Here is a 115,343-nt window from a genome sequence, read left to right on the forward strand (position 1 = left end):
ATGGCGCGCCCGCCATCGGCAGCGTGCTGACGCAGGGTTATTCAGACTGGGCGACCGGTATTTTCCCAGGTGACGCGGGCGATTTCTGGCTGCGCCTGAGCCGCAAAGGCGACGCGCTACGGCTGCAATACTCCATCGATGGTCACATCTGGCCGCTGCTGCGGCTGTGCCATTTTCCCCACTCGCGTTGCGCGGTTGGCATGATGTGCTGCACACCGGAACGCAGCGGTCTGGAAGTCGTCTTTTCTGAAATGGCGCTCACGCCGCTGCTGGAAAAAGATCTCCACGATCTGAGCTAGGTTCACCAGAATATCAGCGCCTCAAGTACAGCGCAGGCAGTCGACGCGTTATTGACGCTACAGGCTGCCTTACCCAGCCAGGCCGAGAAAAATACTCACTCGTAAACATCCTTCTCTAATAATTTCGTTGATAAACTTTTTCTTGTGCTACACATTATTTCAGCTTTACTAAACTCTCGCGTTAAATAGTGGTAAAAATACAGAATATATTATTCACTCAATACCAACACGCTTTGAATATATTATATAGATAATACTTTAGTCATTTCATTAAAAATTTAGCGCTTGTATTTAAAGGTTATTTTCCCGAACACTTACCGAGCTAATGAAAAAGTAAAACTCACCTCTCTTTTTATTCATTTCGCTATGAAGGTTTCACTTTAGTCGCCGATAAAAATAGTGTTCCCCTGGATATGGAAAGTACCTGAGGCTGTTATGACCATTCTTAAGAAATTATTAGTCGTGTTTGCTATAACATTTGTTGCCATGATTGTGCTCGGTGGTCTTAGCATCCGGGCATTAGATAATGCGCAATCACGTTTCGATTACGTTGTGGAAAATAGTTTACCGAGTATCAGTAAGCTCAGCGAGGCGCTCCAGCACCGCGAAGAGGCGCGTCGACAAATCCTGATGTCACTGTTGGTCACCGATGAGACGGTGTTTGCCAAACATATGGCGCAAGCGAAAGATGAGCTAAATAAAACTAACGAGATATTTAAATATTATCGTGAAAAGCTTATTAGTGACGACATTGATGCACAGCAATTAAAAAAGACGCAAGATTCCTTTGATGACTATTTGCAAAAAGCAGAATCCATGGTTGGTGTTTATCACAGCGAAGGTGTTGAAGCGGCTCGAAAAATGGTTTCTGATGGCGGTATAACTGCCAATGCCTCTGTTGCTCTGAGCGCAAATATTAAAGATATGTTGACTCATAATTATAATATTGCTGCTAAATACGCCGAAAATAACCATGCACAATATATCAATACTTTTTGGCTATTAGTGGGAACCATTATCTTTTTGCTGGCGTTAATTGCCGTATTTGCTTCGTCAATTCTGAGCTATTTAAACAAGGGTTTAAAAAGCCTGCAAAAAAGTATGGAAACCATCAGCAGCACGCTGGATCTGACGCTTAAAGTTGATCTGCATAAAAAAGATGAACTGGGTGCAACTGCCAGCAGTTTTAATAACCTGATGGAGAAAATCCGCGAAGTGTTGAGCAGCGTAAAAGATGCCAGCAACGAAGTGGATGTCGCGGCGAGCGAGATCGCCAAAAGCAATGATGATCTGTCATCCCGCACCGAATCGCAGGCCTCATCGCTGGAGCAAACCGCCGCCAGCATGAACGAATTGTCAGCCACGGTGCGCCACAATATGGATAACGCCCAGGAGGCGAACGCCTTTATTGGTCGCGTACAGTCGATGGTGAATGAAAGCCATCGCGAGCTGAGTTCCCTGCAAAAATCCATCGACGATATTTCCGCGTCTTCGGCGAAAATCTCTGAAATCACCGACATTATCGACGGCATCGCCTTCCAGACGAACATCCTCGCGCTCAACGCAGCGGTGGAAGCCGCCCGTGCCGGTGAGCAGGGCAAAGGCTTTGCGGTGGTGGCCGGCGAAGTGCGATCGCTCTCGCAGCGTTCCTCGGTGGCGGCACGTGATATTCGTGGTTTAATCGATGAAGCCATCAAGAATGTCGGTCAGGGCGTCAGCTATGCGGCCAACGTGACCACGCGGATGAACGAGGCGCTGGGCGCGGTTGATGAAACCACGGTACTGATTAATCAGGTGAATAACTCTTCAACCGAGCAGAGCCACGGTATTGAGCAGGTTAACGTGGCGGTCAGCCAGATGGAGGGCAACCTGCAGCAGAACGCCGCCATGGTTGAAGAGATGGCCACCGCCGCGAACTCACTCAGCCACCAGGCCGGTAAACTGCTTAACGATGTAAACGCCTTTAAGCTGTAACCCATCATTGTCAGGCAAGTGCCCCCTACGCACTTGTCTGACAATCTTACCTCTCTCCGGCTTTCCTCGATAAATCCCCCAAATATTTACTTTTGATGCATTCACCCTGAAACTGCTTAGCACCAGTGCCAGACTCTGCTTTGCAACGCAATACAAACAGAAAATCACACAGGCCTACTTTGGCATGGCATTGCGGGGCGCTGGGCCATAAAAACCCTGGCGGTTTGCGTAGCTAAAACGATAAAAAAATCGTTGAGTTAATTCGCAAGCGTGATTTTGATATACCCTTTGAAGCGAACAGAAAAAGGATTAGCCTTCTGCCATGCAAATCATAAAAATTGCACTTGTCATCGTATCGCTATCAATTTTCAGTGCGGGTGCCATCACGCTTGATTCAGGCAAAGCTATCCAGCAATGCCTTACACTGCCTGCCTATGGTGATGAAAAAAACCAGACACAATGCAAAGAGGACTTGAAAAATAAATCAGAAAAATCACTACAAGAAACAATCACTAAGATAAAAACACGGATAAACAACGATTACGATACACCCTATCACCTTAATGATCCTGAAGGCAGTGAGATAAAAGATCTGTTTTGGGAGAGATTTAATAAATCTCAACAGCTTTGGATCGCATCACGAAATGAGTTCTGTGCAGCGTCAGCGTTATTAGTTGGCGAGTGGGCGGCAAGCCAGGATGATTTACAGACGCAATGCATTATTAATCAAAACACTGATCGCGAGCAGTTATTAAAAGCGACCTATATAAAATAAGCTGCCAGGCACCTTTATGCCGGAGTATTTTTTCTGTCGCAGGAAATAAATCTGGTGGTGATCTTCCCGGCTTCTACAATAAGCCTAACGCTTCCGGTAAATGGCTAATAAACGCGGTTTTATCGGCTGGATAGTGCCGCGATAACTCAATAAATATCGCCGTCAGGTGATGTTTATCATCTGCGTTTAATGTTTGCAGTTCAGCGGCAACCTGCTCCAGCGCGTTGATGGCGGCGTCCTGATCCAGTTGGTTTTCATCGGTGAACTCAAGGAAAATAGCCAAATCGGCGACCACCTTCGCCAGCGCAATTTCACAACGTGTTGGCAATTTCACCTCTCCTAATGGATGCATTTTCAGTTTTTTCGGCGCAAATATCACAAAGCGGAACCGCCTTCTTTAACTATCAGCGCTTTCATATGTTCAATACTGAAACCACCCCATTTACCGCCGTAGTCGTTAAAAATCTCTACGGCAAGGCGGTACTCCTCTTCGCTGATGGGCGCGTCTTCTTCGACGATATAATCGCAGATTGTTTCAAATGCTAAGCCGCTTTCACCGAAATCGACATATTCAATGGCAAAGCGCAGTTTCTCTGCATTCACGCGGCCAGCAAAACGCGCACCAAAGGTTTTAATGCCCTCGCGCATTATGATCCTCTTTTTTCCCGCGATTCGTTGACCAGCGCGCAAACCACCGGCACAGATACCGCCAGCAAAAACAGCATAATGCTGATCATTGCGTTACCCGCGTTTTCACGCCAGTTACCAAGCAGCGCTGAAAGCAGAAAAAATCCCACACCGCAGAGCAGCATCACTTTGCCAAAAAGGCGGTTCGCCCGATACCAGGCCGTGTCATCCCGCAAGGTTAGCGCGGTGCGCACACCGTAAAAACGATTGGGTTTGATACGTTGTCGCGCCAGCGGAATCGCAATCGCCATTAGCACCAGCATCCCAACGCTGAGGGAGAGAAAGATGTCGTTCATTGCAGGCTCCTTATGCTGAGCAGACATACATTCCGGACGTTTGTTATGGCAAAACATCATGTGCCCGACAACGGGATAAAGCAACGGCTATCCCTTGAGCGGGATCGCGCATATGTTTAGCGGAGAGATAGAAACCCGCACACCGGACGGTGCGCGGGAAAGTGCGAGGTTTAGAAGAAGGTCAGCAGGCTGAGGTTAAAGCGGTTGTCCTGCGATTCGCCGCTTTGATTGCCGCGCGCGTACTCCAGCGTTAGCAAGGCGCTGTTCGGGCTCGCGGCCTGGCTGGCGCTCAGGCGCAAACCGGCACCATACGCGCTACCATGCACCTCTTTTTTCTCCAGCGCCGTCGGTTTTGCCTGGCTTACCGAACCCAGCGAACCGAAGACGTATGGCATTACCGCGCTGCCAAAGTCGGGTGCCCAGGAGAACGCACCCAGCGGCTGCGGTAAGCCAACTTCAGCACGCGCGGCCAGAGCGCTATCGCCGCTGACCGTGCCGGAATCAAACGCCGACAGCCAGCTGCTGCCGCCAAGTGAAGCCTGCTCAGAAGACGGCAGGGCCTGGTCAAACGAGGTTTGCGCCAGGCCAGAAAGGGAGAGTTGTACTTTGCCATCCACCAGCGGCTGGCTGTAGTTCATGGTCAGCTCCAGTTTCTGGAAATCGGGATCGGCACCGTTTCGGCTCATCGGCAGATCGATGGTGCCGTGGCGTGCGCCCAGGCCGTCGATACCAAAAGAGGCCGTCAGGCTGGAGGCGAAACGCGCGTCAAAATCGGTGGTGTAATCCATCGACTGTGCCACGCGTATAATGCGCAGACGATCCTCGGTAAACGGCACGTCGGTGTTATTGAACTGCAAGTGCTGCGTTTCGTTTTGCACATCCAGCGACAGCAAAGTCGAGGTGTTAAAATCACGCGCACGCACCCAGTGGTAACCCAGGCGTGTCGACAGGCGCTGGAAATGATCGCGCGAGGTCAGCCCGCTGTCGGTTTTCGGTTTGGTGCGGCTGTCCACCCCTTCGACGTTCATCCACAAACCATCTGTGCCAAGCGGTACAACCACGCCGAGCGCCCACTGGCGGTTACGTGGCTGCGTATCCGTAAACGGGTTATCGCCGCGCGGGTAACCGTTCAGGCGCGCGTATACCTGCTCGCCAAAACCCGTCAGGTTATTAAGCTGCCCGCCAAGCCCGAGTGAGTATTTACCCAGTTCGTCAGAAAGGCCGTTATCAAAGGTGACCAGCCCGGCAAGCGGATCGTAGCGGCCATCAACAATCAGCATCGTTGAGCCCGGTTTGCTGCCCGGTTTGAGGGTCGATTTCAACATCACGCCCGGCGTGTCACCCGCCAGCAGCAAACGCCGCTCGAGCGCTTTACGGGTTAAATGTTTCTCGCCCACCAGCGGTTGCAACAGGCTTTCCACCCGGCGGCGCGCGGTGTCCGGCAGCGCGGAGGCATCCACTTTTTCCACGTAACCGTCGGTTACCACCACATGCAGCGGCGCACCATCTTTGATTTGTTGCGGCGGCAGGCTAACGCGCGCCAGCAAGTAACCCGCTTTGATATAGGCGGTTTCCAGTTCCTGCGCGGCGGCAAACAAATTCGCGGCAGAGACGCGGCGACCTTTGACGCGCGATTCAATGCGCGCAGTTTCGCTCGCTAACTGCGGAAAACCGCCTTCAACCAGCAGACCGGCTGGCGTGACAAACAGTTTTTCCGCGCCGTTCGGCGCAGTAAGGCCGGTGGTGGCAGGCAGCGTAATGCCGCCGCCGGTGTGCTGCTGAACCGGCGCATAAGAGGGTTGTACCAGTTGACCGGCGCTGGGCGCCGCCATCGCGGCTCCTGCGTGTAAGCTCGCGGCGATACTCAGGCTCAGCAATGTCGGTGCTAAAAGTGAAGAGTGTGAAAATAAACGCATGAGTTATCTCTTATTTTTACTTGCCGGAGCAGGAAAGGGCCAAATCGGCGCCCATGGAACAAACCGCACCCGCCAGGCGAGGATCCGCCGTGGCGATAACCGTGTTATCCGCGCTACCAGCGCTGCTGGCATCATGGGTCACCAGCATCGTGTTACCGGTTAACTGACGCGTCACATCCTGCGCAAAGACACGGTTGCCAATGGTGGCGGCTAACGGCGTCGCTACCGGTGTTGATGTCGGAGTCGGGGTTGGCGTCGGGGTTGGCGTGCCCGGCTGGTCATTTACCACAAGCGTACCGTCGATATAGTTGATGGTGTAATTACCCAGCCCGTTACCGGTGGCATTGGCGGCAATCACCGCGTAGCTGCCCGCAATGGCGGTGCTGTCTGCGCCGTCACTGGTGACATCCACGTGCGCGATAGCATCGCTGTTCAGCAGGCCGCTGGCGCTATAGCCCAGTTGCGCGGTACTTCCAACCGTTTTGCTGCCGCTATTCGCGGTGATGGTCAGTGCAGCAGGTGTCACGTTCAGCGTGCCGTTGTAGCTAATAACGTAGTTGGACAAACCGCTGCCGGTTGCACCGCTACCATTGATGCCATAGCTGCCAACATTAGCCGTCGCCGCTGCACCTGCGCTGCTCAGCGCCACGCCGGTCACCGTGTCGCCATTGAGCAGGCCGAGCACGCTGTAATCGCTCAGGCTGATAAGGTCGCCGTAGGTTTTGCTGGCGTTGCCGGCGTTGATCACCAGTTGTGCCGGCGTCACGTTCAGCGAGCCTGCACCGTAGCTGATGGTGTAATTCGACAAGCCGTTGCCGTTCGCATTGCTGGCGTTGATGGCATAACTGCCCACGCCTGCGGTGATGGCGGCCCCTGCGCTGTTAAGGGCGACATTCGTTACCGTATCGCTGTTTAACAAACCCACAATGCTGTAGCCACTTAGGTTCGCCGCATCGCCATAAACCTTGCTGGCGTTCGCGGCGGTGATGGTCAGTGTCGCGGGTGTGACGGTCAGGTTGCCGTTGCGATAGACAACGTTGTAGTTGCCAAGCCCGGTGCCTGTCACGTTGCTGCCCACAATGCTGTAGCTGCCAACGTTAGCTGTGGTGGCAAAGCCCAGGCTGGTATAGGTCAAGCCGTTCACGGAGTCGCCATTGACCAGGCCTTGCGCGGAGTAATTCACACTTCCCGGGAACTGACCATACGCTTTGCTGGCGTTAGCCACGTTAATGGTCAGCGTAGCTGGCGTCACCGTGGCGCCAACGCCCACAATGCTGGCTGGCTGCCCGTTGGGTTTAAGCGCGCTGACACCGGTGGTGTCCAGTGCATAGCTGCCGACGTTATCGGTGCTCCTAAGCCCGTTTGTCAGGCTGCCGCTGATAGCGTTCCAGAACCCGGCGCCGTAGTAAGTTGTAATCGGGTTCGTACCGTAGATAGCAGTTTGCGCCACGCCAACAATACCGGACACGCCGAACAGCGCTGGTGTAGCGGAACCGGTGGCCGGTGCCCAGACTTTATTATCCAGCCCGATAAAATTCGCGCTGTTGTTCATTTGCGCGGTGGTTAAACCGGTGATCGCTTCCGTACCGTTGGCACCGCGCCCGATGCCTGCCGCGACGTTATCGCTATTCCAGTAGAGATTACTCTGCATTCCGCTACCGCTTTTGGAACCCACCACCCCGCCAATCGCGCTGGGTGTGGAGGTCACGTTGATGGTATTGGTTGCAATGCTATTGCTGATCGTTCCGGTGTTACTGCCTGCCAGTCCGCCTGCCTGCGCGTTCAAACCGGCGTTAATCACGCCGGAGGAGTAGACATTGTTGATACTGCCGGCGTTATTACCGGTCAGCCCGCCGACATAACCAATCGCACCGCCCATCCCGCTGCCGGTAACGCTACCGGAAACGTAGCTTGCGCTAATCGTGCCGCCCGCCATGTTGTAGCCGGTCAGACCGCCGACATACTGCAAGCCGTTGCCGCTGGTGCCGGAGAGATTCAGGGAGCCGTCGAAATAACTTTGCGTAATGTTTTTGCTGTTCTGCCCGACCAGACCGCCCCAGTAAGACCAGTTAGAGCTGTTCGTCGCGCTAATTGACGCCCCGGAACGGCTGTAGGAGATCTGCCCGGCGTTGTTACCCACCAGCCCGCCCATGTAGGCTGTGGCATCGGACGAGCGGGTCAATGAGCCAAGCACCGTAGAATAGGCGATAGTGCCGGTGTTGTAGGCTGCCAGCAGTCCGGCGTAGAACGGCGATGTCGAAGACGCGGTGAGCTGCGCCGAGTTCAGCCCCATGTTGCGGATGGTGCCGGTGTTATAGCCAAACAAGCCAACATAGGTATCCGCACTGTTAATGGTCAGGCTGGAGATGGTGTGCCCAAGCCCCGTGAAGATGCCGCTAAACGGCGCACTGGACGAGACGCCAACCAGTGAAGAGGTATATGTGTTGCCAATAGCAAGAATGTTTTGCGCCAGCGCGTATTTGCCGCCAAGCCCGGTGCTGTCAATGGCATCGAGATCCGCCATCGTGCGGATCAACGTGTAATTCTGCCCACCAATGGTCAGTGAGGCATTCGCGCCAGGTATTGTTATCTGTTTGCCGGAGAGCAGCGTGTAATCTTTGCCGATGCCATAGTTCAGCGCCAGGCCCGCATTCGCTCCCGTCGCCGAGATATTACCGTTAAGAATGATGTTGCCAGCCGCCGCCAGCGTTAAGGTGGTGTCGGTCGTCCAGCCAAGGTTCGTGGCAAGCGTGATGTCGCCATTCTGGCTGCCGGTCGAGCCGGTGGAGACCGTGACGTTGGCGGTCGAGAGCGCGTTTTGTAACGTGGTCACGTTAATAACACTATCATCCGCGCTGGCGCTAAAACCGGAGCCACTATCCGCCGCCGAGGAGATGACCACGTTATGCGGATCGAGCAGCAGATTGCCGAATTTGCCGCTTTGCGCAGAGAGATCGGTGCTGCCGGTATAGGCCAGTTTGGCTTTGCCGGAGACTTCCGCTTCGCCGCCTTTGCCGGTGCCCGCGCCGCGTGCGCTGATTTTACCGCTGAAGGTTGTCTGGTTATCCGACCACACCACCACATCGCCGCCATTCCCCTGGACTGTCGCATCAGCGGTGATACGGCTGGCGCTGTCAATGTGTGTATCCGTGGCGCGTTGCGTGCTGCCTTTGCCCTGACGCTCGCCGCCAATGTTAATGTTACCGCCGCCGGTTTTGCCGGAAGCGTCCACTTTCGCCCCCGCCAGTGCAATGTTATCGCCGGTGACAGTGATTTTCCCGCCTGCGCCGTCGCCCGATTTCGCGCTCAGCGCGCCGGAAAGCACCACATTGCCGCCTTCACCGCCGCTAATGACGATGGAGCCGTTCTGGCCGCTAACGCTGTCGGCTTCGACCACGCCGCTCAGGTTGATGGCGTTACGCGCCGCATTGCGCGCCGTGGCGGCTGTCATCACCACCGAGCCGCCCTGTGCCGACACCGTGCCGCTATTTTGGATCAGCGCCTCTTTCATGCCGGAATTAGCCGGTACAGCGACCTGCAGGAAGCCATCGCCGGAGAGATCCAGGGTGGCAGATTCGCCCGCGCCCAGCCCCACTTTGCCGACCGGGACGTTGATTAAGCCGTCGTTTTTGACATTGCCGCCAATCAATGCGGCATAGCCGCCGCGACCAACGCTTATCACGCCTGCGTTGCTCACTTCAGCCGATGAACCGTTGCCGGTGAAGACGCGCTTCCCTTTGAGGAAGTCTTCATCTTTGATGTCCAGCGTCGAAGCAACAAAGCCGCCGCCGGTTTTCACCGTGCCACCCGGTGTAATGGCGATACCGTTCGGGTTCACCAGGTAGACCTGACCATTAGCCGTTATCGAACCGGCGATGGTGGATTTTGTTGTGCCAGTGACGCGGTTAAGAATGGCGGAAGAGCTGCTCGGCTGAACGAAATCGACCGAATTGCCCTTGCCGACGGAGAAACTGTTCCAGTTAACGATCGCCGTGCCGGAGTGCTGGTTCACCGTGACGGCGGAACCATTTTGCCCAATGGAGACCTGCCCCGCCGCGACATTCGCACCGGTGGGCAACTCGCCCGCCAGCGCCGGTGCGGCGCAAAGGGCACTGACAAACAGCGCGATAAAACGTTTTGTAAAAACCGGTGGCGTGTTACTGCCCTGGTGCTGAGTTGAAGAACGGCAAAACGATGATGTCATGAGCATCATTCCTGTGATGGCAAGAAGAGTAATGGGGTGTTTACTCGCAAGCTGCTCTTTGCAGAGCAACATTACATCCCTTGCTGATAAACAGGTCTGAACTGTCGCTATCGCAGAATTATGTAAATGCGCCGTAACAATAAGGTTATCGTCACCTTAAGATAAATCTTTATCATTTCGGACATATCTCGTTGCATCTTTTCACAAATAAAAATAAGCGATTGATTAGCTGAATGTTCTGCCGGGTAGCAATGTGCTGACCCGGCCAGCCGGAGTGGTCAATGCTGGGGCGTTACGCGGTTGATGCCCATCGCCATCACCTGTGCCGGGTCGAACAGCGACAAACTTTCCACCTGCGAGAGCAGCAACACTTTGCGAAAATCGAGCGCCGAGCGTGGTTCTGAAGCAAGGTCGATACCATGCTCGTCATACCAGGCGCTGTAGTTATGCTCGACGTGCAGATCGAGGGTGTTTTCATCGCGATAGCCGCTAAGCATGGGGATCAACACAATGTTGTTCGCATCGCCGCTATCAAAGGTGGCCGTGTGGATCATGCCAATGTAAATGCGTTGTGACTTGAGGGTGATCCACGCCAGATCGCCCTTCTCCATACACTGATAAATCAGCCCTTCCACGCCGTTAGCGCGCGAGAGGTGTTTATACAACTCGCGCCGACCGTTGCTGTCGAGCCTGGCGCTACCGGACCAGTTCGAGCGCCACAGGCAAAACAGCACCGCAAACGCGAGCATAATCACCACCGGCGCCTGGATGCCTAAAAAGCTCCAGTTCATAAAGCTCATATGCAGGTGGTGCTGCTCCGGGCCAAACACCGCTGGCCACGCGTTCATCACCGTAGAGGTGATCAACAGACACAGCCACAGTAGCCCCGTCGCCAGAATCCCCTGTAACACGAAGACGCAGCCATACAGCGCCACGAGGAAATAAACATCCCAGCCGAAGCTGCGTTTGAATTTAAAACGGGTGGAGAGATCGTGCGAGGTATACCAGTAGCCACAAACCATTAACACCATAAAGATAGCGGTTCCCATGCTACGCCCTCTTCAACGTGTCGACGTGGCGTTTGAAATCTTCCTGCACGCGCTGGCAATGAATATTCACCGAGGTATTACCATCAGCATCAACCACAATGCGTTCGCCATCTTCAATGGCATCCTGAATATCGTTGTGACTCATCACCTGTAACAATCGGTCCGGGCTTGCGAATAATGAATACAGCATTTTTTTCATTTCGTACCTCCGCAGCCAAGTATAGAAACCCTGCCGCGCGTATGGCGTTTTTCATCCGGATTCTTACTGCCGCACGGCTTTTCGCTCAGGTTGTCACTTTTAGGCAACAGGTTGTCCGTTACGCGGGGGCGACGAATAGTCGCGGCGTGGAAACTGACACCACACCCTGCGGAGACCCAAAAAATGTTAACGACCCCTGCTGAAAAATATCAACGCCACATGCCCGTAACGCTGCGCGATCGCCGCTGGCCGGATAACACGCTGACCCGCGCCCCGCGCTGGCTTTCGACCGATTTACGCGACGGCAACCAGGCGCTCGCCGAGCCCATGGACGCCGCGCGGAAACTGAAATTCTGGGAATTGCTGCTGGACTGCGGTTTTAAAGAGATTGAAGTCGCTTTCCCGTCCGCGTCGCAAACGGATTTCAATTTCGTGCGCCAGTTGATTGAGGAACACCGTATTCCGGACGATGTGACCATACAGGTGTTAACCCAGGCGCGGGAAGATTTGATTACCCGCACGTTCGCCGCGCTGCAGGGCGCGAAGCGCGCCACCGTGCATCTGTATAACGCCACCGCCCCGGTGTTCCGTGAGCAGGTTTTTCGCCAGAGCCGCGAGGAGATCGTCGCGCTGGCGGTAAACGCCGCGCGGCAAATTCGCGACCTTTGTGAAAGCGCGCCAGAAACCGAGTGGATTTTCCAGTACTCGCCGGAAACCTTCTGCTTTACCGAAGCGGAGTTTGCACTGGCGATTTGCGAAGCGGTGGCCGATGTCTGGGAACCGGGCGCGACACGACCAATGATCGTTAACCTGCCCGCCACGGTGGAAGTGAGCACGCCAAATGTCTATGCCGACCAGATTGAGCATTTTTGCCGCCACTTCTCGCGCCGCGAGCAGGTGTGCATCAGCGTGCATACCCATAATGATCGCGGCACCGGGATTGCCAGTGCGGAACTGGCGCTGCTCGCCGGTGCGGAGCGCGTGGAAGGTTGCCTGTTTGGCAACGGTGAGCGTACCGGCAATGCCGACCTGGTGACGCTGGCGCTGAATCTTTATACCCAGGGCATCGCGCCGGAGCTGGATTTTAGCCAGATGAAAAAGGTGGTTGAGATCGTCGAAGAGTGCAACCAGTTGCCGGTAGCGCCGCGTCATCCCTATGCCGGAGAACTGGTGTTCACGGCCTTTTCCGGCTCTCACCAGGATGCAATAAAAAAAGGCTTTGCCGCGCGGCAAAACACCCCGCATGCCTTCTGGGAAGTGCCCTATTTGCCGCTCGATCCGGCTGATATTGGCTGTAGTTATGAAGCGGTTATCCGCGTCAATAGCCAGTCAGGCAAGAGCGGTGCGGCATGGCTGCTGGAGCAGAACCACGGCCTGAATTTGCCGCGCAAACTTCAGCAGGAATTCAGCCAGCATGTGCAAAACGCGGCGGATGCGAACGGAAAAGAGATGTCGCAAATGGCTATCTGGAACCTGTTTCGCCAGACTTACGGGCTGGTGGAACATCCGCCACTGCAACTGATTGAATATGTCTGCACCAACCAGCCAGGGCAGCGCACCACGTTACAGGCGGAGATCCTTTGCCACGACAAAAAACTCAAACTCGACGCCAGCGGCAACGGCTTTCTTTCCGCCGCCATCACCGCCCTGTGCCGCAGCTTGCAGGTGGAGATCAACATTGAGAGCTACCACGAGCATACGCTCGGCAAGCACAGCGACAGCCGCTCGGTCGCCTATGTCTGCTGTGAGGATAAACACGGCGCGCGCGCCTGGGGTGTCAGTATCGATAGCGACATTACCCGTGCCTCGTTGCAAGCGGTGTTAAATGCCGCTCAGCCGTTCATTACGAAGTAAAGTAATCGCCGGGCGGCACGCCCATTACCCGGCGAAACATGGCGCTGAAGGCGCTGGGGTTGGCGTAGCCGCACTCCAGCGCCACCTGCGTGACCGGCTTACCCTGCGCCAGCCGGGTTAACGCGGCCAGCAAACGCGCCCGCCGTAACCATTCGCTGAACTGTAAACCGGTCTGCTGGTAGAAATGGCGCGACAAGGTGCGCCCGCTCATGTTGACCTGGCGGGCAGCGTTTTCCAGCGTCCACTCACCCGCCGGATCGCGCCGCACCGCGTCACAAAGCTGCCTTAACCGCGCGGAAGTGGGTTCCGGCAGGCAAAACGGCAGCGTATTCATCAGGCGGATTTCATCCAGAATCAGTTCGTAAATGCGCTCCGCACGGCTGCCAGCCTGATACGCCTGTGGCAATTCCAGCGCGTTCAGAATCAGCGCGCGCAGCAAATCACTGACCCGCACCACCTGGCAGACCACCGGTAAATCGGCCCGCGCCAGCGGTTCGACAAACACGCCGCGCGCCTGCACTTCCCCGTCAATACGCAGCGCATGAGAAACCTGCGCCGGGATCCACACGCCACGCCCTGGCGGCACAATCCACATGCCCTGCTGCGTTTCCACGCGGATCACGCCACTCAGGGTGTGGATCAGCTGCTCGCACGGGTGAGTGTGCCAGTGCTCATGCTCCCCGTGCCGGTAATCATGGGCGTAGGGGATCACTGCACGTTGGGAAAAATCGAGGGCGAATGTCTGTTTCACGGCGCGACCGTTGTTATGTTGCAGGGTGACATTACCTTAATCACCGCCGCGCTCGCTGTCATTTATTTCTCCCGGCACAGCGGGCAGTTGTGGCAATATTCCACCGGCGTTGAGGCTTTGTAATAAAAACAGCAGGTGCGGCGAAAACGCACCATCTTGCCCGCTGCGTTCTTTTGCGCAGGCCGGCGAAAGCGCCTGAGCGGATTCCAGGGCGCAGCAAACAGATCGGGTGTGGCGGCGTCCAGCAGCCAGGCGAAATCCGCCTGCTGGCGCTGCGTCTGCTGCGCGTTCAGCCCCTCCATTCGCCCCTGGTAGAGCGAGTAAACGCGCACGGCGGTGTTTTCCCACAAAATAGCTTCCGGCAGGCCGCTTACCCGCGCCAGGCTCTGCCACAACGGCGATAAATAGTCGCGAAACAACGCGCCAACCACCGTTTCGCGCCATGCGTCGCGCTGGCCGGAAAGGTAATGCGTTACGTCAACATCCACCGACAGCGACGAGCTCCACAGCCCATTGTCGTGCGCGTACTCCACCCGGCTGGCGTAAAGGCTTAACGGCAAGCCTTTATCAAACACGCTCATTGCGTACAGCACATTGCCGGTCGCGAGGAATGCCAGCCGTTTGGCGAGCAGCGACGCGGCAATCGCCAGATCGGGCGCGCCAATCAGCGGCATCACCCGCGCTAACAGCGCGCGACAGCTTTGTGCATCCAGCAGCGCCTGTGCCGGTACGCTGCGCGCATCGGCTTGCGAGCGCGAACGCAGACGGAAAGTGTGTTGCAGGTACGAACGCTCTTCAACCGTCAGCATCGGACGCTCCCGGAAAAGGAATGCACAACGGTGTGTGGAAGAAAGGATCGTCAATGATGCGACAGCGCAGATTAAACACCTCGTTGACCAGCGTTTCGGTCATTATCTGCTGCGGCGCGCCCTCGGCATAAACCCGCCCGTCATGGACGGCGACGAGGTGATCGGCATAACGGCAGGCGAGGTTGAGATCGTGCAGCACCATCACAATGGTTTTGCCCTGCTGCCGGTTGAGCTGGCGCAACAGTTCAAGGATCTCAATCTGGTGCGCCAGATCGAGATAGGTGGTCGGTTCATCCAGCAAGAGTGTCTCCGTGGCCTGCGCCAGCGTCATGGCAATCCACACGCGCTGGCGCTGCCCGCCGGATAACGCATCCACCGGGCGATGCTGCAATGCGTCGGTTGCGGTCAGGCGCAGCGCGGCATTCACCTGCAGCTCATCCTCTTGCGACCACTGGCGCAGCCAGTTCTGATACGGAAAACGCCCCAGACTCACCAGTTGACGCACCGTGATACCTTCCGGCGCGACAGGCGTTTGCGGCAAAATGGCCAGCTTGCGGGCAATTTCCGCCGTATTGCTGGCGTGAATGTCCAGGCCATCGAGAATAACGGTGCCGGAATGCGGCGTCAGCAAGCGCGCCATGGCTTTAAGCAGTGTGCTTTTGCCGCAGCCGTTGCTGCCAATCAGCACCGAGACTTTCGCGCCAGGCAGGGTTAAATCCAGCGCGTTAATCACCTGCCGCTGTTGATAGCTGACGCTCAGTTTTTGCGTTGAGAGAGACACATTTTCCCCATCAGATTACGTCCGCTGCCGAATCAGCAGCCACAAAAAGAACGGCGCACCGGCCAGCGCCACAAAAATCCCTGCCGGTAAATCAGCAGGCCGGAATAGCGTTCTGGCGAACAGGTCAGCGATAACCACCATACTGCCCGCGCTACAGACGGTGACAAACGCCTGGCCGAAAAAGCCATTGCGCACCACAAGCCTTGCCAGGTGCGGCGCAATCAGCCCGACAAACGCCATCGCCCCCACCTGCGCAATCGCCCCGCCGGAGAGCACCACACAACTTAGCAGTAACAGCACCCGCAGCGGCTGCACCCGTACGCCAAGGCCGGTGGCCAGCGCATCGTCCAGTTGCAGGGTTTTCAGATAGCGCGCCAGAAACAGCAGCACCGGCAACGCCCACACATACACCGCCAGCAGGCGCAGCACTTTGTCCCATGTAGCGGCATACACGCTGCCGCTCAACCATACCCAGGCGGAAAAGGTGGTGGTCAGCGGGCTGAAGACCAGCACCAGCGTCACTACCGCGCCCGCCAGGGCTGAAACGCCAACGCCGGTGAGGATCAGCCGCAAGGGTGTCAAACCGCTGCGCCACGACAGCAGAAAGATCAGCCCGACGGCGCAGGCCGCGCCGCCCATCGCCGCGTACGGCAAGGGTGCGCTGCCATATTGCAGGCTGAAAAAGGAGAGCCACAACAATGCCCCGGCACTCGCCCCGGCGGTCACGCCGAGCGTATCCGGCGAAGCTAACGGGTTACGCACCAGCGTTTGCAGGATCACCCCGGCAAGCCCCAGCCCGCCACCTGCCAACATCGCCAGCGCCACGCGCGGCAGACGCAACTGGTGCAGAATAAAGCTGTGCGCGCTGGCATCCGGCTGCACCAGCAACCGAAGCGTTTGCGCCAGCGAGATCACCACATCGCCAGTGTTCAGTGCCACCAGCGCGATCAGCAAAGTCATCGCCGTACAGCCGAGTAATAGCGGCAGTAAACGCCGGGAGTAGTGGCGGGAAAACGGCCCGCAGCGCAAAAGCTGACTATCCGACATGGTTCCCCCTGCGTTGCGCCAGCAGGATAAAAAACGGCGCGCCCATCAGTGCGGTCATCACCCCGACCGGCAGCTCCTGAGGCAAAATAACCACCCGCGCGGCGATGTCGGCGGCCAGTAGCAGTAACGCGCCGAGCAGCGCGCAAGCCGGAAGCGTATAGCGCAGGTCGCTGCCAAATAACTGGCGCGCCATATGCGGCACCATCAGGCCGACAAAACCGACATTTCCCGCCAGCGCCACGGCGCAACCCGCCAGCCCCACTACCAGTATGCTCGCCAGCAGACGCACCAGCGCGATATTCAGCCCCAGCCCACGGGCAATCTCTTCTCCGGCGTTGAGCACGTTCATCTGCCCGGCGAAAAAGCAGGCGGCCACCACCAGCAGCGCACCGGGGAGCAGCATCGGGTAGACGAGCTGTACGTCATTGCCCGCAAGGCTACCGGCCAGCCAGAACAACATGGTGTCGAGACTTTCCTGATCGATAACAAGAATGGCCTGGGTAAAGGCATTGCACAGCGCGGTGATCGCCACCCCCGCCAGTACCAGCCGCAGTGGATTAAGCTGCCCGTTGCTGACTTTACTGGTAAACCACACCAGCGTGCCGGTGGCGCAGGCACCGCTAAACGCCAGTAACAGCGTGATCCACGGGTCGCCGATGGCAAAAAAACTGCCCGCCAGCACAATTAACAGCGCCGCGCCCGCATTGACACCAAACAACCCCGGCGAGGCCAGCGGATTGCGGGTCAAGGCCTGCATCAACGCCCCCGCCACGGCGAGAAACGCACCAACGCCAACAGCCAGCACTGTGCGCGGCAGGCGCGAGGTGCGAATAATAATATCCACCGCGCTGGTGGGATCGGCATGCAGCAGCGCCTGCGTCAGTTGGCTGAGTGAATAAAACCGCACGCCGGTCATCATGCTGAGCAACATCAGCATTACCAGTAGCAGGCCGCCGAGCAGAAAACGCCCGCTCATACGCGCCCCCGGTTGAGTGCCTGTTCGACATCACGGAGGATCTGGTTGGCGCCAAGAATGCCGCCGGATAAGCTCCACGGCACGCTATCCACTTCCCACAGTTGCCGCGTTTTCACCGCGCGCAGTTGCTGCCACAGCGGGTGCGCGGTGAGGGCGTGGTACTGTCGCGTGATGGCCGGGCTGTTGGCCCGCAGCAAAATAAAAAACAGATCGGCATCCAGCAGCGGGATATTTTCCATGCTGGAAAAGCGCAACGACGCGCTGTGCGCCTGCATGGCCTGCGCATTCCAGGCAAATCCCACTTCGGACATCACCGAACCGGGAAAGCTGTTCGCCACATAGCTGCGAATGTGATCGGGTCGCACTTCAATTACCGACACCTGCGGCGCACGCTGCCCGGCAAAACGTTGTTGCAGCAGGCTGCGCAGCGTGGCGATACGCGCATCCCAGCGCTCAAGGAGTTGTGCGGCGGAGCTGGTCAGGGCCATTTTTTGCGCCACCACCGTCAGCGTTTTTTTGAATTCAAAGACATCGTCGAGCAGCGTAACAGGTGCGATTTTCGCCATCAGCGGCGCGACATCCTGATGGCGAAAGCGGGAAGCGAAAATGATATCGGGTTTCAGCAGCGCGATTTTTTCCAGCGCAGGCTGCGTCTCCAGCCCCAGTTGCGGCACGCCGGAAAGCTGCGGGCGCAAATAGCGATACACCGGTTTTTCCGCCCAGGATTCAACAATGCCGCAGGGCGTAACGCCCAGCGCGGCCAGGCTGTCGGTGGCCCCCTGAAACAGAGAAACCGCGCGCGGTACGCCGGGTTTGGCAAACAGCAATGGTGAGACACTGCACAACAGTAGCGCCTGTAAGCTGCGTCGGCGCGAAAGAGAGAAAGCGAGTTCGTTTTTCATCATCCACTCAAACCGCCCCGCTAACCGGGGCGGTGACACTCAAAAATCGAGACTGTAGCCCAGCGTCGCGGTGCGACCCCGACCGGCGAAATAGCGATCCGGATCGACAGACGCGCTTTGCGAATAGTAGGTGATGTACTGTTTATTCAGCAGGTTAGAAACCCCAAGGCTCATCTGCCCGTACGGCAGCTTGTAGCCGACCGCCGCATCCACCAGCGCATAACCGGAAAAGTCTTTTTCCGCATCGTCGAATGTCTTGCTGAGCGCCCAGTTGGCTTGCAGGAAGGTGCTCAGTTGCGCATTCCAGTTTGCCGACCAGCTGGCGATGATGCGATCCGGGGCGATATTTAAGCCATCGAGTTTCGCATCCAGGCTGCCGTTGTCATCGCTGTCATACCGGCCGCGCATGTGTGACCACGACAAGGTTAACTTGTGATCGGCATTCGGGCTGTAACCGGCGCTCACTTCCACACCGTCAATCTCGGTCTTTTCGCGACGGGCGACAAACGCATCGTTGACCAGCTCAACGCGGCTGCCGAGCTTCGAGGTGGACTGGTAGTAACTGGCTTCGAAATCAAACGGCGCGTGTTGTACGCGAAAACCGATTTCGCTGTTTTTGGTGACAATCGGTTTCAGACCGTTGTAGTCATCCAGTTTGATGCCCGGCGTGTCGATGCCGCGCAGCACGCGTCCGACATCCGGCACGGTAAACCCTTCGCTGTAGCTGGCAAACAGGCTTAACGGTTCAACCGGTGTCCAGACCACACCGGCGTTATACAGCGTCTGGTCGAACGATGGCGTGCCCCCTTCTACCGTCACGCGGTCGTTGGCCCACACGGTTTGATAACTGTCGATATTCAGCCGGGCATATTCATAGCGAACACCGCCGCTTAATTTCACCGATTCAACCGGCGTGTATTCCAGTTGCAGGAACGGAGACAGATCGGTGTAGTTAATTTCCGGAACGTAGGTGCGCCCGGTAGCCCATAAATCCTGTTTCGAGTTATCAAACAGGGTATCGAAACCCACCGTCGCTTTAATGCGGTCATCCCAGAGATCGTCTTTGGTGAGCGCGATTTTGCTGCCGTACTTATCGGTATACGCACGGCTCTGATCGTACAACGTGCCGAGGGGAGCAATAGCCGGATCCTGGAACGACGAGGAATTGGTCGCGCCGAACAGTGCTTCATAGCGCTGATAATAGGCCAGCGCCGTCAGCTTCATGTCTGCCAGATTGTAGTTATCGTAGGTGGCTCCCACCGTCCACACATCGTTATGCGGTGCGCTGCCCGGCGGGTTACCTTTTTTCGATGTGGTTACTTCACCGTCATCGCGATCGCCTCGCACGCTGACATAGTTATCTTTGTTTTTCAGGCGGTAACGGTTAAGGCTCAACTGTACGCGCTGATCGTTATCCAGCCAGTAACCCACTTTCGCCAGCAGATCCCAGGCGCGGGAGTCCATCAAATCGCCCTGCGTGTTATCCACGCCAATCGCGTGGTTATTGGCGTCTTTGAACAACCCCTGATCTTCGTAGCTCAGGGCGAACAGGTAATCGATGTACTCTTCGCTGCCGTTGATGCTGTAGTTGGTTTTATAGGAAAGCGTATCGCGGTTAAATTCCGCGGTGGGCGTGGTGGTTTCCACGCTGACATGCTGGTTGACGGTGCCCGGTTTCGCGCGTTTGGTGATGATGTTGATCACCCCGCCCGTCGCACCGACGCCGTTGCTGGCGTTCGCCCCTTTGATTACCTCAATGCGCTCGATCATCGAGGCGTCGATAGTATGCATTTCGCGTCCGGTCGGGCGCAGCGGGTTTGATTGTGGGATCCCGTCAATCATCACCAGCGGTGTGCGCCCGCGCAGCGTTTCGCCGCTGCCGGACATTTTCTGCCGTGACGGTGAAAACGACGGCAGCAGGTTGCTGAGGATCTGCGAGGTATCGGAGGTAATTTGCCGCTGCTGGGCAATCTCTTTTTCGCTGATGACTTTGATGACCTGCGGGGAATCATTACGCGAACCGTCGGTGCGGGTGGCGGTCACAATCAGTTCATCATCACTGTTTTTCGCATCCTGCGCATAAAGTGGCGAGGCGAAAAGCAGAGCCATCGCGCCGTACAAAGGGGAAATTCTCATCTAAACAACCCTCAATTTTTATTATTCCCCACCGTTTGCGGGGATCATTCCGTAACAAAATCAAATGACAACAATAAGAAACATTTTGATACCGATTATCATTATCGATAAAAGAATGTAAAGTGAATATTTTCCAGGCGAAATTGAGGGCCGCCTGAAGAGCGAGACGTGAATGGAATAAACGCAACACATAAGCAAAATTAATTAAATTTTGTGTAAGCGGTCTACCCTTTAACAAGCAGATCCTGTGGCTTATCCCGCTTGTTTCCACCAAAAGGAACGACCAATGCAAACACTCTCCGGGCCATCGCGCGCGACGCTTGCGCTTTACGAACTTTTTAATCCGCTGCCTACCGGCTTTTTTGTGGCGGCGTGGATCTTCGATATTCTGTACCTCAAAACCTTTCAAATTATGTGGACCGACGCGGCAAGCTGGCTTATCGCCATCGGTCTGTTGATTGCCATCCTTCCGCGCCTAATCAGCCTTGTGCAGGTTTGGGTAACGCAGCGCCATAGCGTTACTAACGCGGAAAAAATCCATTTCTGGCTCTGGCTGCTGGCGATTGTGCTGGCGATTTTTAACGCCTTTGTGCACAGCCGGGATGCTTACGCGGTGGTGCCGCTTGGCGTGATCCTCTCAACGGCGGTAGTGATTTTGCTGCTGATTGCCCATCTTCAACTCGCCCTGCGCATGCGTGTCCAGTAAGGAAACAAACCATGAATATACCTAATCGCTTACTGACCGTTGCCGCGCTCACCGCCCTGCTCACCGCCTGCGATCAGGGGGCAAACATAGACCCGATGAAGCAAGTTGGCCCAGAACCAGAGTTGCCAAAAGCGCAGAATTTCCTGTTGCCGCCGATGCAGGTGCCGGAAGGCGTGGCGTGGAAAGCGGGAGAAACGCCAACAGTTCCGCAGGGGTTAAAAATCGAAAAAATAGCGGATGGCCTGCTGCACCCACGCCAGCTGTACGTTTTACCGAATAACGACATCCTGGTCGCCGAAGCCAATGCCCCGGCAAAACCGACCACGCGCCCAAAACAGCTGATTATGGGTCTGGTGCAAAAAGCCTCCGGCAAAGGCGGCCCCGGCGGTAACCGCATCACGTTGTTGCGTAACGCTGGAGGCACATGGCAAAAGCACACGTTTATTGAAAACCTGCACTCACCGTTTGGCATGCAGTTGATAGGAAATACCTTGTGGGTCGCCAATGCCGACAGTCTGGTGAAATTCCCGTATCAACAAGGAGAAACCACCCTCAGCGCGCCGGGAGAAACCGTCACCGAACTGCCCGGCGGACCGATTAACCACCACTGGACAAAATCCCTGCTCGCCAGCCCCGACGGCAGCAAACTCTATGTAGGCGTGGGTTCCAACAGCAATATCACCGAAAACGGTATCGGCGCGGAATATCGCCGCGCAGCGGTGCTGGAAGTGGATGCCGCCACCGGCGCGAGCCGGATCTATGCCAGCGGGCTGCGTAACCCGACCGGGCTGCAATGGGAGCCAGAAAGCGGTGCGTTATGGGCGATCGTCAACGAACGCGACGAAATTGGCTCCGATCTGGTGCCGGACTACATGACATCGGTAAAAGAGAAGGGTTTCTACGGCTGGCCATATAGCTACTTTGGGCAGCACGTGGATGAGCGCGTCAAACCACCGCGCCCGGACTTAGTGGCGCAGGCCATCAAACCGGATTACGCGCTTAGCTCGCATGTCGCACCGCTCGGGTTCTTGTTCTATACCGGCGACAATATGCCGCAATATCGCGGCGGCGCGTTTATCAGCGAGCACGGAAGCTGGAACCGGAAGCCGCTCAATGGCTACCAGGTGGTGTGGGTGAAATTTGCCAACGGCAAACCGGTTGGACAACCGCAGCCGGTGGTGACCGGTTTTCTTACCGATGATCAGAAACAGGTGCGCGGGCTACCGGTCGGGCTGGCGATGGATAAACAAGGCGGCGTGCTGATTGCCGACGATGCCGGTAACGCCATCTGGCGAATCAGCGCGCGCTAATCTTGTCGCTGCCTGTTCCCTGCTTTATAACGTTCAGACACGCTTAATGGATGAAAACGATGGATAGCAGATTGCAGGCAGCGATTGCGCTGCGCAAACAGGGTCAACACGATAAAAGCCGTCAGGCGCTGCAAGCGCTGGCAGAAGAGCCCGCGCTACGTGCGCAGGCGTTGCTTAATATCGCTTGGTCGTATGATAACGAAGGCAAAGAGCGCGACGCCGAGCCTCATTACCTGGCGGCGCTTGCGGCCGGATTAAGCGGTGAAGATAAGTTCGAAGCGCAGTTTGGGCTGGCGTCAACGTGGCGCTGTCTTGGCAAATACGCACAGGCGAAAAGCTTGTTTGAAGAGATCATGGCAAGCTGGCCGCAGGCCACCGAAGTGCGGCCATTTTATGCTTTGTGTCTGCACAATCTTGGCGAACACGACAACGCCATTGCCGTGCTGCTGGCGTCGATTATTCAGCATCCCGACGCCCGCACCGAACCCTATAAAGCCGTGCTGCACCACTACGCGCAGCACCCGCATCAACGCTGGTGACCGGTGTAGCGGTGCCGTTTGCCGCAGTGGACGGCGCGCTGGGACTAGCTTGCCTGCTGGGTTAAACCGTCAATGATCACCTGCTTCATCCCTTGCGAGCAGGGTTCCACGCGCCCGCGTACACCGTAGACCTGCGCCAGACTTTCCGGCGTTATCACCTCGCCCGGCACGCCGTTCGCCACGAGCTCGCCTTGTTTGAGGATCAGCACATGGTCGCCGTGGCGCAGCGCGATATTGATATCGTGCACCACCACCACGGTAACGATATTGCGGCTGCGCGTTTCCCGCTTCACCAGATCCATCACATGGAACTGGTAGTTGAGATCCAGCGCGCTGAGTGGCTCATCGAGCAACAGCAGTGAAGGCTGGCGGATCAGCGATTGCGCCAGCCCGACTAACTGTTTCTGCCCGCCGGAGAGCTGGTCGAGGTAGTGCAGCGCCAGATGCTCGATACCGAGCTGGCGCAGGAGCGACATCACTTCCGCCTGCTTTGCCGCGCTGTGTAAGCCGCCGGAAGCACGTTGTGCGACGATAATCGACTCCAGCACATGCAGATGAACGCCCGCTGGCAGCGATTGCGGCAGATAGACGACCTGCTCGGCACGTTTTGCAAACGGCTGGTCGAGCAGCTCTTCGCCATCGAGCAGCAATTCCCCTTCTGCTTTGTTCAGCCCGGCCATTGCCCGCAGCAGCGTCGATTTGCCGCTGCCGTTTGGCCCAAGCAGAATTGTCACTTTGCCGCGCGGCAAATGGGAAATATTGAGATCGCGAATAATCTGTCGCTTGTGATACCCCGCGCCAAAACCGCGCAGGCTCAGGCCGCTCTGGCTCATACACTCCCCCGGTGGCGCACAATGATGGTGATAAAGAACGGCACGCCAACCAGCGAGGTGACAATGCCCACCGGAATAATTACCCCGTCGATCAGGTTTTTGGAAACGATAGAAGCCAGCGATAACACCAGCGCACCAATCAACGCGCTACCCGGCAGATAAAAACGGTGATCCTCGCCAAACAACATGCGGGCGATATGCGGAGCGACCAGGCCGATAAAACCAATCGGGCCGACAAACGCTACCGACAGCGCCGACAAAATACTGATGCGCAAAAGCGTCGCCAGCCGCAGACGACGCACGTTAATGCCAAAACTTATCGCCCGATCTTCGCCAAGGCGCAGCGAGGTCAGTTTCCATGAACTGAGCATCGACAGCGGCATGATCACCGCCAGCGCCAGTAGCAAAATGCCAAGTTTCTCCCACGACGCGCGGGCAATGCTGCCCATGGTCCAGAACACCAGCCCCTGCAGCGTGTCTTCGTTGGCGATAAATTGCAGCATCGACACCAGCGCGTTGAAGGTAAACACCTGCGCGATACCGAACAGCACCACGCCGGAGGTCGCCACCTGCGTCCAGCGGGTAATACCGTCCAGCAACAGCGCCGCCAGCAGTGCAAAAAGAAACGCGTTCGCCGAGATAAACCACTGCCCTGGTACGCCGGGAATACCGATACCAAGTACAATCGCCAGCGCCGCGCCAAATGCCGCCGCCGACGACACACCCAGCGTAAATGGGCTGGCTAACGGGTTATTCAGGATGGTTTGCATCTCCGCACCCGCCAGCCCCAGCGTCAACCCAACAATGATCGCCATCAGCGCGTACGGCATGCGGATATCCCAGACAATCACCCGCGTTCCGGCATCGGCGCTCGCCGGGTCAACCAGCGTTTGCCACAGCGTATCCAGCGGCAAACCAGAGGGGCCGAGGGTGAAATCCAGCAGCATTGAGGCGGCAATGAACACCACCAGCAGCGCCAGTAAACTGACGCGGCGGCGAAGAATCACGCGGTAATTGAGCATCAGGCTGTCCGCAGCCGTTTCCTGCCTCTGCTCGTTTGTTTCCAGCGTGGTACTCATTTGCCCTGCTGCCAGCTATAGACGAAGTTGTTATCCGGCAGTTTGGTGAAGTTTTTGATGATGTGATGGTAGGTCGCATCCGGGTTCAAATCCGCAAACGCCTGCGGATAGATATCTTTCGCCAGATATTCCATGCCGACAATGTTGTACGGATGATTGTAGAAGTGGTGGTAAACGCCATACACACGTTTTGCACTGACCGCCGGGATCTGCGCGACACCGGTGCGTTGCAGCAGCACCTGCGCCTGTTTATTGACCTCATCTTGTGAGACGTTCAGCCCGAGCGGCAGTACCTGGCTGTTACCCCGTTTAGAGCCGGTCATGATATAGACATCCGGGTTGGCGCTGATGAGTTTTTCAAGCGAGATAAACCCGGTTGCACCCGGTAGCAGCTCAGAGCCAAGGTTCTTCGCGCCGACCGCTTCAACCAGCCCGCCCCAACCGCTGTGCCCGTGGGTAAAGCAGCAGCTATCCGCGTTACCGGCCAGCGCTTCGACGAATACCTTCGGTTTCGGGTTGATGGCGGCGGTTTTCTGCTCAATCGCTGCTAATTGCTGGCGATAATAGGCGGTGTACGCCGCCGCGTTGCTTTCGCGGTTAATCACTTTACCCAGCAGATCGATACTCGGCGCGGTGTCTTTTGCCGGGTTCACTTCGTAATCAACAAACAGTACCGGAATGTTCAGCGCGGTCAGTTTAGCCAGCACGCCGCTATCGGCCAGCGCCGGTTTCGCGCGCAGCTGCGCAATCATCAGATCCGGCTGTTTCGCCAGCACGCTTTCCAGATCAACATTGCCTTTATCGCTAAAGCCCATGTCCATAATGCGGGTCGCTTCCGGCCACTGGGTTTTCAACATTTCCCAGGTGGCAATGTCCTGTTTTTTCGCCAGATTGTTCCATGCCACCAGCCGTTTAAACGGATTGTCGCGATCCAGCAGCGCCATCGTCATGATGTCGCGCCCGTCCTGCAAAATAATGCGTTGCGGTTCGTGTTCAATGGTCACTTTGCGGCCATCGAAATCGGTTACGGTGAGCGGATATTGCGTGGCGTGCGCCAGCATGGGAACAGCGAGTAAAGCGGAGAGCACGAACGTAAAGATTGATTTCCCTTGCATAAAAAAACAACCCTGCAGATAGTCAGATATTAATGATTTTGATAATTATTATCATGTCAAAATAAACGAAACATATACAACATCAAAAAATAGGCTGACCGCAACCCCGCGTTAACATCCTGATTCGTTTTCTCTTTTGCTGACATCGTTTCTTACGGATTTTCACCGCCGCGATGGATTACCTTCGTGCTTTGCCAAAAACCTGCGGAAACGGTTGATGAAATACGCTCTGTTTTTATTCCTTTGTACCTTTATCTCCAGCGTGCGGGCGGATGATGCCGTCCGACTTCACTGCCCGACGCGCGGCAACCTGACGGTCTCTTTTTTTGACTACAACCTGATAACCATGAAGTGGAGCGACCATTTTCAGGTCGCGGCGGGCAAAGAGCGCAGCAAAACCAAAGCGGGCGTCCCGTTCTGGAGCACTACGTTTGGTAACGGCGACAACTTAGCCTTTTTCCCGGATTCCGGTCAGTACTATCTTTTTTATGCTGGCGCGAATGCGCCTGAACAGTGCAGCGAGCTGGGCAGTTTTGTCTACCCGGTGATCACCCCGCCGCGCTATGACAAAAACGCCAGTACGCCGCAAAGCCAGGCCAGCACCATTGACAAGGATGTGATTTTGCTGCACCCGGCGACCTGAATTTCCCCTACCCAATCCAGTAGCCTCCCTTTGTGACACGCCGCAAGGCGTGTATGCTGCCAGCGCCGCTGCGGCATACAGGGAGGTCATCATGCAAAAATTCATTATGTTGATAGTTATCGTGTTGCTTTCGGGCTGCGCGACGACGTCGCCAATGCCGGAATGGGACAACATCACCGCGCTTGAAGTGCGCCAGGATCGCATCACCGCCTATTCCGACCATTACGCCTACAACTTCATCCGTAACGATCCGCATGCTGATGCCTACGCCCGGTACGCTGAGTTTTATCAGGAGTTTGCCAGCCATGTTCCCGGCGTTGCCGTGAACTTTGTGGTGAAAGATAAAAAGGTGACGGCTGAGTACAAAGCGCTCGTTGATGCCTCCGGACTCAGTGCCGCGCAAATTGAGCGCCTGCGTTATCACTACGGGGCAAACATTATTGAGCCGAATAAAAAGCTGGCGGTGACCTTCAGAGCGCAGGGTGACGTGGTCTACATTTTGCAACACCCGTACGGCCCTGATACCCGTACGCTGGAAAAACCGGTGACCGTCACGATTAACGACACCACCAAACAGCATGTCTCGTGGACGGCGCCCCTACTGATCCCGGCGTTTCCACTGATTATGATTTACGGCTGCGCCACCGGGCCGTGCGTGTGATCGGCGCCGTTTCCCAAACAGAGAGTTACCGCCGTCTGGCAAGCAAACAGCGGTGTTAAGCCGGTACGTTGGTAATTAGCGTGGCTGGAAGATCCCGTTCGCCACATCAGCAGGTGTCACCACGCCGCTGTCGAGTACCCAGCCGCTGATGAGCGCCGCTGGCGTGACATCAAATGCCGGGTTGTAAACCCGCGCATTTTCCGGCGCCCAGTTCACTGCGCCAAAACTCCCGGCCACCCCGGTCACTTCCGCGGCAGCGCGCTGCTCAATGGGAATGGCATCGCCATTCGGGCAGTGCGGGTCGAGCGTGGTTTGCGGCGCAGCCACATAAAACGGTACGTTGTGGAATTTCGCCAGTACCGCCAGCGAATAGGTGCCGATTTTGTTCGCCACATCGCCATTGGCGGCAATGCGATCGGCACCAACCCATACCGCATCCACCTGCCCTTTCGCCATCAGGCTGGCGGCCATGGAATCAGTAATTAACTGATACGGCACCCCCAGCTCGCCCAGTTCCCAGGCCGTTAGCCGCCCGCCCTGTAATAATGGGCGGGTTTCATCCACCCATACATGGGTAATTTTTGCCTGCTGATGCGCCCGCGCAATGACACCCAGCGCGGTGCCGACGCCCGCTGTCGCCAGCCCACCGGTGTTGCAGTGGGTCAGCAGTCGGCTGCCCGCTTGCACCAGCGCGCTGCCCGCTTCGGCAATGTTGTCGCACAACTGTTTATCTTCTTCGACAAGCCGCAGCGCTTCGGCGGTTAACGCCGCCACAAAATGCTCCTGCGTGAGCGCCTGTTTCATGCGATCAAGGTTATTCATCAGGTTCACCGCCGTCGGGCGCGCCGCGCGCAACGTTTCCAGCGCCTGCGCCAGTTGGTCGCGGTTTGCGCCCTGTTCTGCCAGCAGCGCCAGCAATAAGCTGGCAGAAAGGCCAATCAACGGCGCGCCACGCACCCGTAGGGCATGAATATGGCCGACAAGATCCTCTACCGTGCTGGCCGGTAGCCACTGTTTCTGCTGCGGTAAGGCCTGTTGGTCGAGAATAAATAATTGATTGTCGGCGACTCGCAGGCTGGTGGTCTGTAATGGCTGCATTGCGTTAAATCCCTGTTGCGTTGTTGTAGCGTATTGTGTCAGGATGACATTCGGATGTATAGACGTCTAAATGGCTTTATTAGCAAAAGAGGATCGAGGCAATGTCGCAATACCGTACCTTCTCCGCCCGCGATGCCGTGGCGTATGCACAACAATTTGGCGGCCTGGACAACCCGTCCGAACTGGTGGACGCACAGGAGGTGGGCGACGGTAACCTCAATCTGGTGTTCAAAATCTTCGATACCCAGGGTGTGAGCCGCATTATTGTCAAACAGGCGCTGCCCTATGTGCGCTGCGTGGGTGAATCCTGGCCGTTAGCGCTTGATCGCGCCCGGCTGGAAGCGCAAACGCTGGTCGAACATTACCAGCACAGCCCGCAGCATACGGTAAAAATCCACCACTTCGACCCGCAACTGGCGGTGATGGTAATGGAAGATCTCTCCGATCATAAAATCTGGCGCGGCGAGCTCATTAACAATGTGTTTTACCCGCAAGCGGCTGCGCAACTGGGCGAATACCTGGCGCAGGTACTGTTTCACACCAGTGATTTTTACCTCCATCCGCATGACAAAAAAGCGCAGGTCGCACAGTTCATTAACCCGGAAATGTGCGAAATCACTGAAGATCTGTTCTTCAACGATCCCTACCAGGTCCATGAGCGCAACAACTACCCGGCTGCGCTGGAAACGGAGGTCGCCGCCCTGCGCGATGACGCGCAACTGAAACTGGCGGTGGCGGCGTTAAAGCACCGCTTCTTCTCTCACGCCGAAGCACTGCTGCACGGCGATATTCACAGTGGCTCGATTTTTGTCGCCGACGGTAGCCTGAAGGCGATTGACGCCGAGTTTGGTTACTTCGGCCCCATCGGTTTTGATATCGGCACCGCCATCGGCAACCTGCTGCTCAACTACTGCGGTTTACCAGGGCATCTGGGCATTCGCGATGCGGCCAGCGCGCGTGAACAGCGTCTGGCCGATATTCAAACCCTGTGGACCACCTTTGCCGAGCGCTTCCAGGCGCTGGCGCGAGAGAAAACCCGCGACGCGGCACTAGCACAACCGGGCTACGCCAGCGCCTTCCTGAAAAAAGTGTGGACCGACGCGATCGGTTTTTGCGGCACGGAGCTGATTCGCCGCAGCGTTGGGCTTTCACACGTCGCCGATATCGACACCATCAACGATGAAGAGATGCGCCACGCCTGCCTGCGCCACGCCATCACGCTCGGTAAAGCGCTGATTGTCATCGCCGAGCGCATTGAGAACGTCGATGAGTTGATTGCCCGCGTGCGTCAGTACAGCTAACGCAGCCCTCTCCCCCCGTCGGGGGAGAGAACCTCACTACCCCAGATACTCAATTATCGACAACCCGCCGTTGTAATCGGTGCTGTAGATAATGCCGTTCGCATCAACAAACACATCGCAAGACTGGATCACGCGCGGGCGTGCAGGCCGCGTATCCATCATCTTCGCTGGCGCGGCAGGCACCAGCGCGCCGGTTTCCACCGGGCGATACGGGTTAGAAATATCGTAAGCCCGCACGCCCGCATTCTGGTAAGTGGCGAAAATCAGCGTCGAGCTGATAAAGCTGCCAGGGCGATTTTCGTGCAGGTTGTGCGGCCCGAAATGCGCCCCTTTCGCCACATAATCGGTTTCGTCCGGCTGCGGAAACGTCGAGATGCTTACCGGATTTGACGGCTCACGAATATCAAACAGCCAGATCAGCTTCTCGCCATCTTCCTGATTGTCGAGCACCGCTTCATCCAGCACCACCAGCAAGTCCCGGTCCGGTAGCGGTAGCGCGGTGTGCGTACCGCCGCCAAACGGCGGGCTCCAGTTGCGGTGGCTGATCAGCTTCGGCTGGGTTCTGTCTTTCACATCCAGTAGCGTTAACCCGCCGTCGCGCCAGCTACCGTACGCCGTATCCCCGGCGATAATCGCGTGGTGTAGCGCATAGCGTTTGCCTTCCGACCACGCTGGCGTTTCCCCTGCGGCCTGGTTCATTCCCGGCAGCCACCAGCGCCCGGCAACCTGCGGTTTACGCGGATCGGCCAGATCGATGGTCAGGAAAATATAGTCGGTAAAGCCGTCGATCAGCGCCGAGACATACGCCCAGCGCCCGCCCACATACCAGATACGGTGAATGCCGATGCCGTTGAGCGACAGAAAGCTGATTTCGCGCGGTTTATCGGGCGTGGAGATATCAAAAATGCGCAGTCCGGCGCTCCAGCCTTTGTCCTGCACATCGCTGACCGTCTCGCCGACCGAGCGGGTGTAGTAGACCTTTTCATCGGCAAAGCGCGCATCGGCGAACAGATCGCGCGCGTTGATTACTAAAAGCAGATCGTCATGGGCTTGCAGATGCACATTCCAGGTGCCCGGCGGGGCCGGGACGTAACCGGCGGCTTTCGGGTTTTTCGGGTCGCGCACATCCACTATCGAAAACCCCTGCGACACCATATGCCCGATATAGGCAAAGCCACGGTGCACCATCAGTTGCACACCGTCCGGGCGACCGCCCTGGTCGCTGTGACCAATCAGCCGCATATTGCGGCTGTATTCAGGACGCGGTAATTCACTCGCCATGTCCGTTCCTTACTTGTTTTTCGCTTCCAGCGTGGCGAACCACGGCGCGATAAAATCTTCCGTCTGACCCCAGCCCGGAATGATTTTGCCGAGCGACGCCACATTCACCGCGCCCGGCTGGCTTGCCAGCAGCGCTTGCGGAATGGCAGCGGCTTTAAAATCGTAGGTGGCAGGGGTCTGTTCACCGGCAATTTTATTGGCGATGAGGCGCACGTTGGTGGCACCAATCAGTTTCGGATCCACCGCCACGCTTACTTTCCACGGGCTGCCCGACTCGCGCATCAGTTGCAGATCCTGGTTGGAAACGTCGATGCTGTAGAGTTTGATCTCGGTGCGACCGTTCTCTTTCAGCGCTTTATACGCGCCCTGGCTGAACGCATCCCAGGTGCCCCAGATCGCATCAATCTGCCCTTTCGGGTATTTCGCCAGCACCGCGCCCACTTTATTTGCCGTGTCGCCCTGCACATCGGAAGAGACCGCGCCAATCGACTCCAGCTCTTTAATACCTGGATTGGCTTTCAGCAGCTCGGCGTAGGCGGCCTGGCGGCGCTCCATCGGCGGGAAACCGGCGACCCACAGTTTGATAATGTTGGCTTTACCGTTGAAATCTTTCACCAGCTCGCCAAAGGAGAGTTTGGTCAGCGAGGCGTCATCCTGCTGCGTCACCGTCACGCCCGGAATTTCACCGTTAACAGCGGTATCAAACACCGCCACTTTGATGCCCGCAGCCACCGCTTTTTTAATCAGATCGGTGGAGTACGGATCGCGCCCCTGCGACAGAATAATGCCGTCATATTTCTGGCTGATCGCCTGGTTAACGAAATCCTGGAATTTGGCGTCATCACCGTTGCTCAAAAACGTGCTGATTTTAAAGCCGAGTTTTTTACCTTCCTGCAACGCGCCGGAGACAAACTGGGTGGTGTTATCGTCTGAACCCAGGTTGCGGATAAGCGCAATGCGTATCGGGCCGTGGTGATTAGCAATGGCGTCCGGCACCGGCGCAGGTGTCGTGGCGTGTCCTGGCAGCGCGCTCAGTAAGCTCAGCGCCAGCAGTGAGAGTGCAATTTTTTTCATCTGTTTTCCCCTGAAGAATTAACGACGCTGGAAGTAAGTCAACGCAAGGGCACCGGCCAGCACCAGCCCCTTAATAATGTCCATCGCGTAATAGGGCACCGACAGCATCACCAGCCCGTTTTGCAGCACGCCGAGAATAACCGCTCCCACCAGCGTGCCGAGCGCATTCGGTTTGCCGGAACCGGCGAGCGAGAAACCGATCCACGCCGCCGCCACCGCATCCATCAAATAACCGCCACCGGCGTTGACCTGCGAAGAGCCAATGCGTGACGCCAGCAGAATGCCGCCCAGCCCCGCCAGCAGCGAGGCGATAACATATGCCGCCACTTTGTAGCGCGTGGTACGAATGCCGGACAGGCGCGCCGCTTCCGGGTTGCCGCCAATGGCATACATGCGACGACCGTGGGTGGTCAGCGACAAACCCAACTGCGCGACAACCGTCACCACCAGCATAATGATCACAATGGTCGGCACCTGCCCGAGCAGACCAAACGCCGCCGGAATGGTGCCCTCCGCCATATCGCCGCTCGGCAGCACCATATTTTCGGTAATCGAACCGCCATAGCTGTAGGTCATTGCCACACCCTGAATCACAAACAGGCTGCCAAGCGTCGCCAGCATGTCGGGAATGCGCAGCACCACAATTAAAAAGGCGTTGAACAAGCCCACCAGCGTACACAGTGCCAGCGTGATAATGATGGCTTCGGTGGTACCAACGCCGTGCCAGACAAACAACGAAATCACCAGCGCATTCGCCAGTGAGGCGGTGGAACCGACCGACAGATCAAACCCGCCGATGGTCAGCGAAATAGAGACACCAATCGCAATCACCGTGACGATGGCGATCGAGCGCAAAATGTTGATGATGTTGAAGGGATCGAGGAAGTTGTCCGACGCCACGCCAAAGATGGCGACAAGCGCGACCACGGTAAGCAACATGCCCCATTTATAGAGAAAATCAAAAAACTGCTGGCGGGGCGTCGCCGCCGCATTGACTGAAAGGGCCTTACTCACGGCGCCGTTCCTCCGGTGGAATAATAAAGAAGCGTCTCTTCGCGGGCATCCTCGCCCTGCACTTCCGCAACAATGCGCCCATCCCACAGCACACAAATCCGGTCACACAACCCCACCAGTTCGGCGAATTCACCCGAGGCGTAAATCACCCCTTTGCCTTCGCGCGCCAGGCCATCAATCAACTGGAACAGGTCGGTTTTCGCTTTCACGTCCACGCCTTTGGTCGGCTCATCGAAAATCACCACATTGGCGTGACCGCGCAGCCATTTGCCAATCGCCACTTTTTGCTGGTTGCCGCCGGAAAGACGGCGCAGCGTCTGCCCCGGCCCGGTAGTGCGTACGCCAACGCGGGCAATCACTTCCTGCGCCCAGCGCCAGGCCTGGCGATGCGCAAAAAAGCCCCAGCGCGAGAAACTGTTATCCGCGCTAATGGACAAATTCATACTCACCGGCTCATCAATAAAAATGCCCTCTTTGCGCCGCTCTTCCGGCACCAGCGCCAGCCCGCGCATCACGGAATCGGCCGGATCGCGCGGCCGCCACGGTTGGTTATTCAGCTCGCCACGGTTGATTCGGCTTTTACTCGCACCGAACAGCGCTTTACACAGCTCGGTTTTCCCCGCCCCCGCCAGACCAGCAATGCCGAGAATTTCCCCTTTACGCAGGCGCAGCGAGATATCTTTCAGCAGCCCCTCGTCGTGCAAGCCGTCAATGCTTAGCAGCACTTCATCACTGTGCGGTGGACGGGCTGGCGGATAGATATCGCTCAACTCATGACCGAGCATCTTCTCGACAATCGCTTCGCCGCTCAGGGCATGCATCGGGCCGGATTCAATCAGTTTGCCGTCGCGCAGCACTGTTAAGGTGTCGCAAATCGCGTTCAGTTCGTGGATGCGGTGCGAGATAAACACCACGCCAATGCCCTGCTGTTGCAGGCATTTGACCACGGTGAACAAGCGCTCACTTTCGTGCTGATCGAGCGGTGCGGTGGGTTCATCGAGAATTAAAAAACGGCAGTGGTGCGAAAGCGCGCGCGCCAGCAGGATCTGCTGCTTTTCCGCCAGCGTGCAGCTATCGATCGAACGTTTTACATCAAACATCACATCGAGTTGCGCCAGCGCCTCGCGCGCCGATTTTCGGATCTCGCCCCAGCGGAAACGATGCCCGCCTTCCGCCAGCTTATCGAGCATGATGTTCTCGGCAATGCTCAAACCCGGGATCAGCGCAACATCCACTTCCTGCTGCACCAGATGAATGCCCAGCTGTTTGGCATCGCGCGGGGTGCGAATCGACACCGCCTGGTTATTGATGGCGATTTCGCCTTCGTAATGGTCGTACGTGCCGCACAGCACCGCCATCAGCGTCGATTTCCCCGCGCCGTTCGCGCCGGTTAAGGCATGCACCGAGCCGCCGCGCAGGGAGAAATTGACATGCGACAGCGCCTTAAAGCCGCCAAAGGCCAGGCTTATGCCGCGCATTTCAAGGTGGTTGCTGCTCATTCGCACGCTGTTCCTGCAATTAATAGGTTGATTTAACGAATTTTTCACAGCCTCGCTTGACTGGCAACGACAGAAAATGCATAAGATAAAGCTAAATATTATTAGCCATCCGGATGTCCAGACATAACATCGGGTTAGCGATCACGCACAAGGACACAACACATGAGCAGCACTGATATCCGCGTCGTACCCGGCCCGGCCAACTACTTTTCCCACGCCGGTAGCCTCGCGCGGTTGCATGATTTCTTCAGCGAAGAACAACTGGCGCGCGCGGTATGGATCTATGGCGAGCGCGCCTTTGCCGGGGCAAAAGCGTTTTTGCCACAAGGGGTTAACGCGCCGGGCGCGAAACACATTTTGTTTAAAGGCCACTGTAGCGAGCACGACGTGAACGAACTGGCGCAGCAGGCGGGCGACGATCGCGCGGTGGTGATTGGGCTTGGCGGCGGCGCCTTGCTGGATACCGCCAAAGCGGTGGCGCGCCGTCTTGGTTTACCGGCGGTCGCCATTCCGACCATCGCCGCCACCTGCGCGGCGTGGACGCCGCTGTCGGTGTGGTATAACGACGCTGGTCAGGCGCTGCACTTTGAAATTTTCGACGACGCCAATTTTCTGGTGCTGGTTGAACCGCAAATCATCCTTAATGCGCCTGCGGAATATCTGCTGGCAGGCATCGGCGATACGCTGGCGAAGTGGTACGAAGCGGTAGTGCTGGCACCACAACCAGAAAAACTGCCGCTCACCGTACGTCTGGGGCTAAACGGCGCACTGGCGATCCGCGATGTGTTGCTACAGAGCAGTGAACAAGCTCTTGCTGACCAGCAGCGCGGCGAGGTGACGCAGGCATTTCGCGATGTGGTGGATGCGATTATTGCCGGGGGTGGGATGGTCGGCGGGCTGGGCGAGCGTTACACCCGCGTTGCCGCCGCACACGCGGTGCACAACGGTTTAACCGTGTTGCCGCAAACGGAGAAATTCCTGCACGGCACCAAAGTAGCGTATGGCATTCTGGTGCAGAGCGCCCTGCTCGGCGAGGACGATGTGCTGGCGCAGTTGATTAACGCCTATCAGCGTTTCAACTTGCCGACCTCGCTGGCAGCACTGGACGTGGACATTAATAACCGCGCGGAGCTGGATAAAGTGATTGCTCACACTCTGCGCCCGGTGGAGTCGATTCACTACCTGCCGGTGGAACTCTCCGCCGATACGCTGCGCGCGGCGTTTGAAAAAGTGGAAGCACTGTCGCGCTAATCGCCCCTCTTTGCGTAATGCCGCCGGTAAACGCCTTACCGGCGGCATTTTCTTTTACGCCCGCAGCGGTGTACCGCGAACCGGGCGATCGCCTGCAACAAAGTAATCCGCATTGCTGCGCGGCAGCGGCGTGCGGCCACGGATGTTATCGGCAATCTTCTCGCCAATCATAATGGTGGTGGCATTGAGGTTACCGGTGATGATCAGCGGCATGATCGAGGCATCCACCACGCGCAAGGCTTCCAGCCCATGAACACGCCCTTCGCCATCGACGACCGCCATCTCATCGCTGCCCATTTTGCAGGTGCCGCACGGGTGATAGGCGGTTTCGGCGTGGTTACGCACAAACTCATCCAGTTGCTCATCGCTCTGGCACTCAATGCCCGGGCTGATTTCCCGCCCGCGATATTTGTCCAGCGCCGGCTGGTTGATGATCTGCCGGGTGATACGAATCGCGTCGCGGAATTCGTGCCAGTCCTGCTCATGGGCCATGTAATTAAACTGAATGGCCGGATGCTGGCGCGGATCGCGCGATTTCAGACGCACAAAACCCCGGCTTGGCGAGCGCATCGAACCCACATGACACTGGAAGCCGTGCGCTTCTACTGCATTTGAGCCGTTGTAGTTAATCGCCACCGGCAGGAAATGGTACTGAATATTCGGCCAGGCGAACTCCTCGCGGCTGCGGATAAACCCGCCGCCCTCGAACTGGTTGCTGGCCCCAATACCCGTGCCGTTAAACAGCCACTCCGCGCCAATTTTCGGCTGGTTCCACCACTTCAGCGCCGGATAGAGCGACACCGGCTCCTTGCACTCATATTGCAGGTACATTTCCAGGTGATCCTGCAAGTTTTCGCCCACGCCCGGTAAATCATGCACCAGCGGAATATCGAACTGCTTGAGCAGATCAGCGGCACCAACGCCGGAGCGCTGCAAAATTTGCGGCGAAGCAATCGCCCCGGCGCAAAGCAACACTTCCCGGCGCGCATGCACCTCATGTACCGTGTCGCTGGAGCCGTGCAAATAGGCCACGCCGACAGCGCGTTTCCCCTCAAACAGAATGCGATCGGTGGTGGCATGGGTAATGATTTTCAGGTTCGGCCGCGTTTTTGCCATGTCGAGATAGCCGCGCGCGGTGCTTGAGCGGCGGCCTTTCGGCGTGACAAAGCGATCCATCGGGCCAAAACCTTCCTGTTGGTAGCCGTTAAGATCGTCAGTGCGCGGGTAACCGGCCTGCACGCCCGCCTCAATCATCGCGGCGAACAGCGGGTTGTTGCCCGGCTTGCAGGTAGTGATGCTGACCGGGCCGTCGCCACCGTGGTAATCGTTCGCGCCGATATCGCGCGTTTCCGATTTACGGTAATAGGGCAGACAGTCGCGGTAGGTCCAGTGCTCAAGACCCGGCTGCTGCGCCCAGTTATCGAGGTCCATCGCGTTGCCGCGCACGTAGCACATGCCGTTAATCAGCGATGAACCGCCCAGCCCTTTACCGCGCCCGCACTCCATGCGGCGGTTATTCATGTGCGGTTCAGGTTCTGTTTCATAAGCCCAGTTGTAGCGCTTGCCCTGCAACGGGTAAGCCAGCGCCGCAGGCATCTGCGTGCGGAAATCAAAACGGTAATCGGGACCACCCGCTTCGAGCAGCAGGACATTCACATCGCTCTCTTCGGTCAGTCTTGTTGCCAAAACGTTCCCTGCGGATCCGGCTCCAATGATGATGTAATCAAATTCCATTCGTCGCTCCTCAGGTTAAAACTTTATTCAAAATACGGACTGAAAACGGCTCAGCTCGAGCTGGACGGATTTGACCTGCGTATAGTTTTGCAGCGTCATCAGGCCATTTTCACGCCCAACGCCGGAGTGCTTGTAGCCGCCCACCGGCATTTCAGCGGCGGATTCCCCCCAGGTGTTGATCCAGCAAATACCGGCTTCAATCTGGTGAATGACACGGTGCGCGCGGTTAAGATCCTGTGTCACCACGCCCGCCGCCAGGCCGTAATCGGTAGCGTTGGCGCGGCGCACCGCTTCCTCTTCGCGCTCATAGGTCAGAATCGACATCACCGGACCGAAGATCTCTTCACGCACGATGGTCATCTCATCGCGACAGTCGGTAAATACGGTGGGTTCGACCCACGCCCCGTGGTCGAAGTCACCGCCGGTCAGACGCTTACCGCCGCACAACAGGCGCGCGCCTTCGTTGATGCCGCTTTCGATATAACGCATTACGTTGTCGCGGTGCGCAAAACTGACCAGCGGCCCGAAATTGGTGTTCAGATCGTTGACATCACCGGCTTTAATGCGCGCCACGCGCTCAACGATTTTTGCTTCGAACGCCTGCTGCAAGGCCTTCGGAATAAACACGCGCGTGCCGTTGGTACACACCTGGCCGGAGCTGTAGAAGTTCGCCATCATGGCGATATCGGCGGCGAGATCGAGATCGGCGTCGTCAAAGATAATCAGCGGCGATTTACCGCCCAGCTCCATGGTCACGTCTTTCAGCGTCGAACCAGCCGCATTCGCCATCACTTTCTTGCCGCTGGCAACGCCGCCGGTGAAAGAGACTTTGTCGATGCCCGGATGGTCGGTCAGCAACTGTCCGGTCACCGCGCCGCTGCCGTTCAGCACGTTAAATACGCCGTCTGGCACGCCAGCTTCGCTGTAAATTTCCGCCAGTTTCAGCGCCGTGAGCGGCGTGACTTCGCTCGGTTTAAAGATCATGGCGTTACCGGCCGCCAGCGCAGGCGCAGATTTCCACAGCGCAATCTGGATCGGGTAGTTCCACGCGCCAATCCCGGCCACCACGCCAAGCGGTTCGCGGCGGGTGTAGACAAACGAGGTGTCGCGCAGCGGAATTTGCTGACCTTCAAGAGAGGGGATAAGCCCCGCGTAATACTCGAGTACGTCCGCGCCGGTGACGATATCAACGGCCTGGGTTTCGCTCAGCGGTTTGCCGGTATCCAGCGTTTCCAGCGCCGCCAGTTCATCATTGCGCTCGCGCAGAATATCGACGGCGCGGCGCAGGATGCGCGAGCGCTCCATGGCGGTCATCGCGGCCCAGATTTTCTGCCCTTTTTGCGCACTGGCAACGGCGCGATCGACATCGGCCTGCCCGGCTTCGTGCACCTCGGCCAGCACCTCGCCGTTCGCCGGATTGATGGTCTGGAATGTGTTACCCGCCGCAGCCGGAACGTATTGACCATGGATATAGAGCTGCTGTTCTGCGAATCGGGACATACTTCCTCCTTCTCAGTGATTCGTCGCGCCAGCCAGTTGCTGGCGAATGAATTGGGTGGTGAGCGTTCTGGCAATGTCCAGGTTAAAGGGTTTGCCGCTCAGCGCCGCGCGAAGCCAGAGGCCATCGATCAACGAGGCAAGGCCATGCGCCGCCAGCCGTGCCTGTTCACGCGGTAGATCGCGGCGAAACTCCGCCGCCAGCGTGGAGAACAGCCGGCGGCTGCTGACGCGCTCCAGGCGACCAAGCTGCGGCTGATGCATACTGCTGGCCCAGAAATCGAGCCAGGCTTTCATCGCCGCGCTGTGGACCTGGCTGTCATCAAAATTGCCTTCGACAATCGCCAGCAAACGCGTTTCGGTACTGGCCTGCGCGAGCGGTTTTAATCGCTGCGCCACGGCGTCGCGCAACTGGCGGGTGATGTCGCGCATGGTCGCTTCCAGCAGACCATTTTTGTCCCTGAAGTAGTGACTGATGATGCCGGTCGATACGCCAGCGCGGCGCGCAATTTGCGCAATCGTGGCGTCGTTAATTCCTACTTCGTTAATGGTACTCAGGGTCGCATCAATCAGCTGCCGACGGCGTATCGGCTGCATTCCCACCTTTGGCATGGCTCCATCTCCACCGCAATGTAAGGGCCTTATTTAATCTTTTTTTGATTGCACGTTCAATATAAAAAAAGATTTTGTTAGGATACTGTGCTTCAATTGTTAAATAAACGAAGCGGGAATGTATAAGCTAAATACGGCGACGCAAACCGTGAGAACAGAGAGGAGCAAACGCGATTAAACAACCGATGTTTGGCATTAATATTTTGAAAAATTACAGGAAATTAACCAGAGGTAACCGATGATTAATCCACCTGCCAGTGAAAAAGACAGAATCAATCCCGTGGTGTTTTACACCTCTGCCGGACTGATTCTGACATTTTCACTGGTCACCATTTTGTACAGCGATTTCGCTGCGACCTGGATCCAGACCACCGTTAACTGGGTCTCCTCCACCTTTGGCTGGTATTACATGCTGGCCGCAACGCTCTATATTGTCTTTGTTATTTATATGGCCTGCTCGCGCTACGGGGCGATTAAACTCGGGCCGGAGCAGTCCAAGCCGGAGTTCAGTTTGCTGAGCTGGTCGGCGATGCTGTTTGCCGCCGGGATCGGTATCGACCTGATGTTCTTCTCCGTCGCGGAGCCGGTCACGCAGTATATGCAGCCGCCGGAGGGCGCAGGCCAGACGATGGAAGCCGCACGCCAGGCGATGGTGTGGACACTGTTTCACTACGGTTTAACCGGCTGGTCGATGTATGCGCTGATGGGTATTGCGCTGGGCTACTTCAGCTACCGCTATAATCTGCCGCTCACTATTCGTTCTGCGCTGTACCCTATTTTCGGTAAACGCATTAACGGCCCGATTGGCCACACGGTGGATATTGCGGCGGTGATCGGCACCATTTTTGGTATTGCCACTACGCTCGGTATTGGCGTGGTGCAGCTTAATTACGGGCTGAAAGTGCTGTTCGACGTGCCGGAAGGGCTGACCGCGCAGATGGCGCTGATTGTGCTGTCGGTGGTGATCGCCACCATTTCGGTCACCTCCGGGGTGGATAAAGGCATTCGCATCCTTTCGGAACTAAACGTGGCGCTGGCGCTCGGGCTGATCCTGTTCGTGCTGTTTATGGGCAAGACCGATTTCCTGCTCAACGCGCTGGTGCTCAACGTTGGCGATTACATCAACCGCTTTATGGGCATGACGCTCAACACCTTCGCGTTTGATCGCCCGACGCAGTGGATGAACAGCTGGACGCTCTTCTTCTGGGCCTGGTGGGTGGCATGGTCGCCGTTTGTCGGGCTGTTCCTTGCACGTATTTCCCGCGGGCGCACCATTCGCGAGTTCGTGCTCGGCACGCTGATTATTCCGTTTACCTTCACCTTGCTGTGGCTGTCGGTGTTTGGCAACGCCGCGCTGTATGAAATTATCCACGGCGATGCCGGTTTCGCCCAGGAGGTGATCGCCCATGCCGAACGCGGGTTCTACAGCCTGCTGGCGCAATATCCGGCGTTCAAACTTAGCGCTTCTGTCGCGACCATTACCGGCCTGTTGTTTTATGTCACCTCGGCGGATTCCGGCTCGCTGGTGCTGGGCAATTTCACCTCAAAGCTGAAAGATATCAATAGCGATGCGCCGAACTGGCTACGGATTTTCTGGTCGGTCGCTATCGGCGTGCTGACCATGGGCATGCTGATGACCAATGGCATTTCCGCGCTGCAAAATACCACTGTGATCATGGGTTTACCGTTCAGTTTTGTGATCTTCTTTATTATGGCCGGGCTGTATAAATCGCTGAAAGTGGAAGATCACCGCCGCGCCAGCGCCAGCCGCGAAACCGCACCTTATATTCCGGCGAGCAACGACCGCCTGAGCTGGAAAAAACGCCTCTCGCGGCTGATGAATTATCCGGGTACGCATTACACCCGGCAGATGATGGAAACGGTGATTTACCCGGCGATGCAGGATGTGGCAAAAGAGCTGGAACTGCGCGGCGGACGGGTATCGCTTGAAAATGTCGCGCCGGAAGAAGGCCAGCCGCTGGGCTACCTGGATCTGCGCGTCCACCTCGGTGAGGAGCAGGATTTTGTCTACCAGGTGTGGCCGCAGCAATACTCCGTACCGGGCTTTACCTACCGCGCACGCAGCGGCAAATCGCACTACTTCCGACTGGAAACCTTCCTGCTGGAGGGCAGCCAGGGCAATGATTTAATGGACTACAACAAAGAGCAGGTGATCATCGACATACTGGATCAGTACGAACGCCACCTGAACTTTATCCATCTGCACCGCGAAGCGCCGGGCAATAATATTGTTTTCCCTCAGCCATAACGCAACGGGCCACTTCGGTGGCCTGTTTTTACGGCGCAGGCCACAATCCCATTGCCATACGCGCGACGCCGAGCAGCGTTTCCCGGCTCGCGCCATCGCGCGCCTGAATCGACATCCCCTGCTGAATGCTGACATACAGCCGGGTCAGCGCATCGATATCGGTGGTCTCAGGTAACTCGCCGCGCTGCTGCGCCTCGCTCAGGCGCGCTTTTAGCTGTGCAACGCCGCCATTACGCAACTGACGAACCCGCTCGCCCAACCGTTCATGGCCTTCGCTGGCAACCGCTGACAGCGTCACCATGCAGCCATGCGGCAAATCGCAGCGGGTTAACACCTCAGCCGATCGCTCCAGCCACGCCGCAATGGCTTTTTTCGGCGATGGCTCGCTTGCCATATCGCCCCAGATCGCTGGCGCAACGCACTGTTCGTAGTGCTGCAACACCTCGTCGTAGAGATCTTCTTTGCTACCGAACGCCGCATACAAGCTGGGCGATTTAATGCCCATCGCCTCATACAGATCGTTCATGGATGTCGCGGTGTACCCCTTCTGCCAGAAGAGTTTCATCGCGTTATTCAGCGCCTCGGTACGGTCAAATTCCCGCGGTCTTCCCCGGCTCACTTTCGCCTCCTCGCATTTTGTGCTGATCGGTATCTTAATAAGATTGACGAATGTATGGAAGCCTGTTTATTTTAATTATGTATCAATCGACACATAATTACGGAGCCACCATGTCACATTCACTTGCAGGAAAACGCGCGCTGGTCACCGGTGCGAGCCGCGGTCTGGGAAAAGCTATCGCCTTAACGCTGGCGCGGGAAGGAGCGGACGTCGCCATCACCTGGGAGAAATCCGCCGATAAAGCACAAGCCGTTGTGGAAGCAATCCGCGCGCTGGGGCGTAACGCCGTGGCGATCCAGGCCAACAGCGCCGAACCACAAGCTGCCCGCGCCGCTGTTGATCAAACCGTGCAGCAACTCGGCGGGCTGGATATTCTGGTTAATAACGCCGGCATCGCGCGCGGTGGCCAGTTAGAAGCGATGTCGCAGGAGGATATCGATGCGATGATCAACGTGAATATTCGCGGCGTGGTCTACGCCACCCAGGCGGCCATTGCACACCTGCCCGACGGCGGGCGCATTATCAATATCGGCAGTTGCCTCTCCGATCGCGTGCCGTTTAAAGATATCGCCATCTATTCGATGACCAAATCCGCGCTGAACTCATTAACACGCGGGCTGGCGCGGGATTTGGGCCCACGCGGCATTACCGTCAATATGGTGAAACCCGGTTCGACGGACAGCGATATGAACCCGGCGGACGGCGAAGGCGCGGAAGAGCAACGTCGTATGATTGCGCTGGGGCATTATGGTGAAGCGCAGGATATCGCCGAAGCGGTCGCTTTCCTTGCCAGCCCGGCGGCGAAGCAGATTACCGGGGCCGATATTGTTGTTGATGGCGGCACCAACGCCTGATCCTGGCGAAAATAACTGGCCTATAGCTGAAAGCTTTCCAGAAGCACCAGCCTGGCTGGGGATTTTCTGTAGATAAAGAAAAGCGGCGCATGTGCGCCGCTTTTTGAGCAAGACGAGAGTTAACAGCAGCGTGCACCGCCCTTTCCGCCGTAGCGCGCATCCTGGCGCTCGCGGAAAAACTCCTCATAAGTCATCGGCGTCTGCTCCGGGTGCGTCACGCGCATATGCTCGACATAGTTGTCATAATCCGGAACGCCAATCATCATTTTCGCCGCCTGGCCTAAATACTTCCCGGCTTTTGAAAGCGTATCGAACATAAACCCTCCGCGTTACGCGATTAATGCACACTTTTTGCCTGGCCGACAATCTGCTCAACGTCGCCCGTCATTTCCTGGTACGGCGTCTCGTTCGCGGTCGGTTGATCCTCTTTCAGCGCCGCCAGCGCGGTTTTCAGCGAGTAGAACGCCAGTACCACCACCACGACCATAAAGAAGATGGTCAATCCAGCATCGAGACGGTTATTAAACACCAGTTGCGCCAGTTGAGACTGGGTATATTGCGCCGGAATATTGCCGCTGTCGATCATCGCCTGGAACTTGTTGGCGATGGCCAGGAAGCCGACTTTCGCATCCGGGCTAAAGGCTTTTTGCCAGCCTGCGGTGAGCGTACAAACCAGCAGCCAGGCAGTTGGCAGCAGTGCCACCCACGCATAACGCTGGCGTTTCATCTTGAACAGCACCACCGCACACAGCATTAGCGCCATGCCCGCCAGCATCTGGTTGGCGATGCCAAACAGCGGCCACAGGGTGTTAATACCGCCGAGCGGATCAACCACGCCCTGGTGCAGGAAGTAGCCCCACGCCAGCACGCACAGCCCGGTCGCCAGCAGGTTCGCGGGCAGCGATTCCGTGCGTTTGAGGTTCGGTGAAATCACGCCCAGCAGATCCTGCAACATAAACCGCGCCGCGCGTGTCCCGGCATCCACCGCCGTCAGAATAAACAGCGCCTCAAACAGAATGGCGAAGTGATACCAGAACGAGACATCCATCAGACCGCCGAGCGCGCCGTGCAGGATATAAGCCATGCCCACTGCCAGCGTCGGCGCGCCGCCCGCGCGTGAAATGATCGACTGCTCGCCCACTTCGCTGGCAATCTGCCTGAGCGCATCCGGGGTGATACTAAAACCCCAACCGCTCACCACCTGCGCCGCCGACGCTACTACATCGGTGGTGCCCGCAGGGGCTAAGACCGCCATCGGGCTGTTCATCGCAAAGTAAACGCCCGGATCGATAATGCACGCCGACACCAGCGCCATGATCGCCACGAACGACTCCATCAGCATGCCGCCGTAACCGATAAAGCAAGCTTGCCCTTCGCTGGCGAGCATTTTCGGCGTGGTGCCGGAGGAAATCAGCGCATGGAAACCGGAAACCGCGCCACAGGCAATGGTAATAAACAGGAACGGGAACAGATTACCGGTCCACACCGGGCCAGTCCCATCGACAAATTTGGTCAGCGCAGGCATGGTCAGCGTCGGGCGCATGATCAGAATGCCGATCGCAAGGCCGATAATGGTGCCGATTTTCAGGAAAGTAGAGAGATAATCACGCGGTGCCAGCAGCAGCCACACCGGCAGCACTGAGGCGACAAACCCGTAGCCCACCAGCATCCACGTCAACTGCACGCCGGTGAAATCAAAGTACGGTGCAATCGCCGGGTTTGCCGCCACCCAGCCGCCAGAAATAATGGCGAACACCAGCAGCACCAGACCAATCACCGACACTTCGCCAATTCGACCGGGGCGCAGATAACGAATGTAGATACCCATAAAAATCGCCAGCGGAATGGTAAAGGCGACGGTATAGGTTCCCCACGGGCTGTGGGTCAGCGCTTTGACGACAATCATCGCCAGCACCGCGAGGATGATCACCATGATCATAAAGGTCGCCACCAGCGCAATCACGCCAACGGTCGGCCCCATCTCCGCTTTCACCATCTCACCGAGCGAACGCCCGTCCCGACGGGTGGAGATAAACAGCACCATGAAATCCTGCACCGCACCGGCCAGCACTACGCCTGCGAGGATCCAGATCATGCCCGGCAAATACCCCATTTGCGCCGCCAGCACAGGCCCTACCAGCGGGCCTGCGCCGGCAATCGCCGCAAAATGGTGACCGAACAGCACTTTTTTGTCTGTCGGCACGTAATCAAGACCATCGTTGTAGCGCACCGCCGGAGTCATGCGCGTCGGGTCAACCTGTAGCACATTTTTAGCGATGTACAGGCCGTAAAAACGGTAAGCGATAAGGTAGATACAGACCGCGGCCACCACGATCCACAGCGCGTTGATCTGTTCGCCGCGGTTAAGCGCGATATAACCGAGGGCGAATGCGCCAACCAGCGACAGCACGCCCCAAATAAGGTATTTCCCTGAGTTGTTCATAGCGGGTATCCGTTGAGAGACAGAGAGATGTTACATTTTGTATCTATATCAACTCGCGGATTTTAACAACTTTGAAACATGGGAAATTTGCCCTGCCACCAGGCATTTACCTGATTGTGTTACCGGGATCGCAAGAATGCGCCCTCTCCTGTCAAAGAGAGGGCGAGATTACCCCAGCACCGCCGTGCTGAGACGACAGGTGCAGCAGCGTCGGCCTTGTTCGTCGAAGACCACAATTTCCCAGCTTTGGTTCTGCCGGCCAAGATGCAGCGGCTGGCAAACACCGCGCACTTTTCCCTGCGAAACCGGGCGATGATGGGTGGCGTTTAATTCCGTGCCCACCACGCACTGGCCATCGCGGGTCATCAGGTAACCCGCCATCGATCCCAGCGTTTCCGCCAGCACCGCCGAGGCACCACCGTGCAGCAGACCAAACGGTTGATGCGTGCGGCTGTCTACCGGCATTTCCGCTTCAAGGAAATCATCACCGATGCGGGTGTAAGTAATCGCGAGATGCGCCACCAGCGTGTTTTCGCTGGTGGCGTTCAGTTCATCAAGGGTTAAATGACGTTTCCAGATCATCTATGCCCCCAGCGTCGAGCCGCCATCCACCACGATATCCTGCAATGTGATATGACTTGCCAGATCGGAAGCGAGGAACAAAATGGTGTTCGCCACTTCCTGCGGGCGGGCGATTTTCCCCAGCGGGATGCCGAGCTTGAACTGCTCGCCAAAACCGCGAATACGCTGCTGTTCGGCGTCATCGCTCACCCACAGCAAACGCTGCATATCGGTGTCGGTCGATCCCGGTGAAACCACATTGCAACGTACATGGCTTGCCGCCAGCTCAAGGCCAACGGTGAGCGCCAGGCTTTTGAGCGCCGCTTTCGATGCGCCATAGGCGCTCATGCCGATACGCGGCGTGTGCGCCGCGTCGGATGCGACGGTGACAATCGCCCCGCTCTGCTGACGGCGAAATTGCGCCATCGTCTGCTGAAACAGGTTAAACGCCCCGCCGACGTTAACAGCGAAGGTGTTGTGCCAGGCGTCTGCTGTCAGTTCATCGGTGGCGGCCATGTGCAACACCCCGGCGGCGTTGACCAGCACATCCAGCCGCTCGCATTGCGCCAGCACGCGCTGGCATACCACCTGTACTTGTGCGGCGTCAGCAACGTCCAGCACTTCACAGGAGAAAGGGTAATCCGTGCCGCCAAAGGCGAGATCGAAACCGATCACGTGCGCGCCCGCCCCGACAAACGCCTTCGCCGTGGCATAACCGATGCCTTTACCGGCCCCGGTCACCCAGACAATTTTGCCGGTAAAATCCAGACCAACCATTACTTCACCTCACGCGAAAGCAGCGTCCACCAGGCGTCAATGGTCGGGTTTTTCGCCAGCATCACAAAGTCGATATCGCCATGTACTTTGCGCCAGCGCGCGGCGAGCGCCATCATGCGCACGGAATCGAGGCCGTAGTCGATGAGATTCTCGTCATCTAATGGTTCGTCGGACTCATCCAGCAGCGGCAGGATCAGCATGCGTAATGCCGCTTTGCTGCCCGGCACAGGCAGTAATTCTTGCGTCATCACCACGCGACCAGCACGCCCGGCGACATAATTAAGCGACATCAAATGCTCTTCGCGGCTGAAATCCGCCAGCGCGTCGGCAACCATAAACGGTTTGATATCGCGCATAAACGCATCGGTGGCGGTGGTCATGCAGCCAATGTGTGAATACACCCCGGTGATGAGTAACTGGTTACGGCCGGTCTCTTTGAGCATCTGCTCCAGCGGCGAGCGGTGAAACGCGCTGTAGCGCCACTTCACCAGCACGGTGTCGGCCTCATCCGGCGCGAGCGCAGCAACAATTTTTTGCTGCTCCGGCGAGCGGGTTAAGCCTGGCCCCCACATATCGTTGAGCAGCGCCCGGTCTTCATCGTTCTGCTCTTTCGGCTGCGCGGTGTAGTACACGGGAATAGCGTTTTGCTTGCAGAAATCACGCAGTGCGGCGATGTTCGCCACCACTTGCTGCATCATCGGGCAGTTTTCGCCCCAGAAGTTAACAAAGTAATCCTGCATATCGTGGATCAGCAGCGCCGCACGTTCCGGCTCAAACGGCCAGCTCACTTTGTTTTGCGGGATATCGGCCGCGCCAGGCAGCGCGTAGCCCTGTAGTTTTGGAATCGCCATCTTCTCTCCTTTACGCCGGTGCGCGTTGCGCTAACCACTGACGTAACTGTTTTTTATCGACCTTACCCACCGGCGTCAGCGGCAGCGCGTCCACACACTCCACGCGATCCGGCAGTTTGAACTCGGCAACGCCCTGCTCGCGCAGAAAGCGGCGGACAGCTACCGCGCGCAGCGGCGTTTTCACCACCAGGTAAGCGCAGCTTTTTTCACCCAGCAGGCTGTCTTCCATGCTGACCAGCGCGGCGTGGATCACCGACTCATGGCGCAGTAGCAGATTTTCGATCTCCTCGGCGGCAATCTTCTCGCCTCCACGGTTGATCTGATCTTTTTCCCGCCCTTGCACGGTGATATAGCCCTGTTCGTCGATCGAAATCAGATCGCCGGAGCAGTAAAAACCGTGTTCGTTAAAGGCGCTGGCATTATGTTCCGGGCTGTTAAAGTAGCCGCGAAAAGTGTACGGGCCGCGCGTCATCAGGCGGCCAACGTGGCCTGGCGGCAGCAGATTGCCGTTTTCATCCGCCACCCACACTTCATCATCCGGGCACATCGGGCGGCCTTGCGTGTTGATAATGCGGTCAAAGGGATCGTCCAGACGGGTGTAATTCACCAGCCCTTCCGCCATGCCAAATACCTGCTGCAACTGGCAGCCGATCTCCGCCGGAATACGCGCCGCAAGCGTTACCGATAAACGCGCCCCGCCGACCTGCAACAGCCGCAGTGAGGCGAGTTGCGCATTGCTGCCCCACTCGGCGATCGCCTGTAACCACAGGCTTACCGCCGGCGGCACCAGCGCGGTAACATTAATCTGGTGTTTTTCAATCAGCGGGAAGCAGAGCGTGGCGCTCGGATCGGCAGCCAGCACCACGCAGCCTCCGGCGTGGAAGACGCCAAGCGCGCCGGGGGAACTCAACGGGTAGTTGTGCGCCGCCGGCAGCGCGCAGAGGTAACGGGTTTGCGCGTTAAATCCGCAGATCTCGTTACTGCGCACAATGCTGTAGTAGTAATCATTGTGCGTGCGCGGAATGAGTTTCGGCGTGCCGGTGCTGCCGCCGGAAAGCTGGAAAAACGCCACTTCATCGGCAGGCGTTGGCGTGGCGATAAAATTATCCGCCGGGCGGGCAATGGCGTTTTCCAGCGCCTGCTCGCCGCTGTCGCCGAGCAGCAGTACGGTGCGCACCGACGGGTGCTGTGCAACAAACGCGGCGAGGAAATGGTCATTCTCAAACAGCGTGTGGGCGCGATCGGCAATCAGCAGCGCCGGCGCGATTTGCGCGGCATACGCGTTCAATTCGCTGCGCTGATGGCTGAACAGCGCGTTGACTGGCGCCACGCCGATTTTCAGCAGCGCGAAGAAAACAATGTAGAACTCGCTGACGTTGCCCAGCTGCACCAGCGCGGTTTCCCCGCGCCTGATGCCCTGCGCCTGTAACGCCGAGGCCAGATTGTCTGCGGCATCGTTGAGCTGGCGGTAGCTCAAGCGGCGTTCGCCCTCTATCAACGCCGTGGCATCACTGCGCGCGTGGCGGGTCAAAATATCGGTCAGCGGTAAATCCTGCCAGTAGCCCTTTTCACGGTAACGCTCGGCGAACTCGTGCGGCCAGCGGGTAAACGGAATGGTCATGGTTGATCCTCAGTGCAAACCAAATGCGTTCAGCATGGTGGTAAGCTTGACGCCGGTTTCGCGCCACTCGGAAAGCGGCGAAGAAGCCGGAACAATCCCGGCACCGGCGAACAGACGAACGTGGTTATCGTGAAGCCGCGCGCAGCGAATAGTGACCACCCACTCGCCGTTACCCTCGGCGTCGCACCAGCCAACGATGCCGCCAAACAGCTCACGGTTGAAGGGCTCCAGCTCGGCAATCACCTGTTTCGCCACCTGGTGCGGGAAGCCGCTCAGCGCGGGCGTCGGGTGCAGCAGGCAAGCCAGCGTCAGCGCGTTTTCCCCGGCGACTGCAGTGCCGGTAATCGGCGTGGCCAGGTGCCATAAAGTGGGGGTAGTGACCAGTTGTGGTGATTCCGGCAATGTCAGGGTTTGGCTGCGCGGCTGCAGCACGTTTTTCATCGCCTGAGTCACCAGTTCGTGCTCGTGCCGATCTTTTTCCGAAGCCAGCAGCTTGTTGCCCGCTTCGCGGTCAAGAATGTCGTCCGGCTGGCGACGGGCGGAACCGGCTAACGGCAGCGAACTGAAGTGCTCCTGCTCTTTGCGCAGCAACAGTTCCGGGCTTGCGCCCAGCAGTACGCCGCCATCCGGTAGCGGAACGTGGAAGTTGTAACTGGCCGGGTTCTGGGCAATCAGGCGCTCTAACAGCACGCCGCTGTCGATACGGCGGTCGGTGGTTAACTCAATCAGACGCGAGAGCACCACTTTGTCGACTTCCGGCGTGGCGGTGCGCGCGGCGGCATTCGCCACCATCTGCATAAACGTCTCCTGCGATGGGATCGCCTGCTGCGCCGTGACGTTCGGCATCGCGCTACTGGTGAAATAGCGCGCGGATCGCTGTTTCTCGGGGCGGGAGAAAGTTTGCCAGCTGTGCGGGATAAACAGCGCAGATGGCTGGGTGGTGTCGAAGGGGATCGCGCCAACCATCACCGGGTGGGCAATGCCCTGCGCTTTCGCATCGGCAAACGCCTGAGCCAGTTTTTGCTGGAAAGCACTCTCGGGCGCATCGCCGCCCGCGGCAGGCTCGCAAAAACGCGCCACGCACCCGGAGGTGGTGAAACTGCGGTACGGCGACATAAAGAAAAACTGATCCGCGGCCAGCGTCTTCGCAGACTGCCGCGTTTCCTCAGCCAGGGACGTATCCATATCATCCTCCAACAGTGATAAATTAACTAATAATGATTATCATTTGTGTTTTTGAGTCGGTAAGATAAAAAGTTATTGCCCGCTCTGTCAACAGCAGATTGTTCTCTCGCGCGGCGAATGCTTGCATCTGCTTCATTCAGATATGAAAATGAGAAGCATTAACTTCAACAAAAACAGGATATGCGTTGTGAGATGCTCTTTTTTGCGCTGTAAACCCTTAGTGTTTTTAGGAATTTTTGTTTTAGGAATTACCTCAGCGATGGCGGCAGAGTGGCCTCGCCAGGTCACGGACAGCCGTGGAACGCACACGCTACCGACTAAGCCGCTGCGTATTGTTTCCACCAGCGTGACGCTCACCGGTTCGCTACTGGCGATTGATGCGCCAGTTATCGCCAGCGGCGCGACCACGCCAAATAACCGTTTCGCCGACGAACAAGGCTTTTTGCGCCAGTGGGGGGAAATTGCCCGGCAGCGTAATGTCGCGCGGCTTTACATTGGGGAACCCAACGCTGAAGCCGTCGCTGCACAAATGCCGGATTTAATCCTGATCAGCGCCACCGGCGGCGACTCCGCGTTGCCGCTGTATGATCAGCTATCAACCATCGCCCCGACGCTTATCATCAACTACGACGACAAAAGCTGGCAGGCGCTGTTAACGCAGCTTGGTGAAATCACCGGTCACGAAAAAGAGGCAGCGGCGCGTATCAGCCAGTTCAATCAACAGCTTGCGGACGTTAAAGCCCGCATGAAACTGCCGCCGCAGCCGATCACCGCGCTGGTTTATACCCCGGCGGCGCACGGCGCGAATCTGTGGACTGAAGAGTCCGCGCAGGGAAAATTGATGCAGCAACTGGGCTTTACCCTCGCGCCGTTACCGGCGAATCTGCACACCAGCCAGAGCCAGGGGAAACGTCATGACATTGTCCAGTTAGGCGGCGAGAATCTGGCCGCCGGGCTGAATGGCGAGGCGCTGTTCCTGTTTGCCAGCGACCAGAAAGACGCGGATGCGCTCAGCCAGAACCCGCTGCTGGCGCACCTGCCCGCGGTGCAAAATCACCGCGTGTACGCACTCGGCGCGGAAACTTTCCGCCTTGATTACTACAGCGCCACCCGCGTGTTACAACGCCTGGCGGCGCTGTTTGGTTAATCAGGCTTCGGCGGCGGGCTGCACCTGGCGAAAACGCCGCAGCTCGCCGAGCACCACCATCAGCAACACGCCCACTATCGCCAGCACAAAACCGCTGATGCTCGCCGATGCGGCGGGCGTCATCATTGACGCCATCGCGCCCAGCAGCGCGGCACCAATGGCGTCACCCGTGACGTTTTGCGCCGTCCATAAGCCGTTAATTCGCCCGAGCATCGCTTCCGGGGTTTGCGTTTGCAGCAGCGTGTATTGCAGCAGCGAACTCACCGCCGTCAGCCAGCCGCACAGCGCCAGAAACAGCACGCCCAGCGCCCAGACGGGCATCAGGCTGAATAAACCGATGGAGATAAACGCGCCAACGGACGCCAGCAGCATAATCACGCCGGGGCGCTCACTGTGCGCCAGCTTGCCGCTGGTTAACGCGCCAATGGCCGCGCCGAGCGGCAGCGCGGCATACAGCAAGCCAATTTCTGCCGCCGACATGTTCCAGCTTATCGCCAGCGCCGGGTAGAGCACGCGCACCGCGCTTGCCATCGTCAATAACCCACCAAGCAGCGCGATGCCGCCAATCAAAGGGTTGTGCAGTAAAAATTGCAGGGCGCTAAGTAGCGATTTCAGCGGGTGCTCGCGCGGTTGTGGCGGTGGCGGTAATGCAGGCAGGCTCAGTAACGGCAACAAGGTGGTAAACGTGCCCGCCGCCGCCAGCCCGTAGTTCCACGCCACGCCGCCGGTTGCCAGCAGCAAACCGCCGCACATTGGCGAAATAACGGAACCCAGCCGCACCGTCAGCATGGTAATTGCGCCAGCGTGCATCAGGTTTTCCCGCCCGACCAACGCAGGTGTCGCCGCCAGCAGCGCCGTTACGCCCAGCGCGCCGAAAAAACCATCCCACAAACCGAGCAGATAAATTGCCAGCAGCGAAGGCTCCGGCAACAACGCATTCAGATACAGGCCGATAAAACCGACGCCGCAGGTGGAACGCGCCAACAGAATCAGTTTCTTGCGTTCAAAACGATCCGCCAAAACACCACCAAACATCAGGCCGACGAACATGGCGCTACCGGTCAGCGTAACGGCAAGGCCAACTTGCCAGCTGGAGTGGGTCATCGTCTGGATTTGTACCGGCACCGCTACGCCCAACAAGCCCAGCGAGAGAATCGAGATAAAACGCGCCAGAAATACCGCGCGAAAAGCCGGATGCGTACGCAGCAGATTCAGGTTCAACAGCCAGGATTGTTGCTTCATTCCAATGCCTTAAATACATACTTTCTATGTCCATTCGCAGGCTGCGCATGGTAACATACCAAAACAAGATCGATAACGATAATTAATATCATTATCAAATTTGGGACGTTTTATGTCGTGTTCTGCTTTCCCGGCGCGCCCCGTTACCCTCGCCGGGTTATTGATATTGCTGGTTGTCGCCGTTGCACTCAGCCTGTTTATTGGCGCAAAACCTCTGCCCGCCGCGGTCATCATCGACGCCCTCACTGGCGTCTGTCAGAGCGCGGACTGCACCATCGTCAACGATGCCCGTTTGCCGCGAACGCTGGCAGGTTTACTCGCGGGCGGCGCACTGGGCATTGCCGGGGCGTTAATGCAAACGCTCACGAGAAATCCGCTCGCCGATCCAGGCTTACTCGGCGTTAACGCCGGTGCCAGCTTCGCCATTGTGCTCGGCGCGGCGCTGCTGGGCGCTGTCTCCCCTGTCGAACAATTACTGCTCGCCTTTTGCGGCGCACTGGCGGCGTCGCTGCTGGTCGCCTTTACCGGCAGCCAGGGCGGTGGGCAACTCAGCCCGGTTCGCCTGACGCTGGCGGGCGTGGCACTGGCGGCGGTGCTGGAAGGATTATCCAGCGGTATTTCATTGCTTAACGCCGACGTTTATGACCAGTTGCGCTTCTGGCAGGCCGGTTCGCTGGATATCCGCACCCTGCAAACGCTAAAAATTGTTCTGATCCCGGTGCTGCTGGCAGCGCTCATGGCGTTGATGCTGAGCCGCGCGCTTAACAGCCTGAGCCTCGGCAGCGACACCGCCACGGCGCTGGGCAGCCGCGTGGCGCGCACGCAGTTGCTCGGTTTAGTGGTGATCACGGTGCTGTGCGGCAGCGCGACGGCGGTTGTCGGCCCGATTGCCTTTATCGGCCTGATGATGCCGCACATGGCGCGCTGGCTGGTGGGCGCGGATCACCGCTGGTCGCTGCCGGTCACCCTGATTGCCACCCCTGCCCTGTTACTGTTTGCCGATATCATTGGCCGCCTGCTGGTGCCGGGCGAACTGCGGGTTTCCGTGGTCAGTGCCTTTATCGGCGCGCCGGTATTGATCGTGCTGGTGCGCCGCGCACGCGGAGGCAACTTATGATGGCACCCTCCCGCCGCCTGCTCGGCAGTTGCGTGTTTATGGTTATCGCCGCGTTGCTTTTAGCCAGCTGGGGTTTACGCAGCGGTTCGGTGACGCTGGCGTTTTCACAGGTACTTGACGCGTTCACCGGCGACGCGCCGCGTGCCATGCAACGGGTCGTGATGGAGTGGCGCTTGCCGCGCGTGCTGATGGCGCTGCTGGTGGGCGCAGCGCTTGGCATGAGCGGCGCGATTTTCCAGTCGCTGATGCGTAACCCACTCGGCAGCCCGGATGTGATGGGTTTTAACACCGGCGCATGGAGCGGCGTGCTGGTGGCGATGGTGCTGTTTGGTCAGCATCTGGCCGCTATCGCACTGGCGGCGATGGTCGGCGGTATGCTCACTTCGCTGGTGGTCTGGCTACTGGCCTGGCGCAACGGCATTGAAACATTCCGCTTGATCATCGTCGGTATTGGCGTGCGCGCAATGCTGGTGGCGTTTAATACCTGGCTGTTGCTGCATGCCTCGCTGGAAACCGCGCTCTCCGCCGGGCTGTGGAACGCCGGGTCGCTCAATGGCCTAACCTGGGCGAAAACCGTCCCTTCCGCACCGATCATGCTGGTGATGTTTCTTTTTGCCGCCCTGCTGGTGCGCCGTATGCGGCTACTGGAAATGGGCGATGACAGCGCCTGTGCGCTCGGTGTCAGCGTTGAGCGTTCGCGCCTGATGCTGATGCTGGTGGCCGTTGCACTCACCGCCGCCGCAACAGCACTGGCGGGGCCGATTTCGTTTATCGCACTGGTCGCGCCACATATTGCCCGTCGCGTCAGCGCCACTGCACGCTGGGGATTAACCCAGTCCGCGCTGTGCGGTGCGTTGTTGTTGTTGCTGGCGGATATGATTGCCCAGCAAGGTTTTACGCCTTATCAGTTGCCGGTCGGCGTGGTGACCGTCAGCCTCGGTGGCATTTACCTTATCGCCTTGTTAATTCAGGAGTCTCGCAAGAAATGACCGATTTATCTGCCCGTTTGCGCGGCGAAGCGCTCACCCTTGGCTACGGCAAAAAAGTGGTGGCCGAACACTTAAGCGTGGCGATCCCCGACGGCCATTTTACCGCCATTATCGGCCCTAACGGTTGCGGGAAATCCACCTTACTGCGCACGCTGAGCCGCCTGATGACGCCCGCGCAGGGCCATGTTTATCTTGATGGCGAGCAGATCCAGCGCTATGCCAGCAAAGAAGTGGCACGCCGTATAGGGTTGCTTGCACAAAACGCCACCACGCCCGGCGATATCACCGTGCAGGAACTGGTCGCTCGCGGGCGCTATCCGCACCAGCCGCTGTTCACCCGCTGGCGCAAAGAGGATGACGAGGCGGTGCAGCGGGCGATGCGGGCCACCGGGGTGGAAAGCCTGGCCAGGCAGAGTGTCGATACGCTCTCCGGCGGGCAACGCCAGCGCGCATGGATTGCCATGGTGCTGGCGCAAGAGACGGCGATCATGCTGCTTGATGAGCCAACAACCTGGCTGGATATCAGCTACCAGATCGACTTGCTGGAACTGTTGAGTGAGCTGAATCGCGAGCAGGGCTACACGCTGGCAGCGGTGCTGCATGATTTGAACCAGGCTTGCCGCTACGCCACGCATCTGATTGCGCTGCGCGACGGCAAAATTGTGGCGCAGGGCGCGCCAAAAGAGATTGTGACCGCCGAGCTGATTGAGGCGGTGTACAGTATGCGCTGCATGATCATTGACGATCCCATCGCCCATACCCCGCTGGTAGTGCCGCTCGGGCGTTGCGGGCGGTAATCACATCGGGTGTTATTTACATAAGATCGGTATTACCGCTAAGCCCCCGCATTTTGCGTCATCGTTCTCTGAACGTGTTTACTGACAAATTTTTTGGGCACCAGCACCTGAGGCCGATACATGACCGAAAGCACGAGATCAAACTCCTGCGGTGTTCTGGCGCTAAATATTTTTTTCTGCCCCTCTGCGGATAAATTTTTCGCACTATTGACTATTCTGTAAGCCAGGCCCTCTTTAAGATCTTTAATATCAAAAACGGTTTGATTAGCCGCTTTCGCTATTTTTTCCCGATTTAAAAAATTTATATCTGACTTATTCTTCAGTAGAGCGAGTTGCCTTTCCAGCCCCGTTTTTTTATGGCGGACATCAAACAGTAAGGTATCGTTAATGGCGACATGTGCATAATTCATATATTTATAATTCACGGTTTCACGTAGTGGAATTTCATATTTATTACCCCCCAGCACACTGGTTAACTTACCTTTCGCCCCTACGACTTCCAGTGAAAAAAAGGAAAAGTCGTCCGTTTTTAATTGTGAAATATCTACCGGCGTGCTATTCAATTCATTAAAAATTATTTTTTTCTTTTCCAATTCGACTCTTGAATAAAAAACACCTTTAGATAAATCCGCATTAGAAAAGTGAACCAAATTAAAATCTATTCTCTGAAACCGATTAATAAAGCCAGCTGCTTCAGGTGATAAAATCTTATTGGCTGATTTTATATCTTTTAAATTCTGTTTTGCTTGTTGCAGAAAGGATGCATAATCACTGAACCCACTCCATAATTCGCCTTCCGCCATTCTCTGGTAACTTAAATTCGCCCGTTTCTCTGGAGAAATACCCCACCATTTAAATGAGAACAGACCTGAATCATCGCTTAATACAATGGGATTGTTATTAACCATCTGATAGATGTTTATCCCGTCCACCGTCCCCGCCGGATCCGCGCTCAGCCACCGTCCCGCCCACGGCTGATAATAGCGGTAGCCGTAGTAATAAAGCCCGGTTGCGTCCTGCTCTTTGCCGGAGTAACGAATCGTTTTGTAATCCGCCTCAAGCTGGCTGCGCGCGGCAAACAGCGCCGTGCCGCCGAACGGGTAATACTCCTCCTGGCTGATAAGCTCGCCGCTGCTGTCCACTTCCAGACTGCTGCTGCCGGTGAGGTTGTCGTAACTGTAGCGCACCGCGTCATTGCTTATCCCGGCAGGCTGCCCGCTTTCCCAGTGCAGCACCCGTACCTGCGCGCGTCCGGCCACGCCGACGGTTATCACCTGTAACGCCTCTGTGGCACTGTTGCGCAGTTCCAGACCCGGCAGGTAAATCACCCGTCTGGTCTGCGTGCTGTTGCCGGTCAGCTGCGAGGTGATTTTCACGATGCGCTGGCTGCCGGCGTCGTAGCGGTAACGTTCGCTGTCGTCCGCGGCACCACTGCGGGTGACGGGCGTGACCTGCTGTAATTCCTGGCGCGCCGTCCACAGCAGGCTCTGCCCCGGTAAAAGCTGTTTCTGCTGACCACCGGCAATGAACAGCGCCTCCACATCCGCCGGGTTTTCGGTGAGTGTGCTGATTACCGCCCGGTTGCTGCGGTCGGATACGGTGATGCTGGTGGTGTAGTTATTGCCGGATGCGGGCGCGCTGTGCTGAATTTTCGTCAGATTACCGGCGTTATCGTAGCTGTAAATGCGGGAGTAGTTCGTGTACGTGGCGTCATCAAAAGAGGAATACGCCGGAAGGTTGCTGTTCTGCTGTACCGCGCTGGCCATTTCGCGCCCGCTGGCGCTGACCAGCTGGTACAGGCTGTCGTAGGCGTAGTGATTTTCGGGAACGACTTCCTGATTGCGCCAGAAACGGGTCTCCTCGGCATCGCTGGTAATCACCAGCACGTTACCCACCGGGTCGTACTCGTAGCGCAGGTCCTGCAGCACTTTTGCCGGTGTCATACGTTCCGTTTTAATGCCAACCAGCCGCTGGGTTTCCGCTTCATACGAATATGTGGTCACCACGCCGTTGCCGTGCTCCTCGCGCAGTTTCTGCCCGGCAGCGGACCAGGTCAGGGATTTCACGATAATCTGCTCGGAACCGCCATTCACCGTCAGCCAGCTTCCCTTCAGCAGCCCCGCCACGTCATAGGCCACGCGCTGCATATTGCCTCTGGCATCCGTGGTGGTGAGTACATTTCCGGCGGCGTCCACCGTGCTGGTTGTGGTATAGGTTTCGCCCGCCAGCAGGTCGTTCCACGCGGAAGCATCCGCACCCTGCCAGTCTGCGTCGGTATCGTCCGGCAGTAACTGGCGGGTGACGACAAGCGGCACACCGTTCAGGGAAACGCTGCCCGTCGAAAGCAGACCTGCCGGGTCGTAGTGTCTGACAAGCTGACCGGCAAGATTGTGGCTCTGTTCATCTGCGGAATGACCGCCCCGGACAAACCGCTCCGTGATGCGCGCGCTGCCACCGGCAACCTGCTCGGTAATGCCGAGCAACCGCCCCGGCAGGTCTGCCGCTTCATACTGAAAAGTGCGGGTCACCGCGGCGCTGCGGTCATTCTCTGAGCCAATATTGCTGACCTGCAAAAACACCCGCCCGGAGGCGTCACTGAGCACAACCACCGTGCCGGCATCCGCGCTCTGCGTACGCAGCGGTGCGCCGTTCAGGTCGGGGAGATAACTGAAATTCGCCCGCCCGGCGGCATACAGACGCGGGTCGGCACTTTGTGACGGCAAACCGCGCGCATCAAACTGATGGCGGGTGATACGCTCGTCGGTGGTGTCCGGTGTTTCCGGATGGCGGTGATAAACGATGTCACGCACCGCCAGGCCACGGTTATCCAGCACCACGACGGTCGGGGTTTTAACATAGAGGGAAGTCGTCACAACGCACTCCGGGCGAGTGAAAATAATGCTTAAATTATAAGCAACAAAAAAAAGAACAGCCGTGGGATTTGCTACATGAAACATCTGAAATGCAGACCCCTCTTTACCGAGAGGCCCGCGGAACATCACTGCGCTAATATTTCCCTTAACACCGGCCCAATATGCTCAAACGCCTGCGGCGAGATAATCTCGACGTGGGCGCAATCCTGACGGTAAACCTCCAGTTCACGAACCCACGGTGCCCAGGTTGTGTGCGGATCGGTGCCTGCGGGTAAGGTGCGCCCGGCGACAAACAGCGTTGCTTTCCCGTCAAATGGCAGGCTGTGGGCGGTGGTCAGCAAGCGAACCGCATCGGCATAGTTGCCCTCGATAACGGAGAACAGCTCGCCGGAGGCTTGCCCCTGCTGCGCGGCGAGAAACGCCTGACGCTCGCGTTCAATCTCTGCCAGCACTTCCGGGTCCAGCCCGTTTGCCTCTTTCTCTGCCCAGTTTTGCGTTTCCGGCGGCCAGGTATCGAGCAGCCCGAGGAACGCCACGTCCTCACCCCGCTGCCGCAGACGCGCGGCAATGCCCTGCGCTAACGTGCCGCCGAGCGAATACCCGAGCAGGTAATACGGCCCGTGCGGCTGCTGCGCAAGTAGCGTCGCCAGGTGTTGCTCACAGGCTTCGTCTAACGTCGCGGCTCGTTGCAGAGGGCCATCCGGTCGCGGTGACTGAATACCGGTGATCGACCAGCGCGGCGCAAGGTGACGGGCCAGCACGCTAAACTGCCAGGCAAAACCGGACGCCGGATGGAAGCAAAACAGGGTCGGCCCGTCGCTTTGCCGCAATGGTAGCAAGGTTTCCAGCCCCAGCCGCCCGGTCTGCTCCGCCGAAAGCGCTTGTTCGAGCAACGCGGCAAGTTTTTCTACCGTGGAAGCGACCATGATTTGCCCTGGCGTGACCTGCCGTTCGCACTCGCGGCTCAGTTGCGCCGCTAGGCGCATCGCCAGCAACGAATGCCCACCGAGCGCGAAGAAATCCGCCTGCGCGTCGTTCACTTCGCATCCGAGCAAACCGGAAAATGCCTGCGCGATCAGCGTTTCCATACCGGCGTTGAGCGGGCGGCCGCCCTGCTGCACCGCCAGTTCAGGCAGTGGCAACGCTTTTCTGTCGAGTTTACCGTTGGCGCTCAGCGGCAACGCGTCCAGTTGCACCAGCAACACCGGCACCATATGCGGCGGTAGTTGCTCACGCAGTTGCGCCAGTAGCGCCGTTGTCTCCAGCGGCTGTGCGGAGGCAGAAACCACATAACCGACTAACTGGCGTGCATCGCCGCCGCTGGCGGTGGCCTGATTGAAGACACAGGCATGTGCCACCGCCTGAGCCACATCTGGCAGCGCCAGCATGGCACGGTCGATTTCACCTAATTCAATGCGCTGACCGCGAATTTTCAGCTGGTCGTCGCTGCGCCCGAGGTATTCAACCGCGCCATTTTCCAGCCAGCGTGCGACATCACCGGTGCGATACATGCGTTCGCCTGCGGCAAACGGATCGGCGATAAAGCGGCTGGCGGTGAGATCCGGGCGGCCAAGATAGCCCTGCGCCAGCTGGATGCCGGTGAGGTAGAGATCGCCCGCCACGCCCGGCGGCGCCGGACGCATCATCGCGTCCAGAATGCGCAGCCCGGTGTTCCAGACCGGGAAACCAATCGGCACGCTGTTGCCGCGTACACCCGCCAGCGCTTCGCCATAAGCCGGATACCAGCTCACATCCACAGCCGCTTCCGTCGGGCCGTATAAATTATGCAGCGGCGCGCCAGTCAGCTGCTGCCATTCGCGACAGAGCTCGGCAGGCAGCGCTTCGCCACTACAGAACACCTGTTTTAGCGTGCGGCAACTGTGCTTTGCGCTTTCCGGCGTGAGTGAGGCGACAAACGCGGCCAACATCGACGGCACAAAATGCGTGGTGGTCACGCCGTAATGGGTAAAGAAGTCCTGCAACGCTTGTGGATCGCGGTGTGCATCCGGTTCCGCCATCACCAGCTTTGCCCCGGCGATAAACGGCCACCAGAACTCCCACACCGACACGTCAAAACTGCACGGCGTTTTCTGCGCCACCACATCCTGCGCGGTGAGCGGGTAGCTTTCCTGCATCCACAGCAGACGGTTGACGATGGCGGTTTGCCCGACCATCACCCCTTTTGGCCGCCCGGTGGAGCCGGAGGTGAAAATGATGTACGCGGTATGCTCCGGACGCGCCAGATTGAGCGCGTCGCTGCCGTGGGTTTCCAGCGGGGCTTCGTAGCAGAAATGACGAAGCGCGGGAATATCGGCAAAGCGCGCCCGTTGGTTCTGCGCAGTGATCAGCAGACGCGGTTTGGCATCGTCGAGCATCATTTTCAGCCGCTCGTCCGGGTAACCGGTATCCAGCGGTAGCCAGGCGGCACCTGCTTCGACAATGCCGTGCAGCGCCAGCGTCAGGAACACCGAGCGCGGCAGCGCCACCGCCACGCTGTCGCCGGGCTGAACACCAAGCTGGCGAAGCTGGTGCGCCAGCGCCACAACCTGTTCGCGCATTTCGCGATAGCTAAATTGCCACTGCGCATCTGCCAGCGCGGGGGCATCCGGCGTTTTCGCCGCCTGCGCGGCAACCAACGCGCTTAAGGTGGTAGTCGGCAGTATCTTGCCGGTATCGTTAATGTCTGCCAGCCGCTGCGCTTCTGGCGATAAGAGCAACTCAGCATCGCCGCAGCGCAGATGTGGATTTTCGGCAAACTGCCTGAGCAAATGCCCCAGCCGCCCGACGTGTGTTTTTAAGGTGGATTCATCATAACGGCTGCGGTTCGCCAGCACTTCCAGCGATAACCCGCCCTCTTCGTGCGGGAACAGAGCGATTTCCAGATCGTTCACGGGGCCGGTTGCCAGCGTGTGCGTGGTGCCTTTAATGCCATCAACATCCAGCAGATAATCAAACATTTTGACGTTAAATACCGGGCCGAACAGCGGCTCGTCGCCCGCTGCACGCCCGGCGTCACGCACAATTTGCTCGGCGTCATAACGCTGGTGGCGACGCATCGCTTTCAGGCTGCCCGCAAGCGTTGTCGCCAGCGCGGAGAGCGTTTGAGTACCATCCAGATGAATGCCCAGCGGCAGTACGTTAAGCACCGGCCCGGTAGCGGTTAACGCCGCCGAACCCATGCGGCGCATAAAGATAAACCCGGCGGCATAGTCGGTGCGTCCGCATAGCCGACCAAGCCACAGTGCGGCCAGCGCCAGCGCCAGATCGGCGGGTGAATTGTGGCTAAAAGCCTGGGTTACGCGGCGAAATGCCCCGGCATCCATCGCCACGTTGAGACGTAAAATATCGGTTGTTGCCGCGCGCCCCGGCAGTGGCGTGTCGGAAAGGGAGACCGGAGAGGGTAACGCGCTGCGCTGCTGTGCCCAAAAAGCGCGGTCACGCTGCCAGGCATCGCTTTCACGATAGCGCTGATACTCTTCCACCACCCCGGCAAACGGCGTAAAGGGCGATGTCGGTGTTGCCTCGCCGCGTCGCCATGCGCTGTAAATGGCGGCAATCTGGCGGGTAATGGCCGGAAAACTGAAGCCATCAACCAGCAAATGGTGATAACGCTGATACCAGTACCAGTGCTGCTCGCCCACGCGTAACAGTTGGTGGCAAACCAGCGGATTACCACTCTCCACGCGCAGGTTTTGCGCCAGGTCGGCCTGCATTATCTGTAATGCAGCAGCGTGCGGTTGGCGACTGTAACACAGATCGACGATCGCCGGCAGGGCAAAGACATGAGCCTCGTCGACCCACTGCCACACTTCGCCGTTCTCCTCTTCAAAGCGCATACGCAGCGTATCGGCCTGCGACAAACCGCTGGCAATCGCCTGAGCCAGCAGTGCGGCGTCGATATCGCCCTTCAGTTCAACATAGTGCGCCACGCTCCAGGCGTTGGGCAGCGTGGAGAGTTTTTCCGCCATCCAGATCCCCGGCTGTGCGGCGACCAGCGGTAAACGTTGGGTCATTTTCCGCTCCTCATTGCGCATGGTGCGCCGGGGTTAATGTTTGCCAGTTTGCCGCCAGCCAGGCGTTGCAGTCGTCCTGCGGTTGCGGCTCGCACACCACGTTCCAGCCTGCGGGAAGCGCGCACTGCGCGGGCCACAGGCTGAACTGCCGCCGGGTATTTTGCAGAATATAAAATTGCCCTTGCGGGTTATCGAAGGGGTTGGTGAATTCCATAGCAAACTCCTGTCGTAGAAAGGTGCGATTAACGGGCGCGGGTAAGCGGCTGCCAGAGGGTGATAAGCCCGGAGGTCAGCCCGCCGCGCCAGCAAAGCGCATCGTGTCCGCCGTCAACCTGACGCCAGAAAACCGACTGCTGTGTGCGTTGTAACAGGGGAAAAAGCGCCTCGTTGGCGCGAAAAATCAGCGGTTCGCGCACCCCGGCCTCCAGCACAATGCGCAGGCCTTGCGGGTTCAACTCACCGTTTTTAAGGTGTTCGATAATGATGCCGTCACGCTCGCCGCCGCGATGCGGCCACCAGAACGATCCGGACTGGCTCAACACGCAGCCAAACCGCTGCGGCCAGTGCAGCGCGGCATAAAGTGACGACAGGCCGCCAAAACTCTGCCCGGCCACCACGGTGCGATCCGCGCTGTCGATGAACGGCGCAATGGCACGGACCTGCGGTAATAACTCGTCCTGTACCGCCAGCCAGAAATCGGCATTGCACGGCAGCTCCAGGCTGCGGTGGGTGTTATCAATCACATCAATCAGCACATACACCGCCTCCGGCAATTGCCCGGTATTGGTCAATGCAGCCAGCGCAGGCCATACCGGCATGCTTTGCGCCCAAAACTGCCCGTCGAGCAGGATCGCCAGCGGGCGTTCAGCGCTATGGCTGTTGCCGGTGGTGTAAACCCAGACACGGCGCGTGTTGTTCAGGCGCGTACTGCGCCATTGCAGGCGCTGCGGTTCGTTGAATGGCGTATCCGTTTCGCGCCAGCCAGGCTGTAACGGTGCATCGGGCATTTCCAGCGCCGAAACGGGATGGCCACGCCCGCCGCGCCAGCTTTGTGGATTGAGCGGATCGGCAATCGCGCGCGGCAATAGTTTTCGCCAGCCTTCGCGCAGCGCGGTGCGATCCGGCGGCGTAAGTGTGAAAACGTCGGCGGCGAAATCGTCGCTGTTTTGCGAAGGAATCAAGCAGTAGCTGCCGCGCCAGCTGTCGGCAAGCGTGGTTTTCCAGTACCAGACATCGGTTCCGGCAATACGCGTCAGCGATTGCGGCGTCGATTTTTGATGGTGATCGGTCACGCCGGTAATGTAGATCCACACCTGGCGCACGCGGGAGGTTGCTTCTGTCCCGGCGGGATCGCGCCACCAGAAAGTGACCTCATAATTTCCCTGCGCGTTTTTGACCCATTCGGGCCCCTGTTTCGACTCCCACCAGGCATCACTTCCCGTTGTTGACGTCACGGCTTTCACCTCAAATATGCTGTGGAAATTTTTGCTTGTAGATCAAAAAATATCGATAATATTATTGATAATTATTTTCATTTGCAATAGCGTGTTGGCGCGCTGTGGAAAGCGCGTCTTTCACTTAAAACGGCCGCCGTGGGCGAATTTTCTCAGGAGTGAGCGCCTCGCTACGAGCTGGCTTCATCATGCCGCCTCCTCTCCCCTGGGAAAGGAATTGACGGGGATGCGGCGACGAAATGCAGGTAAAAAATGAATAACAAAATCAAATCCCTGGCCGTTCTGGTCAATCTGGGGATCTACGGCGTTGCTGTGCCAGCGTTGGCGGCAGAAACCCGCACCGCTTCTGGCGAAGAGACGATTGTTGTCACGGCTGAGCAGCAAAATTTGCAGGCACCAGGCGTTTCCACCATCACGGCAGACGAAATTCGTAAGAACCCGCCTTCCCGTGATGTCTCCGAAATTATCCGTACCATGCCTGGCGTGAACTTAACCGGTAACGCCACCAGCGGTCAGCGCGGGAACAACCGCCAGATCGACATACGCGGCATGGGCCCGGAGAACACGCTGATTCTGGTGGATGGCAAACCGGTCACCAGCCGTAACTCCGTGCGTCTTGGCTGGCGCGGCGAGCGCGACAGCCGGGGCGACACCAACTGGGTGCCGCCGGAGATGATCGAGCGTATCGAAGTGATTCGCGGCCCGGCGGCGGCGCGCTACGGTAACGGCGCGGCGGGCGGTGTGGTGAATATCATCACCAAAAAAGAGAATACTGGCGAATGGCACGGCTCGTGGAATACCTATTTCAACGCGCCGGAACACAAAGATGAAGGGTCAACCAAACGCACCAACTTCAGCCTGAGCGGCCCGCTCGGTGGCGATGTTAGCTTCCGCCTGTACGGCAACCTCGCCAAAACCCAGGCCGACGCGCAGGACATCAACAAAGATCACCAGTCTGAACGCACCGGCACTTACGCCAACACCGTCGTTGCCGGCCGTGAAGGTTCAATCAACAAAGACATTACCGGCGTCGTGCGCTGGGATTTTGCCCCGATGCAGGCGCTGGAGTTGCAGGCCGGTTACAGCCGCCAGGGCAACCTCTACGCGGGCGATACGCAGAACACCAACAACGACAGCAGTACCAATAACTACGTCAATGAAAACTATGGCAAAGAGACCAACCGTCTCTATCGCCAGAACTACTCGGCGACCTGGACCGGCGGCTGGGATAATGGCGTCACCACCAACAACTGGGTGCGTTATGAACACACCCGTAACTCACGCATCCCGGAAGGGCTGGCAGGCGGTACGGAAGGCCTGTTCAACGCGCAAAAATTCTCTGATATCGACTACAGCGATCTGTTGCTGCACAGCGAAGCGAGCGTACCGTTTGAACTGCTGTTCAAGCAGAACCTGACGCTCGGCGCCGAGTGGGATCACCAGGGCATGAAAGATTCCACCTCGAATACCCAGACCTTTATGGGCGGCAATATTCCGGGTTACAGCAGCACCGGCCGTAGTCCCTACTCCAATGCCGATATCTTCTCGATGTTTGCCGAAGACAACATTGAGCTGACCGACAGCACCATGCTCACTCCGGCGCTGCGCTTTGATCACCACACGATTGTTGGCAACAACTGGAGCCCGTCGCTGAACTTGTCTCAGGGCCTCGGCGACGATTTCACCCTGAAAATGGGCATCGCCCGCGCGTACAAAGCACCAAGCCTGTACCAGACCAACCCGAACTACATTCTCTACAGCCGTGGTCAGGGTTGCTACGCGGTCACCGTGGATGCTAACGGCCGAGACATCGGCTGTTATCTGCAAGGTAACGACGATCTGAAAGCGGAGACCAGCATCAACAAAGAGATTGGTCTGGAGTTCAAACGTGACGGCTGGCTGGCGGGTGTCACCTGGTTCCGTAACGACTACCGCAACAAGATTGAGTCAGGCTACTCGCCGGTTGGGCAAACCTCTATCAAGAGCGGCAACTCAAACCTGAACACCTATATCTACCAGTGGGATAACGTGCCGAAAGCAGTGGTGGAAGGGTTAGAAGGTGCGTTGAATGTACCGGTAAGCGAGACGGTAAACTGGACCAACAATGTCACCTACATGCTGCAAAGCAAAAACAAAACCACCGGTGAGCGTCTGTCGATCATTCCTGCATACACCTGGAACTCCACGCTGAGCTGGCAGGTTACTCAGGATGTTTCGCTGCAATCCACCTTTACCTGGTACGGTAAACAGCAGCCGAAGAAATATGACTACAAAGGTAACCGCGTCACCGGTTCCGCCACCAACGAAGTGAGCCCGTACAGCATCGTTGGCCTGAGTGGCACCTGGGACGTGACCAAAAACGTCAGCCTGACGGGCGGTATCAGCAACGTGTTCGATAAACGTCACTGGCGTGAAGGTAACGCCCAGACCACCGGCGGCGGCGCAAACTGGATGTACGGCGCGGGTGCCGCAACGTATAACGAGTCGGGCCGCACCTGGTATATGGGGGTAAACACCCGCTTCTAACCGCTGTCCGCCTTCTCCCCCGCCGGAAGATCCCCCGCTTCCCCACGGGGAGAAGGGCACTTACGTTATCAAGCGATGGAAAAATGAAAACGGCACGCCACCTGAAACGGTGCGCGTGCCGGATTTATCTATTGCCCGGACAATGCCGCCGGGCGGGGTTTATCAGAACGCTTCCCAGTCATGTTCCGGCGCTTTGCTGCCGCCTGCAAGCGCAGGTCGGCGCAAGGCTTTCCCCGCTTTTGGCGCAGCCGCTGACGGTTTGCCGGTAGTCCCCTGCTCTGCATCGCCTGGCAGTTTAAACACCGAGACAATTTCCGTTAACTGGAACGCTTGATGCTCCAGCGAAGCGGAAGTGGCAGAAGATTCTTCCACCAGCGCGGCGTTCTGCTGGGTCACGCTGTCCATTTGCGAAATCGCCGTGCCAACCTGACTAATCCCTTTGCTCTGCTCCACGGACGCCGAGGCGATCTCGCCCATGATATCCGTTACGCTGGTGACGGAACGCAGGATGTTGTCCATCGATTCGCTGGTCAACGTCACCTGGTCAAAACCGTTATTGACGTTCGTGACCGACTCATCGATCAGCACTTTGATCTCTTTCGCGGCTCCAGCGCTTCGCTGCGCCAGATTACGCACTTCGCTGGCGACCACCGCGAACCCGCGCCCTTGCTCACCGGCACGCGCCGCTTCAACAGCGGCGTTGAGCGCCAGGATATTGGTCTGGAACGCAATGCTGTCGATGACGTTAATGATGTCGGTGATTTTCTGCGAACTGTTGGTGATATTTTTCATGCTGGCGATGACCGCCTGCACGCGCTCTTCCCCTTTGTTCACGGCGGCTGACGCCACGTGTGCAAGGTTGCTGGCTTCGCTGGCGTTGTCGGCGTTCTGTTTGACCACCGCGCTCAGCTCTTCCATGCTGGCGGCGGTTTGCGTCAGCGCGGCGGCTTGTTCTTCTGTGCGCGAAGAGAGATCGGTGTTACCGGACGCAATTTCGCTCGCCCCCTGGTAAATTTCACCCGCACTGTTACGGATCTGCGTAACGGTGTTCACCCAGTTGTTCTGCATGGTTTCCAGATAGGGAATCAGTTGCCCCACTTCGTTGTTGCCCAGATCTTTTGTCGGCTTATCCAGCTTGCCCACCGACAACACCTGCAGATGTTGCTTAACCCACTCCAGCGAGCGCGCCAGGCACAGCGCCAGGTAACGCTCGGACATCACCAGCATCGCCAGGCCAATGATCATGGCGATGATAATGATGGCGCGCGTCAGCGAAACCCAACTGGCAATACGCGCGTTAGCGGCGGATTTCAGCTCGTGAATTTGCTGGTTATACGCGACGATCGCCTGTGAGAATCCGCTGCGCAGCGGGCTGAACTGCGCTTTCGACAACTGGTTATAACTCTCGGCATTGTCGGCTTTAACGGCGGCGAACATCGGCGTAATGGCCTGATTAAACAGGTTCAACGAGCTGTTATAGATATTATCGATGGCCTCGGTGCTGATATTCGCATGATCGGTCACTTTGAACTGATTTAAACCGTTTTGCAGAAAATCGATATCTTTGCCGATACGATCGAGGGTTTGCTGGTAGTTTTGCGTATCGTTATTGGCCTGGAAAACCAGCGCGCGGTCCATCAGCAGTTTGACCTGGTAATAGCGATCGCTGGCGTTGTTGATGATGTCGCCGTTAATTTGCTGAACGTTGGTGAGTTCCACTTCATCGGTTAAGGCGCTCAACGCATGTAACGAATAAAACGAGACACCGCCCCAGAGCAAAGTGAAAATGACCAGGATCGCCAGCATCGCGACCTTGATTTTTAAATTTCGAATAAAGTGCATAAAAAACCCCGGTAAATAGTTGTGAAATAACGTTTTAAAGCAGCGATCTCCTCGCTGTCATAAACCCCATCGGCTAAGTTTCCGGGTTAATTAAGAATAAAAAGAAGTAAGGCAATAACCTTTCTATTGAAATGGTGATAACACGTAGTTTACCGTGGCTTAACTTTTGAAACGGAAGTAAAGTGGTAATTTGGCAGGCGTTTAACCGGTAAAGATGTCGAGTTGCGTGGCGCGCGGAAGGGGTAAAGCGGGGGGCATCGGCGGATACCGATGCCACGTTCATTAAGATGACGAGGGAGCAAAGAAGGCGCTGAGTTTTTGTTTTTGCCTGCCCTGCTCGTCAAAGTTACTGGCCGCCAGCCAGGCGGAAATCGCCGCGTCGCGCTGCGGCCATTCGCTATCCAGCATGGATAAATAGTCGGTATCGCGGTTGCGCCCTTTACGCACCATATGCTGGCGAAAACGTCCTTCCCAGCTAAAGCCGAGACGTTCGGCAGCGCGGCGGGAAGCAACGTTGAGCGTGTCACACTTCCACTCTACGCGGCGGTAGTTGCAGGCAAACGCGTGGCGCAGCATCAACCAGATGGCTTCCGTTCCCAGCACGCTATTTTTCATGCGCGGTGACCAGGTGACATGGCCGATTTCCACCGAGCCATTTTGTGTGTTGATTGCAAGCCAGGCGACAACGCCGAGCGCCTCACCGCTGGCACACTCCACCACGGCGAAAGGCGCGATGGTGGTGTCGATCATTTTACCCACCACCCATTGCGCCATGCTGTCCACGGTTTGTGGGCGCTCACCCGCCAGCCATGTCCAGTCGCTCTCGTTTTCCGCCTGAGAGTAAGCGCGCAAAAGAGCGTGCGTGTGTACCCTGGCGTCAAGCGGTTCCAGCCGACAGTATTGTCCGTGCAACACGCTGCGCGGCAGCGGCTGGACGCCGTGCCAGTGCGGCAACATGTCACCGACGGTTTGACCATAATGATTCAATTCCGGCACTTTTTTCTCCCAGGCAAAAAAGTTAAACAGAAAAAGAGTGTTTTAACAGCAGTTAAGCCCGGAATATAGTGCCTAAAATTGGGGGGTAAGTGGAGAAAAATCTCTTTGAAATCAGAGGACTGACCAGGTTTGGCATCAGAATAGTCTGATGCCTTTACACTTACTGACCAAAGTGGCCAAATTGAGCCAAAACCTGGTCAAAAATGGCCATTCCCTGCTGGACTTCTTTCGCGCTCATTATGCAAGGTGGCACCACATGAATGCGGTTTTCGACAACAAAAGTTAACATTCCGGCTCCGGTTAGCGCCGCCTTGATCGCAGCCATCTCTGTCGCGGCTAAAGGCGTTTTGGTTTTGCGGTTGCTCACCAGCTCCAGCGCCTGGAACATGCCGCGTCCGCGTACCTCGCCAATCAGCGGATGTTTTGCTGCCAGAGCCTCCAGCGCAGGACGCAGAACGCCGTTGCCGATCTCTGCCGCATTCTGCACCACGTTCTCCTCTTTCATCGCATCAAGCGTGGCGACAATCGCCGCCATCGCCAGCGGATGCCCGGAATATGTCAGCCCACCGGCGAAGAAATGGTCGTCAAAATAGTGAGCAATCGGCGCGGAAATCAGCACACCGCCCGCCGGCACATAGCCCGCATTCACCCCTTTGGCGAAGGTGATCAGATCCGGCACGATGCCATCCTGTTCAAAAGCAAACCAGCTACCGGTACGGCCAAAACCGGCCATCACTTCATCAAGGATCAGCACAATGCCGAACTCATCAGCCAGCGCGCGCACACCCTGCATATACCCGGCTGGCGGCACCAGAATGCCCGCCGTGCCGGGAATGGACTCCAGCAGGATCGCCGCAATTGACGACGGCCCTTCGCACTCAATCATGCGGCGCAGATGCGCCAGCGCGCGCTCGCACTCTTCGGTTTCACTGGCGGCATTAAATTCGCTGCGATACAGGTACGGGTTAAAGAAGTGAACATGCCCGCGCGAATACTCATTTGGCACACGTCGCCAGTCGCCGGTCGCCGCAATGGCGCTGCCGGTGTTGCCGTGATAAGAGCGATAGGCAGAGAAAATTTTGTCACGCCCGGTGTACAGCCGTGCCATGCGAATGGCGTTTTCGTTGGCATCCGCCCCGGCGTTGGTGAAAAAGACTTTGCTGAAGCCTTCCGGTGCCAGCTCCACAATGCGTTTTGCCGCTTCGCCACGCGCCAGGTTGGCGGTGGCCGGCGCAATGGTTACCAGCGTTTCGAGCTGCGCTTTCATCGCCGCCAGCACGCGCGGGTGTTGATAACCAATATTGACGTTCACTAACTGGCTGCTGAAATCGAGGTAGCGGTTACCGTCGTAATCCCACAGCTCGCAGCCTTGCGCCCCGGCAATCACCATCGGGTTGAGGTTGCCCTGCATCGACCATGAATGAAACACATATGACCGGTCCAGTTGACGCACGTCGTCGTTCGTTATCGCCATCTCGTTATGAAGTGCCAGTTTCATGCCAGATCCTCTCATGCCGTTGTTGTTGTCTGCATCATGCTGCGCGCCATAAAGAGGCGGGTAGAGCCAGTCGGCTTCGCGGGATGTGACACCCGTGTCACACGTCAGTGGCGTAACTGGCACTGTCTGGCAGGCGTGAGGATTTTTATAGTGGCGCAATAACCCTGCACAGGAGAAGAGAACAATGGCAGCGAAAAACGTGGTGTTCATTACCGGCGCGACCTCCGGATTTGGCGAAGCGGCGGCGCAGGTTTTTGCCGACGCGGGATGGGCGCTGGTATTGAGCGGGCGTCGGCTTACGCGTCTGGAAAACCTAAAAGAACGCCTGCATGGCAAGGTGCCGGTGCACATTATTGAACTCGATGTCCGCGATAACGCCGCGGTAAAAAAAGCGGTGGACGAACTGCCTGCAGAATTTGCCGATATCACGACGCTTATCAACAACGCCGGACTGGCGCTCGCCCCACAGCCCGCCCAGAAAGTGGAGTTGCAGGACTGGCAAACGATGATCGACACCAATGTTACCGGGCTGGTTAACGTGACACACGCGCTGCTGCCCACGCTGATTGCACACGGTACGGGAGCATCGATTATCAATATTGGCTCTATCGCCGGGCAGTGGCCCTACCCTGGCAGCCATGTGTATGGTGCGACCAAAGCCTTTGTTAAGCAGTTTAGCTACAACCTGCGCTGCGATTTACTGGGAACGGGCGTGCGGGTAACCGATCTTGCGCCGGGGATTGCCGAAACGGAATTTACCCTCGTCCGCACCAAAGGCGACAAAGCGGCGTCTGATAATTTGTATCGCGGCACGACGCCGCTCAGCGCGCAGGATATTGCCGGGCAGATGCTCTACATCGCCACCCTGCCGGATCATATGAATATTAACCGTGTAGAAGTGATGCCGGTGCGCCAGGCCTGGCAGCCGTTTGCCATCGACCGGGATTAAATCTGGAATGTTCAGAGCCACAAAATAAAACGCCCCGGCATAAATGCCGGGGCCTGCTTTTATTCTTTTTTCCTGGGTGTTTAATCGTTTTACCCCGCCCGGCGCTTATCTCCGGCACTCACTCTTAGGTGGCGTTAGCTCTTTATGGGGTGAGACCACAATAGTCCATCGGAATGTTCTGAACAATAGTCTTTTGGTTGCAATTTTCGGTTTTTTGATGCTCATCATAATTTGCCGGATCCTCCCGGTAACCCGCGTGACGACGGTCACTCGTCAGCAGGCGCTGACAATTTTCGAGCCGCAGAAAACAGACGAAGCGTGACGCGTATCGCGATGCGAGCGCAAAATTGATGAATTTTTCGCCGCCATTGTCGATAAAAGAGGCAATGCGTTATGATTGCGCCATTCGGAATTTGACTTAAATCCTTCAGACGTTTACAAAAGATACTGCCTTCCTTAAGTCCGACTTGCGTCTTTCCCGTTTTCGTCCAGGCTTCCATTTTACCCAGCGTAAAAATGGTGCGGATTGACCGGTTCAGATTTGCGTTTTACCGACTATTTTAAGATTTGCAGGCATCTGTAAGTGGAGTATCGCATGTTCTCTTTTGTCGCCCGGCAGGCGATTTTTGATGCAAATATGAACACAGTCGGTTACGAGTTGTTGTTCAGAGACAGTATGACGAACCGGTTTCCCGACGTTACGCCGGAGTACGCCACTGCCCAAATTATTGTCGAACAGTTTCTGGGCGCACCGCTGGGCCGTCTGAAAGAGTACAGCGCGATCTTCGTTAACTTCCCCTATGAACTGCTGATACAAGGGATGGCGGAAACGTTGCCGAAAGACCGCGTGATTGTGGAAATCCTCGAAACCGCCAAACCCACGCCTCAGTTGCTCAACACGGTAAAAAAACTCTCTGCGCACGGCTTTCGTATCGCGCTGGATGACTTCGCGTTAGGCGACACCTGGAACGCGTTTTTACCTTATATCAGCATTATCAAATTCGACGTGCGGGAAAATACGCCGGACGAGATCAGCGGCTATATCAATGACAAAGCCCATTTGCTGAAAGACACCATATTTCTTGCCGAAAAGGTGGAAACCCAGGAAGAGTATGAGTGTTTCCGTAATATGGGTTGTACGCTGTTTCAGGGGCATTTTTTCAGCAAGCCGGTGATCCATTCAGCCAATAAACTGTTTCAGAATCAGGAAATCACCTTAAAACTGATGAAAGAGGTGAATGCCGACTCGCCGGATTTTGGCCGAATCGAAGCCCTGCTGAAACAGGATCTGGCGCTGTCGTTTAAGATCATGCGCTATGCACAAAATATTGTCTTCAACGCGCGCGGGATTAAAAACTTCCGCAGCCAGTCGTTAAAGGACGTTATTTTTTACCTTGGCACCAATGAGTTACGCCGCTTTGTGCTGGTTTCCTGCCTGACCTCGGTCAACAAAGTAAAGACCGACGACATTTACTACCAGAGCCTGATCCGCGCCAGGTTTTGCGAACTGGCCTCGGCGCACTCCATCAGCCGTCACTCAGCCGATGACGCGTTTATCGTCGGTCTGTTTTCACAGCTCGACAGGATTTTTGAAATGCCGATGGCAGATTTATTAAGCCAGATTGATATTTCCGCCAGCGTCATGATGGCGCTTAAAGAGCAAAAAGGCCCGCTCTACCCTTACCTGCAACTGATTGAGCTGTACGAAAATCACAACTGGGAAGAGGTCAGCGCGCTCGGTCACCGGCTGGGTTTTAACCGCAGCATGGTGGCAGAGCTGATTAAAGCCGCCACCAAATGGACCAACGCTATCCCGTCAGACGTCAGCTAAGCATTTCAGTTTTCGCGCCGGAAAGCCGATTTAATCAGTAGGGTGTTATTTACACCGCTACTTTGTTTCACTCGGCTGATCACTGGACGCACATCATGGAAAAGTTAACGGTATATGGATATCGACTCGGTAACGAATATCAGGTGGAATTCGTGCCTTATAAGCAAAGTCTGACGACCTGCGCGATCCCCGGTAGCTGCACATATTTACGTAACACCATGAGCAACCTGCTGACCTATCTGCTGGCGCACGCCGTGGGGAATATTGTGGCCGACAAAACGCTGCAGATTCAGGTATGGGAAAATAATGGATTGAGTTGCTCAAGCCAGCGGCTGTGGCAAGTGATGAACAACCTGAAGCGTAAACTGGCGGTATTCGGTTTGCCCGACGACTTTATTCTGCGCGTGGCTGGCAAAGGGTATCTTATCCCGCCGGAAAAGGTGCTGACGCTGTATTGCCGGGAGACGTTTTTTCAGCAACACCTCGCGGTAGATTACTCCGCCCTGTAAGGCCAGATAATTAAGCGTAACGCAGCGCGTCAATCAGTAAGCTAAACGCGGCAGTGTGCTGTTTACGGCTGGGATAATAGAGGTAATAGCCGGGGAATGGTTCACACCAATCGTCGAGCACCGTTTCAAGTTTGCCTTCGCTAACAGCCTGCGCCACGCAATCTTCCGGTACCAGCGCCAGCCCCATACCGCTGGTTGCCGCTTCGACTCTGGAAGCCAGGTTATTAAAGGTTAATTGCCCTTCCACGCGCACGCGCATTGGCTGGCCGTCTCTGGAAAACTCCCAGGCATACAGCCCGCCAAGCGTCGGCAGACGCATATTAATACAGTTGTGCTGCTGTAAGTCATGCGGCGTTTGCGGTTTACCATGACGGGAAAAATAGCCCGGCGAGCCCACAACCACCATGCGCCAGTCGGGGCCAATTCGCACCGCGACCATATCTCTGGCAACCTGTTCACCAAGGCGAATACCGGCATCGTAGCGTTCACTGACAATATCCGTCAGGGTGTTATCGATAGTTAATTCCACTTTCACATCAGGGTAAGCGTCTAAAAAAGGCTTAATGGCTGGCCACACCGTCGAATGCAATGCGTGTTCGCCAAGCGTGATGCGGATATTGCCGGCCACGCGATCGCGCATATCGGTTAAGGCAATGAGTTCTTCCTCAATCTCTTTAAAGCGCGGGCCAATGCTATTAATTAATGCCTCGCCTGCATCGGTGGGCGCGACGCTGCGCGTAGTACGGGTAAGCAGACGAATTTGCAGACGCTCTTCCAGCCCGCGAATAGCATGGCTGAGCGCCGATTGCGAGACACCTAATTTTGCTGCCGCGCGAGTAAAGCTACGTTCGCGGGCCACCACAATTAAATAGAAAAGATCATTAAAATTATCTTTCAGCATTTCCGCCCCGTGACCAGTCCATGAAAATAGCGTTTATGCTACACTTCGGCTGCGTTTTAATATATGTCTATAATTCACTAATCCCGCAATAAAAGTGCTCTGATCGTGAAGCAGGTCACCTCTATTTATGTTAATAAGCGCCAGCCCCCTTATTTTTAATGAGCCACATTCATAACCGCAATGAGCCATATTACTTAATCAATACGCTTTATTATTCACCACGCATAAACACGCTGAAACACCATTAAAATTAACCATGCAGCAGCGGCAGATATTTAATAATTAAACATCTGCCTTTATTACCCACTTTAAATAACCACTTAATCAACCTGCATATTTAACCGCACCTTTTGCCAATAAAAGCCGGGGGAATTACCCCCGGATAGGGAAAAAAGTAACAGTAGACACAAAAAATGCAATGAGGTTAATAAAGCGTCTTAACGGTAACCGATCAAACGCGGGTTGATATTAGCGATCTGTGCGATTAAAAATAGCCAAAAAAAAGTTCCAACCGATATTTGTCAATATGTGCTAAAAAGAATTTAAATATTTACACCAGAAGAACTCAGATGATAAATAATATCCTGCAACCTGAATAATCCATGAACCACTCTCATAAGTGGCAGTGTATTCTTGTTGTTATTAAAAAACACAGTGGCAAACATCAAGGGTTTATTTATATGAAAATCTCTCAACTGAGTCTTTTCGTCTCTGCTGCGGTACTGTGCTCGTCAGTACAGGCGGCGGAAATATATAATAAAGACGGTAATAAGTTAGACTTATATGGTTTGGTATCAGCAGAACATTATTTTTCTGATAACAGCGGTTGGGACGGCGACCAGACTTATATGCGTCTTGGCTTTCGCGGTGAAACGCAGATTAATGACCAACTGACCGGCTACGGCCAGTGGCAAATGCATATTGACGCCAATAAATCGGAAGGTGATACCAATACGCCACGCACGCGTTATGGCTTCGCCGGGTTAAAATTCGCCAATTACGGTTCAGTGGATTATGGCCGTAACAAAGGTGTTTTATATGACTCCCTCGGTTATACCGATATGCAGCCCGAATTCGATGGTATGACATACGGTTCCGACCAATTTATGTTTAGCCGTGGCAACGGCATGCTGACCTACCGTAATACGGATTTCTTCGGTCTGGTTGACGGCCTGAATTTCTCCCTGCAGTACCAGGGCAAAAATGATGGCGGCGGCGAATCCGGCGCCGGTCGAAATGTATTACGCCAGAACGGCGACGGCTACGGCTTATCCGTGGAATATAACATTGGCGCGGGCGTAAGCGTTGTTGGTGCCATGACCAGCGCCAAACGTACCGAAGAGCAAAATACCGCCACCAATATCCTTGGTAATGGCGATCGCGCCGAAGCCTATTCTGGCGCAATTAAATATGACGCCAATAATATCTACCTGGCGGCGATGTTTACTCAGGCTTATAACGCTTCGCGTTTTGGCAGTGCTTCCGATACGACGACCGCCTACGGCTACGCTAACGAATCACAGATTTTTGAAGCGTACGCCAGCTACCAGTTCGACTTTGGCTTGCAGCCATTCGTGGCGTATAACGCCCTGAAAGGGAAGAATATTGGCAGCAACAGCGCGGGTGATAAATATGGCGATCAGGATATCGAAAAATATGTCGATCTCGGTGCCACCTATTACTTCAACAAGAACTTCAACATGTTTGTTGATTATAAAATCAACCTGATTGATGACGATAAATTCACCACCGCCGCCGGTATCAACACCGATGACGTGGTAGCAGTGGGTATGGTTTACCAGTTCTGAACCTGCAAAAAGGCGGCGCAGGCCGCCTTTTATTCACCGTCTTTTCCCGCACGTTTTCCTTTCATTACGCTTTTTTCCTTAGCGCTGATGCTGGCGTCGCCAGACGCCGGGCGGCATCTGGTATTTGCGCGTAAAGGTGCGTGTAAAAGTCTGCTGCGAGTCATAACCGTATTTAGTGGAGATAGCCATAATCGACTGCTCAGTCGCCAGCAGTTCATGCGCGGCGCTTTCCAGCTTTTTCTCGCGGATATAGATGCCAAGCGGTATCTGAATCACTTGCTGGAACAGGCGCTGAAGATGCCATTTCGAATACCCCGCCCGCGTGGCGACATCCTCGATCCGTAGCGGCCTTTCAAGGTTATCGTCAATCCATTGCTGGATCTCAAGAATCACCGCGTGTTGCATACCCATGGTTGAAACCTCCTTGAGAACAGGAGCATCCACCTTAGCGGAGTGATACTTACGCAAACATGACGCGAAAATAATAATTTTGTCAGAAATGTCCCTGCCGCAACGCCATATGGCATGGGGCAGCGCGCCCGTCGCGGGGTAACCTGTCAGCGCGTAACCCATCCTGACCGGCCTGCAATGCGCAAGGGAGGCGGCTGAGCGCAGCCTCCCTGTTGCCGTTTTCGGTCAGGCTATAGCGCTTTTGCCTCCCCCGCCCATTCGCGCAGGAAATGCGCGGAGCAAAGAGCAGGCTCGATAACCGCAATATCGACGCTGACCAGGCCAAATTTAACAAAAGGATCGCGTTCTATGTCATTTTCCAGACTCTGGCTGTCGCTGGCCGTCGCCAGGATAAATCCACCCGGTTTATTTTGCAGCGGCCCGGCGAAAATAATATGCCCTTTTTTGATCATCTCGCCCAGCCACAATTTGTGCGCATCAACATACGCACCGAGAATATCCGGTTCACTGGCGTAAGTAAGCGTAATTGCATATAACATAATTTATTTCCCGCAGGTTAATGTAATGGCAGCGCAGCAATAATGTTATTAATTGCCGATCGCGCGGCGGCAATTTGCTGGTGTTTAATGTCATCCCCTTTCGAGGTACCTTCCGCGCGGATAATATGAATAACGTCAATACCCAGAAAACCGAAAAAGGCACGCAGATATTTCTCCTGGAAATCCATGCCATCAAAAGGCGGCTGTAAATAAAAGCCGCCGCGGGCTGAAATAATCAACACCTGTTTTCCCTCCGCCAGCCCTACCGGCCCGGTGGCGGTGTACTGAAAGGTTTTTCCCGGTTGCGCAAGCCTGTCCAGCCAGGCTTTTAACTGACTGGAAATGGAGAAGTTATACATTGGCGCCGCGATAACAATCAGGTCATGCGCCAGGAACTCATCGACCAGTTGCTGTGAAATCTGGTGCTCCGGCTGCCTGTCGCTTGTCGGTTGACTACCGGGAACAACGCGAAATCCAGCGGCAATATCTGAGGTTAAATGGTTTATTTCGTCGCGAACCACATCGCGATAGGTTATTTCCGCTTGCGGATAATATGCTTTTATTTCCCGCATAACATCAGCGGAAAGTGCGCGAGTGACGGAATGGTCACCAGAAATACTGGAATCAATATGCAGAATCTTCATCATACTCTCCGACAATAAACACAGCAGTTATTTAAAGGATTTAGCAGCAGTATCGATAAATTTCGCCACCGCTTCGGGTTGCGAAACCATAGACAAATGTGAACTGTTAACGCTATATACCGTGGCGTGGATCTGTCTGGCTATTTTCTGCTGAACGGCGGGTAACAAAGCATGATCTTTTTCGGTCAGCAAATACCAACTCGGTTTATTTTCCCAGGCGGCATGAGTGATTTTCCCCTGAAATGCCGCGAGGGCGATCGGTTGTGAAACCGCAGCCAGCGCCCGGACATTGCTGGTTGAAATATCGTTCGCCATCACCTGTTGAAACTGGCTGGCATCATCTAACCACACCAGCCCTTGCGCATCCGGCGTTAACCCACTCATTGGCGCGTTAAGCCGCGCCAGTAAATCCGTCACCGATTCCCCCGTTGCCGGTGCCAGTGCCGAAAGGTAGACCAACCCCCGCACGTGGCTGTTATTACCGGCCTGGCTGATAACCGCACCGGCCCACGAATGACCGACCAGCAGCACATCGCCGTGCTGGCCTGCCAGCACACGCCCGGTGGCGGCGACATCATCATCCAGCGAGGTCAGCGGGTTTTGTACCGCCGAAACGTGGTAGCCCATGTTTTGTAAGCGCTCGGTCACAGCGGCCCAACTGGAGCCGTCCGTAAACGCGCCGTGTACCAACACAATATTTTTAATCGGCTGCGCGGCCACCTGCGCCGATATCACGCTCAACATGGCCGCACAAGATGCCGCCGTGATAAACCGTTTTCCTTTGCGAAAAGCGTTCCGCATGTTCTCTCCCGCCACCTACTGATGAAGTTATAAACACCATGCGCAGAGTGTAATCAGGGGTTTCTGGCGTGGTAAGATGGCGAACTTGACATTAAACAGGCAAAATCAGACATAATGCGGAGAACCACAATGCAGATAGCGATAATGGCCACGGCAGGCAGCATGATGTCTGCGATTAGCGGGCTTGCGGATATGTTCTGGATAACCAACCAGCTTCTGCCCGCCAGCGATGAAGCCAACCGGTTCAGGATCGCCATTGTCAGCCCTGACGGGAAGCCGGTCGCGGACGCGCAAGGTCGCACGATTGCGGTGGATGGCGCGTTTGCCAGCATAACCGCGCCCGATGTGATTCTGGCCTGCGGCATGGCGCTTGGCGGTAATAAACTGCCTGCGCTCACCAGCCCGGAAGCTGTCGCGTGGTTGCGCCAACAGCATCAGCGCGGTGCGAAAATTGGCGGCGCCTGCGCCGGGGGGTATCTGCTGGGTGACGCCGGATTGCTGGATGGCAGAGAGTGCGCCACCACATGGTGGCTGTATCCCACTTTCCGCGCCCGCTATCCGCGCGCCAAAATGGTGTGGGGCAAAGCGTTAATCGAAGAGCGCAACGTGATCACCACCGGCGGACCGCTATCGTGGGTGGATCTGGCGTTGCACATTATTCGCCAGCATGCCGGGGACGAAGTGGCAAGGATGGCAGCGGATATGACCGTTGCCGACAGCCAGCCGATCTCCCAGCAAATCTATGCGCCGCGCGGCTTTTTAAACACCATCGATCCGCTGTTACTGCGCGCCGAACAGCTTATCCGCTATGAAAATCCGGCCATCACCGTCGAAGCACTCGCCAGCGCGTTGAACCTCAGCCCGCGCACTTTGCACCGAAAACTGGCCGATTTAACCCGCGAAAGCCCTAAACATTTTATTACGCGTGTGCGCATAGAATCAGCCTGCCTGCTACTTGAAAACCCGTCAGCCAATATCAGGCACGTCGCCGCCGCGTGTGGCTATACGGAAGATACGGCGTTTCGCAAAGCCTTTAGCCAGCTCATAAACATGACACCTGCGCAGTACAAGCACTGGGCTGCCGCGCGAAACACGAAGCACGGGCATTAACGCCCCGCCGTTGCGGCATTTTTGTCGTCATGGCGGGGTTATCTGATCGTTTTACGAAACGCTGCATGTCCGGTTACGGGAATTCTCTTCACCGTCAATGTGCCTACAATGGACGGCACCTGCACAACAAGAGAGAATAACCATGGCATTTCAGGCTGGGCTGTACTGGATAATCGATCCGCTCTGCGGCTGGAGTTATGGCGCACTGCCGCTGATTAACCGCACGGCTGAACACTTCACTGAACGACAACATATTTTGCCCGGCGGCCTGTTTATCGACGCGCAGCGCCGCCGCCTGGACGCCGACTGGCTGGCCCATGTGCACGAACATGATGATCGGATCGCGAAATTAACCGGTATGCCGTTTGGCCGTGCTTATAAAGAAGAGTTGCTCGCCCGCGACGGGTTGCTGCTCGACTCGCTACCGGCCACTCGCGGTTTGTTAGCCTTACAGCAATCTGGCGAACCGGCTGACGCACTGCGCTTTCTTAACGCCATCCAGACAGCATGGTATCGGGACGGCCGTGATATCACCCGCGATGAGGTGGTCAATGCGGTGATTCAGCACGCCACCGGTCTGCCTGTTGTCAACGGTCAGGTGGCGGAAAGCGAAGCCCGCGCCGCCATTCAATATGGCCGCATGGTCATGGCACAAGCCGCCGGAGCGGGTTTCCCCTGCGCCGTGTTGGTGCAGGAAGATGGCCGTTACACGCGGCTTCCGGTCAGCCAGTATTACGGCAATCCGGATGCATTTATGTCGCTCGTAAAAACATATCGTTAAAGGAACTCCACCATGAACCGTAAACTACCCGGCGTATTGCTGATGCTCGCCAGCGCCTCTTCTGTTGCCGCACCGTTACAATTGCAGGTTTATAACCCGCAGGAAAAGGCGATTTTCGCCGTCTCATCCACGCTGGTTTCTGGTCCTACGGAAGCCATTTTGTTTGATGCGCAATTCAGCGTGAAAGATGGCGAAAAACTGGTGGAGATGATCAAAGCCAGCGGCAAAACGCTCAAGCAAGTGGTGATCACCTCCGGCGATCCGGATTTCTATTTTGGCCTTGAACCGATCGTTAAAGCCTGGCCGCAGGTCAAGGTGGTTGCCTCGCCGGCGGTGGTGAAACATATCGAAGCGACAAAAGAGGCCAAGCTGGCGTACTGGGGGCCGCAGATGAAGGACGGCGCGCCGCACACCTTAACCGTACCGACAGCGACCACGGCGACCCACTTTACTATCGATGGTGAAACGCTGGAGCTGCGCCATCCGCAAAGCTATGCGGCTTATGTCTGGATCCCGGCGAATAAAGCCATTCTCGGCGGCACGGCGATTTCCAGCGGCATCCACGTCTGGAGCGCCGATACGCAAACCCCGGCTGCACGTGCGCAGTGGCGTGACGTGCTGGGCGAAATGCAACGCCTGAAGCCGCAGCAGGTGATCCCCGGTCATTACCTGGGGGCGCGTCCCGCCGGTGAGCAGGCCATTACGTTTACCCTTAATTACCTCGATACCTTCGAGCAGGCGCTGAAAGCGAATAACACCTCGGCGGGCGTTATCAAAGCAATGAGCGCCGCTTATCCGAAGCTGGCAGAAGCGGGTTCACTGGAGCTGAGCGCAAAAGTGAACACCGGCGAAATGACGTGGTGATCGTCACGCGGAATCCTGATTTCCCAGATCAGAATTTACGCATCATCTGCAATATTGTTCCGCACATGCCGGGCGCGGCGTGATGAATTAAACGCCGCGTCATGAACAAGATAAGGGGGCCACTGCGTCCCCCTTTTCCATTCCTGCATCTCCCGCAACTCGCAATATGCTCACCTTCCGCGTGCCGATCGGCTGTCGGCTCGCGTCGGGATGACACGTCCCCTCACACCTTCCGGTGCGATCAAACATTGCGTTTTAAATCCTCAAAAGCCCTGGCGTGGCGAATTAAAAAAGCGTCACCGTTAATTGGCAGGCGTAGTCGTCGTCGTTGTGCTGGTTGAGGTATTACTGCCGTTATCTCCCCCGCCCATTGATAATAAAAGCAAACCGGCTACGGCAGAAACAACTGCCACGCCGGTGACGGCTGAACTGCCAACTGCATATTCCGCTGCATTCTCCCCGGCTGCTTTTCCTTCTTCTGCGGGCGCTGCGTAGCAAATTTCAGAAATAACAAATACGAAAGCGATAATAATGTATTTTAAAAGCACCATAATCCTGTCCTCATATTTATTTGGGATCATCTGCACTTTAAATCGCCATCGCAAAAACGGATCGCAAAATAGGACATTCCTCGACAATATGAAAACAAATGGGAGATTCCTCAGCGAAACCAAATTATCTCAGCGGATGCACATTTCGCTTAAAAATAAAAATAAGATAATCCTCAGTTAACAATTTTTTAGCAGTATGATAGAGATCAAAGAAGACATAGAAGAACACCACAAAGGATTGAGAAAAATTTCAAACTGCAAATTTTACACACGCACATCCAGACGCTCCAGGAGGGTGTAATATGGAAAGAAAAATAGATGTCATATTATGCAAAATCACCTGCTCTTATACCAAAAAAGGCATCACGCAATTAGTTAATGAAATCAGAAACGGCAGTGGTTTGCACATTGGAATTAACTTCACAGCTCCTTATTCTGGCCGGGGAACATTAGTGGTAACCAAAGGTAATTTTATACCCTTTACGTTGGCACATACGCCCATGATTGTGATACCCGATAAAGTTCCGGTCAGCGTTTTAATGGACATATTAACCGAATTTGTTTATGGAAGAGTCAGCCAGCATGTTAAGACGATCCGTCTGGGAAGGCGCGAAATTGCGATTCTTAAAGAGATGATTTTCGAAAAAAGTGACGAGGAGATTTCAACGCTATTAAACATCAACAAAAAAACCGTTTCATCGCACAAGGACAACATAAAAAAGAAAATCTCCGCGAGTACAAAGATTGACATTTTCTATGCGTTTAGCATTTTTTCCTTTACCGACTCCACATTAAATGAGAGTACGAGTGAAGATCCACTTTTTATGCCGCCGGGCGAGCAAATAAATAGAATGGTCGCTTACGGCTAAGAAAGAAAAATAACTACAACACTCAGCAAAATAAAAACCAGGACGCAACATGAAATTGCCTTTTTATCCCATCGATAAAAAGGCAATTCACATTAAATATCGTTAAGTCTTCTTGCCGTATTTACGCGGTTGACCCACTTTTCTTGAGCGTACAAGTCGAAAGTGCCTGTAAAAAGAATACGCGATAACGATCAGCAGCACGCCTATCAAGGCCAGGTTCATCATCACCATTTTAGTTTCACTCACAACGGGCGGGCTTTCATTTAACCGATAAATAACCGCAGCCGTCAATAGCTGACCAAAAAATAAGACTGGCCTCAACAGCACAAATAATTAAATGCTAATGATGAGATTAAACCTAAGGAAAACAATGGCGCTGCCGCGCATTGCCAGCACGAGTACGCAACACCGCTATTATCTTTAGATTTTTCATCGTTATTACCCGGCTAATTCCCCACATAAAATGGCTATTTATTCTGGCACGCTGGTTAACTGCTGGCGGATAGCATCAATAAACAACCGCAGCGCGGCGTGTTGATGTTCCCGAGACTGATACAGGCCATAAATCCCCAGTCGTTGCGGTTCGAGATCGGGTAACACCCTGACCAGTTGGCCATTATTCAGCGCCTCCAGCGCTTCCCGTTCCGGCACCAGCGCCAGCCCACACCCGGCAATCGCCGCATCGCGCAGCACCGCCGAGATCCCCGCGCTCAGATTACCGTTCGCCATCACTTGCCACGTGTTTTGTGCGCTGTCGGTGAAGTGCCACGACTGCCCGGCGAAACCGCTATAGTGGAGACAATTGTGGTGCTCAAGCTCGTGTACCGTGTGCGGTGTACCGTGCAGACGCAGGTAATCCGCCGATGCGCAAAGTACCGAGCGGCACTCGCCGAGACGGGTGGCTATCGCCCCTGCTTCCGGGTTATTGGTGATGCGAATCGCCAAATCGATGCGTTCACCAATCAGGTTGACCGGGTGGTTTCCCACTTCGACTTCGATTCTTAACGCCGGGTAACGCGCCAGAAAATCCGGCAGTACCGGCCCGATAATGTGGCTGGCCGTGAAGTGGGCACAGGCGACACGCAATGTGCCGGAGGGTGTTTCCCGCGTCGATTGCCCTTCGATATCGCCAAACAGCGGCGCGAGTTGCCGCGTCTTTTGTAGCGTATTTTCCCCGGCAGGCGTAAGCGTCAGGCGGCGAGACGAACGATGAATAAGCCGGGCGCCCGCCCATTTTTCCATCTCATCAAGGTAGCGGCTGACCATCGGGCGAGAAATCCCCAGCGCCCGCGCGGCGGCGCTCAGGCTTCCCAGCTCGCAGATGCGATTAAACACCACCACCGCCATCACTCTGTCCATCTGTGCACCTGTTCGGTTTGTGAAACGTAACGCGCATTGTTTCAGAAATGTGCCAGGCAAAACAGCCTTCCTCGCATACCTTGTGTTTTGAGTACCGCGCGCGCTTCCCGCTTTTTGTGTAAATCCGCGTTCTGTGACGCTGCCGTTTTAACGTCACATGGTGATGAAATGGCTGTCATGCCAACGAAGGCGCATGACATCTGGCGCTTTTTCAACCAGCAATGCCAGCCCTTTGCGCACGATGTCACTCATCGGTGTACTGCGCTTTACGGCACCTTCTTATCTTCGCCCTGCAATTTATGCATAAAGTTTACAGGCGGTGTGCCGTTAGTCATATCGGTGGGCCAATGCTTTGGCAATGCAAATACCTGAATGTGTTTTGAGCGGGAAACCGTGGATGAGAAAAATGATACGAAAAATATTGTTACTGCTGTCTGTTTTATCGATTGGCTATTACGCCTACTCATATTCTACGGTGATGGCAGATTTACCCTTCACGTACCAGGTACAGAATGTCTTCACAATAGTCATGTGCTCGGTGTTTGCAGCACTGTTATTTGCATCAAATAATAAAGAACTATTGTTTTTGCTAAATCGTTACTATTGCTCATTCAGCATAAGAAAAACAAACGATAGCGATAACTACACCATTTTATTCTGTTTCATGTTTCTGTCTTACGCGCATTATTATCTTTCCAGCCTGTTCTGCAGGTTAATACTGGATGTAATAGTAAAAATCGGCTTACTGGATACCTTCCTGGCGATCAATATTTACACTTCACTGTTATTTGCAGCAAACTGTTTATTGTTTGTGGTTTATGCAATCCCTGTTGTGCGGGCATTTATAAAGCGGAACGCTGAAAAAACGTCTGTAGTTTCTACCCAACAGGACGAATAAACAGACCTGCGATGCAACGTTCACTCCTTTGCAGCCCATAAAAGACTGGCGCGAGTTCGCCAGCACTTTTTTGTTATCCGGGTGCCATTTTAATATGTTTTGACTTCAATTCAGTAAGTTACCTACATTCTGACCGTTTGGATTATGTTTGTGCTTTCCGCGCACGCGCAGAGTTATGCAATCAGATGGATACGTTACCCGCCCCGGATAAAAGGTCTACGCCAAAAACCCGATTTGTTTTTTTATTTCCACCGTTATCTTTAAGTGATTATCGGATGAACACACGGTAGCGGATAATATTTAAATCAGCGCAAATGGGTTGATATAAATATGACGTCACTATACCGACCGTTTATCTCCAGTGAGAGGCGCGTTGTTTTTTTGATGCGCATCCGATAACCAAAATTAAATACCAACAGTGCACGATAAACACCCATCGTAATCATGAGGAGAGAAAGAGATGCCATCTATTTATTATCGCGGTGATAACCGTGTTATTTCCGAAATACAAAAAACCGGGTTCCAGCCGCGCATTGAATCGTGCCGCGGGCGAACTCCAGCCCAGGCTATTGCCTATATTCAGCAGCTTATTGTCACCAACGGTTTTAAAAACCTTGTTGATATTGGCGGTTACATCATAAGTAATTCTAAAGGGGATTCTGTCTCGACTTCATGTATTGAAGATGGCGCTTCTTATGGCAAACATAAATATCGCATCACCGCCCCGAAGAGTGCGCTGTTTTTTGAATTTAATCTCGACGGCAGCGTGGGAGCACAACTGCCCGATCAAGGGCATATGTATGGACGCAAGCCGTACTATATTTTAACCGACGCGAACCCTGACTTAAGCCAATACGTTATTGTTGGCACCAGAACAGCCACGCAGGAAGCCACCTTTTTTACTGATATACCCAGCGACTGGATCTCGTTACTCAGCTAACCGGATCGTGCAGCCCTGCTCGACGCGAAACAGTGCCCTCCTGCTTAGTGAGGGCACTGCTTAGGCATGAATTACCCCATGGCATCACTGTGCCAGGTTTCCCTTTTCGTTAATCTGCACCATGGCATTCTGCGCACCGGTTTGCCGCGCTGAACAGCGAATAAGTGCATGTCACAGCCGGACGGCTGCGATCATGCTGTGCAACGTTCTACCGGCGTCTGATTCACACCGTGAAACGACGCGCAATGCGCATCCCGCTCTGTGCATGCCCCCCCTTTAGTAAACGCTGGTTAAACGGCACGCCGCTAAATCCCTGGCCACAGTGTAAATTTTCCGCGTCCACTGCCGATAGCAATAGCAGAAGTGCCACTTTGACATTGACGTTGAGCAGAACACATTATGAAAAGACATCCCCTTTCCTGCCGCGCGCTGCGCGCCGCCGGATACGATCCAAACTCCTGCGTACTTGAGCTTGAACACAGCAACGGCCGGGTTGAGCAATATCTTGGCGTGCCCCCCAAAACCTGGCAGGCATTTTTGATGAGCCACGAGCAGGAAAACTATTTTCGCGAGCATATCGCCAGTAGCTACCTGAAAATTACCGTCGAGCAGGCAAATCGCAGCCGTTTTTAACCGCTGATGCGGTAATTTTTTGCCCGCGTTTGTGCTAACGTTGTCTGCCCGCAGACGATGCGGTTTGGTGCGTGTTCATGCTGGCGACAGCGTAACGAGGTGTTATGAGAATTGGTATTGCGTTTCCTATCCTGGTTTTTATTGTCGCCGTCGCCTTTCTGACGTGGTTTATCGCTGGCGGTTACGCCACGCCAGGCAGCTAACGCCCGGCGTGCTGCGCCATCGGGCGACAGATAAATATCATGGCCAGTGCGCTGAGCAACGGGATCAGCGCCAGCCACAACCAGGCGATACTCGCCGCCGCAGAAGGGGTCAGTGCGTTATCCAGTTGCCCACCTAACAGGAAGTTTCCCGCAAGCACCGTCACGCCCCCCATCGACGCCAGTGCGCCATAATGCGCGCCGAGGTTCTGGTTATCCGCGAACCATGGCACCAGATCTTTCCCCACCGGGACAATCAGCATTTGCCCGAGCGTTAATAGCGTCACCATGCAGGCGGCGGGTACATAGCGCTGCCAGTTTTCCGGTGCCGGTGTCGCGGCAAACAGTGCAACGCTGATAAATGACGCAGCCAGTAGCGCAAACCCCACCGGCAACATGCGTGCCGCGCCAATACGGCGGGCAAGCCGCGCCAGCGGCATCTGTAACGTGATGATGAGCACCGACGCCAGCATAAAGAGCGGGCCGAGGGTTTTCTCGCTGCTGCCCGATCGGCTCAGCTCAACCGGCAACGCCAGGTAAAGCTGGTTATAGCTGAACAGATAAGCACTGTAGGCCACCATAAACGCGACAAAACGCGGTTTGCGAAAAGTTTTCCACCACGGTAGCACATGCAGCGTTTCCGTTTTCCCGTTGCCACCCGGCAGACAGAAAAAGAGCACCAGCAGCGCAACCATAAACACGCCCGCTCCGGCCAGCGCCACGCGCTGGAAACCAAAACCGGCAAGCAGCGAACCCAGCAGCGGCCCGAGCACCGTGCCCAATTCGCCGCAAATGGCGAACAGCGCGAACCACTCCGCGCGGCTGCGCTTTCCCGCTTTTTCACTCTGCGTGCCCGCTTTCGCCAGCAGCGCTTCGATGGAGGGGGAAAACAGCGCCCCGCCAACGCCGGTTAAACAGGCGCCCAGTACCACCGGCAGCAGCTCCCCGCCAAACGCCAGCAGCAGATACCCGCTGATACGCACCACGCAGCCGCACAGAATAATGATCCTTGCGCCAAAGCGGTCGGATAACGCGCCGCCTAATAAAAACATGCCCTGCTGAGAGAAAGTGCGCAGACCGATGATCAAGCCAATCAACGAGCCAGAAAGCAGCAAATCGTCGCGCAGATAGATCGCCAGAAACGGCACCACCGCATAAAAACCGATATTAAAAATCAGCTGGCTACCGGCGAGCAGATACGGCGAGGTCACTTTCGACGGGGCAGAAATTTGGGCAAGCATGAAGGTTCCAAGTCAGCAAAACGCGCAAAGGTCTTTAATACCGGGGAAATTTCCTGCTGGCAACTCTCTTTAAACACACATTGAAAACAAGGTATTCATTGATAATCCCCCATATTGACAAGGCCCATGCCGCTCGGTATAAGAGCCGCCATAAGAATGATTTGCATTTACAAAACTAATACTTTCTCAAGGTCATGATGATGCCAATGTTTAAAAAATCGTTGTTTGCACTGGGGATGTTGTTTGCGGGTTCCGCTCTGGCGCAAGCCACCCATTATCCGCTGACCATTGAAAACTGCGGAGTGCAGGTTACGTTCGACAAAGCGCCGCAGCGCGTGGTGGCGCTGGGGCAGAACACGGCAGAAATCATGCTGCTGCTTGGTTTGCAGGACAAAATGGTGGCCAGCGCGTTCTGGCCGACCAAAGTGCTGCCGCAGCTTGCCGCGCAGAATGCCAAAGTGAAAGTGCTGACGGTTGAGATCCCAACGCTTGAGTCGATCATTGCCCAGGAGCCCGATTTCGTGGCCGCCCAGTTGCCGATCCTGCTGGGGCCGGACAGCAAAGTGGCGAAGCGCGAAGATTTGTCCGCCATTGGCGCAAACAGTTATCTCTCACCGGGTGTCTGCGCAACCAAACAGGATAACGGCGATATTTACGGTAGCCGTCATACCCTGTGGAACCCGTCGCTGCTTTATAAAGAGATCAGCGATCTGGCCGAAATTTTCGATGTACAGGATCGCGGCGAGAAGCTGATTGCCGGGTTTAAACAGCGCGAAGAGGCGCTGCGCAGTAAATTCGGCCACGGCAAGAAAAACCTGTCGTTTGTCTTCTGGTTCTCCAGCGCCTCGCCCTCGGCGGATGCCTATGTCGGCGGCAAGAACAGCGCTTCCGGTTATATCGCCAGCCTGCTTGGCGGACACAGCGCTATCACCTCGGAAAGCGAGTGGCCGACGCTCAGCTGGGAAAGCATTATTGCTTCTAACCCGGATGTGATTGTTGTCTCCAGTCTCGATCGTAACCGCTGGGCGCTGGACAGCGCGGAAGAGAAGATCAAATTCCTGAAAAGCGATCCGGCGGTCAGCCAGCTTGAGGCGGTGAAAAAAGGCCATATCGTGGTGATGGACGGCCAGGCGATGAACCCGACCATCCGCACGTTCTACGGTGCAGAACAAGTGGGCGCACAACTGGAGAAGTTGGGGCTGGATAAATGACCACGCCCTCACCGGCTGCGCTTAAAAAAGCGCAGCACGCGGTACTCTTGTTGTTATCGCTGGTGCTGCTCGCACTGGTGATTGCCGTCAGCGTCGGCGTCGGCGAACTGGCGATTCCGCTGAGAACCACCTTTTACGCCGTCAGCAATAAACTGGGGCTGACCAGCGAGCCGCTAAACCGTATCCATGAAACGGTGATTTGGGACTTCCGCCTAAGCCGCGCACTGGTTGCCGCCTGCTGCGGCGCCGGGTTAGCGATTTGCGGCGCGGTGCTGCAAAGCCTGCTGAAAAACGCGCTGGCAGAACCTTATGTGCTGGGCGTGTCCGCCGGGGCATCCACCGGCGCGGTATCGGTGGTGGTGTTAGGTCTCGGCGCAGGCGCGGTGTCGCTCTCTGCCGGGGCATTTGTTGGCGCGTTTGCCGCGTTTTTGTTTGTCGCCGTGTTAACCAACGGCGCGCGCGGCGGTAACGAACGCACCATTCTCGCCGGGGTCGCGGCGTCCCAGCTTTTCAACGCCATCACCGCGTACAGCATCAGCACCTCCGCCAGCGCGCAGCAAGCGCGGGATGTGATGTTCTGGCTGCTGGGCAGTTTCAGCGGCGTGCGCTGGCCGGAATTCCAGCTGGTGTTAGTCGTGGTTATCGTTGGTCTGCTGGCGTGCCTGTATCACGCCAAAGCGCTGGACGCTTTTACCTTTGGCGATGACGCTGCCGCCTCGCTGGGCATTCCGGTAGGTGCGGTACGCTTGATTCTCTTTTCCGTTACCGCACTGATCACCGCCACCATTGTCAGCATGGCAGGTTCCATTGGCTTTGTGGGCCTCGTGGTGCCGCATGTGATGCGCTATTTCATCGGGCCGCTGCACCGCCAGTTACTGGTGGCGTGTGCGATGGCCGGTGCGATTTTGATGGTGCTGGCGGATATTGCCTCGCGCACGCTGATTGCGCCGCAAAGCCTGCCGGTTGGCGTGGTTACCGCGCTGGTGGGCGTGCCGTTCTTCGCGGTTATTCTCTATCGCTCAAGGAAATTCGCATGAGTATCAGCGCCAAAAATCTCTGCTGGCGGGCAGGGAAAAAAACCATTGTCGATAACGTCTCGCTTGAAGTAGCAAAGGGCCAGACGCTGGGCCTGCTGGGGCCGAATGGTTCAGGAAAATCCTCGCTGCTGCGCATTCTGGCCGGCCTGCGCCGCCCGGATGACGGCAGCGTGATGCTGGATGGTCGCGATGTCGCAACGCTGAGAAAAAAAGCGCTGGCGCAGCGGGTGGCGTTTGTTGAGCAGCATGCGGCGACGGAAGCCAACATTCGCGTGCGCGATGTGGTGAAACTGGGGCGCATTCCGCACCACTCGCCGTTTAGCCCGTGGTCGCACAGTGATGATGAGATAGTCACGGCGGCGCTTGAGCGCGTGGGCATGCTTGAGCACAGCGAACAGGGCTGGCAAAGCCTCTCCGGCGGCGAACGTCAGCGGGTGCATATTGCCCGCGCGCTGGCGCAAGCGCCGAGCGAAATTTTGCTCGACGAGCCTACCAACCATCTCGATATTCATCATCAGATGCAGTTAATGCGCCTTATCAGTGAACTGCCGGTGACCAGCATTGTTGCGATCCACGATTTGAACCACGCGGCCATGTTCTGCGATGCGCTGATCGTGATGCAAAAAGGGCAGATTGTGGCGCGCGGCACGCCGGACGAGGTGCTCACGGAAGCGATGCTGGCCGAGGTGTTTCAGGTGCGGGCACGCATTGAGATCTCACCCGATCACGGCAAAAAGCATATTCACTTTTTGTGAAAAGCTTTGCGCCAGAACGTAGCACTGTTTTGGCGCAAAACAGGTTTACAGATCGATAACGTTGCGGCTGTCCTGCAACGTGGCATGTAACGTTTTCAGCGACACCACCGAAGATTGCTGGGTGATGGCCACAATCGCGCCTAACGATTTATCTAACAGGTCCAGATTGTTCGTTTCCAGCGCTTTATCCAGCACGGCAAACGTCTGGGTAAGCGAGGTCTGGCGCAGCGCGAAATCCTGATTCAACGCCTGCAACAACACCTCTTTTTGCGCCTGAATCCGCGCAATTTGTACTTCGGTTTCCCTGGTGATTTGATGGCGAGCCGTTTCCTGCTCCGCACGGTATTTTTGTAAATCACGCCAGGCGTCAAAAATCTCTTTCGCCGCCGAGGCCGCTTGTAACGGCGACGCTTTTGCCGCCACTTTCGAGGCGTTAAACAGTGCTTTCATATTATGCCCACCAGAATAAATAAGCTGCGTATCCCATCACGGCCAGAATGCCCGTCCCCACCAGCCCTGAGCTGTCAAAATTAAACAGACGACCTAACGCCCCGGAAAAGCCGGTGAAACTGAACAAAAAGGCAACAAGCGAGGTGTAAGTCCACTCAATGCTGTGCAGGTAATACCCCAGCGCGCCAAAAAGAAGGCACAGCACGATCCACACCAGAAACGAAGGTTCATCATCATCGGCAATTGCTTTGCGCCGCTGGCTGTCTGCCAGCCAGAAATAGAGCGCGCTCTGCTCGCCAGGTGCAAGAGACGAGACATCGCTGGTCATGGTCATGTGATCATTTGCGGCGATCAGGTTTGTCACCAGCGTATTCACACGCTCCTCGGTGAAGGCCTGCGCATGGGAAACCACCGTCACGGATTCCTGCGTTGGGCTATTCTGATCATCCACCAGACGTATCGCCAGCAACTGTTTCATCGCTTTTACCAGCAGTACGGTTTGGAGTTTCAGGAAAACGACACGCTCGTGCGCAACGTTAGTTGAGAGTGCCTGATCCAGCATCTGGTAACTTGTTTTCAGGCGCTGAGCAATACCTTCAATGGTCGAGGCATACAGCGAAATATGCTGGTTAATGGCCTGCGCTACTTCGATTACCGCATTGATTTTTGCCACTTCCTTGTTAACCGCACTGCGATATTCATACGCTTCGGTCAGTTTTTTTTCCGCATTCTGGCTGTATTTCAGCATCGCGAAAATGGCGACCGGAGCCAGCACAATGCCGCCCAGCACCATGGTGCCACCGGCGATCCCTGCGCCACCGGCGGAAAGCGCACCGCCGCCAAACCAGGCCAGCGTGGCGTTACTGGCGGCAGCGCCGGAAAGCGACGCGATCGCAGTGCCGGTAGAGGCCGCGCCGAATGTCGAAACCGCGCTCATCGAGCCGAGGGCGAGCGCCGCGCCGGTTGCTGTACCTTTCACCCCGGTGCCAATGATTTCGGTCATTTTTACCGACTGGGTTTGCAACTGCGGCGCGTCGTAGCGGGCAAAATTATCTAACACATCCTGCGAGACTTTGGTCTCCAGCCGGTTAACTTTTTGGCACTTCTCCAGTACCGACAAGGCCTCAGGGATAATGACATCCGCATAGCGTTGCTTTTGATCGAGCAGCGTGTTGATGAGCGTTGACGATGTATTTCTGGCTTCTTCCAGCCCCTCTTCCGCCAGCCGCGCTTTAAAACGCGCATTCACCACAATCTCTTCTGCTTCTTTTTTTTGCTTGTGTGCTTTAAAAATATTCAGTCCCATCGGTAACCTCGAATCATCCCACTGTGTTCCAGGCATAAAATCGGGTTATCGGCATATTCGGCTGAACGTTAAGTGAAATTTTCCCGACGCCGACCACTGCTATGCCGACCGTTCTTTTTATTGCGCGGCCTATCTCTTTGTATTTCTTCCAGAATGCCACGTTTCGTGGGGCTTTATCGCGCCACCTACCAGATCACGTAGCTCGGGTAAAACTGGCGACTCTGCAAAGAAAATAAGTAAATACAATGGGGTGAAAGCGGCGGCCAAACCGTTGCCGGGTGTACTATAGCGGTGAAAACATTCACCGGAGTCAGTAATGAATATCATTGAAATCATCATGTCGGCGGGCAAGGTTTCCGTAGATGTTGCGCTGTATACCTTGCTGCCCATCATGGTGGTGATGCTCATCATGATGAAATACCTGGAGGAGAAAGGGGTTTTAGATGGCATCGTGCGCCTTACCTCCCCCGTTCTGAAACCTTTTGGTATCAGCGGAATGGGGATTTTCGCCCTTATCCAGCTTAACTTTGTCAGTTTCGCCGCGCCTCTCGCCGCCCTGGCGATTATGGAAAGAAGAGGCACCTCCGACCGCCATCTCGCCGCCACGCTGGCCATGTTGTTCGCCATGGGTCAGGCAAACGTCTTTTACCCGCTAACGCCGTTCGGCCTGCACTGGGGGATGGCGATTGTGATTTCACTTATCGGCGGGCTTGCCGCCTCCACGCTGACCTATTATGTGTCGGGACGAAAACTCTCCGCTGCCAGCCTGCGCGACGAAGAGGGCGAATTGCACCAGGATAAACCGCGCGCGGGTTTGATTGCGGTGATTAACGGCGCAGGGGCAGATGCCATCCGCTTGTCGCTGGGTTCACTACCGATGCTGCTGCTGTCGTTAACGGTGGTGGGGTTACTGAAAGCCGCGGGCGTAGTGGAAGCCTTAACCACGCTGCTCACGCCGCTGCTGTCGTTTTTCCATATTTCGACGGTGTATGTGTTGCTGGCGTTAACCAAATGCCTGGCGGGCGGGACGGCGTATTTTGGCGTGGCGTCCGAAATGGTGCAGCACGGGCAGTTAACGGCTGAGCAAATCAACGCCTCGGCGGGTTTTCTGGTGCAGACGCTGGACTTGCCCGGTATCGGCATTTTTCTCGGCATCGCCAGCCGCTTTGTGCGTCTGTTCCGCTTTGCGCTGCCGGGCGCGATTGTCGGGATACTGGTGCGCACCGTCTTGCATACGGTGATGTTTTAAGCGTACGCCGGGTGACGCAATGCGCACCCGGCAGCCTGTTCTATTTTTTCACCGTATCTTCAAGGAAGAAACGTCCCAGCGGATTTTGGTAGAAACCTTCAATATTCTTCCGCGTCACATTGCGATAGGGGCTGTAGTAGAGATCGATCCAGTTCACATCAGCTTTCGCCATTTTTTGCAGCTCGATATACATCTGTTCACGTTTTTTCGCATCCATTTCGACACGTGCCGCCGCCACCAGCGCTTTCACTTTGTCGTTCTTATAACGCGTCATGTAGTTCATGTTCGTGTCATGGCCGAGCACAAAGGTGGTTTTCTGATCCGGGTCGAGAATGTCGTTGGTCCAGTACATCACCGAAATATCGTACTCACCGGCCACCAGCATGTCCCAGCTCTGGCTGGGGTCAACTTTCTGCAAGTTCACCTTCACGCCCGCTTTCGCCAGCTGCTGTTGCAGTAAAATGGCGATTTGCTCATCCACCTCATCCCCGGCGTTAACCACATAATTCAGCGTCAGATCGCCCGCGCCCGCCGCTTTCAGCATCTGTTTCGCTTTTTCTGGATCGTAGGGGCGACGCAAATTGTCGTTGTAGTGATAGAGCGCACCGGCCGGAATATAGGAGTTCGCCACCTGGCCGTAACCAAAGGTCACGGTTTTGACAATCGCGTCTTTATCGATGGCAAAGTCCAGCGCCTGGCGCACCTCCACTTTGCCAAGCGCGCCGTGCGAATGGTTGATAAGCAGATGATCTTCGCGGGTTGACGGATCCAGCTCCACTTTCAGATTGCTATCTTTTTGCAGGGAAGCGATGCGCGAGAACGGCACCGTCAGGGCGGCATCCAGTTCGCCGGCCTGCACTTTCAACATACGCGTGTTGTCATCCGGGATAGTCAGCCAGTCCACTTCATCAAGGCTGACATTCTTCGCCTGCCAGTAGTTCGGGTTCTTCACCAGCACGATTTTTTCGCCGCGCACCCACTCTTTTACGCTGAACGCGCCGGAACCGACCGGTTTTTCCGCGAAGGTTTCTTCGCCTTCGGCTTTCAGCGCTTTCTCGGAGATCACCGACGCGTTTGGCAGCGCCAGCTGTGACAGGAACGGCGCAGAGGGCGATTTCAGCGTCACCACCAGCGTGCGCGCATCCGGCGCTTCGGCTTTATCAATAATGCTGTACGAGTCGCGCCAGAGCGATCCTTCATCACTACGAATGCGCAGCAGGCTGAAGGCCGCATCGCTGGCGCTTACCGGCGTGCCATCAGAGAATTTGGTATCGCGGATTTTAAAGGTATAGACCTTGCCATCCGGGGAAATTGTCCAGCTTTCCGCCACGCCCGGTTCCAGTTTGGTGCCGGTTTTATCGACGCGCACCAGCGGATCAAAAACGTTGGAAAAGACCCAGTTATCCGCGTTCTGCGCCGATTTGATCGGATCAAACGTGGTGCTGTCTTCCCGACGACCAATCGTCAGAACGCCAGCCGCCTGCGCCATTTCACTGACCACACTGAGCGCCAGAAAAACGCTGGCTGCCAATAACTTAACTTGCTTGTGCTTCATCAAAGGATCCCTCAGTCAAAGGAAAAACACTCTTCTCGCCTGCGTGCGTCAGCACACAGATCCAGGCGTGATCGGCAATCTGCCGGGTCGGGGGTAATGCGCCAGTGCGGCACTGCACCTGCGCGTAAGGGCAGCGCGGATGAAACGCGCAACCTTGTGGAATGGCAACCGGGCTCGGCGGCTCGCCCGTAAGCGTCTCCTGCGGCAACGGTTTATCCGGATCGATTTCCGGGATGGCGGAGATCAGCGCAGCGGTATAAGGGTGGCGCGGATGGGTAAAGACGGCTTCTGCGGGGCCTTCTTCGACGATCCGCCCGAGGTACATCACCGCCACCCGATCGCACAGGCGGCGCACAATCGCCAGATCGTGGGCAATAAACAGGATCGCCAGCCCCATTTTTTCACGCAGATCCATCAGCAAATTGACGATCTGCCCCTGAATGGAGACATCCAGCGCCGCCACGCACTCGTCGGCGACGATCAACCGGGGTTCGATCGCCAGCGCCCGCGCAATCCCCGCCCGCTGGCACTGCCCGCCGCTCAGTTGGCCGGGTTTGGCTGCGGCGTGCTCCGGGCGCAAGCCGACCAACGTCAGCAGTTCTTCAACCCGTGCGCTAATCCGGTCGCGCGGCACTTTCTGGTAGACGCGCAGCACTTCGCTGATGCTTTCGCCTATTGTCTGCCGCGGGTTAAGCGAGGCGAACGGATCCTGAAAAATCATCGCCGTTTGCAGACGCAGCCGCGCGATGTCGCTTTTCAGACCGTGAGTGACGCGGTGGCCGTCGAAACGCACTTCACCATCATTGATCTTTTCTAGCTGCAACAGCGCCCGCCCCAGCGTGCTTTTGCCGCTGCCGGATTCGCCCACTAATCCCAGCGTTTCACCCGCGTGGATTTTGAGCGTCACCTGGTTTACCGCGTGGACCACGCGTTTTTTGCTGAGCAACCCGCCGGAAACCGGAAACGTGACTGAGACGTTATCCGCTTCCAGCAAAGGCCAGTTTGCCGGTGTCGACATTATCCCTCCCGCTGAGTCAGTGGCTGTAAGGCGTGATGGCACGCCGCTGCGTGCGTCAGGCTGTCGCGCCCGAACAGTAACGAAGGCTGCTGCTGACATGCGCTGCTCGCCTGCGGGCAACGCGGGTGAAAGCGGCAGCCGGTCGGGAAGCTCCCTGCCAGCGGCGGTTGTCCATTGATGGTGACCAGCCGTCCCTGCCCGCCTTCGCTGGAGGGCTGGCAATCAATTAACCCGCGCGTGTACGGGTGCAGCGGCTGCGCCAGCACTTCGCGTTTGCCGCCCACTTCGCATAAACGCCCGCCGTACATCACCGCAATGCGATCGCAGGTTTGCGCCACCACGCCAAGATCGTGGGTGATCATCACCACCGCCAGGCCTAACTGCTCGCGCAGGGTGCTGAGCAAACGCAGGATCTGCATCTGCACGGTGACATCCAGCGCGGTGGTCGGCTCATCGGCAATCAGCAGCGACGGTTCCGGTGCCAGCGCCACGGCAATCATCGCACGCTGGCGCATACCGCCGGAAAATTCGTGCGGATAGTTGTTAATGCGGTTTTGCGGATCGGGAATGCCCACCTGGCGCAGCAGCTCTTTGGCATCCTCTTTTGCCTGCCGACGGTTAACACCGAAATGCAGGCGGCGGCTTTCGGCAATCTGCTCGCCAATGGTCATTACCGGGTTTAAGTGGCTGGCCGGGTTCTGGAAAATCATGCCAATTTCCCGTCCGCGCACCGCCGACATCTGCGCTTCGCTAAGCGACAACAGATCGCGCCCGCCAAACCACACTTCGCCACCGCTAATCGTCAATCCCTGCCCCGGCAGCAGTCGCATTAGCGCCCGGCAGGTCACGGTTTTTCCGGAACCGCTCTCGCCCACCAGCCCCAGCATTTCCCCGGCCTGCAGCCGGAAAGAGACCTTATCCACCAGCGCGCCATCATCCCCCCGGGAAATGGTCAGTTGCGAGACGTTTAGCAAACTCATACGCGCGCTCCCAGTTTGTCGCCAAGACCATCCGCCAGCAGGCTGAAGCCCATTGCCAGCAGAACAATCGCCAGCCCCGGAAAGGTGGTTATCCACCAGGCAGTAGTGATAAAACTCTGCCCTTCTGCCACCATCACGCCCCACTCGGCCGTCGGCGGTTGTACGCCAAGACCGAGGTAGCTCACCGCCGCGCCGTTTAACAGCACCAGCACGCAATCCGACATGGAAAACACCAGCGCGCCGGTCATGGCGTTAGGCAGCAAGTGGCGAAACAGAATGCGGGCATGACCATAGCCGAGGCTACGCGCCGCCAGCACAAAATCACGCTGCTTGAGGGTTAATACCTGCGCCCGCACCAGCCGGGCGTAAGAGACCCAGCCAACCATCGCCATCGCGATGTAAAAACTGCCAAGACCCGGCCCGAGAATGGCGATAATCGCCAGCATCAACACCAGAAACGGGAACGCCAGCACGATATCGATAATGCGCATGATCAGCGCATCCACCGCGCCACCCAGGTAGCCTGACAGCGCGCCGAGCGTGGTGCCGAGCAGAAATGGAAAGATAACGCCCAGCAGACAGATTTGCAGATCCACCCGCGCGCCCCACAGCACGCGGGAGAAGATGTCGCGGCCAAAGTTATCCGTGCCAAAAAGATGTGCGCTCCCTGGCGGCAGCAAGCTGGCGGTCGCATCCTGGGTTATCGGATCAAACGGTGCCAGCCACGGGGCGAATAACGCGACGCACAGCCACAAGCCAACAATCAACAGCCCAACGCCCAGGGCATGCTGCTGTGGAATAGCGCGTCGACGTAACACGGTCAGTACGCTGATAGCACTCATAGTTTCACCCTCGGATCCAGTGCTACCGTCAGTATGTCGGCCAGCAAGTTGACGGCGACCGTGGCAAGGGCAAATACCATCACCACGCCCTGCACCACCATGTAGTCACGGCTGAAAATCGCTTTTACCAGCAGTTGCCCCAGTCCCGGAATGGCGAACACGCTCTCAATCACCACCGTGCTGCCAATCAGCCAGCCGATATTCACCGCCAGCAGGTTTAGCGTCGGCACCAGTGAGTTGGGTAACACATGCCGCCAGAAGATGCGGTTTTCCCGCTGCCCGCGCGCTCTGGCGGCCATCACGTAATCGCTGCTCATCTCCATCAGCAGGCTGGCGCGCAGGTTGCGGATCAACACCGCCGACAACGCCAGCGCGACGGTCAGACACGGCAGCACCATATGGTGCAACTGGTCGGCAAAATCGCTGCCGTAACCGGAAACCGGGAACCAGCCCAGCACCACGCTAAAAACAATGATCATCATGATGCCCAGCCAGAAGGCGGGGAAACCGAGACCGGCGGTGGTGAACAGGCGAATAAGCTGGTCGGCGATGCGCCCACGCTGACGCGCCGCCAGCGCTGCCAACGGCACCGTAAAAATAACTGCCAGCAGTACGCTGCCAAGCACCAGCCACAAGGTGGGCTCAAGGCGGGAGTTAATCAGTTTTAGGGTATCGATGCGGTAGACGATCGATTTTCCCAGTTCGCCCTGCACCAGATTGCGCAGAAAGTAGCCATACTGTACCCACAGGGGTTCATCCAGCCCGAACTGCGCACGAATACGCGCCAGTGCCGCTGGCGTGCTGCGCACGCCAAGCAGGATGCGCGCCGGATCGCCGGGGATAGCGCGCACCATCGCAAACGTGATGATGCTTATTCCCAACAACACCGGCAGTAGCTGCAATGGTCGGAATAACAGAAAACGGTAACGGTGCATCAGCATTCTCCTGTGGTGCATGCGGGGTCGTAAGGTTAAAAAAACGCCTCGCGATGGTGCGCCACTCCCCTGGTTATCCGCGCCCGGCCTTGTTTGTCGGGCGTTTTCTTTACGCTAGCGGCATCCATGGAGGCTGGGTAGTTAGCAAAAATACTAGTTTTGCTTCTCCCGCGTGACGGCACCGGAATTGCATACCTTCCTCACGCTACGGGAGAAGTCTGCACAAAGCGTGCCCGTGGCGTGGCACCGTCAACCATGAGGGGGAATGATGCGAATAAACATTGAAAACCCTGCTGCTGCTAATGGCAGCAGGCTTGAGGAGGCGTTTGCCGGGCTATTTACCCAGACGCAGGCGCTGGGTTTTGACGCGGTGATTTATGACTACACGCCGGTTCCGCGCTCGCTGGAAGGGGCGCTTATCACGCCATCGCTGCTGGAGATGCGTAATGTGCCGGAGGATATGCGCCGCTTGTGGTGCGAGCGCGGTTACTACCAGGTCGACCCGGTGCAGCACTTCGCGCTGGAGAGCTGCGCGCCGTTTGTCTGGTCCTATCAACGCCCGGACAGCGGGGCGCTGCATGGCAGGCTGGATGATAACGCCCAGGAAGTGACGCATTACATGCGCGACCACAATATGCCCTGCGGTGCCACGGTGCCGTTGCATTTGCCGCACGGCGGGTTTGTTACCCTGACCGGCATTGTCGCCAGCCAGCAGCAAGCGCGCGATATCAGCGACACGCTGGCGCAATTAACCTTTATCGCCCACCGTTTTCAGGAATCTGCCTTTCCGCTGTTTGACGCCTCGATGCTCACGTGCCGCCATGTCAAATTAAGCAACCGCGAGCGCGAGTGCCTGGCGTGGTCAGCCGAAGGATTAACGGCGAAAGAGATAGCCCGCAAGCTGCACCGCTCGGTGGCAACTGTGACGTTGCATCTGAATACGGCGGCGAAAAAACTTGGCGCGACCAACCGCGTACAGGCGGTGGTGCGGGCGTTGCACTACCGTCTGCTCGACAGCTAATAACTAGCAATTTTGCTAGTGTTCAGCGCCGCCTTCGGCGTTCTACCCTGAAAGCCAGTTCACTTAACAGGGTAGACGTCAACTATGTATACCATTCGCGAAGGCTACGTTCCCTTCCGGGAGTATCAGACCTGGTTTCGCATCTGCGGCGATCTGCAAAACGGGCAGACGCCGCTGGTGGTGGCCCACGGCGGCCCCGGCTGTACCCACGATTACGTTGATGCGTTCAAAGATATCGCTGAAACCGGGCGTGCGGTGATCCACTACGATCAAGTAGGTAATGGTCGTTCAACCCATCTGCCGGATAAAAGCCCCGATTTCTGGCAACCCGGCCTTTTTCTTGATGAGCTCAATCATCTGCTGCAGGCGCTGGAAATTGCCGATAACTACGCGCTGCTCGGCCAGTCCTGGGGCGGCATGCTGGCGGCAGAACATGCGGTGACGCAGCCACAGGGGCTGAAAGCGATGGTGATCGCCAACTCACCGGCCTCGATGGCGCTGTGGCTGGAAGGCGCGGCGAAGCTGCGCGCGCAATTACCGCCGGATGTGCAGGACACGTTGTTGACCCACGAGGCGGCGGGCACGGTGGATAGCGCAGAGTATAAAGCGGCAAGCCAGGTATTTTATCAACGTCATGTGTGTCGGCTCGACCCATGGCCTGCGGAGGTGCAACGCACCTTTGACGCCATGGAGGCTGATCCCACCGTTTACCACGCGATGAATGGTCCCACCGAATTCCACGTTATTGGCAGCATGAAAAACTGGACGATTATCGACCGGTTAAAGCAAGTGCGCGTGCCGACTTTGTTGATTTCCGGGCGCTACGACGAAGCCACGCCGGACGTGGTGCAACCCTTCAAAGACCATATTACCGGGGCGCAGTGGGTGATTTTTGAATCCTCAAGCCACATGCCCCACGTCGAAGAGCGGCCGTTGTGCATGAAGACCGTCAGCGACTTTTTACTGGCCACATGCTGAGGCTGTTTGCCCACACCAGGTTGTGTTGTTAAGCGCCGGCCAGGCGCTTTTTTTATGCGCGCATTGCGGTGTAGAGCGAACAAAGCGCCTGCAAACTTTTGGTGCCGGTGCGCTTCATTAACCCGTTGCGCTGCACGCTGACGGTGGTCGGGCTGACACCGCGAATGCGGGCGATATCCTCCACCGAATGTCCACGCAGCAGCAGGCGCATAATTTGCTGTTCGGCGCTGGTGAATTTAAATGTGCCGTGGTTGTAACCCGGCTGCTGATTCTGTGCCGATAACAAACTCATCACTTCCAGCGCCTGACGCAGCTCTTCAACGCGTAACCTTTCGGCCAGACAGAGTTTCACAAGACCAGGGAAAAGTAGCGACAGCGAGTCAAAATGGCGTTCTGAGGAGATAAAAATAGAGTAGTGCGCGGGGGGGCGGGTGAAAAACAGCGAGTACATTTCCACAATGTCCATTCCCGTGGTGACATATATAGCAGGCGCACCACTGCAAAAACGGCTGCCCTTTTCCCGGTTAAGTTGTCTGAGTATTTTCTCAATACCATAAATGAAAAGGCGATCCTTCCCGTAGATAGTCATGTAGGTACTCCAGAGGGTAATGTTTTATTATTTTCCTCTCCGCTAACGGAGGCATGGTCTTTTTTCCTGAATGTGCGGGATGTGTTCAGTCAGATCAAGCGTGATTCTGGCTCGTTTAATGTTTGTTTAGTTTGCGACAACATAAATCACCCTGATTTTCCTTTCCATACTCTCCCTGATGTGCTCAGTGTATTGCATTTTGTGTCAAATGTTCGCCTTTTATTCCAGGAATAAATTTACTGCGCTATTTATTTGGCGGGTAAACCTTACAAAGTTACATACATGCACTCTCGTATATTTTTTGATTAATTTATTGATTTTAAAGAATTTTAATAAATTAAGATTATCTTTATAATCAGCAAAATAACAATTTTAATTCTACTTTTAAATGTTCGATCTCAGTCTCAAAACATCATTTCAAAATGTGTAAAAGTCCGTTCCACTTGATAGGATAAAGATATCTTGATGCAGACAAAACCGTATTTTGTGTGGTGAATCCCCCTAAGCGGAGGGGTCATGCTGATATGAGGTTATTCTCAATAAAGTTTCATTTTTATGGACGGATTGAGGCGATCGGCACTCAATTCACCGGGAGGCACCCGGCACCACACGCCACTTTAAAAGTAACGTGAGCGTTGCTGTTGTTATCAGCAATAACTGCACCGAAACTATATTTGGCATAATTATTATGCTTGCTAATTATATCAATTTGCACTGAGAGCGAATAAACCATTCCTCTTTGAATTAAAACCATCTGCATTTTTCGCAGAGAACATCTTGTACCTTTTGACTATAAATAATAGGGGATATTATGTTGCGCACTTTGTTATTAGTTACTGTACCTTTTATGAGTATTGCCGCCCAGGCGGTAACATTTGATTATCGCCACGAATTAAATGATAGCGGCGGTAATAATCACAAAGATCGTTTATTAATGTCGCACCGTTTTGCTAACGGTTTTGGTTTATCGCTGGAAGGCAAATGGAAAGGTTCACAAAATAAAGATAAGGCGTATCACGAGACGGTAAGTAATGGTACCGAAGTGGTGGCCAGCTACGTCTATAAAATTAACCCCACCTTCCAGATTGAGCCGGGTTTCTCACTCGACAGTAGCTCCACGTCGAACAGTTATCGCCCGTACCTGCGCGGCAAAGTGAACTTCAGCAATGACGTTGGCGCAACGCTGCGTTACCGCCCGTACTTCAAACGTAACTCCAACAACATCGGTACGGCAAAAGATACCAGCGAAAACGGCTATAACCTGACGGCTGCGGTGTCATGGAAAATTTTCGGTGATTACCAACTCGATTACGAGCTGGATTACAAACATGCCACGTCCGCCGGCGTACTGATTGCAGATAATGAAAACTACGACTGGACGCACGATCTCAAACTGACATACAAACTTGATAAAAACTGGTCTCCGTATATTGCCGTGGGCAACGTTTCCGGCAGCAAATATACCGATGAGCGTCAGACCCGTTATCGTGTCGGTGTGAAATATAATTTCTAATAAGTAATTGCAGGGTAGCAAACATAAATAAGGGTTTCGGCAGAAATCCTTATTTTATCTACGAGGCGAATAATGAAACTGTCAAAAATAGCACTGGCGGTCGGTCTTCTCGGTACCTTCTCCTGCACGGCATTTGCGCAGGAGAGCGCGCGGTTAAGCAGTGTAAAAGCGTTTGCCGATACGGTCATCGATAAAGCCGGTGACAAATATCACAGCAATGTGCCGCTGCTGGCGGATGGCGTTGATCCACGCACCGGTAAGCAGATGGAGTGGGTCTTTCCGGATGGAAAAACGGCGGTACTTTCCAACTTCTCCGCACAGCAGAATCTGATGCGCGTGCTGGTTGGCCTGAGTAACCTGACGGGTGACGCGAAATATAAAAAGCGGGCGGAAGATAATGTCCGTTACTACTTCCAGCACTACCAGGACAAAAGCGGGCTGCTGCTATGGGGCGGGCACCGCTTTATCGATCTGAAAACGCTTGAACCACAAGGGCCAAGCGAAAAAGAGATGGTCCATGAACTGAAAAATGCCTACCCATACTACGACCTGATGTTTGCCGTGGATAAACCGGCAACCGCCCGCTTTATCCGCGCGTTCTGGAACGCACATGTGTACGACTGGAAAATCCTCGAAACCAGCCGCCACGGCGAATACGGCAAAGAGATGGGCAAACTGTGGGCCAGCCATTTTGAACAGCAACCGCCGTTCTTCGCCACCAAAGGTCTGAGCTTTCTTAACGCCGGCAATGACTTAATTTATTCAGCTTCGCTGTTGTATCAACACGATGGCGAGAAAGGCGCGCTCACCTGGGCGAAGCGACTGGCGGAGCAGTATGTGTTGCCACGCGATAAAAAAACCGGGCTGGGTGTTTATCAGTTTACGCAAGCGCTGAAACGCGCCGAAACTACCGACGACACCGATACCAACTCAAAGTATGGCGATCGCGCACAGCGCCAGTTTGGTCCGGAATTTGGCCCCGACGCGCTGGAAGGCAATATGATGCTCAAAGGCCGCACCAGCACGCTCTACTCCGAAAACGCCCTGATGCAGTTAGCGCTGGCAAAATCACTGGGCGCGGATGGCAACGACATCAAAAAGTGGACGCTGGATGGCCTGAAAGCCTTTGCGCATTACGCCTATGATGAGAAAACCAACACCTTCCGCCCGATGCTGGCAAACGGCACCGACTTGTCGAACTACACGCTGCCGCGCGATGGTTACTACGGCAAGAAAGGCACCGTGTTGAAGCCTTACCCGGCGGGGAATGAATTCCTGCTCTCTTATGCCCGCGCCTGGACACTGGCACCGGACGCAGAGATGTGGAAAGTGGCGCGCGGCATTGCCAAAGGCCAGGGGCTGGGTGATATCGGTGATCCGGGCGGTAAAAACAGCAAGCTGGATCTGAACACCAAAAACAGCGAGCCATATGCCATTTTTGCGCTGATCGATCTCTGGCAATCTACTGGCGACAAAGGATACCTGACGCTGGCTGATAAAGTGGCGGACAATATTCTGGCAACGAAACGGCTGAATAACTTTTTCATCGATGATCCGCAATATATCTATGCCAATGTCGACAATATTGCGCCTTATGCACTGCTGGCGCTGGAAGCGGCCATGCGCGGCAAACCCGATGCGGTTGCGCCATTCATTAACGGCGCGGGCTTTACCGAAGGCGCATATCTGCTGGCCGATGGCACCGTGCGCTACTCCACGCGTGATGATGAGTTGTTCATGCTCAAACCGGGTGAGCAGTTGAAACCTAACGGTAAAAAGTGATCCCTTCACCTCTCACGGTGCGCCCGTGGGAGGTTTTCTTGCGCCGTATTTTTCCCTTCGCATGCTATTCTGGCGGCATTCACGACGCCTTATCAGCGATAAGGTCGAACAAAAAATGTATTAATCTCCGCAATCCCGGATATAACAATCCGGCATTTCTCTTGCGTATTATTAGCACGCAATTTTATTTTCCGCAGATTAAATAAGATAGCGACCTTATTATCCGGTCACTAAGAAATAATCATCAAATTGAATTTAATAAGACTTAATTCAAATCAAATATTGGTAGCCGATAGAAATAACCTTTTCAAGTAATTGCTGAAAAATAATAGACGCCTGTTATGAATTCAGATAGTTTATGTGATCGAAGTCCAGGAATAATATTCTGCACTCTGATTAATTATATTTAAGTTGATTGAAATCAACATTCACAAAATAGAACATCTTTTCAAAAAGTTAAAAGACCGTTTTATTAACGCCAATCGCGTTCTGGTCAAAATGTCATGGAGGGTGAAATAGCCAGAGAGCTGGGCCAATGCCAACCTGAGGGTAATTTTTATTACCGGGGAAACAACATGAAAATACTTCGCGACATAACTATCCGCAAAATGCTGATCATCATTTTATCGCTTTTCAGCATTATTTGGGGACTGGCAACCGTCCTGACATTTCACAATTTTTCTACTATTGACCAATTACTGACGCAAAACGCCGGGCAAAAAAATGTCTACGCCTTGTTGGTGAAAGGAAACGATCAATATTTCCGCACCGTGACCCGCATGCTGCGCGCCATGGATTACCAGCAAACCGGCGACGACGAAAATGCGAATAAAACATTCGCCTCCGCTGAAAAAGCACTGGCCATTACCCAGGATATGCTGGCAAAGTTTCGCGCCAGCCAGCACCCAGGTGTTGATAGTGAAACCGTTGCCGCCATGATCCGCGACTGGGACGCCCTGCTTAATAACGGCATTGTGCCAATGCTGAATGCAGCCAAAAATAAGCAAACGGATACTTTTCGCGACTTATTTCGTAAAACCTATCCTCCGCTGAGCGTGCAGTTTGGCGCAACCGCGGAAAAATACACACAATCGATTCAGTCCAACGATTTACTGGATCAAACACAAGCCAAGGTGATTTTTAATAAATACGTGCTCGCTGCCGCCTTAATAGCCGGTATCTTCACGCTGTTTCTCACCGACCGCTACCTGGTGAATTTCCTGGTCAAACCGATTCGTGCGATTCAGACACATATGGAAACCATGGCCGCCGGTAAACTGAATCACGAATTGCACGAATTTGGTCGTAACTGTGCGGGCCAGTTGATTCCTTTCATCCGCACCATGCAGGAAAACCTGAGAACCACGGTGGAAACTATCCAGGAGAGTTCGACCAGCATTTACCGCAGTACCAATGAGATCAGAGAAGGCAACGAAGAGCTTTCCGGGCGTACCGATCAGCAAGCCGCCGCGCTGCAACAGACCGCCGCCAGCATGGAAGAACTCACTTCCACCGTGCGTAACAACGCGGAGAACGTGCGCGAAGCCCGTAAACTGACGGAAAACGCTCAGCAGACCGCGCAAAAAGGCGGCGAGATCACCGCGACCGTGGTGAAAACCATGCACGGGATTTCCGAAAGCTCGCAGAAAATTGCTGATATTACCAACGTGATCAACAGCATTTCGTTCCAGACCAACTTGCTGGCGCTGAACGCGGCGGTTGAAGCGGCTCGCGCCGGGGAGCAAGGTCGTGGATTTGCCGTGGTAGCCAGTGAAGTACGTGCGCTGGCAAGCCGCAGTGCGCAGGCGGCAAAAGAGATCGAAACGCTGATTCATGAATCCGTCTCCCGCGTAAAAACCGGAGCCGAACAGGTTCAGGAAGCCGGTGGTGCCATGTCGGTGATTATCAACTCCATTGAACATGTGAATAAACTGATGACGGAGATTTCCGTCGCCTCCGATGAACAAAGCCGTGGTATCGACCAGATTGGCCAGGCAATGACCGAAATGGACGGCGTAACACAGCAAAACGCCGTGCTGGTGCAGGAAGCGAAAGCTAACGCCGTCTCGCTGGAAAAAGAGGCCGAGCGCCTGAATAAAACCATCGCCATGTTTGATTCTGGCCTGAAAGAGAACCGCCGTAGCGCGCAGCCAGGCAGAAGCACGTTACGCCAGTCGCCGCAGCTCGCGCTGGCGTCCTCATCAACAGGTGAGAGCCGTGATAACTGGCAATCTTTCTAAGTAAATCGCTCTCCTTTCACCAAGCCCGGGGCTTCACGCTTCGGGCTTTTTTATTTATATAACAGCCATCTAACGCATTAATAATGCAGTGATTTTGATAAATGGCGGAAATATATCTGTGTGCTAAATTTCTCTGTAGACAAATCGGGGAGGGATAACGCATGAAGTTCAATGATGAGCACACGGGACTCATTGGATTAGCCATTGGCGCGGCCGTGATTGGCCTTGTTTCAGAACGCAAAGCCATTAACCGTGACAGCATCGTGCAGGAGATTGAACGGCAAGGCAGAAACCGGGGCGATGGCGTAGAAGATGACGTATTCCTCAAAGCGGCGGAGTTGGTGCGTAAGGGCGTTTAACGGGCAATAGCGGTGAGCCTGGCGGAATAGCAAGCTCACCGATGCATGCGTTATTTAACCGTTCCTTTCACACCGTGCGGTTCGGCACGGCGATACTGCGGCGCGATATGTACCGCACCATGCAACGCGGCGGCGGCGTGCCATGGCCAGCGTGGATCGTAGAGCGCGCCTCGTGCCAGCGCGATAAGATCGGCCTCCCCTTGCTGCAAAATAGCTTCTGCGTGCTGTGGCTCGGTAATCAACCCCACGGCGATAACCGGCATACGGGTCTGCTGGCGCAATGCTTTGGCAAATGGCACCTGATAACCCGCCGTCACCTTAATGCTTTGCAACGGCGAAAGCCCGCCGCTGGAGACGTGAACATACGCGCCGCCCAGCGCTTCGATTTTTTTCGTCAGTACCACCGATTGTTCCAGATCCCATCCACCTTCTACCCAGTCCGTCGCCGAAATGCGAATGCCTACAGCAACGGAAGCCGGTACCGCTTCACGCACGGCGCTAAACACTTCCTGGGTGAAACGCAGGCGATTTTCAAGGCTGCCGCCATACTCATCACTGCGCTGGTTAGAGAGCGGCGAGAGAAACTGATGCAACAAATAACCGTGCGCCGCGTGGATTTCAATCACCTCTATTCCCAGCGCTACCGCCCGCAAGGCGCTGTCGACAAACGCCTGTTTAACCCGCGCCAAATCTTGTTTCGTCATTTCAAGCGGTGGGCGTTCTGCCGGATCGTGCGCCAGCGCGGAGGCGGAGATCGTTTGCCAGCCGCCCTCTTGTGGCGAAAGCTGTTTGCCCCCCAGCCATGGCGCGCTGACCGACGCTTTACGCCCGGCATGCCCAAGCTGGATGCCGATTTTCACCGGCGAGTACTGGCGAATATCCTCCAGTACCACGCGCAGCGCCTGCTCGGTTTCGTCATCCCACAGGCCGAGATCCTGCGGCGAAATTCGCCCTTGCGGCTCAACGGCAGTGGCTTCGATTATCAGCAGCCCCGCGCCGGAGAGCGCCAGATTACCTAAATGAATGCGATGCCAGGCGGTCGCTTTTCCTTCTTCGGCGGAGTACTGGCACATCGGGGCAATAACGATGCGGTTATCCAGCGCAACGTCGCCAATAGTAACTTCGGTGAATAACTGACTCATATCTCATCCTTTTCCGGTTTCGCAAATGGCACTCCCGGACGGCTACAGTGTGAATGGTTTGCATGACTTTCAGCCAATTTTCCGGGCTTGTCTTTGGCGGCACGTGCCCTTTTCACGGCATTTACCTTTGATAACACAATGAAATGACTGACGAATTATAGCTGCGTGACGCCGCGTGCTGCGGCCTCATCCCGCCATCTCAACAACAAAGAATAGTCCTGTCGTGTGACCACGCTAAAACCGCCAATCAATACCGCGGCACAGATGTCGTGAAAACGCGCGTCGCTGACCAGTTGCTGCAACGCCTCTCTTAGAGATGCGAGCGTGGCGGCGCTGCTCTGCTGCGCGGTGATCAGCGGCAACCCCGGCGCTAACGGGCTTTGCGCTATCACACGCAGCCCACGCAACAGCGAAGGTTCGTGGCGTTGCAATAAGGCGAACGTCACGCAGTCGATGGCGGCGATATCCGCCGTACGGTTGTGCAGCGCCACCAGCGATTGCCGGTGGCTGCCGCTGAAATGGGGAGCATCGGCGAAAAATCGCCCTTCGCCCGCAAGCTGCGAAACCAGATAACGCAGCACGTTATAACCTGATTGCGAATCGGCGGAATTACACACTGCGCGACGACCGCGAAAATCCGCCAGCGAAGTCGCGCGTTCCTCACCACGCGTCACCAGCAGGCTGCGATAGCGAAAACCTTCACAGCCTGGCGCAAGGTAGTGAAAGCAGCCAACCAGTTGCACATCCGGTAATAGCGTTACCAGCGGGTAGCCGCAGGTCTGGCTGAGCAGCACATCGTCATGCCGCCAGTGGGATGGCAGGTCGCTTTGCGGCCAAATCTGCTGCGCCGGAAGCCCGCGCTCCGCCAGCAGTTCGCACAACGCCTGGCCCAGCGCGGCGGTTTCTGGCTGCGCGACGTCATACATCGGCAGGGCAATGTTATTCACTGCGTACTTTGCTTGCGGGGTGTGCATTGACCTCTACCGGGGTAAAGAAAAACTGCCGTAACCATTCACTATAGCCGCGCACCAGAAACCCGCTATTGCGCTGCTGGTACGCCGCTTTGTCACGCAGGTAAACCGTTCGCAGGCCGTACCACGGCACGGCGGGCAGATCGTGATGCACGGAATGGTAGTTGAGGTTAAGAAACAGCAGACGCCACGGCCACGCGGCTTCGTTGATCACCGAACGCGCTAACGGATCGTCGGCTGCGCGGTGTTCGAGAAAAGAACGCACTTTCGTGATAGCCAGCGCCGGGTAGCTCACCGCCAGCACAAACCAGATAACGGAAAAATTACAATGGATTATCCAGGCAAAGGTCACAACCAACAGCGCACCGTGTACCAGCCACATCAGCATGGTTTTACCTTGCCGCACGCGAAATGCCGCTACCATTCCTGCCAGCAAATGCGCAATATCCAGCGCCGGAGCCAGCAGTAAACGGCCAGCAAAAGTATTACGCAACTGAATCAGTTTTCGCTGCCAGCGCGTCAGGCGATGCCAGTGTTGGGTGGAAAAATAGTAGGATTCCGGATCATCTTCCGGCAGCGTCAGTAAGTGCGTACGGTGGTGAGCCAGGTGCGAATCGCGATAAATTCCGTACGGATACCACACCGCCAGCGGCATTACCCCCAGCAGTTGGTTAAACCAGGCCCAGCGCGTGGGATGCCCGTGGATCAGCTCATGTTGTACCGACAAATACCAGGTGGTGAAGAGGATCAGAAGCGCGGTGGTCGGCAACAGGCCGAGTGTTTTCCAGTGTGCGAGCGTGCCGAACCAACCGCCATACACGGTAACAATCACCAGCCAGGTAGGCAGCTCGCTGCGCCACAGCCAGCTGCGTGATAACCGCCGGATGGCGTCCCGTTGTTGTTCATCTAAATAGACCGCGCTGCTTTTCGCCATTCACTCATTGACTCCCCGCATTCTCATGTCGCCACGATGTGAGAGAACGCCAGAAATGACAAAGTATTTAAATGGCTTAGCTATTGCTGAAAATCGCTTAATACGGCGGCAACTCAGGCTACTTTGCCGCGCGGATCATCAACGTGTTGCAGGGCAACATCGTAGCGAACACCCAGGCGGTTAAGGATGCGCACATTTTTAACTACCGTCGCCAGGGCCTGCAGAAAGGTTGTCGCGTTTTCATCGCGCTGGTGGAAGGCTTCATCTTTCCAGCCTGCCACCAGGTGATAGGCGTTGGCATCGGCCAAATCCTGCGCGAAAGCATAATAGATACAGCCCGGAAGTTTGCGCGCCACCGCCATTTCCGGCACCACAGCATCAATAAAGGTTTGCCCGTCCTCAGGATGAACGTGGTAGTAAGTGCTGACAACAATATCGCCAGCCAGGAACCGGTTATGTCGGTACTGAAAAACTCAGGTTTACCGGTATGTTGATAAGGGTTTCTCAGTGGGCAATGAATGGTGCGGCTTGCCGACCGTTACGGCGTGTTAATAAATACCCACAGGCTGGCAAGTCTGCCATCGCGCACGGTGAAAATATCCTCACCGCGGATCAGATTCGGGTTCTCCTGCGGGCCATAACCCCAGCTAACGCGCCCTAAACCGTGGTTCCACGTCACCGGATCGGGGGTGAACGAAAACCCCGGATGCTCACGCTGCACGCGAGCAATCAGTGCCGCGACGTTCACAAACCCGGTTGCCACATCGGCATCATCCGCCACGAAAAAATCGTCGGCATAGACATCAGAAAAGGTGGTGACCTGTTGTTCAGGGTGTGCGCTATTCCAGATAGTAAAATGCTTGTCGATCAGTTGCTGAGCGACCAAAAGTGCGGAAGTGTGCATGTTCTGCTCCTGCGTTGCGGGCTGGCGCAGCGATGACCAGCCCGGCGTGGTGAATTAGATTTGCGCCATGCCGCCATCGACGAACAGCTCAGCGCCATTGATAAAGCTGGAAGCATCCGAAGCGAGAAACGCGACCACTTTGCCAATCTCTTGCGGTTCACCTAAACGCCCCAACGGAACCTGGGCTGCCAGCGCGTCAAACAAGCCCTGACGATGCTCATCCGGTACCAGTTCACCTAAACCCGGCGTGCGGACTGGGCCTGGGCTGACCACGTTAACGCGGATACCGCGCCCTTGCAGATCCAGCGCCCATGAACGGGCAAAGTTACGAACCGCCGCTTTACTGGCACTGTAAACGCTGAAACTGGCGGTGCCTTTCACCGATGTGGTCGATCCGGTGAGAATGATTGAAGCGTTGTTTACCAGCAGCGGGAGCGCTTTTTGCACGGTAAACAGTACGCCGCGCACGTTGGTGGCGAAAATGCGGTCGAAATGCTCTTCAGTAATCGCCCCCAGCGGCAGCATGTCGCCACCACCGGCGTTGGCAAACAGGATGTCGAGTCGCCCGGCGCTTTTCGCAATCTGGGCAAACACGGCATCAAGATCCGCCATTACCGACGCATCGGCGCGAATGCCCGTGGCGCTGGAACCAATACGTTCAACCGCCGCGTCCAGTTCTGCCTGGCGACGACCGGTAATAAAGACGCGCGCCCCCTGCTCTGCCAGTTCTTGTGCGGTTGCCAGACCAATGCCGCTTGTCCCGCCAGTCACCAGTGCGATTTTGCCATTCAGTTGTGTGCTCATGTGGTATTCCTCGGTTCAGTTAAGGGATGTGCCTGCGGCAGACCAGCTTGCCGTCTCAGGTATGGCGCAACTCTACCTCCCCCGTTTTTATTGAAAAATACCGAAAAATTAAAATAACTATTCACCACTGTGTATAATCAACATCACAGCAACGGAGGAACTCGCATGGATCAATTACTGGCAATACGCGCTTTCGCCCGCGTGGTCGAGGCGGGGAACTTTACCCGGGCGGCGGATTCGCTGGAGATGCCCAACGCGACATTGAGCAAACTGGTGCAGGAACTGGAAGCCCACCTTGGCGTGCGGTTATTGCAGCGCACCACCCGCCGCGTGACGGTTACGCCGGAAGGGCGCGACTATTATGAAAAAACAACCCGTATCCTGCGCGATCTCGAAGATGTCGACGGTTCATTCAATGCCGCACGTGGAACACCAGGCGGACAGCTTCGCGTCGATATTGGCGGCTCAACGGCGAAAGATGTGTTGATCCCCGCCCTGCCGGATTTTCTGGCGCGTTATCCGGACATTCGTCTTGATTTAGGCGTTGCCGATCGCCCGGTGGATCTGATTAGCGACAATGTGGATTGCGTGATCCGTGGCGGGCCACTGGATAGCTCCTCGCTGATTGCCCGCCGTATTGGCGCCGCCACGCTCATTACCTGCGCAACGCCGGAATACCTGAAAACATTTGGTACACCAGCCTATCCCGAAGAGCTAAAAAACGGCCACCGGCTGGTCAGCTACCTCTCGCCGCAAACCGGCCGAGCGTTTCCGTTACGCTTTGAGCGCGATGGCGAAAAAACCGAAATTAAAGTGCCGCACCGGATTGGTATTAATGAGAGCAATGCGCATCTCGCCGCCGGGATGGCGGGGCTGGGGATTATCCAGACCTTCAGTTATTCACTCGGTGCGGCGTTAAAAGCGGGCACGCTGGTGGAGATCCTACGCCCGTGGCGGCCAGAGCCGTACCCTTTTCATGTGGTGTATCCACAAAACCGCCACGTTACGCATCGTCTGCGCGTGTTTATTGACTGGTTGCTGGAGATATTTCCCCAGCGAGTGGGGAAATAACCGCAAAATAATCCGCAACGCTTTTATCTGAATCTGTTTATTTGCGCGGGAAAGCGCCAACGCAGCGATAGCGCGTTTCTGCGGCTGCGATTGGCAGCAACGTTATGGTGATATTGAACGGTGAATTTATCGCGCCGCACGTTTTCTCGCAGGCCGAACCCGTTAAAAAACAGGATAGCGATAAGATCTGCAGTTTCAGTTTAATATCAGCAAAACCTGATAACAGGATAAAACCTGCACTTCATCATTTATGCGACACGCTGCGTGCAGCGCAACAAGCGA

At 55.9% G+C, this 115,343-nt stretch carries 103 protein-coding genes (1 of these 103 only partly in view); 40 read left to right on the top strand and 63 right to left on the bottom strand.

Annotated elements, in window-relative coordinates:
• The 3 genes from DFO56_RS03215 to DFO56_RS03225 all read left to right on the top strand — a co-directional run.
• A protein-coding gene (locus DFO56_RS03215) for a DUF1349 domain-containing protein (RefSeq protein ID WP_045508924.1) crosses the window boundary here: on the top strand, nt 1–299 show its 3' portion. 274 nt of this gene lie to the left of the window's left edge; only the last 299 of its 573 coding nucleotides appear in the window; its start codon lies off the left edge, out of view; its stop codon occupies nt 297–299.
• A gap of 435 nt (nt 300–734) precedes the next feature.
• A complete protein-coding gene (locus tag DFO56_RS03220) occupies nt 735–2,273 on the top strand; it encodes a methyl-accepting chemotaxis protein (protein WP_045508921.1) in 1,539 nt (512 codons plus the stop codon).
• Nucleotides 2,274–2,595: 322 nt separating this feature from the next.
• Nucleotides 2,596–3,048 (top strand): lysozyme inhibitor LprI family protein, encoded by a 453-nt coding sequence (locus DFO56_RS03225; protein ID WP_020456977.1) that lies wholly within the window; start codon nt 2,596–2,598, stop codon nt 3,046–3,048.
• A 73-nt stretch (nt 3,049–3,121) separates the two neighbouring features.
• Here DFO56_RS03225 and DFO56_RS03230 read toward each other — a convergent pair whose 3' ends face one another.
• The 7 genes from DFO56_RS03230 to DFO56_RS03260 form a co-directional block, all read right to left on the bottom strand.
• Complete coding sequence (locus DFO56_RS03230) at nt 3,122–3,382, bottom strand: hypothetical protein (protein ID WP_082071768.1); 261 nt, start codon at nt 3,380–3,382, stop codon at nt 3,122–3,124.
• 41 nt (nt 3,383–3,423) lie between these two features.
• Entirely contained in the window at nt 3,424–3,696 is a 273-nt protein-coding gene (locus DFO56_RS03235) for a MafI family immunity protein (RefSeq protein ID WP_045508918.1), read from the bottom strand.
• Complete coding sequence (locus DFO56_RS03240; protein WP_020456974.1) at nt 3,696–4,031, bottom strand: SdpI family protein; 336 nt, start codon at nt 4,029–4,031, stop codon at nt 3,696–3,698. Before DFO56_RS03240 ends, DFO56_RS03235 begins: the two co-directional genes overlap by 1 nt.
• Nucleotides 4,032–4,201: 170 nt before the next feature.
• Complete coding sequence (locus tag DFO56_RS03245; RefSeq protein ID WP_045508914.1) at nt 4,202–5,863, bottom strand: ShlB/FhaC/HecB family hemolysin secretion/activation protein; 1,662 nt, start codon at nt 5,861–5,863, stop codon at nt 4,202–4,204.
• Nucleotides 5,864–5,963: 100 nt separating this feature from the next.
• Complete coding sequence (locus DFO56_RS03250) at nt 5,964–10,151, bottom strand: S-layer family protein (RefSeq protein ID WP_045508911.1); 4,188 nt, start codon at nt 10,149–10,151, stop codon at nt 5,964–5,966.
• A 278-nt stretch (nt 10,152–10,429) separates the two neighbouring features.
• A complete protein-coding gene (locus tag DFO56_RS03255) occupies nt 10,430–11,200 on the bottom strand; it encodes a hypothetical protein (RefSeq protein WP_020456971.1) in 771 nt (256 codons plus the stop codon).
• A gap of 1 nt (nt 11,201) precedes the next feature.
• Complete coding sequence (locus tag DFO56_RS03260) at nt 11,202–11,399, bottom strand: hypothetical protein (protein ID WP_020456970.1); 198 nt, start codon at nt 11,397–11,399, stop codon at nt 11,202–11,204.
• A gap of 183 nt (nt 11,400–11,582) precedes the next feature.
• On the opposite strand from DFO56_RS03260, the gene leuA reads away from it, so the two are divergent.
• Nucleotides 11,583–13,253 (top strand): 2-isopropylmalate synthase, encoded by a 1,671-nt coding sequence (gene leuA, locus DFO56_RS03265; protein WP_045508908.1) that lies wholly within the window; start codon nt 11,583–11,585, stop codon nt 13,251–13,253.
• Here leuA and DFO56_RS03270 read toward each other — a convergent pair.
• The 7 genes from DFO56_RS03270 to DFO56_RS03300 all read right to left on the bottom strand — a co-directional run bounded on the left by DFO56_RS03270 (nt 13,243) and on the right by DFO56_RS03300 (nt 20,655).
• Nucleotides 13,243–14,004 (bottom strand): helix-turn-helix domain-containing protein, encoded by a 762-nt coding sequence (locus DFO56_RS03270; RefSeq protein ID WP_045508906.1) that lies wholly within the window; start codon nt 14,002–14,004, stop codon nt 13,243–13,245. The genes leuA and DFO56_RS03270 overlap by 11 nt on opposite strands.
• A 62-nt stretch (nt 14,005–14,066) precedes the next feature.
• Nucleotides 14,067–14,813 (bottom strand): IucA/IucC family C-terminal-domain containing protein, encoded by a 747-nt coding sequence (locus tag DFO56_RS03275; protein WP_045508904.1) that lies wholly within the window; start codon nt 14,811–14,813, stop codon nt 14,067–14,069.
• Nucleotides 14,800–15,594 (bottom strand): ABC transporter ATP-binding protein, encoded by a 795-nt coding sequence (locus tag DFO56_RS03280; RefSeq protein ID WP_045508902.1) that lies wholly within the window; start codon nt 15,592–15,594, stop codon nt 14,800–14,802. Before DFO56_RS03280 ends, DFO56_RS03275 begins: the two co-directional genes overlap by 14 nt.
• A gap of 15 nt (nt 15,595–15,609) precedes the next feature.
• Nucleotides 15,610–16,641 (bottom strand): iron ABC transporter permease, encoded by a 1,032-nt coding sequence (locus tag DFO56_RS03285; protein WP_045508900.1) that lies wholly within the window; start codon nt 16,639–16,641, stop codon nt 15,610–15,612.
• Nucleotides 16,631–17,617 (bottom strand): iron ABC transporter permease, encoded by a 987-nt coding sequence (locus tag DFO56_RS03290; RefSeq protein WP_045508898.1) that lies wholly within the window; start codon nt 17,615–17,617, stop codon nt 16,631–16,633. The genes DFO56_RS03285 and DFO56_RS03290 overlap by 11 nt, the downstream gene beginning before the upstream one ends.
• Nucleotides 17,614–18,522, bottom strand: a complete 909-nt coding sequence (locus DFO56_RS03295; protein WP_045508894.1) for an ABC transporter substrate-binding protein — start codon at nt 18,520–18,522, stop codon at nt 17,614–17,616. Before DFO56_RS03295 ends, DFO56_RS03290 begins: the two co-directional genes overlap by 4 nt.
• Nucleotides 18,523–18,558: 36 nt before the next feature.
• Nucleotides 18,559–20,655, bottom strand: coding sequence for a TonB-dependent receptor (locus DFO56_RS03300; protein ID WP_370447790.1), 2,097 nt, complete (start codon nt 20,653–20,655; stop codon nt 18,559–18,561).
• 286 nt (nt 20,656–20,941) lie between these two features.
• Between DFO56_RS03300 and DFO56_RS03305 the strand changes: the two genes are divergently transcribed.
• The 3 genes from DFO56_RS03305 to DFO56_RS03315 are packed head-to-tail and all read left to right on the top strand — an operon-like array spanning nt 20,942 to nt 23,210.
• Nucleotides 20,942–21,361 carry a DUF2231 domain-containing protein gene (locus tag DFO56_RS03305; protein WP_045508883.1) on the top strand — a complete coding sequence of 140 codons (420 nt, stop codon included), beginning with the start codon at nt 20,942–20,944 and terminating at the stop codon, nt 21,359–21,361.
• Between the two features lie 11 nt (nt 21,362–21,372).
• Entirely contained in the window at nt 21,373–22,671 is a 1,299-nt protein-coding gene (locus DFO56_RS03310) for a sorbosone dehydrogenase family protein (protein ID WP_045508881.1), read from the top strand.
• A gap of 59 nt (nt 22,672–22,730) precedes the next feature.
• A complete protein-coding gene (locus DFO56_RS03315) occupies nt 22,731–23,210 on the top strand; it encodes a tetratricopeptide repeat protein (protein ID WP_045508879.1) in 480 nt (159 codons plus the stop codon).
• Between the two features lie 44 nt (nt 23,211–23,254).
• Here DFO56_RS03315 and DFO56_RS03320 read toward each other — a convergent pair whose 3' ends face one another.
• The 3 genes from DFO56_RS03320 to DFO56_RS03330 are packed head-to-tail and all read right to left on the bottom strand — an operon-like array spanning nt 23,255 to nt 26,237.
• The gene (locus DFO56_RS03320) at nt 23,255–24,043 is read right to left on the bottom strand and encodes an ABC transporter ATP-binding protein (protein ID WP_045508877.1); all 789 of its coding nucleotides are present in this window, start codon (nt 24,041–24,043) and stop codon (nt 23,255–23,257) included.
• Nucleotides 24,040–25,068, bottom strand: coding sequence for an iron ABC transporter permease (locus tag DFO56_RS03325; RefSeq protein ID WP_161796280.1), 1,029 nt, complete (start codon nt 25,066–25,068; stop codon nt 24,040–24,042). The genes DFO56_RS03320 and DFO56_RS03325 overlap by 4 nt, the downstream gene beginning before the upstream one ends.
• A 50-nt stretch (nt 25,069–25,118) precedes the next feature.
• Nucleotides 25,119–26,237: an ABC transporter substrate-binding protein gene (locus DFO56_RS03330; protein ID WP_045508871.1), complete on the bottom strand. Its 1,119-nt coding sequence runs from the start codon at nt 26,235–26,237 to the stop codon at nt 25,119–25,121.
• Nucleotides 26,238–26,454: 217 nt separating this feature from the next.
• Here DFO56_RS03330 and DFO56_RS03335 point away from each other — a divergent pair, with 217 nt between their 5' ends.
• Entirely contained in the window at nt 26,455–26,880 is a 426-nt protein-coding gene (locus tag DFO56_RS03335) for a hypothetical protein (protein ID WP_045508868.1), read from the top strand.
• Nucleotides 26,881–26,971: 91 nt separating this feature from the next.
• Nucleotides 26,972–27,541 (top strand): hypothetical protein, encoded by a 570-nt coding sequence (locus DFO56_RS03340; RefSeq protein WP_020456954.1) that lies wholly within the window; start codon nt 26,972–26,974, stop codon nt 27,539–27,541.
• 75 nt (nt 27,542–27,616) lie between these two features.
• Here the strand turns inward: DFO56_RS03340 and mtnA are convergent, their stop codons facing one another.
• Nucleotides 27,617–28,639: an S-methyl-5-thioribose-1-phosphate isomerase gene (mtnA, locus tag DFO56_RS03345; RefSeq protein WP_020456953.1), complete on the bottom strand. Its 1,023-nt coding sequence runs from the start codon at nt 28,637–28,639 to the stop codon at nt 27,617–27,619.
• A 101-nt stretch (nt 28,640–28,740) separates the two neighbouring features.
• Between mtnA and mtnK the strand changes: the two genes are divergently transcribed.
• Nucleotides 28,741–29,940 carry an S-methyl-5-thioribose kinase gene (mtnK, locus tag DFO56_RS03350; RefSeq protein ID WP_045508865.1) on the top strand — a complete coding sequence of 400 codons (1,200 nt, stop codon included), beginning with the start codon at nt 28,741–28,743 and terminating at the stop codon, nt 29,938–29,940.
• 36 nt (nt 29,941–29,976) lie between these two features.
• On the opposite strand, the gene DFO56_RS03355 is transcribed toward mtnK, so the two are convergent.
• From DFO56_RS03355 to DFO56_RS03370, 4 genes are read right to left on the bottom strand one after another with little or no spacing between them, the layout of a single operon-like run.
• A complete protein-coding gene (locus DFO56_RS03355) occupies nt 29,977–31,221 on the bottom strand; it encodes an LVIVD repeat-containing protein (protein ID WP_045508861.1) in 1,245 nt (414 codons plus the stop codon).
• A 9-nt stretch (nt 31,222–31,230) separates the two neighbouring features.
• Nucleotides 31,231–32,295, bottom strand: coding sequence for a sugar ABC transporter substrate-binding protein (locus DFO56_RS03360; protein WP_045508858.1), 1,065 nt, complete (start codon nt 32,293–32,295; stop codon nt 31,231–31,233).
• Nucleotides 32,296–32,313: 18 nt separating this feature from the next.
• Nucleotides 32,314–33,309, bottom strand: a complete 996-nt coding sequence (locus DFO56_RS03365; protein WP_045508856.1) for an ABC transporter permease — start codon at nt 33,307–33,309, stop codon at nt 32,314–32,316.
• Nucleotides 33,306–34,808, bottom strand: a complete 1,503-nt coding sequence (locus DFO56_RS03370; protein ID WP_045508852.1) for a sugar ABC transporter ATP-binding protein — start codon at nt 34,806–34,808, stop codon at nt 33,306–33,308. The genes DFO56_RS03365 and DFO56_RS03370 overlap by 4 nt, the downstream gene beginning before the upstream one ends.
• A 162-nt stretch (nt 34,809–34,970) precedes the next feature.
• Here DFO56_RS03370 and DFO56_RS03375 point away from each other — a divergent pair, with 162 nt between their 5' ends.
• Nucleotides 34,971–36,059, top strand: coding sequence for an oxidoreductase (locus tag DFO56_RS03375; protein ID WP_045508849.1), 1,089 nt, complete (start codon nt 34,971–34,973; stop codon nt 36,057–36,059).
• Between the two features lie 54 nt (nt 36,060–36,113).
• On the opposite strand, the gene betA is transcribed toward DFO56_RS03375, so the two are convergent.
• Genes betA through betI form a run of 3 tightly spaced genes read right to left on the bottom strand, consistent with a single transcriptional unit; the run spans nt 36,114 to nt 39,902 of the window.
• On the bottom strand, nt 36,114–37,793 hold the full coding sequence (betA, locus tag DFO56_RS03380; RefSeq protein WP_045508847.1) for a choline dehydrogenase: 1,680 nt from the start codon (nt 37,791–37,793) through the stop codon (nt 36,114–36,116).
• Between the two features lie 27 nt (nt 37,794–37,820).
• Nucleotides 37,821–39,293 carry a betaine-aldehyde dehydrogenase gene (gene betB / locus DFO56_RS03385; RefSeq protein WP_045508845.1) on the bottom strand — a complete coding sequence of 491 codons (1,473 nt, stop codon included), beginning with the start codon at nt 39,291–39,293 and terminating at the stop codon, nt 37,821–37,823.
• Between the two features lie 12 nt (nt 39,294–39,305).
• Nucleotides 39,306–39,902, bottom strand: coding sequence for a transcriptional regulator BetI (betI, locus tag DFO56_RS03390; RefSeq protein ID WP_044489591.1), 597 nt, complete (start codon nt 39,900–39,902; stop codon nt 39,306–39,308).
• Nucleotides 39,903–40,140: 238 nt separating this feature from the next.
• Between betI and DFO56_RS03395 the strand changes: the two genes are divergently transcribed.
• Nucleotides 40,141–42,171: a choline transporter gene (locus tag DFO56_RS03395; RefSeq protein WP_045508842.1), complete on the top strand. Its 2,031-nt coding sequence runs from the start codon at nt 40,141–40,143 to the stop codon at nt 42,169–42,171.
• 28 nt (nt 42,172–42,199) lie between these two features.
• On the opposite strand, the gene DFO56_RS03400 is transcribed toward DFO56_RS03395, so the two are convergent.
• On the bottom strand, nt 42,200–42,790 hold the full coding sequence (locus tag DFO56_RS03400; protein ID WP_020456942.1) for a TetR/AcrR family transcriptional regulator: 591 nt from the start codon (nt 42,788–42,790) through the stop codon (nt 42,200–42,202).
• Between the two features lie 110 nt (nt 42,791–42,900).
• On the opposite strand from DFO56_RS03400, the gene DFO56_RS03405 reads away from it, so the two are divergent.
• Nucleotides 42,901–43,644 (top strand): SDR family NAD(P)-dependent oxidoreductase, encoded by a 744-nt coding sequence (locus DFO56_RS03405; protein ID WP_045508839.1) that lies wholly within the window; start codon nt 42,901–42,903, stop codon nt 43,642–43,644.
• A 119-nt stretch (nt 43,645–43,763) separates the two neighbouring features.
• Here the strand turns inward: DFO56_RS03405 and DFO56_RS03410 are convergent, their stop codons facing one another.
• From DFO56_RS03410 to entC, 7 genes are all read right to left on the bottom strand, one after another.
• A complete protein-coding gene (locus DFO56_RS03410) occupies nt 43,764–43,961 on the bottom strand; it encodes a YbdD/YjiX family protein (RefSeq protein ID WP_017455812.1) in 198 nt (65 codons plus the stop codon).
• A 20-nt stretch (nt 43,962–43,981) separates the two neighbouring features.
• Nucleotides 43,982–46,087 (bottom strand): pyruvate/proton symporter CstA, encoded by a 2,106-nt coding sequence (cstA, locus tag DFO56_RS03415; protein WP_045508832.1) that lies wholly within the window; start codon nt 46,085–46,087, stop codon nt 43,982–43,984.
• A 168-nt stretch (nt 46,088–46,255) separates the two neighbouring features.
• Nucleotides 46,256–46,669 (bottom strand): proofreading thioesterase EntH, encoded by a 414-nt coding sequence (gene entH, locus DFO56_RS03420; RefSeq protein ID WP_045508830.1) that lies wholly within the window; start codon nt 46,667–46,669, stop codon nt 46,256–46,258.
• Nucleotides 46,670–47,425, bottom strand: a complete 756-nt coding sequence (gene entA / locus DFO56_RS03425) for a 2,3-dihydro-2,3-dihydroxybenzoate dehydrogenase EntA (RefSeq protein WP_045508828.1) — start codon at nt 47,423–47,425, stop codon at nt 46,670–46,672.
• Nucleotides 47,425–48,276 (bottom strand): isochorismatase, encoded by an 852-nt coding sequence (locus tag DFO56_RS03430; RefSeq protein ID WP_045508825.1) that lies wholly within the window; start codon nt 48,274–48,276, stop codon nt 47,425–47,427. The genes entA and DFO56_RS03430 overlap by 1 nt, the downstream gene beginning before the upstream one ends.
• A 10-nt stretch (nt 48,277–48,286) precedes the next feature.
• The gene (gene entE / locus DFO56_RS03435) at nt 48,287–49,897 is read right to left on the bottom strand and encodes a (2,3-dihydroxybenzoyl)adenylate synthase EntE (RefSeq protein WP_045508822.1); all 1,611 of its coding nucleotides are present in this window, start codon (nt 49,895–49,897) and stop codon (nt 48,287–48,289) included.
• A gap of 9 nt (nt 49,898–49,906) precedes the next feature.
• Nucleotides 49,907–51,082, bottom strand: coding sequence for an isochorismate synthase EntC (gene entC / locus DFO56_RS03440; RefSeq protein ID WP_045508819.1), 1,176 nt, complete (start codon nt 51,080–51,082; stop codon nt 49,907–49,909).
• Nucleotides 51,083–51,341: 259 nt separating this feature from the next.
• On the opposite strand from entC, the gene fepB reads away from it, so the two are divergent.
• The gene (gene fepB, locus DFO56_RS03445; RefSeq protein WP_233500367.1) at nt 51,342–52,229 is read left to right on the top strand and encodes a Fe2+-enterobactin ABC transporter substrate-binding protein; all 888 of its coding nucleotides are present in this window, start codon (nt 51,342–51,344) and stop codon (nt 52,227–52,229) included.
• On the opposite strand, the gene entS is transcribed toward fepB, so the two are convergent.
• A complete protein-coding gene (entS, locus tag DFO56_RS03450; RefSeq protein ID WP_045508813.1) occupies nt 52,230–53,471 on the bottom strand; it encodes an enterobactin transporter EntS in 1,242 nt (413 codons plus the stop codon).
• Between the two features lie 112 nt (nt 53,472–53,583).
• Here entS and fepD point away from each other — a divergent pair, with 112 nt between their 5' ends.
• Genes fepD through fepC form a run of 3 tightly spaced genes read left to right on the top strand, consistent with a single transcriptional unit; the run spans nt 53,584 to nt 56,374 of the window.
• Nucleotides 53,584–54,588, top strand: coding sequence for a Fe(3+)-siderophore ABC transporter permease (fepD, locus tag DFO56_RS03455; RefSeq protein WP_045508810.1), 1,005 nt, complete (start codon nt 53,584–53,586; stop codon nt 54,586–54,588).
• Nucleotides 54,585–55,577 carry an iron-enterobactin ABC transporter permease gene (gene fepG / locus DFO56_RS03460; protein WP_045508807.1) on the top strand — a complete coding sequence of 331 codons (993 nt, stop codon included), beginning with the start codon at nt 54,585–54,587 and terminating at the stop codon, nt 55,575–55,577. Before fepD ends, fepG begins: the two co-directional genes overlap by 4 nt.
• A complete protein-coding gene (gene fepC / locus DFO56_RS03465) occupies nt 55,574–56,374 on the top strand; it encodes an iron-enterobactin ABC transporter ATP-binding protein (protein WP_045508805.1) in 801 nt (266 codons plus the stop codon). Before fepG ends, fepC begins: the two co-directional genes overlap by 4 nt.
• A 38-nt stretch (nt 56,375–56,412) precedes the next feature.
• Here the strand turns inward: fepC and DFO56_RS03470 are convergent, their stop codons facing one another.
• The 4 genes from DFO56_RS03470 to fes form a co-directional block, all read right to left on the bottom strand.
• Entirely contained in the window at nt 56,413–59,247 is a 2,835-nt protein-coding gene (locus DFO56_RS03470) for an RHS repeat protein (protein ID WP_045509058.1), read from the bottom strand.
• 125 nt (nt 59,248–59,372) lie between these two features.
• Nucleotides 59,373–63,260, bottom strand: a complete 3,888-nt coding sequence (entF, locus tag DFO56_RS03475; RefSeq protein WP_045508802.1) for an enterobactin non-ribosomal peptide synthetase EntF — start codon at nt 63,258–63,260, stop codon at nt 59,373–59,375.
• A gap of 10 nt (nt 63,261–63,270) precedes the next feature.
• Entirely contained in the window at nt 63,271–63,474 is a 204-nt protein-coding gene (locus DFO56_RS03480; RefSeq protein ID WP_020456925.1) for an MbtH family NRPS accessory protein, read from the bottom strand.
• A gap of 28 nt (nt 63,475–63,502) precedes the next feature.
• Nucleotides 63,503–64,714 (bottom strand): enterochelin esterase, encoded by a 1,212-nt coding sequence (gene fes, locus DFO56_RS03485; protein WP_045508800.1) that lies wholly within the window; start codon nt 64,712–64,714, stop codon nt 63,503–63,505.
• A 252-nt stretch (nt 64,715–64,966) separates the two neighbouring features.
• On the opposite strand from fes, the gene DFO56_RS03490 reads away from it, so the two are divergent.
• The gene (locus tag DFO56_RS03490) at nt 64,967–67,240 is read left to right on the top strand and encodes a TonB-dependent siderophore receptor (RefSeq protein ID WP_045508798.1); all 2,274 of its coding nucleotides are present in this window, start codon (nt 64,967–64,969) and stop codon (nt 67,238–67,240) included.
• Between the two features lie 162 nt (nt 67,241–67,402).
• On the opposite strand, the gene DFO56_RS03495 is transcribed toward DFO56_RS03490, so the two are convergent.
• The 3 genes from DFO56_RS03495 to DFO56_RS03505 all read right to left on the bottom strand — a co-directional run bounded on the left by DFO56_RS03495 (nt 67,403) and on the right by DFO56_RS03505 (nt 71,576).
• Nucleotides 67,403–69,082: a methyl-accepting chemotaxis protein gene (locus DFO56_RS03495; protein WP_045508796.1), complete on the bottom strand. Its 1,680-nt coding sequence runs from the start codon at nt 69,080–69,082 to the stop codon at nt 67,403–67,405.
• Between the two features lie 282 nt (nt 69,083–69,364).
• Complete coding sequence (locus DFO56_RS03500; RefSeq protein WP_045508793.1) at nt 69,365–70,078, bottom strand: GNAT family N-acetyltransferase; 714 nt, start codon at nt 70,076–70,078, stop codon at nt 69,365–69,367.
• A gap of 160 nt (nt 70,079–70,238) precedes the next feature.
• Nucleotides 70,239–71,576: an aspartate aminotransferase family protein gene (locus DFO56_RS03505; protein ID WP_045508790.1), complete on the bottom strand. Its 1,338-nt coding sequence runs from the start codon at nt 71,574–71,576 to the stop codon at nt 70,239–70,241.
• A 184-nt stretch (nt 71,577–71,760) separates the two neighbouring features.
• Between DFO56_RS03505 and DFO56_RS03510 the strand changes: the two genes are divergently transcribed.
• The 3 genes from DFO56_RS03510 (at nt 71,761) to DFO56_RS03525 (ending at nt 74,865) form a co-directional block, all read left to right on the top strand.
• On the top strand, nt 71,761–72,525 hold the full coding sequence (locus tag DFO56_RS03510; RefSeq protein WP_045508788.1) for an SDR family NAD(P)-dependent oxidoreductase: 765 nt from the start codon (nt 71,761–71,763) through the stop codon (nt 72,523–72,525).
• A 595-nt stretch (nt 72,526–73,120) separates the two neighbouring features.
• A complete protein-coding gene (locus DFO56_RS03520; RefSeq protein ID WP_045508785.1) occupies nt 73,121–74,356 on the top strand; it encodes an EAL and HDOD domain-containing protein in 1,236 nt (411 codons plus the stop codon).
• A gap of 95 nt (nt 74,357–74,451) precedes the next feature.
• Nucleotides 74,452–74,865: a winged helix-turn-helix domain-containing protein gene (locus DFO56_RS03525; protein ID WP_020456916.1), complete on the top strand. Its 414-nt coding sequence runs from the start codon at nt 74,452–74,454 to the stop codon at nt 74,863–74,865.
• 10 nt (nt 74,866–74,875) lie between these two features.
• On the opposite strand, the gene DFO56_RS03530 is transcribed toward DFO56_RS03525, so the two are convergent.
• Entirely contained in the window at nt 74,876–75,766 is an 891-nt protein-coding gene (locus DFO56_RS03530; RefSeq protein ID WP_045508783.1) for a LysR family transcriptional regulator, read from the bottom strand.
• A 680-nt stretch (nt 75,767–76,446) separates the two neighbouring features.
• Between DFO56_RS03530 and ompC the strand changes: the two genes are divergently transcribed.
• Complete coding sequence (gene ompC, locus DFO56_RS03535; RefSeq protein ID WP_045509056.1) at nt 76,447–77,574, top strand: porin OmpC; 1,128 nt, start codon at nt 76,447–76,449, stop codon at nt 77,572–77,574.
• Nucleotides 77,575–77,652: 78 nt separating this feature from the next.
• Here ompC and DFO56_RS03540 read toward each other — a convergent pair whose 3' ends face one another.
• From DFO56_RS03540 to DFO56_RS03555, 4 genes are all read right to left on the bottom strand, one after another.
• On the bottom strand, nt 77,653–77,985 hold the full coding sequence (locus tag DFO56_RS03540) for a helix-turn-helix domain-containing protein (RefSeq protein WP_020456913.1): 333 nt from the start codon (nt 77,983–77,985) through the stop codon (nt 77,653–77,655).
• A 230-nt stretch (nt 77,986–78,215) separates the two neighbouring features.
• Nucleotides 78,216–78,524 carry a YciI family protein gene (locus DFO56_RS03545; RefSeq protein ID WP_020456912.1) on the bottom strand — a complete coding sequence of 103 codons (309 nt, stop codon included), beginning with the start codon at nt 78,522–78,524 and terminating at the stop codon, nt 78,216–78,218.
• A 17-nt stretch (nt 78,525–78,541) separates the two neighbouring features.
• A complete protein-coding gene (locus DFO56_RS03550; RefSeq protein ID WP_045508781.1) occupies nt 78,542–79,168 on the bottom strand; it encodes an FMN-dependent NADH-azoreductase in 627 nt (208 codons plus the stop codon).
• Nucleotides 79,169–79,195: 27 nt separating this feature from the next.
• A complete protein-coding gene (locus DFO56_RS03555) occupies nt 79,196–79,969 on the bottom strand; it encodes an alpha/beta fold hydrolase (protein ID WP_052679794.1) in 774 nt (257 codons plus the stop codon).
• A gap of 129 nt (nt 79,970–80,098) precedes the next feature.
• On the opposite strand from DFO56_RS03555, the gene DFO56_RS03560 reads away from it, so the two are divergent.
• The 3 genes from DFO56_RS03560 (at nt 80,099) to DFO56_RS03570 (ending at nt 82,724) form a co-directional block, all read left to right on the top strand.
• Complete coding sequence (locus tag DFO56_RS03560; protein ID WP_045508778.1) at nt 80,099–81,079, top strand: GlxA family transcriptional regulator; 981 nt, start codon at nt 80,099–80,101, stop codon at nt 81,077–81,079.
• A 142-nt stretch (nt 81,080–81,221) separates the two neighbouring features.
• Complete coding sequence (locus tag DFO56_RS03565) at nt 81,222–81,860, top strand: DsbA family protein (protein ID WP_045508775.1); 639 nt, start codon at nt 81,222–81,224, stop codon at nt 81,858–81,860.
• Between the two features lie 12 nt (nt 81,861–81,872).
• Nucleotides 81,873–82,724: a Vmh family MBL fold metallo-hydrolase gene (locus DFO56_RS03570; RefSeq protein ID WP_045508772.1), complete on the top strand. Its 852-nt coding sequence runs from the start codon at nt 81,873–81,875 to the stop codon at nt 82,722–82,724.
• Nucleotides 82,725–83,026: 302 nt separating this feature from the next.
• On the opposite strand, the gene yjbE is transcribed toward DFO56_RS03570, so the two are convergent.
• Nucleotides 83,027–83,275 (bottom strand): exopolysaccharide production protein YjbE, encoded by a 249-nt coding sequence (gene yjbE, locus DFO56_RS03575; RefSeq protein ID WP_020456906.1) that lies wholly within the window; start codon nt 83,273–83,275, stop codon nt 83,027–83,029.
• Between the two features lie 302 nt (nt 83,276–83,577).
• On the opposite strand from yjbE, the gene DFO56_RS03580 reads away from it, so the two are divergent.
• The gene (locus DFO56_RS03580) at nt 83,578–84,144 is read left to right on the top strand and encodes a LuxR C-terminal-related transcriptional regulator (RefSeq protein WP_020456905.1); all 567 of its coding nucleotides are present in this window, start codon (nt 83,578–83,580) and stop codon (nt 84,142–84,144) included.
• Nucleotides 84,145–84,615: 471 nt separating this feature from the next.
• Here DFO56_RS03580 and DFO56_RS03585 read toward each other — a convergent pair whose 3' ends face one another.
• Nucleotides 84,616–85,503 (bottom strand): LysR family transcriptional regulator, encoded by an 888-nt coding sequence (locus tag DFO56_RS03585; RefSeq protein ID WP_045508769.1) that lies wholly within the window; start codon nt 85,501–85,503, stop codon nt 84,616–84,618.
• A gap of 1,358 nt (nt 85,504–86,861) precedes the next feature.
• On the opposite strand from DFO56_RS03585, the gene DFO56_RS03595 reads away from it, so the two are divergent.
• From DFO56_RS03595 to DFO56_RS24565, 3 genes are all read left to right on the top strand, one after another.
• Nucleotides 86,862–87,341 carry a hypothetical protein gene (locus DFO56_RS03595; protein WP_020456902.1) on the top strand — a complete coding sequence of 160 codons (480 nt, stop codon included), beginning with the start codon at nt 86,862–86,864 and terminating at the stop codon, nt 87,339–87,341.
• A 399-nt stretch (nt 87,342–87,740) separates the two neighbouring features.
• Nucleotides 87,741–87,974 carry a KTSC domain-containing protein gene (locus DFO56_RS03600; protein ID WP_020456901.1) on the top strand — a complete coding sequence of 78 codons (234 nt, stop codon included), beginning with the start codon at nt 87,741–87,743 and terminating at the stop codon, nt 87,972–87,974.
• A 104-nt stretch (nt 87,975–88,078) separates the two neighbouring features.
• A complete protein-coding gene (locus DFO56_RS24565) occupies nt 88,079–88,177 on the top strand; it encodes a YoaK family small membrane protein (protein WP_017455774.1) in 99 nt (32 codons plus the stop codon).
• Here the strand turns inward: DFO56_RS24565 and DFO56_RS03605 are convergent.
• Nucleotides 88,174–89,415 carry an MFS transporter gene (locus DFO56_RS03605; RefSeq protein WP_045508763.1) on the bottom strand — a complete coding sequence of 414 codons (1,242 nt, stop codon included), beginning with the start codon at nt 89,413–89,415 and terminating at the stop codon, nt 88,174–88,176. The two genes, DFO56_RS24565 and DFO56_RS03605, sit on opposite strands and share 4 nt — an antisense overlap.
• A gap of 206 nt (nt 89,416–89,621) precedes the next feature.
• Between DFO56_RS03605 and DFO56_RS03610 the strand changes: the two genes are divergently transcribed.
• From DFO56_RS03610 to DFO56_RS03620, 3 genes are read left to right on the top strand one after another with little or no spacing between them, the layout of a single operon-like run.
• Nucleotides 89,622–90,626, top strand: a complete 1,005-nt coding sequence (locus tag DFO56_RS03610; protein ID WP_020456899.1) for an ABC transporter substrate-binding protein — start codon at nt 89,622–89,624, stop codon at nt 90,624–90,626.
• Entirely contained in the window at nt 90,623–91,663 is a 1,041-nt protein-coding gene (locus DFO56_RS03615) for an iron ABC transporter permease (protein WP_045508760.1), read from the top strand. Before DFO56_RS03610 ends, DFO56_RS03615 begins: the two co-directional genes overlap by 4 nt.
• Nucleotides 91,660–92,418, top strand: a complete 759-nt coding sequence (locus tag DFO56_RS03620; protein WP_045508757.1) for an ABC transporter ATP-binding protein — start codon at nt 91,660–91,662, stop codon at nt 92,416–92,418. Before DFO56_RS03615 ends, DFO56_RS03620 begins: the two co-directional genes overlap by 4 nt.
• A 45-nt stretch (nt 92,419–92,463) precedes the next feature.
• Here the strand turns inward: DFO56_RS03620 and DFO56_RS03625 are convergent, their stop codons facing one another.
• Together DFO56_RS03625 and DFO56_RS03630 are read right to left on the bottom strand one after the other, a co-directional pair.
• Nucleotides 92,464–92,868 carry a hypothetical protein gene (locus DFO56_RS03625; protein ID WP_045508754.1) on the bottom strand — a complete coding sequence of 135 codons (405 nt, stop codon included), beginning with the start codon at nt 92,866–92,868 and terminating at the stop codon, nt 92,464–92,466.
• A gap of 1 nt (nt 92,869) precedes the next feature.
• Nucleotides 92,870–94,174 (bottom strand): hypothetical protein, encoded by a 1,305-nt coding sequence (locus tag DFO56_RS03630; RefSeq protein ID WP_045508752.1) that lies wholly within the window; start codon nt 94,172–94,174, stop codon nt 92,870–92,872.
• Nucleotides 94,175–94,490: 316 nt separating this feature from the next.
• Here DFO56_RS03630 and DFO56_RS03635 point away from each other — a divergent pair, with 316 nt between their 5' ends.
• Nucleotides 94,491–95,423 (top strand): nucleoside recognition domain-containing protein, encoded by a 933-nt coding sequence (locus DFO56_RS03635; RefSeq protein ID WP_020456894.1) that lies wholly within the window; start codon nt 94,491–94,493, stop codon nt 95,421–95,423.
• Between the two features lie 40 nt (nt 95,424–95,463).
• On the opposite strand, the gene DFO56_RS03640 is transcribed toward DFO56_RS03635, so the two are convergent.
• From DFO56_RS03640 to DFO56_RS03660, 5 genes are read right to left on the bottom strand one after another with little or no spacing between them, the layout of a single operon-like run.
• Nucleotides 95,464–96,978 (bottom strand): ABC transporter substrate-binding protein, encoded by a 1,515-nt coding sequence (locus DFO56_RS03640; RefSeq protein WP_020456893.1) that lies wholly within the window; start codon nt 96,976–96,978, stop codon nt 95,464–95,466.
• Nucleotides 96,959–97,996, bottom strand: coding sequence for an ABC transporter ATP-binding protein (locus DFO56_RS03645; protein WP_045508750.1), 1,038 nt, complete (start codon nt 97,994–97,996; stop codon nt 96,959–96,961). Before DFO56_RS03645 ends, DFO56_RS03640 begins: the two co-directional genes overlap by 20 nt.
• Nucleotides 97,996–98,976, bottom strand: coding sequence for an ABC transporter ATP-binding protein (locus DFO56_RS03650; protein WP_045508747.1), 981 nt, complete (start codon nt 98,974–98,976; stop codon nt 97,996–97,998). Before DFO56_RS03650 ends, DFO56_RS03645 begins: the two co-directional genes overlap by 1 nt.
• Complete coding sequence (locus DFO56_RS03655) at nt 98,973–99,818, bottom strand: ABC transporter permease (RefSeq protein ID WP_020456890.1); 846 nt, start codon at nt 99,816–99,818, stop codon at nt 98,973–98,975. Before DFO56_RS03655 ends, DFO56_RS03650 begins: the two co-directional genes overlap by 4 nt.
• Nucleotides 99,815–100,753, bottom strand: a complete 939-nt coding sequence (locus DFO56_RS03660; RefSeq protein WP_045508744.1) for an ABC transporter permease — start codon at nt 100,751–100,753, stop codon at nt 99,815–99,817. Before DFO56_RS03660 ends, DFO56_RS03655 begins: the two co-directional genes overlap by 4 nt.
• A gap of 265 nt (nt 100,754–101,018) precedes the next feature.
• Between DFO56_RS03660 and DFO56_RS03665 the strand changes: the two genes are divergently transcribed.
• Nucleotides 101,019–101,774, top strand: a complete 756-nt coding sequence (locus tag DFO56_RS03665) for a LuxR family transcriptional regulator (RefSeq protein ID WP_020456888.1) — start codon at nt 101,019–101,021, stop codon at nt 101,772–101,774.
• A gap of 84 nt (nt 101,775–101,858) precedes the next feature.
• Entirely contained in the window at nt 101,859–102,752 is an 894-nt protein-coding gene (locus DFO56_RS03670) for a proline iminopeptidase-family hydrolase (protein ID WP_045508741.1), read from the top strand.
• Nucleotides 102,753–102,804: 52 nt separating this feature from the next.
• Here DFO56_RS03670 and DFO56_RS03675 read toward each other — a convergent pair whose 3' ends face one another.
• Entirely contained in the window at nt 102,805–103,341 is a 537-nt protein-coding gene (locus DFO56_RS03675) for a helix-turn-helix transcriptional regulator (RefSeq protein WP_020456886.1), read from the bottom strand.
• A gap of 811 nt (nt 103,342–104,152) precedes the next feature.
• Here DFO56_RS03675 and DFO56_RS03680 point away from each other — a divergent pair.
• The 4 genes from DFO56_RS03680 (at nt 104,153) to DFO56_RS03695 (ending at nt 109,235) form a co-directional block, all read left to right on the top strand.
• A complete protein-coding gene (locus DFO56_RS03680) occupies nt 104,153–104,854 on the top strand; it encodes an oligogalacturonate-specific porin KdgM family protein (RefSeq protein ID WP_044489587.1) in 702 nt (233 codons plus the stop codon).
• Between the two features lie 72 nt (nt 104,855–104,926).
• A complete protein-coding gene (locus DFO56_RS03685; protein WP_045508737.1) occupies nt 104,927–106,636 on the top strand; it encodes a pectate lyase in 1,710 nt (569 codons plus the stop codon).
• A 575-nt stretch (nt 106,637–107,211) separates the two neighbouring features.
• A complete protein-coding gene (locus tag DFO56_RS03690; protein ID WP_020456883.1) occupies nt 107,212–108,876 on the top strand; it encodes a methyl-accepting chemotaxis protein in 1,665 nt (554 codons plus the stop codon).
• 161 nt (nt 108,877–109,037) lie between these two features.
• Nucleotides 109,038–109,235 (top strand): hypothetical protein, encoded by a 198-nt coding sequence (locus tag DFO56_RS03695; protein ID WP_020456882.1) that lies wholly within the window; start codon nt 109,038–109,040, stop codon nt 109,233–109,235.
• Between the two features lie 50 nt (nt 109,236–109,285).
• Here the strand turns inward: DFO56_RS03695 and DFO56_RS03700 are convergent, their stop codons facing one another.
• The 6 genes from DFO56_RS03700 to DFO56_RS03725 all read right to left on the bottom strand — a co-directional run bounded on the left by DFO56_RS03700 (nt 109,286) and on the right by DFO56_RS03725 (nt 113,990).
• On the bottom strand, nt 109,286–110,377 hold the full coding sequence (locus DFO56_RS03700; RefSeq protein WP_045508734.1) for an NADH:flavin oxidoreductase/NADH oxidase: 1,092 nt from the start codon (nt 110,375–110,377) through the stop codon (nt 109,286–109,288).
• 155 nt (nt 110,378–110,532) lie between these two features.
• Nucleotides 110,533–111,351: a phosphate/phosphite/phosphonate ABC transporter substrate-binding protein gene (locus DFO56_RS03705; RefSeq protein ID WP_045508731.1), complete on the bottom strand. Its 819-nt coding sequence runs from the start codon at nt 111,349–111,351 to the stop codon at nt 110,533–110,535.
• Nucleotides 111,317–112,282: a fatty acid desaturase gene (locus DFO56_RS03710; protein WP_045508728.1), complete on the bottom strand. Its 966-nt coding sequence runs from the start codon at nt 112,280–112,282 to the stop codon at nt 111,317–111,319. Before DFO56_RS03710 ends, DFO56_RS03705 begins: the two co-directional genes overlap by 35 nt.
• A 113-nt stretch (nt 112,283–112,395) precedes the next feature.
• Nucleotides 112,396–112,656: a putative quinol monooxygenase gene (locus DFO56_RS03715; RefSeq protein ID WP_233500368.1), complete on the bottom strand. Its 261-nt coding sequence runs from the start codon at nt 112,654–112,656 to the stop codon at nt 112,396–112,398.
• A 164-nt stretch (nt 112,657–112,820) separates the two neighbouring features.
• The gene (locus tag DFO56_RS03720; protein ID WP_045508713.1) at nt 112,821–113,186 is read right to left on the bottom strand and encodes a nuclear transport factor 2 family protein; all 366 of its coding nucleotides are present in this window, start codon (nt 113,184–113,186) and stop codon (nt 112,821–112,823) included.
• Between the two features lie 54 nt (nt 113,187–113,240).
• Nucleotides 113,241–113,990 carry a glucose 1-dehydrogenase gene (locus DFO56_RS03725; RefSeq protein WP_020456876.1) on the bottom strand — a complete coding sequence of 250 codons (750 nt, stop codon included), beginning with the start codon at nt 113,988–113,990 and terminating at the stop codon, nt 113,241–113,243.
• Nucleotides 113,991–114,155: 165 nt separating this feature from the next.
• Here DFO56_RS03725 and DFO56_RS03730 point away from each other — a divergent pair, with 165 nt between their 5' ends.
• Nucleotides 114,156–115,061: a LysR family transcriptional regulator gene (locus DFO56_RS03730; protein WP_045508711.1), complete on the top strand. Its 906-nt coding sequence runs from the start codon at nt 114,156–114,158 to the stop codon at nt 115,059–115,061.
• The last annotated feature ends 282 nt before the right edge of the window (nt 115,062–115,343 follow it).

Origin of the sequence: Kosakonia sp. AG348 (assembly GCF_003337365.1) — a bacterium.
In the GTDB taxonomy this organism is placed as follows: domain Bacteria; phylum Pseudomonadota; class Gammaproteobacteria; order Enterobacterales; family Enterobacteriaceae; genus Kosakonia.

Excerpts from the sequence above, each read along its gene's own strand:
- DFO56_RS03220 (WP_045508921.1), top strand. The coding sequence starts at position 735 with ATGACCATTCTTAAGAAATTATTAGTCGTGTTTGCTATAACATTTGTT.
- DFO56_RS03225 (WP_020456977.1), top strand. The coding sequence starts at position 2,596 with ATGCAAATCATAAAAATTGCACTTGTCATCGTATCGCTATCAATTTTC.
- DFO56_RS03235 (WP_045508918.1), bottom strand. The coding sequence starts at position 3,696 with ATGCGCGAGGGCATTAAAACCTTTGGTGCGCGTTTTGCTGGCCGCGTG.
- DFO56_RS03240 (WP_020456974.1), bottom strand. The coding sequence starts at position 4,031 with ATGAACGACATCTTTCTCTCCCTCAGCGTTGGGATGCTGGTGCTAATG.
- DFO56_RS03245 (WP_045508914.1), bottom strand. The coding sequence starts at position 5,863 with ATGGCGGCGCCCAGCGCCGGTCAACTGGTACAACCCTCTTATGCGCCG.
- DFO56_RS03250 (WP_045508911.1), bottom strand. The coding sequence starts at position 10,151 with ATGACATCATCGTTTTGCCGTTCTTCAACTCAGCACCAGGGCAGTAAC.
- DFO56_RS03255 (WP_020456971.1), bottom strand. The coding sequence starts at position 11,200 with ATGGGAACCGCTATCTTTATGGTGTTAATGGTTTGTGGCTACTGGTAT.
- DFO56_RS03260 (WP_020456970.1), bottom strand. The coding sequence starts at position 11,399 with ATGAAAAAAATGCTGTATTCATTATTCGCAAGCCCGGACCGATTGTTA.
- leuA (WP_045508908.1), top strand. The coding sequence starts at position 11,583 with ATGTTAACGACCCCTGCTGAAAAATATCAACGCCACATGCCCGTAACG.
- DFO56_RS03275 (WP_045508904.1), bottom strand. The coding sequence starts at position 14,813 with ATGCTGACGGTTGAAGAGCGTTCGTACCTGCAACACACTTTCCGTCTG.
- DFO56_RS03285 (WP_045508900.1), bottom strand. The coding sequence starts at position 16,641 with ATGTCGGATAGTCAGCTTTTGCGCTGCGGGCCGTTTTCCCGCCACTAC.
- DFO56_RS03290 (WP_045508898.1), bottom strand. The coding sequence starts at position 17,617 with ATGAGCGGGCGTTTTCTGCTCGGCGGCCTGCTACTGGTAATGCTGATG.
- DFO56_RS03295 (WP_045508894.1), bottom strand. The coding sequence starts at position 18,522 with ATGATGAAAAACGAACTCGCTTTCTCTCTTTCGCGCCGACGCAGCTTA.
- DFO56_RS03300 (WP_370447790.1), bottom strand. The coding sequence starts at position 20,655 with ATGAGAATTTCCCCTTTGTACGGCGCGATGGCTCTGCTTTTCGCCTCG.
- DFO56_RS03305 (WP_045508883.1), top strand. The coding sequence starts at position 20,942 with ATGCAAACACTCTCCGGGCCATCGCGCGCGACGCTTGCGCTTTACGAA.
- DFO56_RS03310 (WP_045508881.1), top strand. The coding sequence starts at position 21,373 with ATGAATATACCTAATCGCTTACTGACCGTTGCCGCGCTCACCGCCCTG.
- DFO56_RS03315 (WP_045508879.1), top strand. The coding sequence starts at position 22,731 with ATGGATAGCAGATTGCAGGCAGCGATTGCGCTGCGCAAACAGGGTCAA.
- DFO56_RS03320 (WP_045508877.1), bottom strand. The coding sequence starts at position 24,043 with ATGAGCCAGAGCGGCCTGAGCCTGCGCGGTTTTGGCGCGGGGTATCAC.
- DFO56_RS03330 (WP_045508871.1), bottom strand. The coding sequence starts at position 26,237 with ATGCAAGGGAAATCAATCTTTACGTTCGTGCTCTCCGCTTTACTCGCT.
- DFO56_RS03335 (WP_045508868.1), top strand. The coding sequence starts at position 26,455 with ATGAAATACGCTCTGTTTTTATTCCTTTGTACCTTTATCTCCAGCGTG.
- DFO56_RS03340 (WP_020456954.1), top strand. The coding sequence starts at position 26,972 with ATGCAAAAATTCATTATGTTGATAGTTATCGTGTTGCTTTCGGGCTGC.
- mtnA (WP_020456953.1), bottom strand. The coding sequence starts at position 28,639 with ATGCAGCCATTACAGACCACCAGCCTGCGAGTCGCCGACAATCAATTA.
- mtnK (WP_045508865.1), top strand. The coding sequence starts at position 28,741 with ATGTCGCAATACCGTACCTTCTCCGCCCGCGATGCCGTGGCGTATGCA.
- DFO56_RS03355 (WP_045508861.1), bottom strand. The coding sequence starts at position 31,221 with ATGGCGAGTGAATTACCGCGTCCTGAATACAGCCGCAATATGCGGCTG.
- DFO56_RS03360 (WP_045508858.1), bottom strand. The coding sequence starts at position 32,295 with ATGAAAAAAATTGCACTCTCACTGCTGGCGCTGAGCTTACTGAGCGCG.
- DFO56_RS03370 (WP_045508852.1), bottom strand. The coding sequence starts at position 34,808 with ATGAGCAGCAACCACCTTGAAATGCGCGGCATAAGCCTGGCCTTTGGC.
- DFO56_RS03375 (WP_045508849.1), top strand. The coding sequence starts at position 34,971 with ATGAGCAGCACTGATATCCGCGTCGTACCCGGCCCGGCCAACTACTTT.
- betA (WP_045508847.1), bottom strand. The coding sequence starts at position 37,793 with ATGGAATTTGATTACATCATCATTGGAGCCGGATCCGCAGGGAACGTT.
- betB (WP_045508845.1), bottom strand. The coding sequence starts at position 39,293 with ATGTCCCGATTCGCAGAACAGCAGCTCTATATCCATGGTCAATACGTT.
- betI (WP_044489591.1), bottom strand. The coding sequence starts at position 39,902 with ATGCCAAAGGTGGGAATGCAGCCGATACGCCGTCGGCAGCTGATTGAT.
- DFO56_RS03395 (WP_045508842.1), top strand. The coding sequence starts at position 40,141 with ATGATTAATCCACCTGCCAGTGAAAAAGACAGAATCAATCCCGTGGTG.
- DFO56_RS03405 (WP_045508839.1), top strand. The coding sequence starts at position 42,901 with ATGTCACATTCACTTGCAGGAAAACGCGCGCTGGTCACCGGTGCGAGC.
- DFO56_RS03410 (WP_017455812.1), bottom strand. The coding sequence starts at position 43,961 with ATGTTCGATACGCTTTCAAAAGCCGGGAAGTATTTAGGCCAGGCGGCG.
- cstA (WP_045508832.1), bottom strand. The coding sequence starts at position 46,087 with ATGAACAACTCAGGGAAATACCTTATTTGGGGCGTGCTGTCGCTGGTT.
- entH (WP_045508830.1), bottom strand. The coding sequence starts at position 46,669 with ATGATCTGGAAACGTCATTTAACCCTTGATGAACTGAACGCCACCAGC.
- entA (WP_045508828.1), bottom strand. The coding sequence starts at position 47,425 with ATGGTTGGTCTGGATTTTACCGGCAAAATTGTCTGGGTGACCGGGGCC.
- DFO56_RS03430 (WP_045508825.1), bottom strand. The coding sequence starts at position 48,276 with ATGGCGATTCCAAAACTACAGGGCTACGCGCTGCCTGGCGCGGCCGAT.
- entE (WP_045508822.1), bottom strand. The coding sequence starts at position 49,897 with ATGACCATTCCGTTTACCCGCTGGCCGCACGAGTTCGCCGAGCGTTAC.
- entC (WP_045508819.1), bottom strand. The coding sequence starts at position 51,082 with ATGGATACGTCCCTGGCTGAGGAAACGCGGCAGTCTGCGAAGACGCTG.
- fepB (WP_233500367.1), top strand. The coding sequence starts at position 51,342 with ATGGCGGCAGAGTGGCCTCGCCAGGTCACGGACAGCCGTGGAACGCAC.
- entS (WP_045508813.1), bottom strand. The coding sequence starts at position 53,471 with ATGAAGCAACAATCCTGGCTGTTGAACCTGAATCTGCTGCGTACGCAT.
- fepD (WP_045508810.1), top strand. The coding sequence starts at position 53,584 with ATGTCGTGTTCTGCTTTCCCGGCGCGCCCCGTTACCCTCGCCGGGTTA.
- fepG (WP_045508807.1), top strand. The coding sequence starts at position 54,585 with ATGATGGCACCCTCCCGCCGCCTGCTCGGCAGTTGCGTGTTTATGGTT.
- fepC (WP_045508805.1), top strand. The coding sequence starts at position 55,574 with ATGACCGATTTATCTGCCCGTTTGCGCGGCGAAGCGCTCACCCTTGGC.
- entF (WP_045508802.1), bottom strand. The coding sequence starts at position 63,260 with ATGACCCAACGTTTACCGCTGGTCGCCGCACAGCCGGGGATCTGGATG.
- DFO56_RS03480 (WP_020456925.1), bottom strand. The coding sequence starts at position 63,474 with ATGGAATTCACCAACCCCTTCGATAACCCGCAAGGGCAATTTTATATT.
- DFO56_RS03490 (WP_045508798.1), top strand. The coding sequence starts at position 64,967 with ATGAATAACAAAATCAAATCCCTGGCCGTTCTGGTCAATCTGGGGATC.
- DFO56_RS03495 (WP_045508796.1), bottom strand. The coding sequence starts at position 69,082 with ATGCACTTTATTCGAAATTTAAAAATCAAGGTCGCGATGCTGGCGATC.
- DFO56_RS03505 (WP_045508790.1), bottom strand. The coding sequence starts at position 71,576 with ATGAAACTGGCACTTCATAACGAGATGGCGATAACGAACGACGACGTG.
- DFO56_RS03510 (WP_045508788.1), top strand. The coding sequence starts at position 71,761 with ATGGCAGCGAAAAACGTGGTGTTCATTACCGGCGCGACCTCCGGATTT.
- DFO56_RS03520 (WP_045508785.1), top strand. The coding sequence starts at position 73,121 with ATGTTCTCTTTTGTCGCCCGGCAGGCGATTTTTGATGCAAATATGAAC.
- DFO56_RS03525 (WP_020456916.1), top strand. The coding sequence starts at position 74,452 with ATGGAAAAGTTAACGGTATATGGATATCGACTCGGTAACGAATATCAG.
- DFO56_RS03530 (WP_045508783.1), bottom strand. The coding sequence starts at position 75,766 with ATGCTGAAAGATAATTTTAATGATCTTTTCTATTTAATTGTGGTGGCC.
- ompC (WP_045509056.1), top strand. The coding sequence starts at position 76,447 with ATGAAAATCTCTCAACTGAGTCTTTTCGTCTCTGCTGCGGTACTGTGC.
- DFO56_RS03540 (WP_020456913.1), bottom strand. The coding sequence starts at position 77,985 with ATGGGTATGCAACACGCGGTGATTCTTGAGATCCAGCAATGGATTGAC.
- DFO56_RS03545 (WP_020456912.1), bottom strand. The coding sequence starts at position 78,524 with ATGTTATATGCAATTACGCTTACTTACGCCAGTGAACCGGATATTCTC.
- DFO56_RS03550 (WP_045508781.1), bottom strand. The coding sequence starts at position 79,168 with ATGAAGATTCTGCATATTGATTCCAGTATTTCTGGTGACCATTCCGTC.
- DFO56_RS03555 (WP_052679794.1), bottom strand. The coding sequence starts at position 79,969 with ATGCGGAACGCTTTTCGCAAAGGAAAACGGTTTATCACGGCGGCATCT.
- DFO56_RS03560 (WP_045508778.1), top strand. The coding sequence starts at position 80,099 with ATGCAGATAGCGATAATGGCCACGGCAGGCAGCATGATGTCTGCGATT.
- DFO56_RS03565 (WP_045508775.1), top strand. The coding sequence starts at position 81,222 with ATGGCATTTCAGGCTGGGCTGTACTGGATAATCGATCCGCTCTGCGGC.
- DFO56_RS03570 (WP_045508772.1), top strand. The coding sequence starts at position 81,873 with ATGAACCGTAAACTACCCGGCGTATTGCTGATGCTCGCCAGCGCCTCT.
- yjbE (WP_020456906.1), bottom strand. The coding sequence starts at position 83,275 with ATGGTGCTTTTAAAATACATTATTATCGCTTTCGTATTTGTTATTTCT.
- DFO56_RS03580 (WP_020456905.1), top strand. The coding sequence starts at position 83,578 with ATGGAAAGAAAAATAGATGTCATATTATGCAAAATCACCTGCTCTTAT.
- DFO56_RS03585 (WP_045508769.1), bottom strand. The coding sequence starts at position 85,503 with ATGGACAGAGTGATGGCGGTGGTGGTGTTTAATCGCATCTGCGAGCTG.
- DFO56_RS03595 (WP_020456902.1), top strand. The coding sequence starts at position 86,862 with ATGCCATCTATTTATTATCGCGGTGATAACCGTGTTATTTCCGAAATA.
- DFO56_RS03600 (WP_020456901.1), top strand. The coding sequence starts at position 87,741 with ATGAAAAGACATCCCCTTTCCTGCCGCGCGCTGCGCGCCGCCGGATAC.
- DFO56_RS24565 (WP_017455774.1), top strand. The coding sequence starts at position 88,079 with ATGAGAATTGGTATTGCGTTTCCTATCCTGGTTTTTATTGTCGCCGTC.
- DFO56_RS03605 (WP_045508763.1), bottom strand. The coding sequence starts at position 89,415 with ATGCTTGCCCAAATTTCTGCCCCGTCGAAAGTGACCTCGCCGTATCTG.
- DFO56_RS03610 (WP_020456899.1), top strand. The coding sequence starts at position 89,622 with ATGTTTAAAAAATCGTTGTTTGCACTGGGGATGTTGTTTGCGGGTTCC.
- DFO56_RS03615 (WP_045508760.1), top strand. The coding sequence starts at position 90,623 with ATGACCACGCCCTCACCGGCTGCGCTTAAAAAAGCGCAGCACGCGGTA.
- DFO56_RS03620 (WP_045508757.1), top strand. The coding sequence starts at position 91,660 with ATGAGTATCAGCGCCAAAAATCTCTGCTGGCGGGCAGGGAAAAAAACC.
- DFO56_RS03625 (WP_045508754.1), bottom strand. The coding sequence starts at position 92,868 with ATGAAAGCACTGTTTAACGCCTCGAAAGTGGCGGCAAAAGCGTCGCCG.
- DFO56_RS03630 (WP_045508752.1), bottom strand. The coding sequence starts at position 94,174 with ATGGGACTGAATATTTTTAAAGCACACAAGCAAAAAAAAGAAGCAGAA.
- DFO56_RS03635 (WP_020456894.1), top strand. The coding sequence starts at position 94,491 with ATGAATATCATTGAAATCATCATGTCGGCGGGCAAGGTTTCCGTAGAT.
- DFO56_RS03640 (WP_020456893.1), bottom strand. The coding sequence starts at position 96,978 with ATGAAGCACAAGCAAGTTAAGTTATTGGCAGCCAGCGTTTTTCTGGCG.
- DFO56_RS03645 (WP_045508750.1), bottom strand. The coding sequence starts at position 97,996 with ATGTCGACACCGGCAAACTGGCCTTTGCTGGAAGCGGATAACGTCTCA.
- DFO56_RS03650 (WP_045508747.1), bottom strand. The coding sequence starts at position 98,976 with ATGAGTTTGCTAAACGTCTCGCAACTGACCATTTCCCGGGGGGATGAT.
- DFO56_RS03655 (WP_020456890.1), bottom strand. The coding sequence starts at position 99,818 with ATGAGTGCTATCAGCGTACTGACCGTGTTACGTCGACGCGCTATTCCA.
- DFO56_RS03660 (WP_045508744.1), bottom strand. The coding sequence starts at position 100,753 with ATGCACCGTTACCGTTTTCTGTTATTCCGACCATTGCAGCTACTGCCG.
- DFO56_RS03665 (WP_020456888.1), top strand. The coding sequence starts at position 101,019 with ATGATGCGAATAAACATTGAAAACCCTGCTGCTGCTAATGGCAGCAGG.
- DFO56_RS03670 (WP_045508741.1), top strand. The coding sequence starts at position 101,859 with ATGTATACCATTCGCGAAGGCTACGTTCCCTTCCGGGAGTATCAGACC.
- DFO56_RS03675 (WP_020456886.1), bottom strand. The coding sequence starts at position 103,341 with ATGACTATCTACGGGAAGGATCGCCTTTTCATTTATGGTATTGAGAAA.
- DFO56_RS03680 (WP_044489587.1), top strand. The coding sequence starts at position 104,153 with ATGTTGCGCACTTTGTTATTAGTTACTGTACCTTTTATGAGTATTGCC.
- DFO56_RS03685 (WP_045508737.1), top strand. The coding sequence starts at position 104,927 with ATGAAACTGTCAAAAATAGCACTGGCGGTCGGTCTTCTCGGTACCTTC.
- DFO56_RS03690 (WP_020456883.1), top strand. The coding sequence starts at position 107,212 with ATGAAAATACTTCGCGACATAACTATCCGCAAAATGCTGATCATCATT.
- DFO56_RS03695 (WP_020456882.1), top strand. The coding sequence starts at position 109,038 with ATGAAGTTCAATGATGAGCACACGGGACTCATTGGATTAGCCATTGGC.
- DFO56_RS03700 (WP_045508734.1), bottom strand. The coding sequence starts at position 110,377 with ATGAGTCAGTTATTCACCGAAGTTACTATTGGCGACGTTGCGCTGGAT.
- DFO56_RS03705 (WP_045508731.1), bottom strand. The coding sequence starts at position 111,351 with ATGCACACCCCGCAAGCAAAGTACGCAGTGAATAACATTGCCCTGCCG.
- DFO56_RS03710 (WP_045508728.1), bottom strand. The coding sequence starts at position 112,282 with ATGGCGAAAAGCAGCGCGGTCTATTTAGATGAACAACAACGGGACGCC.
- DFO56_RS03720 (WP_045508713.1), bottom strand. The coding sequence starts at position 113,186 with ATGCACACTTCCGCACTTTTGGTCGCTCAGCAACTGATCGACAAGCAT.
- DFO56_RS03725 (WP_020456876.1), bottom strand. The coding sequence starts at position 113,990 with ATGAGCACACAACTGAATGGCAAAATCGCACTGGTGACTGGCGGGACA.
- DFO56_RS03730 (WP_045508711.1), top strand. The coding sequence starts at position 114,156 with ATGGATCAATTACTGGCAATACGCGCTTTCGCCCGCGTGGTCGAGGCG.